Raw genomic sequence first — 115,343 nt, 5'->3', positions numbered from 1 at the left:
CCTGATGCTGACCTCGTACGCCGATGACGAGGCGCTCTTCGACGCGATCATGGCGGGCGCGTCGGGATACGTACTGAAGGCGATCCGCGGCAACGAACTGCTGAACGCGGTACGGGACGTGGCGGCCGGGAAGTCGCTGCTCGACCCGGTGGCGACCGCCCGGGTGCTGGAGCGGCTGCGCGACGGCAAGAAGGGCCGGGGCGATGACAAGCTCGCCGGTCTCACCGATCAGGAGCGCAAGATCCTCGATCTGATCGGGGAGGGGCTGACGAACCGGGTGATCGGCGAGCGGCTGCACCTCGCCGAGAAGACGATCAAGAATTATGTCTCCAGCCTGCTCTCCAAGCTGGGCATGGAACGGCGCTCGCAGGCCGCCGCGTACGTGGCCAGGCTGCAGGCGGAGAAGGGCTGAGCACTGCGTGGTGACAGGGCCGTGAAGGGCTGAGCGCCGCGTGGCGACAGGGCCGGGACGTGCACGGAGCGGCCGCGGCCCTCGGTGATCTTTCGGGACTTTGGTCCCGGACCACCTGGGGCCGCGGCCTCTTTTTCCGGCCTCCCCGGTGGCGGAGAGTGAAGAGCATGCCCTCTGAGGAACTCCACGCGATCGAACTGCTCGGCCGCGTCCGGTACGGCCGGCTGGCGACGAGCATGCGGGCCCTCCCGATACTGGCGGTGGCCCGCCACATCGTGGTCGACGGCCGCGTCGTCCTGCGGATGCACAGCGGCCTCGGCTACCACGAGGCCTGCGACGGCACGGTCGTGGCGTACGGAGCGGACAACTTCAACGCCGCGCCCCCGGGGGACGACGGCGAGCTGTGGTCCGTGCAGTTCACCGGCCCCGCCGAGATCGTGCACCCGACCGCCGAACAGCGGGAGCGCTTCGGCGCCGCCCCCGTCCAGGTGAACGGGGAGCCGTTCGTCCCGGCCTACCTGGGGGTCGCCCCGCACTTCGTCTCTGCGCACACTCTGGGCTTCCACGCAAGTCAACTGATCCGCAACGCAGCGTGATCTAACATCTGGCGAGTGCCGCGCTCATCTGTAACCCTTCCGTCTGCTCCGCCGGCCGACGAGGTGCTGTGCTCGTCCGTGCCCCGTTCGGCCGTGCCCCGTCCGCCCGTTCCTCCGGTGGACGAGGTGCTGCGCCACTACCCGGATGCCGGCGAGCCGCTCACCTGCAAGCCCGTCACCCAGGGCCTGCTCAACCACGGCTACCGCGTCTCCACCACCCGCGGCTCCTACTTCCTCAAGCATCACCTCGACGACTCCACCGGCGACCGCGCCACGATCGTCCGCCAGCACCGCGCCACCCAGCGGCTGCAGTCACTCGGCGTGCCCGTCGCGCCGCCCGTGGAGGACACCGAGGGCGACACGGTCACGGAGATCGGCGGCCGGTGCTACGCCCTGCACCCCTGGGTCGACGGACGGCACCGGGCCGGCGCCCAGCTCACCGCCGCCCAGTCGCAGCGGCTCGGAGCGCTGCTCGGGGCCGTGCACACCGGGCTCGAACAGGTCATGGAGGCGGGCACGGGGCTCGCGGGGCGGTCCGGCGGCTACCGGAGCCCCGACCCCGCCGACACCTTCGCGCTGATCGACGACCTGCTGGCGGCCGTGCGCGGGCGCCGCCCCCGGGACTCCTTCGACGAGCTGGCCGAGCACCGCCTCCTGGAGCGGCGCACCCTGCTGGAACAGCACGCCGACCGCAGGCCGCCCACCCCCGACATCCCGGCCACCGGCTGGGTGCACGGCGACTTCCACCCGCTGAACGTCCTCTACCGGGGCACGGACCCGGTCGCGATCCTCGACTGGGACCGGCTGGGGGTCCAGCCGCGCGCGGAGGAGGCGGTACGGGCCGCGGTGATCTTCTTCGTACAGCCGGCCGGGAAGCTTGAGCTGGAGAAGGTACGGGCGTACGCGGGGGCCTACCGGCGGGCGGCCGGGGCGGGGGCGGCGGAACTGGCCGCGGCGGTGCACCGGGTGTGGTGGGAGCGGCTCAACGACTTCTGGATACTGCGCTGGCGGTACTGCCTGCACGACCGAAGGGCCGACCCGCAGTTCCCTGCGGTGTCGGCCCTGGCGGTCTGGTGGACGCGTGAGTACGAGGCGGTGTGCGAGGCGTTCACGGGGTGAGGACGCCCCGTGAACGCCGTCCGGGCTAAGGGGTGCCGCCCGCCCCCGCCGTGGTGCCCGCCGCCGCGGACGTTCCGGTGGTGGCCCCGGCGGCATCGCCGCCCGTGCCGCCCTCGGTCGTCCCCGTACTGCCTGTGCTCGTGCCGGTACCGCCGTCGCTCGTGCCGGTGCTGCCGTCGCTCGTGCCGGTGCTGCCGCCCTCGCTCGTACCGGTCCCGCCGTCGCTCGTACCCGTACCGCCGTCGGTGCTGCCGCCCGTGGCCGGTGTGGACGGATCGGTCGACGGAGGCTCGGACGACTCGCTCGGGGTGACCGGCGGGGAGTAGGAGTTCTTCGGCGGCGTGTCCTGCTGGTTGCCGGTGGAGTTCTCCGGCTGCCGGCTCTCCTCGCTCTGCTCGTCGCTCGGCGAGGACGGACTCTTCGAGGGCTCCGGCGAGCTGGAGGTCGAGACCGGCGGCTTCTTGCGCTGGTTGCCGGTGTCGTTCGCCGCGTTGACGGCGAAGGCGACACCGGCCCCGATCGCGATCAGGGCGAGCACGACGAACAGCCACAGCTTGCCGCGGCCGCCTCCGCCCTGGTGTCCGCCCTCGTAGCCACCGTCGTCGGGGTTCATCGGAGGCAGGATCGGGCCCTGCGAGGTGTCCCCGTGCTGCGGGTGGTTCATCGCCATCGTGCCCCCGGCGATGCCCATGGCCGGGGTGTGTCCGCCTTCGTGCATCGCAACCGGGCCGGTGTTCCACGTACCCGTGTGGCCGCCCTGCACCTGAAGCATCTGCAGGCCGTACTGGACGAGGCCGCGCATCTCCTCGGCGCTCTGGAACCGGTCGTCCGGGTCCTTCGCGAGCGAGCGCATGACCAGCCCGTCCAGCTCCGCCGGCACCGCGTCCAGGACCTCGGACGGCGGGACCGGAATGTCCTGTACATGCTGATACACCACGGAGAGCGGTGTCTCACCCGTGAACGGGGGCCGCAGCGCCAGGAGTTCGTACAGCAGGCAGCCGGTGGCGTAGAGGTCGGAGCGGTGGTCGACGGCCTTGCCCAGCGCCTGCTCGGGGGAGAGGTACTGCGGCGTGCCCATGACCATGCCGGTCTGCGTCATCGTCGACTGCGCGCCGTGCAGCGCACGGGCGATGCCGAAGTCCATCACCTTGACCGCACCCGAGTTCGTGATGATCACGTTGGCGGGCTTGATGTCACGGTGCACGATGCCGTGCTGGTGCGAGTACGCGAGGGCTTCCAGCACCCCCGAGACGATGATCAGCGCCTGCTCGGGCGGCGGGGCCTCGGCATTGAGCAGCAGATCGCGGATGGTGTGGCCCTCGACGAGCTCCATCACGATGTAGGGGACGGTCTGGCCGCCCACGACGTCCTCGCCGGAGTCGTACACGGCGACGATCGCATGGTGGTTGAGGCCGGCGACCGACTGTGCCTCGCGCGTGAACCGGGCCTTGGAGACCGGGTCCTCGGCGAGATCGGAACGCAGGAGTTTGACCGCGACCGTACGTCCCAGCCTGACGTCCTCGGCCGCGAAGACCTCCGCCATGCCGCCCCGGCCGAGCCGGTGGGTCATCCGGTAACGTCCGTCACCGACGACGCCGCCGATGCCCCAGGAGTCGGTGCCATCCGAAACTCCGCCGCCGTTTGCTTCGGAATCGGGTGCCATCAGTCCTCGCCGTCGTATCTGTCCGCGCGTCCGCGGGTTCTCACGGTGTCTAGCTGCATTGCCACGTCACGCTACAGCCTCCGACGGACACACCGTTTCCGAGAGGGCCGGGTCATCCAACCGGCCGGCGTGCCGCGCGCGAAAATTCCATGCGGTTCCTGTAACGCTTCCGAGACTCTTCTTGTGCGTAGGGTCACGGAACGGGCACCTGGCTTGACGTGTCGTACCCCTCGGGCAGACTTGGCGCGTAATAAGGGATCATCGCGTCAGTCGCGCGCCGAGGGGGAAGCAAGTCATGAGCCAGGACGGCGCACACGGCGCTCAGGGGCGCTATGCGGGCGGTTCGGTCGCCGGCGGCCGGTACCAGCTTCGCGACCTGCTCGGCGAGGGCGGGATGGCGTCCGTATATCTGGCGTACGACTCCGCACTGGACCGCCAGGTCGCGATCAAGACGCTGCACACGGAGCTGGGCCGCGAGCAGTCCTTCCGTGAGCGGTTCCGGCGCGAGGCGCAGGCCGTTGCCAAACTGCAGCACACCAACATCGTCTCGGTCTTCGACACCGGCGAGGACGAGCTCGGCGGCGCGCTGATGCCGTACATCGTCATGGAGTACGTGGAGGGGCAGCCGCTCGGCTCCGTGCTCCAGGCGGACATCCGGAATTACGGTGCGATGCCGGCCGACAGGGCGCTCAAGGTGACGGCCGACGTACTGGCCGCACTGGACACCAGCCACGAGATGGGCCTGGTCCACCGCGACATCAAGCCCGGCAACGTGATGGTGACCAAGCGCGGTGTCGTGAAGGTCATGGACTTCGGCATCGCCCGCGCCATGCAGTCGGGCGTCACATCGATGACGCAGACCGGCATGGTCGTCGGCACCCCGCAGTACCTCTCCCCCGAGCAGGCCCTGGGCCGCGGGGTGGACGCGCGCTCCGACCTGTACTCGGTCGGCATCATGCTGTTCCAGCTGCTGACCGGACGCATCCCGTTCGACGCGGACTCGCCGCTCGCCATCGCGTACGCGCACGTCCAGGAGGAGCCTGTCGCGCCCTCCACCATCAACCGGTCGATCACCCCGGCGATGGACGCACTCGTCGCCCGCGCACTGAAGAAGAACCCGAACGAGCGCTTCCCGAGCGCCGCGGCGATGCAGGACGAGATCGCGCGCGTGCTGAACGCGAGCGGGCAGACGGGCGCCCCGGTGATCGTCGCGGGCGGCGGCGCGCCGTCGAACAGCGGATCGGGCGTCGGCTCGGCGGTCTTCCCGCCGGTCGACCAGTCCACCCCGGCGCCGCAGAACGTCCAGACGCCGTACCAGCCGGGCCCGTACCAGTCCGGTGCCCAGTCGGGGCCGTACGGTCCGCCGACCCCGGCGCCCGCTCCGGCTCCGTCGTACGGCTATCCGCAGTCGGCTCCGGCGTACCGGAGTCAGGCGCCGATGTCCCCGATGCAGCAGCAGACCCCGCCGCCCTACACGATCGCGCCGCAGACGCACTCCGGCTCCGGCACGGGCGGCTCCAAGCGGAACATGCCGGTGATCGTGGGCTCGATCGTGGTCGCGCTGATCGCGATCGGCGGGCTGATCACGGTGTTCTCGCTGAAGGGCGACCCGGGTCCGGGCGACAACGACTCCGCGAGTGAATCGTCGGCCGCGAGCGAGCACAAGGATCCGGAGCGGAACCGGACGATGAAGACCGAGGACTGCACGGACGCGATGGAGGACAGCGACGACCCGAACAAGGTCGACGCACCGAACTTCATGTACAAGGACATCCTCTCCGCGAAAGCGTGCGCGGACGCGGCGGGCTGGACCATCAAGCAGATCAAGGTGCCGGGGAACGCCTACGCCGAGGACCAGGTCGTCGACCAGTTCCCCACCTCCGGGACCGCTGTGCCCAAGACGGGCGCCCACTTCGAGCTGCGCATCGCGACGGGCGACCCGGCCTGAGCGGGCGCGTACGCGGGTACACGGAGGTGACGGCCCGGTACATGTGAGGGGGGCTTTCCGAGCCGCACACATGTGACGGCACCTCCAGGGACCATCACATGTCCGAGATGCCGGACATACCGTCACATGTGACGCTGCCCTCATGGCTCCAGGACTTCTCCCTTCACGGTCCACGAGGTGTGTGGTCTGTCTCATATTCTCGGCGGGCGCGGCGCTGGGGGGCGCAACTGGCGTGGCACACGCGGACCGGCGCACCCCCGATGGGACGCCGGGGGCGGACAGCACCGCGGTGACGCCACCCACGACCGCGCCGGCCGGACCTTCCGCCCCGCCTCCCGCCACCCCCGGTGTCGAACCGTCAGGCAAGGGTTCGGTCACTCCTTCGGCCGTACCCTCGGCCATGCCGACAACCACTCCCTCGGGGAGCGTCTCGGCCGCCCCCGCACCTCCGGCACCCCCTCCGCCCTCCTCCCCGGCCTCCGGCTCCCCCTCGGCCTCGCTCCCTCCGCCGCGCGCGAACGCGGGGTCGCTGCTTCCCGAAGCGCAGCCCCCGCTCGCCGGGCGTGAGGCCGGGGAGGGGCGGCCGCGGCCCGGGCGGCAGCTCCCGCCGTGGGAGCTCACCCCCGCGGACAGTTCGTTCGACGAGCCCGACGCGCGGCCCGCGGCGACCGACCCGGCGCCGGTGAACGCCGTGACACCGGCGGCGAGCACGCCCCCCGAGGCCGGCCGGCTCGCTCCGCAGGCCGGCGACGGGCCGTCCGTGGAGCGGGTGCAGCGGGTGTCGCTGGGCGCGGGAATCGCACTGATAGGACTGGGGCTGGGCTTCCTGGCATTCCGTTTGCGCCGCCCGAACTGAGACGATCCACAGGCCTCCCACCAGCTCCCACACACTCCGGCTGAGGGCTTGCATCGAGCAGCATACTCGGTATACATACTCAGTATGTCGATCCGCCACGGGCTGCTGGCCCTGCTGGAGCGGGGGCCCCGATACGGCTCCCAGCTCCGTACCGAATTCGAGTCGCGCACCGGCTCCACCTGGCCGCTCAACGTCGGCCAGGTGTACACGACGCTGAGCCGGCTGGAGCGCGACGGCCTGGTCGCCCAGGACGGCGAGGACGACCAGGGGCACGCCCTCTACGCGATCACCGACGACGGCCGCACCGAGCTGCGGAGCTGGTTCGAGACGCCCGTCGACCGCAGCAACCCGCCCCGCGACGAGCTGGCCATCAAGCTCGCCATGGCGGTCGGCGCGCCCGGTGTCGACATCCGGGCCGTCATCCAGTCCCAGCGCCACCACACCGTGAAGGCAATGCAGGACTACACCCGCCTCAAGGCACAGGCCCTCGCCGATGTCCCGGCCAACCGCGACGAGGTCGCCTGGCTGCTCGTACTCGAGCAGCTGATCTTCCAGGCGGAGGCCGAGGCCCGCTGGCTGGATCACTGCGAGTCCCGGCTGGTCCGCCTCGCCGAGGCCGCCGCCACGGAGCCGGAGCCCGAGGTACGTACGGCCAACCGTGCCCCGGCGCGTACCGCCCGCCCACGCAGCCGGCGCTGACCACCGGCCACCCGGAAACCGGCGCTGCCCTCAGGCCATTCACGTGCGCACCGGGCGCCGACGACGGACTGCCACGTACGCACCCGGCACCGGCCACGAACCGCTTCCGTGGCCGGCGCCGGCCACACAGACCCGTTCCAAGGGGGAACCACCCACCATGTCCTCGCGCGCCCCGTCCCGATCCGCGTCCTCGTCCGGCTCGCCGCTGCCGGTCGATACGCCGGTGCTCGAACTCCGAGCACTCACCCGCACCCACGGCACCGGCATCGCCGAGGTGCAGGCCCTGCGCGGCATCGACCTCTCCGTGCACGCCGGTGAACTCGTCGCCGTGATGGGTCCTTCCGGCTCCGGCAAGTCGACCCTGCTGACCATCGCGGGCGGTCTCGACACCGCGTCCAGCGGCCAGGTCATCATCGAGGGCCAGGACATCTCCGGCCTCGGCCGCAAGGGCGTCGCCGCCCTGCGCCGCCGCAGCGTCGGCTATGTCTTCCAGGACTACAACCTGATCCCGGCGCTCACCGCCGCCGAGAACATCGCCCTGCCGCGGGAGCTCGACGGGGTCTCCGTGCGCAAGGCCCGCAAGGAGGCGCGGGCGGCGCTGGAGGAGATGAAGCTCCTGGAGATCGCCGACCGGTTCCCGGACGAGATGTCCGGCGGTCAGCAGCAGCGCGTCGCGATCGCCCGCGCGCTGGTGGGGGACCGGCGCCTCGTGCTCGCCGACGAACCGACCGGGGCACTCGACTCCGAGACCGGCGAGGCCGTGCTCGCGCTGCTGCGCAATCGCTGTGACCAAGGTGCGGCCGGCGTCATGGTGACGCACGAGCCGCGGTACGCCGCCTGGGCGGACCGGGTCGTGTTCCTCCGGGACGGTTCGATCGTCGACCAGACGCTCACCGCCGACGCCGACTCGCTGCTGGCCGCCGAGGGCGCCAAGTGAGCGTCTTCACGGGCTGGCGCGCCTCCCTCCGTATAGCCAGGCGCGACGCGATGCGCGCCAAGGGCCGCAGCGCACTGGTGGTCGCGATGATCGCGATACCGGTGCTCGGCGTCACGGCCCTCGATGTGACGTACCGCAGCATCACACCGACCACCGCCGAGCAGCTGACGGGCGAGATGGGCTCCGCCGACGCCCTCTTCAGCGACCAGCAGATCGGCCCCATCGAGCAGATGCCCGACGGGGACATGTACAACCAGGCCGACGAGAGCGCGCCGTGGGACGACACCGGCCCCTCGATCGACGTCAGGACCACATTCCCCAAGGGCTCACGGGCGATCAGCATCCAGTCCGTCCCGGCGAGCATCACCACCGGGTACGGCATCGCCGACACCGACATCTACGAGTTCCGCACGTCGGACAAGCTGGCCCGCGGCAAGATCGACCTGGTGCGCGGTGCCTACCCGCACGGTAAGGGCGAGGTGGCCGCCACCGAGCCGTTCCTGAAGTCGACCGGGCTGCAGGTCGGTTCGACCACCACCGTGCGCAACTCCGGTCAGAAGTACAGGATCACCGGTGTGGTCGAGCTGCCGGACGACCTGAAGGCCAAGGCGCTGTACGCCGACCCGGGAGCGGTCATCGCCCCGTGGAAGGCCAGGGCCGCCCACGACAAGAAGGTGCTGCCGCCGAACACCGGCTCCAAGGACTGGCTGGTCAAGGGCCCCGAAGGGGCGGGCGTGACCTGGCCGCACGTCATGGAGGCAAATAAGTCGGGCGTTCTCGTCAAGTCCCGTCAGGTCGTCCTCGACCCGCCGCCGGACTCCGAGGTCCCGCTGGCCAAGAAGTACCCCGACACGTACTCGTACAGTTCCGGGGAGCTGAGTGCGGCCCTCGTCACCGTGATCGCCATGGCGGTCCTGGAGATCGTGCTGCTCGCCGGACCGGCCTTCGCGGTCGGTGCGCGCCGCTCCCGCCGCCAGCTCGGCCTTCTCGGCACCTGCGGCGGGGATCGGCGCCATGTCCGGGCCGTGGTGCTCGGCGGCGGTCTCGTGCTCGGCGGCGTCGGAGCCGTGGCCGGTGTGGCGGCCGGACTCGGGCTCACCGCGGCGTTCCGCCCCGTGATCGAGGAGTGGTCCGGACAGCGTTTCGGTTCCCTCTCCCTGAAGCCGACGGAGCTGCTGGTCATCGCCGTGATCGGCCTGGTCACCGGTCTCCTGGCGGCGTTCGCCCCCGCGATCGTGGCGAGCCGGCAGTCCGTACTGGAGTCGCTCACCGGCCGCCGCGGCGTCCGCCGCTCCTCCCGGGTGCTGCCCGTCGTGGGCGCCTGCGTACTGGCCATCGGTTGCGCCGCCGCCGTCTATGGCGGCACCAGCGGGGACAAGACGCTGGTCGCCGGCGGATCGGTCGTCGCCGAGCTCGGGCTGCTCGCCTGCATCCCGGTGATCGTCGGCTTCCTCGGACGGCTCGGCCGCAGGCTGCCGCTCTCGCCGCGGATGGCACTGCGCGACGCGGCCCGCAACCGCGGCCGTACCGCTCCCGCGGTCGCCGCGGTGATGGCGGCCGTCGCGGGTTCGGTGGCCATCGCCACGTACATGGCCAGCGACCTGGCCGGGGCCGAGGCCGACTACACCCCCATACTCACGAAGGGGACCGTCGTCATCACGTCCTCCGACGCCAAGGCGGTCGAGCGGCTCCCGCTGGCCCGGGCCGCCGTCGAGCAGAACATGGCCGTCACCGGCGGGCACGCCGACTACGGACGGGCCTGGGCAGGCAGCGACTGCATCGTCTACTCCTCGGAGGAGAACGGCTGCGGCACCCTGGAGATGATCAAGCCCACCGGCAAGGGCCGCAGCTGCCCGCTCAAGGGCAAGGGCGCCAAGGAACTCGCCGCGCGGCTCTCCTCCGACGAGCACAAGAAGCTGATGCACTCCCCCGCCTGCCTGGACGAGTACATGAACTTCACCTCCTTCGGTACCGATGAGAACAAAATCATCGTGGCGGACGCGGCCATGCTCACCACATACGTGAAGCTCGACGACCCGGCAGCCGCCAAGGCCCTGGCCGCGGGCACACCTGTACTGCTCAACCCGGCGTACGCGAAGAACGGTGAGGTCACCCTCAAGGCCTTCCACAAGTACAACGACCGCGACAAGAAGAACCGGAAGCTCCACCCGGGCAAGGCACGGACCACCACGGACCGGCTGAAGGTGTACGTGGCCCCCACGAAGTACGCGACCACCCCAGGGATCCGCATGATCCTTCCGCAGCGGACCGCGGAGCGGCTCGGCCTGCACACCGAGCCGTCCGGCAGCGTGTACGCCGTCTCCCACCCGCCGACGGAAGCCGAGGACCAGCGGGTCTCCGGCGCGATCGAGCAGGCCGGCGGCGGCCTCTGGGTCAAGTCCGATCACGGCCCCAGCTCGCGCGACGACACCATCCTGCTGATCCTGACCCTGTTCGCCGGAGTGGTGACCCTGGGCGCGGCGGCGATCACGACCGGTCTCGCCAAGGCCGACGCGGAGGCCGACCTCAACACGCTCAGCGCGGTGGGCGCGCCCCCGCGGGTGCGGCGTTCACTGTCCGGCTTCCAGTGCGTGGTGGTGGCCCTCACGGGTGTGGTGCTGGGCACACTGGCGGGTCTGGTGCCTGCGGTGGCGCTGCGGCTCGTCGACCTCCGCGACGCGTTGCAGCAGATGCGACATGAGCCCATGCAGTCGGCGTACACGCCGATCGTGCTGCCCTGGACGACCATCGGTCTGCTCGTCGTGTGCATTCCGCTGCTGGCCGGGGTGCTCGCGGCGGCGTTCACGCGGTCGCGCCTGGCGCTGGCACGGCGGGCCGGATGATGACACGGGCGGTGCTGTCAGTGGCCTGACCGGCTGATTCGGTGCCCTCGAAAACGGTGGATCTACCGTTTGCGGGGGCACCACCGTGTTGGACGGCAGGTGTGCGAGACAATGGCGCCATGGAGATGCCGAGGAATGAACGGTCGCAGGAGCACCCCCAAGTCCTCGTGGTGGGGCAGGACGGCATGGCGATCGGCGGCGGTGGCACTGACGACGAATCGCGTGAGGTCCCAGTGACGGAGATGGTCGAACAGCCCGCGAAGGTCATGCGCATCGGCAGCATGATCAAGCAGCTCCTGGAGGAGGTCAGGGCGGCTCCTCTCGACGAGGCGAGCCGGGTCAGGCTCAAGGAGATCCACGCAAGCTCCGTGAAGGAGCTGGAGGACGGCCTCGCGCCGGAGTTGGTGGAGGAGCTGGAGCGGCTCTCCCTGCCCTTCACCGATGAGTCGGTGCCCTCCGAGGCGGAACTCCGGATTGCACAGGCCCAGTTGGTGGGCTGGCTGGAGGGCCTCTTCCACGGCATCCAGACGGCGCTGTTCGCCCAGCAGATGGCGGCGCGGGCCCAGCTGGAGCAGATGCGCCGCGCCCTTCCGCCGGGGAGCGGGCACGAGGACGAGGACGGCAGCGGGGACCACCACGGGGCCATCCGGTCGGGCCCGTATCTCTAGTCCGTACATCGCAATTGGTTCGTACACCTCGATCACGCAGCAACACCGAGGCCCGGCGCACATGGTCGACGACCTGCGTGCCGGGCCCGTTGCGTGTGCTCGGTGCGGGGCGCGCGTCAGCCCGCGGGGGTCTGCAGAAGCACCTTTCCGATGTGTGCGCTGGACTCCAGCACCCGGTGAGCCTCGGCGGCATCGGGCATCGGCAGCGTGCGGTCCACGATCGGTCGGGCGACACCGCCGGCGATCAGCGGCCAGACGTGCTCGCGTACGGCAGCGACGATGGCGGCCTTCTCGTCGAGCGGACGGCCACGCAGCGAGGTAGCGGTGATGGCGGCCCGCTTGTTCAGGAGAGCGCCCAGATTCAGCTCGCCCTTGACGCCGCCCTGGAGGCCGATGATGGCAAGCCGGCCGTTGACGGCGAGTGCCTTCACGTTCCGGTCCAGATACTTCGCACCGACGATGTCGAGGATGACGTCCGCACCGGCCCCGTCCGTCGCCTTGAGCAGCTCCTCGACGAAGTCCTGCTTCCGGTAGTCGATCAGGATGTCGGCCCCGAGCTCCGCACAGCGCGCGAGCTTCTCCGGTCCGCCCGCGGTCACCGCGACGGTTGCGCCCACGGCCTTGGCGAGCTGGATCGCCATCGTGCCGATGCCGCTGGACCCGCCGTGCACCAACAGCGTCTCGCCGGGGCGCAGATGGGCCACCATGAACACGTTCGACCAGACCGTGGCCGTCACCTCGGGCAGCGCCGCGGCCAGAATCAGGTCGACTCCGTCCGGTACGGGCAGCAGTTGCCCGGCGGGTACGGCGACCTTCTCCGCGTAACCGCCGCCTGCGAGCAGCGCACAGACCTCGTCGCCGACCGACCAGCCGGTGACACCGGGCCCGATGGCCGAGATACGGCCCGCGCACTCCAGGCCCGGGTACGGGGAGGCGCCGGGCGGCGGGCTGTAGAACCCCTGCCGCTGCAGCACATCGGCGCGATTGACCGCGCTGGACACGACATCGACGAGAACCTCGCCCTCGCCGGCTACCGGATCTGGTACCTCGGCCCATACGAGCGCTTCGGGGCCACCGGGTTCGGGGATCGTGATCGCATACATGGCGGCGAGGCTACTCCGTGGCGCGGGCCTCCCGGCGCCACGGCGCCGGGAGGCCGGGCGACACCATGTGGGCTGGCTGGCGACACCTTGGGAAGGGGGCCGGACGACACCGTGGCCGGCGGGCCGGGGCGGCGGAAGCGAACCGTGCCGACGCGATGCCTGGGCTACGGGCGCGGCGCGATGTCCGGCTACGTGCGCGGTGTGCCCGTAGCCGGGTTGCTCAACGGTGGTTCGCTCGAGGCGCGCACAATGGTGATCAAACGGTCCGTCAACTGCAGCGGACTGGCAGCCGGATCGTCGTATCCGATCAACCGATGCCCCCGCAACACGCTGACCACGAGATCGTCGGTCTCCCGGACGCTCCTGCCCACCTCGGCCTTTATCACCGGCCGTTCGACGAGATCGAGACCGCTGCCCTGCTGGATCAGGTCCTCCATCACCGTGCCCGCGCTGGGGCTGAGGACGGAGAGGCCGAGCAGCCGGCCCGCCGCGCTGGCGCTGGTGATCACAGCATCGGCGCCGGACTGCCGGAGCAGCGGGGCGTTCTCCTCCTCGCGCACCGCGGCCACGATCTTCGCGCCGCGGTTGAGCTGCCGCGCCGTCAACGCCACCAGCACCGCCGTGTCGTCGCGCTGGGTGGCGATGATGATCTGACGCGCCTTCTGGAGCTCGGCCCGCAGCAGCACCTCGCTGCGCGTCGCGTCGCCGACCACGCCCACGAACCCTTCGGCGTTGGCGATCTCGATCACCTTGGTCACCGGGTCGACGATGACGATCTGTTCCTTCTTCAGGCCGGTGGCCCGCAGGGTCTGGATGGCCGAACGGCCCTTCGTACCGAAGCCGACGACAACGGTGTGGTCACGCAAGTTGGTTCTCCAACGCTTCAGCCGAAAGTCCTCCCGGGTCCGTTCCGTAAGGACCTCGAGAGTGGTGCCGACCAGGATGATCAGGAAGAGCACCCGCAGGGGTGTCACGAGCAGCACATTGGTGAGCCGGGCACTGTCCCCGTACGGGGTGATGTCGCCATAACCGGTGGTGGAGAGGGTGACCGTCGCGTAGTACACCGCGTCCAGCAGGTCGACGTTGCCATCGGCGGCGTCGTGATATCCACCGCGATCGAGCCAGACGATCAGCACGGTGACGGCAAGCACTATCAACGCCATCATCAGCCGTTTGACGACCTGCCGCGCCGGTCCTTGGACAACCCTTCGCGGAAGCTGCACCCGCGTGGATGCGACCTGCTCGTCGGCACGCCTGGCCATCGCATCGTGGCCGGGAAGTTTCACGTGAAACACCCTTCCGTCCACGGCGTCGCCGAGGCCCACGGCAAGTCGAGGATCTCCACCTCGGTGCCGGACCGTACCCCGCCCGGTGGTACGACGGCCAGCCCGTCCGCCGCGGCAATTCCTCGAAGCATCGCCGGACCGTTGTAGTGCAGCGGTACGACGTGCTCGGCGCCGCTGCCGGTTCCCGCGTCGCCGAGATAGCCGGCGCTGTCGCCGGTACTGCCTGCGCGGTGGACGACGGGCACCAGACGGGTGTCGTGCGGGTGCCCGTGCACCTCGTCGCATACGACGACCCGGTACGGCGTCTCCGGCGCAAGGCCGGCCAGCCCGCGGAGCAGCGGTTCGGCGAGCGTGAGGAGCCCGGAGACGGCGGCCAGGGGATTGCCGGGCAGTCCGACGAGATACGGGCTCACGTCTGAACCCTCCGCCTTGAGCCTGGCCAGCAGCATCGGGTGACCGGGGCGGACCGCAACGCCGTCGACCAGCAACTCGGCCCCGATCTCGGCAAGGACCGGGTGGACGTGGTCGACAGGGCCCGAGGCGGTACCGCCGGTGGTGATGACCAGATCGGCGTCCGAGGTGGTGAGGGCGCGCCGGAGGGCCGCCGCGTCGTCACCGAGGCGCTGCGGGGCGGAGACCTCGGCGCCCAGCGCTCGCACCCAGGGGCCGATCATCGGGCCGAGCGCGTCGCGGATCAGCCCGTCGTGCGGCAGACCGCTGGTCAGCAGTTCGTCACCGAGGACGAGGACATCGACGCGAGGGCGGGGGACAGTGACGAGCTCGTCGTACCCGGCAGCGGCGGCCAGACCGAGGACAGCGGGCGTCACCAGGGCCCCGGCGGGCAGAAGCTGATCGCCGGAACGGCATTCCTGACCACGGGGCCTGATGTCCTGTCCGGGGAGCACCCGCTGCTTCGCGTGGAGCAGCCCTTTGGCCTCGTCCACGTGAGCGTGTTCGCTGCGGATCACAGCGTTGGCATCCGCCGGGATGCGGGCGCCGGTGGCGATCCGTACGGCATCGCCGTCGGGGAGCGTGGCGGGGGCGCTGTGCCCGGCAAGGATGCCCAGATCCTGGCCTGCGCGCGGACCCACACCCGTGTCCCCGGAACCCTTCTCCTTTCCTGCTCCTTCGACCTCACGGATGGTCCACGGACCCGGTCCCGTGACGACCCAGCCGTCCATGGCGGAGGTGTCGAAGGACGGCAGGTCGGTGAGCGCGACGAGCGGCTCGGCGAGTACGTGTCCGAGCGCCTGGTCGAGGGGGAGTCGCCGGACGCGGGCGGGAGCGTTCCGGCCCGACCGTGCGGCGAGGGCCCGCACCTCACGCCAGGGTGCAGCCCGCCTGTGCCGGTCACGCCCGTGAGGCCGGTCGGTACTCCGGTTCGGCGGCGGCGGGGGCGGGGACTGGGATGCGGACGCAGACCTTTCCGCGGAGTGGGGCTGGTCCGCGGACCGAGGTCGACGTGCGGGGTGGGGCTCACCTGACGACTGGCGCCCGACCAGAGCGAGGGCCTGTTCAACGGCCCGGTCCTCCTCCGCAGCCAGCAGCTCCTGCGGAGTCAGGCCTCGACCCGCCGTCGCAGGACGGTCGCTTGCCGAGGACAAGTTGCCCCCTGACGACGGGGTGGCCACCGAAGACGAACTGACCGTCGAGGGTGAGTTGGTGGCCGACGACCGATCACCCGGATCCAGCCCTCGGTCGGCCGACGCCGGACGGTCACGGGCCGAAGGCCCAACACCTGCCGAGGGCCCCACGTCCGCCGAGGGCCCGACGTCCACCGACGCGACATCGGCCGCCGGAGGCGGGTCGGACCTGCCGTTATGGGCTGTCATTGCGTCTCGTTCTCGTCCGCCCACCGAAGTGCGAGCGCGGCAGCCTTGCGGGCGGCCTCGGCCACCGCCGCCGGTCCGTCTCCGTCGCTGCTCGCCTTCGCCGCCGCGTACCCGACCAGGAAGGTCGTCAGGGGCGCGGCGGGCCGGGCGACGCCGTGGGCGGCGTCACGGGCGAGATCGAGCAGGACGTCGGTGTCGACGTCGATTTCGATGCCCAGTTCGTCCTTGACTGCGTTGATCCATTCGTCCAGCACGGTCCCATGCTCTCTGATACGTGACCGGGCCGACGCGATGTCCTCCCAGGTGTCGCAGTCGAAGGAGGCGAGGGGGCCGGCCTCCACCCGGGCAAGGTCGAGTTCATTCGTCAGCAACCGCAAGGGGAGTCCGGACAGACTGCCGTGCTCGGTGGCGAGCAGGGCGAGCTCGCGGCGCAGCGGTTCAGCACGGTACACGGCGACAAGGGGCTGGTCACGACCGCCCTGATCGGTGCACAGGGCCCCCTCCTGCTGCCCCTCACCGGCGGCGGCCAGCAGCACCCCGACCGTGCTCTCCCCGAGAAACGGCAGATCGGCGGAGAGTACGAGAACCCAGTCCGCGGTGGTGCGCCGGACCCCGGCGTCGAGCGCGGCCAACGGGCCGCCGCCCTGTGGTTCTTCGCGCGTCCAGGTCACTGCGCGCACGGTGGGCCGCCGCCCTCCCACCACCACGGTGGTCGAGGCATCGGCGCAGGCCGCCAGTACCCGGTCGAGCAGCGCGCGGCCACCGACCCGGATTCCGGGCTTGTCGGCGCCGCCGAGCCGCTTGGCGGCCCCTCCGGCAAGGACGATGGCGTCATACGCGGTCATGCATCCGAGTATGCGGGCCGCAGCCTCCCGTTGATCCTCCCCGTCCGCAATCCAGTGGATCAGTGAGGGGAGGAAACGGGAGCCCGCACCCCTTTACGCCTACAACACGCGCAGCAGCACCGCCGGTTGTTCCACGCAATCGGCCACGTAGCGCAGGAAGCCACCCGCCGTACCGCCGTCGCAGACCCGGTGGTCGAAGGTCAGCGAGAGCTGGACGACCTGGCGTACGGCCAGCTCGCCCTCGTGCACCCACGGCTTGGGCACGATCCGGCCGACGCCCAGCATCGCCGCCTCCGGGTGGTTGATGATCGGGGTCGAACCGTCGACTCCGAACACCCCGTAGTTGTTCAGCGTGAACGTGCCGCCGGTCAGCTCCGCCGGGGTCAGCCTCCCGGTCCGGGCCGCCTCGGTCAGCCGGGCGATCTCGGCCCCGATGGAGTCCGCGTTCCGAGCCTGCGCGTCCCGTACGACGGGGACAACCAGGCCCCGCTCGGTCTGGGCCGCGAACCCGAGATGGACCTCCGGCAGCCGCACGATCTCCCGCGCCTCCAGGTCCACCGTGGAGTTGAGCTCGGGGAACCGGGCCAGCGCAGCGGTGCAGATACGCGCCAGTAGGGCGAGCACCGACACCTTGGGCCCGGCGGCCGGACCACCGGCACTGTTCATCGCGGATCTGGCCGCCATCAGCTCGGTGGCGTCGACGTCGACCCAGCACGTGGCATCGGGGATCTCCCGTCGGCTGCGCGCCAACTTGTCGGCGACCGCGCCCCGCACACCGCGCAACGGAATCCGCTCCACGGCCGGACTCGCAGCCGGCTGCGCCACCGACGGCACCGACGGCTGTACCGCCGAGACCGACTCCGACTCCGGCACCGAGACCGCGGCCGAGGTCGGCGCGGGAGCGGGCGCCCCCTCTGTGAGTGCCCTGATGGCGGATTCGACATCGGCGCGCAGGATCAGCCCGTCGGGCCCGGAACCTGCCAGCTGCCGCAGATCGAGATCATGCTGCCGCGCCAGCTTCCGCACCAGCGGGGAGACGACGGCCACCGGCCCCTGCACCGCGTCCGGAACAGCCGCAGAAACCGCAGCCGCAGCCGTCACATGTGCGGCAACAGACGCCGCCATCGCCTCGGGACGGACCCGTCGGCGGCGCGCCACCGGTGCGCCCGTCCCGTACCCGACCAGCACATTGCCGGACGCCTCCGCCTCACCGGACCCGGAACCGGACCCGCCTGAACCGGCTCCCGGCCCCACAGTCGATACCACCGCCCCAGCCTCAGCCCCCGAGCCCGACCCGGAGTCCGCCAGTCCCACTGGCCCCAAGGCTCCCTCGGATCCCACCGCCACCGTCAACAGCGGCGCCCCGACCGGAAGTTCCGTTCCCTCCTCGCCGAACCGAGCGGTCACCACGCCCCCGTAAGGGCACGGCACCTCCACCATCGCCTTGGCCGTCTCGACCTCGACGACCGGCTGGTCGATGGCGACGACATCGCCGACCTCCACCAGCCAGCGCACGATCTCCGCCTCGGTGAGCCCCTCGCCGAGGTCCGGCAGCTTGAACTCGAATACCTGGGGCATCAGCTCTCCGCCTCCCACTGCAGGCGGGCGACCGCGTCGAGCACCCGGTCCACGCCCGGCAGATGGTGCCGCTCCTGCATCGGCGGCGGATACGGAATGTCGAACCCGGAGACCCGCAGCACCGGCGCCTCCAGATGGTGGAAACAGCGCTCGGTGACCCGGGCCGCGATCTCGCCGCCCGGACCGCCGAAACCGGATGACTCATGGACGACGACGGCGCGCCCCGTACGCCGCACGGAAGCGGCGACGGTCTCGTCGTCGAACGGCACCAGTGAGCGCAGGTCGACGACTTCGAGATCCCAGCCCTCTTCGACAGCCGCTTCCGCAGCCTCCATACAGACCGGCAGCGACGGCCCGTACGTGATCAGCGTCGCGCTGCGCCCGGGCCGGCGGACGACTGCCCGTCCGATCGGTTCCACGGCCACCGGCGCCTCGGGCGACCAGTCCGCCTTCGACCAGTAGAGCCGCTTCGGCTCCAGGAAGACCACAGGATCGTCGGAGGCGATCGAGGCCCTCAGCAGCCCGTACGCGTCCTCGACCGTGGCGGGCGTGACGACATGGAGGCCGGGCGTCGCCATGTAGTACGCCTCCGAGGAGTCGCTGTGATGCTCGACCCCGCCGATCCCGCCGCCGTACGGCACCCGGACCGTGATCGGCAACGGCATGGCACCGGCCGTCCGGTTCCGCATCTTTGCGACATGGCTGATGAGCTGCTCGAACGCCGGATAGGCAAAGGCATCGAACTGCATCTCCACCACGGGCCGCAGCCCGTACATAGCCATGCCGACGGCCGTACCGAGGATGCCCGCTTCGGCCAGCGGGGTGTCCGTGCAACGGTCCTCGCCGAACTCCTTCGCCAGACCGTCGGTGATCCGGAAGACCCCACCGAGCGTGCCGACGTCCTCGCCGAGGACATGCACCGTCGGGTCCTCGGCCATCGAGTCGCGCAGCGCTCGCCCGAGCGCCTGCGCCATGGTGGCGGGTTTGGCCTTCGCCGTCCGCTCTCCGGCCGGAGCCGCTGCGGTGGTCATCGCCCTTCCTCCAGGTCGTTGTGGCCGTGCCGGCCCTGCTCGGCCTCCAGCTCGACACGCAGTCGGGCGGCCTGCTCCCGCAGCTGCGTGGTCTGCTCCGCGTAGACATGGGCGAAGAGATCCATCGGGTCGAGCACCGGATCGGCGTTCATCCGCTCGCGCAGAGCGGCAGCCATCCGCTCCGCGGCCGCGCGCGCCTCCTCGATCCCGTCGTCGCCGAGCAACCCCCGTCCGGTCAGCTCCCGCTCCAGGAGCTGGATGGGATCGTGTGCACGCCACGCCTCCACTTCACTGTCGACGCGGTAGCGCGTGGCGTCGTCGGCGTTCGTATGGGCGTCCATGCGGTACGTCACCGCCTCGACGAGCGTAGGACCGCCACCGCTCCGGGCCCGCGCGACCGCCTCACCGAGGACTTGATGCACGGCGGCCGCGTCATTGCCGTCCACCAGCCGGCCCGGCATCCCGTATCCCACGGCCTTGTGCGCCAGGGACGGAGCAGCGGTCTGCTTGGCCAGCGGTACGGAGATCGCGAAGCCGTTGTTCTGTACGAGGAAGACCACCGGGGCCCGCCAGACGGCCGCGAAATTCAGCGCCTCGTGGAAATCACCCTCGCTGGTCCCGCCGTCACCGACCATGGCCAGCGCCACCACGTCGTCGCCCTTGAGGCGCGCCGCGTGTGCCAGGCCCACCGCGTGCGGCAGCTGGGTGGCGAGGGGGGTGCAGAGCGGGGCGATGCGGTGCTCGCGCGGGTCGTAACCGGTGTGCCGGTCGCCGCGCAGCAGCGTCAGTGCCTCGACCGGGTCCAGACCGCGCGCCACGGCCGCCAGCGTGTCGCGATAGCTGGGAAAGAGCCAGTCCCGCTCCTCCAGCACCAGCGCGGCCGCTATCTCGCAGGCCTCCTGCCCCGTGCTCGACGGGTAGACGGCGAGCCGGCCCTGCTTGGTGAGAGCGGTGGCCTGCGCGTTGTATCGCCGTCCGCGCACCAGCTCCGTGTAGAGCCGCAGCAGCAGTTCGGGGTCGGCATCGGCCACGGCATCCGTACCGAGCACGCGGTACGGCTCGGGGTCCGGGAGCAGCGGCGCGGGATCGGTGAGCGGCTTCCAGGCCGGGGGCGGCGTGGGCCGGTAAGCGGCCGCGCCGGGCAGCTCTTGGACCGTCATGACAAGCACCTCCTGGCATCGAGGGGTTTTCGAGCGGCGTCTGGCGACATCGAGGGATCGTCCGATGTCGAGGGGTGTCGAAATGCATCGAAATGTCGAGCGCTGTCCGAGGCACTGATGTGGCGTGCCTCACCTACCGATTGTTCGGTCGTGAGCGCATTTTGGCTACAGGCACCTTCAGCCTGTGGACAAACGGTTCTCCACAGCCTGGGATAGAGGCAGGTCGTCCAGGACAGGGAGGCGGGGGCACATGTCAGCTGAACAAATGGCCGACGGGGGCGAGGACCCCGGCCAGGTTCCGCCCGCGCGCCCGCTCGACGCCATCGACCGCGACATCCTGCGACTGCTCCAGACGGACGGCCGTGCCTCGATACGGTCGGTGGCCGATCGCGTCCATGTGTCCCGGGCCAACGCGTATGCCCGGATCAATCGGCTCATCGACGACGGCGTGATCCGCGGTTTCAGCGCACGTGTGAACCATGAGCGGGCGGGGCAGGGCGCCTCCGCGTACATCACTCTCAAGATCGTCCAGAATTCCTGGCGCACCGTGCGCGAGCAGCTCCAGGCGCTGCCGGGGGCCACGCACATCGCACTGGTCAGCGGGGACTTCGATGTCCTGCTGCTGGTGCACACCCCGGACAACCGGTCGCTGCGCGAGCTGGTCCTGACCAGGATCCAGGCCATCCCGGAGGTGCTCTCCACCCGCACACTTCTGGTGTTCGAGGAGACGGACCTGGCCCCGGGCCAGGCCAGACCCACCGAGCTGACCTGACGGGAACCCGTGAACGGGAACCAGCAATCCGAATCGGAACCGGAACTTTTTCAGGAACCGTACTTCTTGAGGAATGCCTGGACCGTGGCCCAGTTCTCCACGCTGTCGAGCAGCGCCACCCCGTGCTCGCCCGCACCCCTGATGTAGATCAGCTTGTGCTCCGACGCCTTGGTGCTGGCCTCGTTCAGCGCCTTCGCATCCTCCCCGAAGGACTCGTCGTACTCGGCGGCCATGTAGAGCACCGGCGCGGCCAGCTTCGGGACGGCGTCCAAAGCGTTCATTGAGGAGTACACCGTCGGCGCGGAGAGCGCGATCACCGCGTCCGGCTGCGGCCGTATGACAGGTGCAGCGGTGAGCACGGCGGTACCCCCCTTGGACGCCCCCATCAGCAGCAGCTTCTTCGCGCCCTTGCCGCGCAGGTACCCGGCCGCCCCGACGATCTCGGAGACCTCCTGGCCCGCCGAATTGACCGCGAGCACCCGATAGCCGGCCTGGTGCAGTTCGTCGGCCCTGTCCTTCCACTGGCAGGCGGTGCCGTCGGACTGGTGCGCGAGCACGATCCCCGCGTCGGTCCCGCCGCCGCTCGCACCGCCCGGTACATAGGCGCCGGTCTCGGTCCCGTCCGCGGACTTGAAGGTGAGGGAAGCAGCCCTCGCCTCCTCCGACGTCAGACAGCCGAAATCGTCCTGCGCCGCAGCCTCGGTCGCACTCCGGCCGCCGCGTCCGTCCACGCCGGCCCCTCCGTCACCGTCGCCCCCACCGCATCCGGTCAGCGACACGGCCGCAAGCAGCACGGCAGCGGACAGGATCCCGGAAACCCGCAGAACAGGAGCACGCAAGGCAGCGGTCATGCCGAAGGATGGTGGTCTGGGCCTGTCCGGCCGTCAACGGCTCAGCGGCTGGACCGCATCCCCTCGAAGGCCACCCGGACGAGCGTGTCCGCCAGCCGCTCCCCGTCGACGCCGCCGTCCGGTTGCGGCCGATACCACTCCACCAGGGAGTTGACCATCCCGAAGAGCAGCCGTGTCACCAGCCGTATGTCCACGTCGGAGCGGAGATCGCCGTCCGCGACCGCCGCCCTGAGCAGATCGGTCACCCGATGGTCGAACTCGCGCCGCCGCTCCATGGCCCAGCGCTCGGTCTTCGTATTGCCCCGTACGCGCAGCAGCAGCGTGACGTAGGGCAGTTCGGCTATCAGCACATCGACGGTACGACGGGTGACGTACTCGACCCGCTCGATCGCACGCCCCTGCGTCGCTCCCGGCTCGTCGAGGATTCCGAAGAGCCCGTCCAGAGCCCGGCTGACCGCACGGCGGAGCAGTTCCTCCTTGCCCGCGACATGGTGATAGATGGACGACTTGGAGATGCCCGCCGCCCTGGAGAGATGCTCCATGGACGTGCCGTCGTAGCCGCGCTCGTTGAAGACACGGACGGCGACGGTGAGCAGAGTCTCCGGGGTGTACGTGTCCCGCTTGGCCGTGGTCATGTCCGCGATCCTCCCCTACGAGTTGTCCACAGGTTTGGCGGGCCCCCTTGTCCCGACCGATCGTTCGGTTACTCTAACTCTGTCCGCCCGTCCCTGCCCAGCTCGATGAGGAGTTGGTCCGTCATGGCCGCCGAGCTCTCCCCGCACCTGCTGTCCGAGAAGCACCGCCCCACGCTCGACCAGGCCCTCGACGCGATCCGTACGCGCGCCTACTGGTCCCCGCATCCCGAGCATCCGAAGGCATACGGCGAGGGCGGCGCCCCCGGCAGCCTGAGCGCCGCCGAGGGCAAGGCAGCTTTCGACGCCGTGCTGCACACCCGGCTCGACCTCGACCAGCCGGGCACCGACGGCTGGACGGGCAAAGAGACCTCTCCGTACGGACCGGAGCTCGGCGTCGAATATCCGCATGCCGACCTGGACGTCCTGCTGCCGGCGATGCGTACGGGCATGGCCGCCTGGCGTGCGGCAGGCCCCGACACCAGGGCCCTGGTCTGTCTGGAAATCCTCGCGCGGATCAGTGCCAGGACCCATGAGTTCGGCCACGCCGTGATGCACACCAGCGGCCAGGCCTTCATGATGGCGTTCCAGGCGGGCGGCCCGCACGCCCAGGACCGCGGTCTGGAGGCGGTGGCGTACGCGTACGCGGAGCAGATCCGCACCCCGCAGAGCGCCGACTGGTCCAAGCCGCAGGGCAAGCGCGACCCGCTCCAACTGCACAAGTCGTTCACCGCGGCACCCCGCGGCATCTCGCTCCTGATCGGCTGCAACACGTTCCCCACGTGGAACGGCTATCCGGGCCTCTTCGCCTCCCTGGCCACCGGCAACCCCGTCCTGGTCAAGCCTCACCCGCGCGCCGTGCTTCCGCTCGCGCTCACGGTGCAACTGGCCCGCGAGGTGCTCGTCGAGGCGGGCTTCGATCCCAACCTGGTAGCTCTGGCGGCCGAGCGGCCGGGCGAAGGCATCGCGAAGACCCTCGCGGTCCGCCCCGAGATCAAGATCATCGACTACACCGGATCCACCGCCTTCGGCGACTGGCTGGAGACCAATGCCCGCCAGGCCCAGGTCTACACGGAGAAGGCCGGAGTCAACACGATCGTCCTCGACTCCACCGACAACTACCAGGGCATGCTCGCCAACCTGGCGTTCTCCCTCTCGCTGTACAGCGGCCAGATGTGCACCACCCCGCAGAACCTGCTGATCCCCCGGGACGGCATCACGACCGATGCCGGCGACAAGACGTACGACGAAGTCGTCGACGACATCGCCGCCGCGGTCAACGGACTGCTGGGCGACGACGCCCGGGCGAACGCACTGCTCGGCGCCCTGGTCAACCCCGGTGTGAAGGCCCGCCTGGAAGCAGCCGCGGACCTGGGCGAAGTCGCCCTGCCCTCCCGCGAGGTGGCCAACCCGGAATTCCCCGGCGCCGTGGTCCGCACCCCCGTCGTCGTCAAACTGGACGGCACCAAGCCCGACGACGAGGAGCACTACCTGTCCGAGTGCTTCGGACCGGTCTCCTTCGCAGTAGCGGTCGACTCGACAGCCGACGCCGTGGAGGTGCTCCGCCGCACGATCCGCGACAAGGGCGCGATGACGGTAGGCGCGTACACCACCTCACCGGAGGTGGAGCGAGCGGTGGAGGACGTCTGCCTGGAAGAGTCGGCCCAGCTCTCGCTGAACCTGACCGGCGGGGTGTACGTCAACCAGACCGCGGCGTTCTCCGACTTCCACGGTTCGGGCGGCAACCCGGCAGCGAACGCGGCCCTGTGTGACGGAGCCTTCGTAGCAAGCCGCTTCCGCATGGTGGAAGTCCGCCGCCAGGCGTAATCCTCCGCTCCTCCGCCCAATCATCTTCCGGGCTCCCCAATCAGCCTCTCCGACGTTTGAGGAGTGGGGGGTCCGGGAGGGGGCGGAGCCCCCGGTTACGGGAGGGGGCAGGTAGGGAACCAGACCCGCCGCAGGCGTCCACCCGCGCCCGCGCCCACACCCGCCGCCCCACCCACCTCAGAACCCCAGCCCTCGCCCAGGGGCCCGGACCCCTACTCCCGTCCCGCCCCCCGGAATCTCCGCATACCGCTGCACCCACGCATGCATGGCAATCGCAGCCGCAGCCCCCGCATTGATCGACCGCGTCGACCCGAACTGCGCAATGGAGCACACCATCGCCGCGTGCTTTCGGGCCTCCTCGGTCAGCCCGGGCCCTTCCTGTCCAAAGAGCAGCACACACCGCCGCGGCAGCTCGGTCCGCTCCAGCGGCACCGCCCCCGGCAGATTGTCGATCCCGATGATCGGCACCCCCTCCGCCGCCGCCCACGCGGTCAGCGATTCCGTGTCGGGGTGGTGCCGCACATGCTGGTACCGGTCGGTGACCATCGCACCGCGCCGGTTCCAGCGCCGCCGCCCCACGATGTGGATCTCCTTGGCGAGGAAGGCGTTCGCGGTGCGCACCACGGAGCCGATATTGAAGTCGTGGCCCCAGTTCTCGACCGCCACATGGAAGTCATGCCGCCGCAGATCCAGATCGGCGACGATCGCCTCCCGTGTCCAGTACCGGTAGGCATCGCCCACGTTGCGCCGGTCACCGTGGGCAAGCAGCTCGGGGTCGTACCGCTCGCCCACGGGCCAAGGCAGCGGATGCGGCCCGACGCCGATCTCCGTCCCGAATCCGTCGTCGTACTGCATGGGTTCCGTCGCCGGCACGGATCCCACGGACGGTTCGCGTCCGAGCCCTCCGGACTCTTCGGTCAATGAATCCCCGCCGGTACTGCCGGTGCTACCGGTGCTGCTACTGCTGCCGCTCTCACTACTCACCCGACGAGCGTATGGCCCCCGTCGCCGCTGTGCTGCGGAGCCTCCTCGTCATCGACGGCACGCCGCTGCCCCGGCACCTTGCCCCTGCGCGAGAACAGCAGCTCCCGCCCGAGAGTCACCCGGCCGCCGAGCCACACCAGGAAGACGGTCGGCAGGAAGACGGAGTCGGCGGCGATCATCGCCATCGAGAAGAACGGCAGCCCGAGCAGCAGGGCGATGCCGACATGCTCACACATCATGACGACGAGCAGGACGTTCTTGACCCGGCGGTTGAACAGGGTGAAGGGGAAGGCAACCTGGACGACGACCGTGCCGTACGTCAGCAGCATCACCATGACACCGTTGGACGCGAGGATGTCCGACAGCCCGGGCCAAGGCGTGAAGTAGTCGAGCTTGAGCGGGTAGTACAGCGCTGTGCCGTCCTGCCACCGCGAACCCTGGATCTTGTACCACCCTGCTGTCGCGTAGATCAGACAGACCTCGGCCATGATCACGACGAGAGTCGCGTTGTGGGCGAGATTGGCGACGACATCCAGCAGGGTGCGCGCTTCGCTGTGCGGCGCGTAGCGATTCACGGCCCACCAGGCACCCTGGCCGCCCCAGAGGATCCAGAAGAGAACCGGCAGCCACCAGGTACCGCCGAGGCCATCTGTCACAGTGGCCACGGTCAGAACCAGGCCGAGCACCACCCAGAGAACCGGACCGGCCGCGTCCCCCCGCACCGAACGCCGCGGACCATCGTCTTCCGCATCCACAACCGCCACACGGACCGCACGCGCCGCACGCCGTGCATCCAACGACCAAACCTGCCCGCAGCGCGTCAGCACGAGGTAGATCGCCATCAGATGGATGACGTTGTCGCCGCCGTCGCCCATGAAAATGCTGCGGTTCTGCAGGGAGAGCACACCGGCCATGAAGAGGACCGACATGGCGCGGGTGTGCCAGCCGACCATCAGCAGCGCGGCGGAGAGCAGAGCAACCACGTACACGATCTCGAACCAGACCGTACTGTCCGACCACATGAGCGTGGTGAAAGCCTGATTGCCCGATATGAGCTGCTGCGCCATGTCCCAGCTCCACGGCGCGTCGGGTCCGTACATCTCGTGGCGGTGCGGCAGTTCGCGCAGCAGGAACAGCAGATAGGTGGCGGAGAAACCGATCCGGATGACGGCGGTCTGGTACGGGCCCAGGGCCGAGGAAGTGATGCGCTGGATGGTGCGGACGAGCTTGCGATCGAAGGTGAACGTACTCACTTGTCCGCCCCCTTGGCGTTCTCGGGAAGGTCGGCGGGGGTGACGGTCCACCACGGCAGCACCCGGTAGGACGGCTCCGTGCTGATCTTCTCCTCGCTCCATCCGGGCGCCGCGATGGACCGCACCTCGGAACGGATCTGGATGCGCTCGACGGTGCCGCCGTAGTCGTGTTCGCCGAGGCGCAGCATCGCGATGCGTCGGATGTAACGCTCGGAGAGCTCACCGCGCGGGCCGTTCGCCCGGTTCTCGTTGTCATGGGAACCGAGATAGAAGTCCCAGGCACGACGGAGCTCGTTCTGATGGACGTGGCTGGGGAGCAGATTGCCGCGTATCGCCTTGCCGTCCTCACCGGAGAGACTCATCCAGGGGGTGGTGCGGCGGCCGTCGGCGCCGGCTATCTCGGCTCGTACATGAATGGCCACGTTCTGCTGAAGCGGGTTCGGGGCGAAGAGCTTCCAGTTCTGCTCGAACTCGGGATAGATCCAGTCGTCGACCGCTTCGCCGTGCTGCTTGGTCAGGGTATTGGAGGGTGCGACGTGCAGAAACACCATGGCCAGCTGAGCGCAGGCGACCAGCCCGATGACCGACAGTGCGATCGCGGCAACGATCTGGTACGGAAGTGAGAGGGCAGCCATGCCGACACGGGGGCCTTGACCCGCCCCCCGACCGGCGCCGGACGACGCGTCCTCGCGCTGCCCCGGCCCTGGCCCGGCGCTCCCGTTCCCGCTCCCGACACCCCTGTCGTCGTACGAATCCATCCCGCCCCGATCCCCGTCGATCCCCGGTGAGTTATCCACAGGGTTGACACCCTACGGGCCGCCGACTCACCATTGAAGACATTGAACCGAACGATCGGTCGGTCGGTAGGGAGTCCGGGATGACGGCAGTGACTGCGGACCAGACAGCGCAGGCAGGAGCAGGCAGGCCCGAAGGGGCGGACGAGGCCCTGGAGGCGGCCTTCGATGCTGCGGTGGCGGCGGACGAGCGCATCGAGCCGCGCGACTGGATGCCGGATGCGTACCGTGCCTCACTGGTCAGGCAAATGGCCCAGCATGCCCACTCCGAAATAATCGGAATGCAGCCGGAGGCCAACTGGATCTCGCGAGCGCCCTCGCTGCGCCGCAAAGCGATCCTTATGGCCAAGGTGCAGGACGAGGCCGGACACGGGCTCTATCTGTACAGCGCCGCGGAGACCCTCGGCACCGGCCGCGAGGAACTGCTCGACAAGCTCCACGCAGGCCGCCAAAGGTATTCATCGATCTTCAATTACCCGACGCTGACCTGGGCAGACGTCGGCGCGATCGGCTGGCTCGTGGACGGCGCCGCAATCACCAACCAGGTTCCGCTCTGTCGCTGCTCCTACGGCCCGTACGCCAGGGCGATGGTCCGCATCTGCAAGGAGGAGTCCTTCCACCAGCGTCAGGGTTACGAGCTGCTGCTCACCCTCAGCCGCGGCACCCTGGCACAGCACGAGATGGCGCAGGACGCGGTGAACCGCTGGTGGTGGCCGTCCCTGATGATGTTCGGTCCGCCGGATGACGCATCGGCCCACTCGGCGCAGTCGATGACCTGGAAGATCAAGCGGCACTCCAACGACGAGCTGCGGCAGCGCTTCGTGGACATCTGTGTCCCACAGGCCGAGGCGCTGGGGCTCACCCTCCCGGACCCGGACCTCCGGTGGAACGAGGAGCGTGGACAGCACGACTTCGGGGCGATCGACTGGCAGGAGTTCCAGGAGGTCCTCAAGGGCAACGGCCCGTGCAACGAGCAGCGCCTCACCCAGCGCCGCCGGGCGCACGAGGAGGGCTCCTGGGTCCGGGACGCGGCGGTTGCGTACGCCGAGAAGCACACAGCAGTACGGAACGGGGAGGCAACAGCATGAGCAGCTCGACCGAATGGCCGCTGTGGGAGGTGTTCGTGCGTTCGCGCCGCGGACTGTCCCACACCCACGCGGGCAGCCTGCACGCCCCGGACGCGGAAATGGCCCTGCGCAACGCGCGCGATCTGTACACGCGCCGTTCCGAGGGCGTCTCCATCTGGGTGGTCCCGTCCGCACAGGTCACGGCCTCCTCGCCCGACGAGAAGGACTCCTTCTTCGAGCCGGCCGGTGACAAGCCGTACCGGCATCCGACGTTCTACGAGATCCCGGAAGGGGTGAAGCACCTGTGACCGCGGCCCTCGCCCTGGGCGACGACGCGCTGGTGCTCTCTCACCGGCTGGGGGAGTGGGCGGGCCATGCCCCCGTACTGGAAGAGGAAGTGGCCCTGGCCAACATCGCCTTGGACCTGTTGGGACAGGCCCGGGTGCTGCTCTCCCTTGTCGGGGACGAGGACGAGCTGGCGTATCTGCGCGAGGAGCGCGCCTTCCGCAACGTCCAACTGGTCGAGCAGCCGAACGGCGATTTCGCCCACACCATCGCCCGCCAGCTCTACTTCTCCACGTACCAGCGACTGCTCTACGAGCAGCTGGCAGCCGGTGAGAGTCCGTTCGCCGGGCTGGCGGCGAAGGCGGTCAAGGAGGTCGCCTACCACCAGGACCACGCGGAGCACTGGACGCTGCGGCTCGGCGACGGCACGGCCGAGAGCCATGAGCGGATGCAGCGCGGGGCCAACGCCCTGTGGCGGTTCACCGGCGAGCTGTTCCAGCCCGTCGAGGGCCTCGAGATCGGCTGGCAGACGCTGAACAGCGGCTGGCTGGAGTCCGTCACCGCAGTGCTGCAGCAGGCCACACTGACCGTACCGGCCGGCCCGCAGTCCGGAGCATGGACGGCGGGCGCGGGACGCCAGGGCATCCACACCGAACCATTCGGCCGGATGATCGCCGAGATGCAGCACCTGCACCGCAGCCACCCGGGGGCGTCATGGTGACCGAAACGCTCCTGGAGGAGGAGCTGCACCGGCTGGCAGGCTCCGTACCCGATCCCGAACTGCCCGTGCTGACCCTGGACGAGCTGGGGGTGCTCCGGGGCGTGGACGTGGTGGCGCACGGCAAGGTCACGGTGCGCCTCACCCCGACCTACACCGGCTGCCCGGCGATCGAGGCCATGTCCGCCGACATCGAGCGGGTGCTGCACGACCACGGCATACCGGAAGTCTCCGTGGTCACCGTGCTCTCGCCTGCCTGGTCCACGGACGACATCAGCGCGGAAGGGCGGCGCAAGCTGGCCGAGTTCGGCATCGCGCCCCCGCGCCCGCACCATACGACGGCCCCCGCGGGCGGCCCGGTGCCGCTCACGCTCTCGGTCCGCTGCCCGCACTGCGGCTCGACCGACACGGAGCTGCTGAGCCGGTTCTCCTCCACCGCATGCAAGGCACTGCGCCGCTGTGTGACGTGCCGCGAACCGTTCGACCACTTCAAGGAGTTGTAGATGTTCCATCCGCTCCGGGTCCGCGCGATCGAACGGCTCACGGACGATTCGGTGGCCGTCACCTTCGCCGTGCCGCCCGAGCTGCGCGAGACCTTCCGCCACAAGCCCGGCCAGCACCTCAATGTGCGCTACAGCGTCGACGGCGGGGAGATCCGCCGCTCATACTCGATCTGTTCCCCGGCCACAGAGGAACCGTCGGATCCGGCGCTACGGGTGGGCATTCGGCTCGTCGACGGAGGCGTGTTCTCCATGTACGCGCTCAAGGAACTCGCCGTCGGTGACCTGATCGAGTCGATGCCCCCGATGGGCCGCTTCGTGCTCACGCCCCGCGCCGGACATTTCGCGGCGATCGTCGGGGGCAGCGGGATCACCCCGGTGCTGTCGATCGCGGCGACACTGCTGGCGCGGGAGCCCGACGCCAGATTCTGTCTGATCCGCAGCGACCGGACGGCGGTCTCGACGATGTTCCTGGACGAGGTCGCCGACCTCAAGGACCGCTATCCGGACCGGTTCCAGCTGGTCACGGTGCTCTCCCGGGAGGAGCAGCAGGCAGGTCTCCCTTCCGGCCGACTGGACGAGGACCGGCTCACCGAGCTGCTGCCCGCGCTGCTGCCCGTGCCGGAGGTGGACGGCTGGTATCTGTGTGGGCCGTTCGGACTGGTACAGGCCGCCGAACGCGCGCTGCACGGCCTGGGCGTCGACCGAGCCCGTATCCACCAGGAGATCTTCCATGTGGACAACGGCCTGAACGCATCTGCCCGCACCCGGGCCGAAACGCCTGCTCACAGCAGCCTCACCGCGACTCTGGACGGCCGCTCCGGCACATGGCCGGTACAGGAGGGCGAATCGCTGCTGGAGACCGTGCTGCGCAGCCGCTCCGACGCGCCGTACGCCTGCAAGGGCGGTGTGTGCGGGACCTGCCGGGCGTTCCTGGTCTCGGGCGAGGTACGGATGGACCGCAATTTCGCGCTGGAGCCCGAAGAGACGGGCGCCGGCTATGTGCTGGCGTGCCAGTCGCATCCCGTCACTCCGGAGGTGGAGCTCGACTTCGACCGCTGACCGCGCCCGCTCTCCGTCTCCTTCCTCCTGTTCCCTTCTCATAGAACCTGTTCTATCTTGACGACCCGTCAGGTATTGGTACGGGAGCAGCGGTTCGCGGGAGGCCAGGGCAGTGGACTTCACCTTCACCGAGGAACAGCAGGCAGCCGCTGAGGCAGCGAGAGCGGTCTTCTCGGGCGCTGCGCCCGACGGGGTGCCCAGCCCCGCTCTCGTACCGGGAGCGGTGGCCGAGGACATCGACCGGCCTCTGTGGGCCGGGCTCGCCGCAGGCGACCTGCTGAGTCTGACGCTGCCGCCGGAACACGGCGGGGCCGGGCTCGATCTCGTCGCGCTCTGTCTGGTGCTGCGCGAGTCCGCCAGGGTACTTGCGCGGGTGCCGCTGCTGGAGACGTGCGCGGTCGCAATGGTGCTCCAGCGCTACGGCGACGCGGGGCTGGCCGCCGAGCTGCTGCCCCGGGTCGGCCGGGGCGAGCTGGTACTCACTGTCGGGGCCAACGGCCGCACCGGCCACGATCCGGCCGAGCTCGCCGTCACCGCCCGCCAAGACGCCCCCGCGAGCAACCGGCCTGGCGAGGGGCCTGGCAACACCCCCGGCGACGCCGACGGTGATGCTGCGGGCTGGGTGCTCGACGGGGTGCAGTCAGGGGTGCCGTGGGCGCAGGCCGCGGACTGGATCGCGGTTCCTGCCCACACGAGCGAGGGCCGGGCCGTTGTGGCCCTGATCCGGTCCGCCCACGACGGCGTCACTCTCGCCGAGCAGGTCTCCACCAGCGGTGAGCTGTTCGCCGAGGTCCGGCTGGATTCGGTACGGATCGACAGCCGTGCGCTGATCGACACCGTCGGGGCCTGGGAGTGGTTGCGCGCCCTGCTCATCACCGGGACGTGCGCGCTCGCGCTGGGCCTGGGCGAGGCTGTACTGACCATGACGAGCGAATACACCGGCAAGCGCGAGCAGTTCGGCTTTCCGGTCGCGACCTTCCAGTCGGTCGCCGTACAGGCCGCGGACCGTTACATCGACCTGCGGGCCATGGAAGTGACGCTCTGGCAGGCGGCCTGGCGAATCTCCACCCGGGCCGGCGGTGCGCTGCCCGCTGAGGGCGACATTGCCGTGGCGAAGATCTGGGCGTCGGACGGTGTCCGCCGGGTCGTGCAGACGGCACAGCATCTGCACGGCGGCTTCGGCGCGGACACCGACTACCCGCTGCACCGCTTCCATGCCTGGGCCAAGCAGATCGAGCTCTCCCTCGGCCCGGCGGCGGCACACGAGGAGGCACTGGGCGACCTACTGGCCACGCACTTCCTCAGCTGACACCGGCCAGTGCCTCGAACAACACGGGTCGAGCGTCCGCTCGACACTCCAACAGCCCAGCACTCCGGCAGCAGAGCGGCCCTGGTCTCAGAGCACGAAAGCCGGGTTGCCGTTGTCGGTGACCATCGGGCGTCCGGCACCGTCCCAGGCGAGCATCCCGCCATCGATGTTCACGGCGTCGATGCCCTGCTGCACCAGATACTGGGTGACCTGGGCGGACCGGCCACCGACCCGGCACATCACATGCACGCGCCGACCGTCCTCGGCAGCTTCGGTCAGCTCACCGAAACGGCCCACGAAGTCACTCATCGGAATGTGCAGGGCGCCTGCGACATGCCCGGCCGCCCATTCGTCGTTCTCCCGGACGTCCAGCACAAAGCCGTCCGACGGAACCGCCGCGACATCAACCGAGGGCAGCGGGGCGAAATTCATGGGTCAGGCCTTCTCTCGTACGTACGCTCCAGAGTCACCGGGAACGCTACTGCACCAGACCCGCCAGCTCCGCCTCACGCTGAGCGACCTCGCCCAGCAGCTGATCGGCGATCTCGTCGAGCAGCCGGTCCGGATCGTCGGGCGCCATCCGCAGCATGGCCCCGATCGCGCTCTCCTCGAGCTCCTGGGCGAGCACCGTCAGGAGTTCCTTGCGCTGGGTCAGCCAGTTCAGCCGGGCATAGAGCTCCTCGCTCTCGCTGAGCTCCGCCTCCGGCACCACCGGCCCCGCCGCCCACTCCTGCGCCAGCTCCATCAGCAGCGCCTCGTCCCCGCGCCCATAAGCAGCGTTGACGCGGGTGATGAATTCCTCCCGGCGTGCCCGCTCCGCCTCGTCCTGCGCCAGGTCCGGGTGGGCCTTGCGCGCCAGCTCGCGGTACAGCTTGCGCGCCTCCTCGGTCGGCCGGACCCGCTTGGGCGGCCGGACCGGCTGATCGGTCAGCATCGCCGCCGCCTCGGGGGACAGCCCGTCGGAGTCGATCCAGTCGTGGAACAGCTCGTCGACCCCCGGCATCGGCATCACGATCGCCCGGGCCTCCTGCGCCTTGCGGAGGTCTTCGGGGTCACCGGTCCTGGCGGCCCGGGCCTCCGCGATCTGCGCATCGAGCTCATCGAGGCGTGCGTACATCGGCCCGAGCCTCTGGTGGTGCAACCGGGAGAAGTTCTCGACCTCGACCCGGAAGGTCTCCACTGCGATCTCGAACTCGATCAGCGCCTGCTCCGCCACCCGCACAGCCTTGGCGAGCCGAGCCTCGGGCCGAGCTCCCTCAGCAGTTCCATCGGCAGCCCCGCCAGTCCCGCCGTCAGTCCCAGCGGCAGCGTCGGCTTCCGAACCGGCACCAGTATCGGCACCGGCCGGCCTTCCGTGCTGCGCATCCTGCTCGTGCTGCCGGTCGTTTTCCTGCCGGTCATCGTCGTTCCGGGTGGTCGGCACCCCGGCGGCTTCGTGGGTCACCCGTCCAGCGTATGGCCACCGTCCACGCCCCAAGGACGCGCGGTCGACTCAATGCCCCCTCACACGCCCGGTTCGGCGGCTATCCGCCCCGAACCGATGGCCCGCACCAGCTCCGCGTGGTCCGCCTGAGTACGGTCCGCGTACGTCACCGCGAACGCCGCCACCGCCTCGTCCAGCTCCTCGTTCTTGCCGCAGTAGCCCGCGATCAGCCGCGGGTCGGCGCTGTGCGCATGGGCCCGAGCCAACAGCGCCCCGGTCATCCGGCCGTAGTCGTCGACCTGGTCGGCTGCCAGTGCTGCCGGGTCCACACTGCCCTTGCGGTTCCTGAACTGCCGCACCTGGAACGGGCGCCCGTCGACGGTGGCCCAACCCAAAAGAATGTCGCTGACGACCTGCATCCGCTTCTGCCCGAGCACCACCCGGCGCCCCTCGTGTGCCACCACCGGCACATCGAACCCGACAGCCGGGAGGTAGGGCGCCAGCACGGACGGCCGCGCCTCCTTCACTTGCAGCACCAAGGGCTCGCCACGGTGATCGAGCAGGAGCACCACGTACGACCGGGTGCCGACGCTCCCCGTGCCGACCACCCGGAACGCCACGTCGTGGATCGCGTATCTGGCGAGGAGTGGTACCCGGTCCTCCGAGATCGTGCCCAGATAGTCGCCGAGTCCCGCCGCCACTGCCGCGGCCTCCTCGTCCGGCACCCGCCGCAGCACCGGCGGCGCGTCTATGAAGCGGCGTCCACCGTCCCCGGAATCCTCGGTGGACTTGGCAGCGAAGCGGGCGCTGGTGTTGTTACGGGCCTTCTCCGAGACCCGCTCCAGGGTGCCGAGCAGATCCCGCGCATCCGTGTGCGAGACCAACTCCTCGTCCGCGATGGCGTTCCAGGAATCGAGCGCGGGCAGTTTGGCCAGCAGCCGCATCGTCCGCCGGTATGCGCCCACCGTGTCGTATGCGCCCTGGCGGCAGGTGTCCTCGTCCGCTCCGGCCTCGCGCCCAGCGAGCACGAGCGAGGTGGCGAGGCGCTTGAGGTCCCATTCCCAGGGGCCGAACACGGTCTCGTCGAAATCGTTCAGATCGATGACCAGGCTGCCCCGCGCATCGCCGTACAGCCCGAAATTGGCCGCGTGCGCATCGCCGCAGAGCTGGGCGCCCACCCCGCTGACCGGCGTGCCCACCAGGTCATGGGCCATCAGCCCGGCCGAGCCACGCAGAAACGCGAACGGTGTGGCCGCCATCCGCCCCACCCGGATCGGGGCGAGACTGGGCACCCTGCCCCGGCTCGACTCCTCGACCGCCTGCACGGCATCGGGCCGCCCGGCCCGAAGATCAAGGGCGGAGTGAGAGGCCCTGGGCACCCTCTCCCGCAGCGCCTTGCCCGCCCCCCGGGGCGACTGCGGCGCACCCTTGCCCACCGCAGTCGCCCGACGCGCGAATCCGGGCACGACCGGAATGCGCGGATCATCTGTCACAGCCCGCTGGACCGGCACTGTCGCTTCGATTTCACCCATGGCGCGCAGCCTCCCCCGCCTTCGCCCTGCGCTCCTGGCCCCATGCCCTGTCGCAGATCAATTGCGACGAAGGTACCGCCGTCCGCCGAAAGCCGTCTGCCCCTGTGGAAAACTCACCTCACGGCCTGTGGACAACTCTCTGTCCTGGTCAGACGCCGACGGCCGCCTCTTCCAGTTCTCCCTCCAGCTCTTCCTCGTCGTCCGCCTCGGTCCGGGCTTCGGCTTTGACGTGCCGCCCCCGTCCCTGTGCTACTCCGGCCTCGGCGGACCCGACGGCGGCGCCGACCTGAGCCGTCTCCACGGCGGCCCTCCGCCGCTTCGCCTCGGCCAGCCCCGCCGCACCCATCACTGCCAGGCCCACCACGAACCAGAGCGCGAGCACCAGCACATGCCGGCCGAGCGCGTGTCCGCCGAAGTACACGTGGCTGCGTACGCCCTCGACGAAGCCCGCACCGTTCCAGAAGGAGTGCAGCGCACCGAAGAAGCCGGGCTGCAGCTCGGGCCGGAAGATGCCACCGGAGCTCGTGAAGTTGAGCATCACGAAGAGCACCATCACGCCGAGCGTCGTCCACCGCTTGAGGAAGGTGTGCAGTCCGACGCCAATCAGCAGAATGCCCAGCGAGTAGAGCCAGGCCATCGCCCACAGACCGCCGAGTCCATGGTCCACGAGACCGAACAGCGGACCTGCGAAGATCACTCCGATCACGCTCACTGCCAGGGACGCGGCAACCGTCAGAGCGGCCCTGATCCGCAGCGCCAGCACCGCGCCCGCACCACCGATCACCGCGACCGATGCGTACGAGCCGATACTCACCGCGACCAGCAGGAAGAAGATGCCCTGACCGGTCGGATCGCCCTCAGCGGTCGGCGCCGTGTCCGTCACCTTCAGCGGGTCCCCCTCCGCGGCCGCAACCTTGGTGAAGACCTTCTCGACCACCGTGGCGCTGGTGTCGGATGACGCGCTGGCCACAAGCAGCTCGGGGTGCTTCCCCGGCAGGTAGGCACCGTAACTCGCCTGCGTCCTGAGGTGGTTCACAGCCGTCGCACGATCGGGGACCGTGCGCACACTCAGTGCCCCGTCACCCTTGTCCTGCAGCGTCTGCGCGAGCACCTGCGCGCTCGGCCCCGACCCGACCACGTCCACCCGCAGATCGTGCGGCTCAGGGGCGTGGAACGCCCCGAGGTAGGCGAGCCCCATGCCGATGCACATCAGCAGCGGCGTGACCAGATGGCTCAGCACATGACGCAGAGCGGCGGCGGTGGAGCCGGCAGCGGCGCTCGGGCCTGACGACATTCGGAACACCTCAATAGTTGGCTTTTACAACTCCTAATCCGTTGTACTATACAACTGAAATTCCGAGGAAGGCGAAGAGGAAGGCGAAGCAGTGCCAGGCACCCCCGGAGAACGCCAAGAATCACTGGATGTCATCCAGCGCGAACTGACCGCCTTCGCGCGCCGCGCGCGCTCCACGGCGGCCCGCCTCCATCCAGAGCTACCCCTGGTCTCTTACACGCTGCTGGCGCACATCGACGACCGGCACGGCTGCCGCGCAACGGATCTGGCCGCGCACTACATGCTGGACAAATCGACGGTCAGCCGACAGATCGGCGCCTTGGAGAAACTGGGACTGGTCGAGCGACACCCGGACCCGGACGACCACCGCATCCAGGTGCTGCACCCCACCGAGGCCGGCACCCAGGCGCTCGCATCGACGCAGGCCAGCCGCCGCTCCGCCCACCAGGAGCGCCTCGCGGACTGGACGGCGGACGACCTCGCCGGCTTCGCGGAGTACCTACTGCGCTACAACGCGGCGGGCGACACAAGCACGACCTCCCCTCAGACGCCGAAGGCCTGACCCGGCAGAACGCCCTCCGGCCCACTACAACCGGCGCGACGACCAGGACGCATCCTCAGCCCCCCGCCCGCCCGCGGTATCCGGCACGCGTCAGCAGGGGCCGTCGGAGGTCAGGTATGTCTTCGACCAGTGAGCCAGCTCCTTGAGCGCGGGCTCCATCGCGGCGCCGGCCCGGGTCAAGCGGTACGAGACCCGCAGGGGTGGCCCCTCATCGACCTCGCGGACAACCAGCCCGGCCGCACCCAGCTCGGAAAGCCGGTCCGAGAGCATGCGCTCACTGATGCCCGGAATCGCCCGCCGCAGATCCGCGAAGTGCACCGGCTGCCGCATCAGCACCGAGACGATCGGCCCCGTCCAACGCTTGCCGAACAGCTCGAAGACGCGGGTGATGCCCACATCGACCCGCTGACACGCCTGCTCGCTGTGCTCCGCCATAAGCCCAGGGTACTGCGCCACTGTGCGGGACTTATGAAAAGTAAGTACCTATGTTATTACTAGGTACGAACGAAAATAAGGCCTGCCGCATCGGCCCGCCGTCACCCCTGGATATCCGTGGAGAACCCCATGGCCACACTTCTGCACCTCGATTCCGCCGTCTTCCCCGAGGGCTCCGCGTCGCGCGATGTCAGTGCCGCCTTTGTTCAGGCCTGGCGTGAGCAGCACGCCGACGGGCAGGTTGTCTACCGCGATCTCGCCGCCGCCCCGCTGCCCCACCTGGACGCCGCTGCCGTCGCCGCCGGCGCCGAGGACCCGCTGCGCCGCGAGCTCGCAGACGAGCTGACAGCGGCGGACGCCGTTCTGATCGGCGCTCCGATGTACAACTTCAGCATTCCGTCCACGCTGAAGGCCTGGCTCGACCAGGTGATCATCGTCGGCCACAACGCGGGCCCGGACAGCCCCGTGACGGGCACCCCGATCACCGTCGTCGCCAGCCGCGGTGGCTCGTACGCCGCCGGCACCCCGCGCGAGGACGCCGAGTTTGTCCAGAACTACCTGGAGAAGCTGCTGACGAACATGTTCGGCGCCGAGGTCGACTTCATCGTCCCGGAACTGACGCTGGCCCGGTCCCAGCCCTCGATGGCCGAGCTCATTCCGCTCGCCGACGCCTCCCGTGCCCAGGCGTTCACTGCGGCTGCAGAGAAGGCCAAGGCCCTCGCTGCCCGCCTCGCAGCCTGAGTCGTACGACGCAGAGCCGATCAGGGCCCGCGGGAGCCGGGACCTGAACAGCAGCCCGCGGAGATCAAGACTCCGCGGGCTGCGGCGGCTCCCCTCGACTCCCCCACAAGCCCCACTAAGCCCACAAACCCCGAAAGCCTCATGCCACCACAGGGCGCCCCGAATCCGGCGTTTCACGTGAAACTAAACGCGGGAACGAAGAAGCCCCACAGACCGTTGGCCTGTGGGGCTTCTCTCTTGTGCGCGAGGGGGGATTTGAACCCCCACGTCCCTAAGGACACTGGCACCTGAAGCCAGCGCGTCTGCCGTTCCGCCACTCGCGCAAGAGTGGTGTTTCCAGACTCTCTCACCGTTTGGTGCGAGCGCCTGGCGACATCCGGAAGATTAGCACGCTGGACAGGGTGGATTCACATCCGTTGTTTCACCGAACGCCTGGCGGGAACCGGGAACGCCGTACGGCCGCCCCCACTCCTCCTCAGTGCACCCCGGGTGCGGGACACTGTCAGGAGGCCGCCTCTACGATCCGTGTGAGAGGTGACACTCATCCACAGGGCAGACAAGGGGAACCAGCCGATTTCCCCACGCGTGGATACGATCAGTAAGCAGTACAGGGACGACTACAACGGAGGAGGTGCCCCATGGGAGTCATGAAGCGTTTCGAGCAGCGTCTCGAAGGTCTGGTCAATGGCACCTTCGCCAAGGTCTTCAAGTCCGAGGTCCAGCCGGTCGAGATCGCGGGAGCCCTCCAGCGCGAGTGCGACAACAACGCAACAATCTGGAACCGTGAGCGGACCGTCGTCCCCAACGACTTCATCGTCGAGCTCAGCACCCCGGACTACGAGCGACTCAGCCCGTACTCCGGCCAGTTGGGCGACGAGCTGTCCGGCCTGGTCCGCGACTACGCCAAGCAGCAGCGGTACACCTTCATGGGCCCCATCAAGGTCCACCTGGAGAAGGCCGACGACCTCGACACCGGGCTCTACCGGGTGCGCAGCCGCACCCTGGCGTCGAGTTCGTCACAGCAGCAGGACCCCCAGGGCCGGCAAGGACTGCAGAGCCACCCGGGACAGCACGGCCAGCCCCCCTACCCGGGCCCGGGGCGGCCTGCACAGCCCACCGGAGGCTACGGCTACCCGCCCAGCTCCGCCCCGCCCATGCCCGCGGCGCCGCCGCCGGGCGCGGGCAGGCCCGGGGCGCCCAGTACCGACCGGCACCCGCCGGCCAGTCCCAGCCCCCTGCCGAACGCGCAGGTGCGGCGCTGGATCGAGATCAACGGCACCCGCCATCAGATCTCCCGCCCGACGCTGGTGCTGGGACGCAGCACCGACGCCGACGTGCGGATCGACGACCCCGGTGTATCGCGCCGGCACTGTGAGATCCGGACCGGAACGCCCTCGACGATCCAGGATCTCGGGTCTACCAACGGCATCGTGGTAGACGGGCAGCACACAACCCGCGCTACGCTCCGCGACGGCTCGCGGATCGTCGTGGGCAGCACCACCATCGTTTACCGGCAAGCCGAAGGGTGAAGCGGGGGCAATGTCAGAGCTGACCCTGACGGTCATGCGGCTAGGTTTCCTGGCTGTTCTGTGGCTGTTCGTGATCGTGGCCGTCCAGGTCATCCGCAGCGACCTGTTCGGAACGCGCGTCACGCAGCGCGGCTCACGCCGCACTGCGACCGACGCACGGCCGCCACAGGCACGCCAGAATGCCGCGGCACCGCCGCAGCAACGTCAACAGCCCGGCCGCCAGCGCCGGGGGGCACCCACAAAGCTGGTCGTCTCCGAGGGCACACTCACCGGCACCACGGTGGCGCTCCAGGGACAGACCATCACGCTGGGCCGTGCCCACGACTCAACGATCGTCCTGGACGACGACTACGCGTCCAGCAGGCATGCCAGGATCTACCCCGACCGTGACGGCCAGTGGATCGTCGAGGATCTCGGGTCCACCAACGGCACGTATCTCGACCGGACCCGACTCACCACCCCGACACCTGTTCCGCTGGGCGCGCCGATCCGGATCGGCAAGACCGTCATCGAGCTGCGGAAGTAGTACGACAATGAGCGAGCGGAGCGAGCGAACCGCGGCGGTCCGGGCAACGGACCCGGCCCGGCTCCCGACCGGAGGGTGGGCAGTGTGGCTCGAGACCGGCTGTACCCCGAGCCGACGGGAGAGGTGCGCATGAGTCTTTCCCTGCGCTTCGCCGCCGGATCGCACAAGGGCATGATCCGGGAAGGCAACGAGGACTCCGGCTACGCCGGTCCGCGCCTTCTCGCCATCGCCGACGGCATGGGCGGCCAGGCAGCCGGCGAGGTCGCCAGCTCCGAGGTGATCTCCACGCTCGTCCAGCTCGACGACGACGTCCCGGGCTCGGACATCCTCACCTCGCTGGGTACGGCGGTCCAGCGGGCCAACGACCAACTGCGCATGATGGTCGAGGAGGACCCCCAGTTGGAGGGCATGGGCACCACGCTCACCGCCCTGCTCTGGACCGGCCAGCGCCTCGGCCTCGTCCACGTCGGCGACTCCCGCGCATACCTGCTGCGCGACGGCGTACTCACCCAGATCACCCAGGATCACACCTGGGTGCAGCGGCTGGTCGACGAGGGCCGGATCACCGAGGAAGAGGCCACCACCCACCCGCAGCGCGCCCTTCTGATGCGCGCCCTGGGCAGTGGCGACCACGTCGAACCCGATCTCTCCATTCGTGAGGTCCGGGTCGGCGACCGCTACCTGATCTGCTCCGACGGGCTCTCCGGCGTCGTCTCCCACCAGACGATGGAAGAGACCCTCGCCGGCTACCAGGGCCCCCAGGAGACCATCCAGGAGCTGATCCAGCTCGCCCTGCGCGGCGGCGGCCCGGACAACATCACCTGCATCGTCGCCGACGTCCTCGACGTCGACAGCAACGACACCCTGGCCGGACAGCTCAACGACACCCCGGTCATCGTCGGCGCGGTCGCCGAGAACCAGGCTGCACAGATGACCGCCGCCGAAAGCACAGCCGCCATGCAGACCCCTGCCGGACGAGCGGCCGGCCTCGGCCGCCCCGTCCCACCGCCCGCAGGCGGCTTCGGTCCGCCCGGAAGCGGTGACGGCGTCGGCTACGACGAAATGCCTGACAGCTCCTTCGACGCGTACACCGACGACGACTTCATCAAGCCCGGCGGCGGCCGTAAGTGGCTCAAGAGATCCTTTTACGTCGTGCTCGCGCTCGCTGTCATCGGCGGCGGTCTCTACGGCGGCTACCGCTGGACCCAGAACCAGTTCTATGTCGGCGCGAAGAACGAACATGTCGCGCTGTTCCGTGGCCTCAACCAGGACCTGGCCTGGGTCTCACTCTCGAAGGTCGAGAAGGACCACCCCGAGATCGAACTCAAGTACCTCCCGCCCTATCAGCGCAAGCAGGTCGAGGCGACCATCGCCGAAGGCAACCTCACCGCCGCACGCGAGAAGATCGGCGAACTCGCTGTCCAGGCATCTGCCTGCAAGAAGGACGCCCAGCGACGCGCGGCCGAGAAAACCCGCTCCGACGAGGGCCAAGCCGGTGGTACGGGCTCGGACGTCAACAAGACATCCGCCGCTTCCGGTGCCACCAAGACCAAGCCGACCGCAACTCCCACTCCTGGTCCCAGCCTCTCGGAGGAAGAGAAAAAGCTGGTCCCGCAGTGCGGTAAGCAGTAAAGCCGTAGGGGGCCTTCAGCACCATGAGCGTTGTCACCAACACGACCACGATCGGCGCGATCGACGCACCGAGCCGCCGCAACACCGAGCTCGTCATGCTTCTCTTCGCCGTCTTCATCTCGGCGTTCGCGTACGCCAACGTGGGCCTCGCCCTCAACGGCGAACTGCCCTCCGGCATGCTCGGATACGGACTCGGGCTCGCGCTGCTCGCAGGCGTCGCACATCTCGCGGTCCGCAGATTTGCCCCCTACGCGGACCCGCTTCTGCTGCCGCTGGCCACCTTGCTCAACGGCTTGGGGCTGGCGATCATCTGGCGCCTGGACCAGTCGGAAAGGTTCCAGGCACTGAAGACCTTCGCACCCGCTGCGTCCAAGCAGCTGATGTTCTCCGCTGTCGGCGTCGGGCTGCTCGTCGTCGTACTGGTGGCCCTCAAGGACCACCGCATCCTGCAGCGCTACACCTACATCTCCATGGTCGTCGCGCTGTTCCTGCTGATCCTTCCGATGTTCTTCCCTGCGGTGAACGGCGCCAAGATCTGGATCAAGATCCCCGGCGTCGGCACAATCCAGCCAGGGGAGTTCGCCAAGATCATCATTGCGGTGTTCTTCGCCGGCTATCTCATGGTCAAGCGCGACGCGCTGGCCCTGGCCAGCCGCCGCTTCATGGGCCTCTATCTGCCCCGAGGCCGTGACCTCGGACCCATCCTCATGGTCTGGGCCTTCTCGATCCTGATCCTGGTCTTCGAGACGGACCTGGGCTCATCCCTGCTGTTCTTCGGCATGTTCGTCGTCATGCTGTACGTCGCCACCGAGCGCACCAGTTGGATCGTCTTCGGTCTGCTGATGTCCGCAGTCGGCGCCGTCGGTGTCGCCTCGTTCGAACCGCACGTCCAGCAGCGCGTCACTGCCTGGCTCGACCCCTTCGCGGGCTGGGGCAAGGAAGCCGCCAGCGAGCAGATGGCCAAGTCCCTGATGGCCTTCGGCTCCGGCGGCACCCTCGGCACCGGGCTCGGCCAGGGCAATTCCGACCTGATCGGCTTCGCAGCCAACTCCGACTTCATCCTCGCCACCGTCGGCGAGGAGCTCGGCCTCGCCGGGATGATGGCCATCCTTCTCGTCTACGGTCTGATCGTCGAGCGCGGTGTCCGTACCGCGCTCGCTGCCCGCGACCCCTTCGGCAAGCTTCTCGCGATCGGGCTCTCCAGCTCCTTCGCCATTCAGGTCTTCGTCGTTGCCGGCGGTGTCATGGGACTCATTCCGCTGACCGGTATGACCATGCCGTTCGTCGCGGCAGGCGGATCGTCAGTGATCGCCAACTGGGCCCTGATCGGCATCCTGCTTCGTATCAGCGACACCGCGCGCCGCCCCGCGCCGGCCCCAGCCCCATCGCCCGATGCCGAGATGACCCAGGTGGTCCGACCGTGAACAAGCCCCTTCGCAGGATCGCGATCTTCTGCGGGCTGCTCGTCCTCGCTCTCCTGGTCCGTGTCAACTGGCTCCAATACGTGCGTGCCGACGAACTGAACGCGAATGAGCACAACCGCCGCGTCCAGATCGAGCGGTACGCACACGAGCGCGGCAACATCATCGTCGACGGAAACCCCGTCACCGGCTCCGTCGAGACCAAGGGCAGCGACTTCAAGTACAAGCGGGTCTGGAAGAACGGCCCCATGTGGGCCCCCGTGACCGGCTACTCCTCGCAGGCGTTCGACGCATCGCAGTTGGAGAGCATCGAGGACGGAATCCTCACCGGCAACAGCGACCAGCTGTTCTTCAACCGCACGCTGTCTCTCTTCACCGGCGAGAAGAAGACCGGCGGCAACATCGTCACCACCCTCAACGGCGCCGCCCAGAAGGCCGCCTTCAAAGGGCTCGGCGACAAGAAGGGTGCAGTAGCCGCGATCGACCCGCAGACCGGCGCCATCCTGGCCCTCGTCAGCACACCCTCGTACGACCCCTCGGTCTTCGCGGGCAATTCCCTCAAGGACGCGGATGCTCGGCAGCAGCTCCTGAAGGACAAGGACAAGCCGATGCTCAACCGGGCATTGCGCGAGACCTACCCTCCGGGCTCGACCTTCAAGGTCGTCACCGCCGCGGCTGCGCTGGAGAACGGGCTGTACACCAGCATCGACGAGCCCACCAAGTCGCCGCTGCCCTACCGGCTCCCGCTGACCACCGGCAACCTGGAGAACGAGGGCAACATCCCGTGCGAGAACGCCTCGCTGCGGGAGGCACTGCGGTGGTCCTGCAACACCGTCTTCGGCAAGATCAGCGATGACCTCGGCAACCAGAAGATGATCGACCAGTCCAACAAGTTCGGCTTCAACAAGGAGATCTTCACTCCGGTACGGGCCGACGCCAGTGTCTACCCCAAGGACAACCGCCCGCAGAACGCCATGGCCGGCATCGGCCAGGCGTCCAACCGCGCCACCCCGCTACAGATGGCGATGGTCGCCGCCGCGGTCGCCAACGACGGCAAGCTGATGCAGCCGTACATGGTCGCCGAGCGCAAGGCCCCCAATCTGGACGTGATCTACACCCACGAGAAGGAGCAGCTCAGCCAGCCCCTTTCGGGTGAGAACGCCCAGAAGCTTCAGCAGATGATGGAGACCGTGGTCAAGAACGGCACGGGAACCAAGGCCCTCATCGACGGCGTCACTGTCGGCGGCAAAACCGGTACCGCCCAGCACGGTCTGAACAACAGCGAGAAGCCGTACGCCTGGTTCATCTCCTACGCCAAGACCGACAAGGGCTCCCCGGTCGCCGTCGCCGTCGTTGTCGAGGACGGCCAGGCCAACCGCGACGACATCTCCGGCGGCGGTCTGGCCGCCCCGATCGCACAGTCTGTAATGAAGGCGGTCATCGACAGCAAGAAGTGATGCCCATCACATCGGGTGCCATACCTGCACATTGGGATACCGGTCAGATATCAGGTCCGGACTCCGGGCCGATCAGGTAGTGCGCGGCCGGTAGCGTATGCGCGAGCAGCACACCGCCGGACCGCACACCGGTGCGGTCGGGACTGACGGAGAGGGCTGGAACAGTTATGGAAGAGCCGCGTCGCCTCGGCGGCCGGTACGAGCTGGGCTCGGTGCTCGGCCGTGGTGGCATGGCCGAGGTCTACCTCGCACACGACACCCGGCTCGGCCGCACCGTAGCTGTGAAGACACTGCGAGCCGATCTGGCCCGCGACCCGTCCTTCCAGGCCCGGTTCCGCCGTGAGGCCCAGTCCGCCGCCTCGCTCAATCACCCGGCGATCGTCGCTGTCTACGACACCGGTGAGGATTACGTCGACGGGGTCTCCATCCCGTACATCGTGATGGAGTACGTCGACGGGTCGACGCTCAGGGAACTTCTGCACTCCGGCCGCAAGCTGCTGCCCGAGCGCACCCTCGAGATGACCGTCGGCATCCTCCAGGCGCTGGAGTACTCCCACCGCGCAGGCATCGTCCACCGCGACATCAAGCCGGCGAACGTCATGCTGACGCGCACCGGCCAGGTCAAGGTCATGGACTTCGGCATCGCCCGCGCCATGGGCGACTCCGGCATGACGATGACCCAGACGTCTGCCGTCATCGGCACCGCCCAGTACCTCTCCCCGGAACAGGCCAAGGGCGAGCAGGTCGACGCACGCTCCGACCTGTACTCGACCGGCTGCCTGCTCTACGAGCTGCTGACGGTCCGGCCGCCGTTCATCGGGGACTCACCCGTCGCGGTCGCCTACCAGCACGTACGGGAAGAGCCGCAGAAACCCAGCAACTTCGACCCCGAGATCACGCCCGAGATGGACGCGATCGTGTTGAAGGCCCTGGTCAAGGACCCCGACTACCGCTACCAGTCGGCCGACGAGATGCGCGCCGACATCGAGGCCTGCCTCGACGGCCGGCCGGTCGCCGCCACCGCGGCAATGGGTGTGCCCGGTTACGGCGGTTACGACGGATACGGCAACGACCAGCCCACCACCGCACTGCGCGCCGCGGACCAGAACGGCGCGCCCACGTCCATGCTGCCCCCGGTCAACCCGGACGACGGCGGCTACGGCTACGACGACCGCCCGGACCGCCGCCGCCAGAAGAAGAGCAACACCTCGACGATCCTGCTGATCGTCGCGGGCGTCCTGGTGCTCATCGGCGCGATCCTGATCGGCCGGTCGGTGTTCAGCAACACCAACAGCAACAGCGGCAAGGTCGATGTGCCGAACGTGGTCGGCTTGACTGTGAAGGAAGCACAGAAACGCGCGGAAACCGCCGACGTCGTCCTCAAGGTCGGCTCGCACGAACCCTGCGAGGAACAGCCCAAGGGCAAGATCTGCAGCCAGGACCCGGCGGACGGCCAGATGGCAGAGAAGGAGGTCGTCACGGTCGTCGTCTCCACCGGTGCGCCGAAGGTCGAGGTCCCGGACGTTGTGGAGAAGACCGAGGCGACTGCCCGTAAGGACCTTGAGGACAAGGGCTTCACGGTGAACGTCACCGCGGTCGAGTCCGGCAAGACCGCGGGTACGGTCATCAAGCAGGACCCCGATGGCGGCGCGAAGGCCGAGAAGAACTCCGAGGTCACGATCACGGTCGCCAAGCAGGCCCTGCTGGACCTCCCCGACGTTCGCACCCGCACGTACCAGGATGCAGAGGCCCAGCTCAGGGGCATCGGGTTCACAACCATCTCGCGTGTCGACATCGACTCGACCCAGCCGGTGGACACCGTGGTCGAGCAGTCTCCCGGAGTCGGCAAGCAGGCCAAGGACGCCCCGATCGTCCTGAAGGTCTCGAAGGGTCCGCCGCAGCCGGAGAAGGCCACGGTTCCCGACCTGCAGGGCAAGACCCTCGCGGAGGCGAAGGCTCTTCTGGCCCAGGCGGGCCTGCAGATCCAGGTGCAGGGATCGAATGACGACAACGCGAGGGTCGTCCACTTCCAGCCCCAAGCGGGCCAGGAGGTCGACAAGAACAGCGTGGTCAACGTCCAGACCGTGCAGGGTGGTGGAGACGGCAACATCTTCGGCGGCCCGTCCGGCTCACGTCGGCACTGACCCCGAATCGCGACTGCCATCGGGCCCCGGTCACCGCAACGGTGACCGGGGCCCTTTGCTATGCCCGCCGCGATGCCTTCTGCGAGGCATACCGCACATGTAGCCGTATACCGATCGTGTCTTCATATGTGCCGATTCGTTGATCGGATAGGGCGGGGCATCGGACTCCGTCCACATCGCTGGATACGCGAAGGGTCAAGAGCGTGATCAACGAGGTCGCTCTGGTGGAATCACAGGCGCTGCGTCAAAACTTCGCCGAGCGGACGGAGGCACTCGACAGAGTCAAAATGCTGTCCTTACTGCCGGACGGCATGCACGTGACCACCGCCATGGTTGCCGCCTACTTCGAGGTGGCGGAAACCGTCATCAACAACCTCCTCAGCCGTCATCGAGAGGAGCTCGAATCGAATGGTCTGAGGGTGATCCGTGGCGCTGAGCTGCAGAAATTTAAGGAACTCACCCTGAGTTCCTATCGGGAGAGTTATCCACAGCCCCGTTCGAGCATGGCGCTCTGGTCGCGGCGGACCGTCCTGAACGTCGCCATGCTGCTCCGGGACAGCGAGATTGCGCGCCGTGTCCGTACATATCTGCTCGACGTCGAACACACCTCCCGGGTGCACCCGGTGATCACGGATACCCCTCGGCGCGACAGCGACGTCGAATCCCTCGACGCCCACATCACGCGACTCAGCGAGGAGAGCTTCACCCGCCTCCTCGGCGCCACCGTCGTCCCCATACTCAACGCCCTCATCGAGACCTCCGGCGAGCAGCAGCGAGAGCTCATCAGTCTCCGCGAGAACGTCCAGCAGATCGAGCGGAGGCTCGTCCGCCACGACATCCAGCTGCGCCGCCTTCAGCACGCCCAGGAACAGCGCCCCCTCACCGGGGTCATGGCCTCCATCGACGCCATGAACTGGCGGGAGTTCGAGCAGCACATCGCAGGACTGCTGCATCGGGACGGCTGCACCGACGTCGAGATCCACGGTGGTAGCGGCGACCGCGGGGCCGACATCACCGCGTACACCGCCGACGGGCGACGGGTGGTCGTCCAGTGCAAGAACTTCGCCCCGTACCGCTCGGTGTGGAGCGGCGAGATGCAGAAGTTCGTCGGCACAAAGACGCTGCACCGGGCGGACGTTGCCGTGTACGTGGCGACCTGCCCGTTCTCCCGCGAGTCGCTCGATATCGCGATGCAGGTCGGCGTCACCGCCGTGCACCGCGGCCTGCTGGAGGCCTGGAGCGCGGGCGCGAAGCTGCAGGTGCTCAAGTAAGCAAGTAGGCCACGACGGCAGAAGGCCCGAAGTCGCAAGGATTGGTTGCGACTTCGGGCCCGGCTCATCGTACCGGCTAACGCAGCTCCGCCGGCTTCGTACGGTCCTTGTCCACCTTCTCCGTACGCACCAGTTCGCCCCACACGATGTAGCGGTACTTCGACGTGTAGACCGGCGTGCAGGTCGTCAACGTGATGTAGCGGCCGGGCTTCTTCGCTCCCGATCCCTTCGGCACCGCCTGCAGCACATCGACGTTGTACTTCGACGTCTCGGGAAGCTCCTTGAAGACCTTGTAGACGTACCAGGTGTCCTTGGTCTCGAAGACGACCGCGTCACCCTTCTTCACCTTGTCGATGTTGTGGAACTTGGCACCGTGCCCGTCGCGGTGTGCCGCCAGGGTGAAGTTGCCCTTCTTGTCCCAGGGGAGAGCCGACTTCACCGGGTCCGTGTAGTAGCCCGCGATGCCGTCGTTGAGGTTCTCGGTGTCGGTACCCTTCTTGACCAGCACCTCGCCGTTCTTCATCGACGGGACGTGCAGGAAGCCGATGCCGTCCTTGGTGTCCAGCGCGCCCGGGCCGCCCGCCCAGCGGTCGCGGACGGTGTGGCCCTGTTTGGTGGCCTCGCGATCGGCGAGCACATTTGTCCACCAGAGGGAGTAGACGACGAAAAGCCCCAGCACCAAGCCTGCGGTGATCAGCAGTTCGCCGAAAACACTGACCGCGGTCGCGACGGGATGGCGGCCGCTGCGCCGCGGCGGGGGCGCGGACTCACCGGTTCGCTCTTCGTGCTCGGTCCTCGCTGTCACCGCACCCGTCCCTGTCGTGATGATGTCTCAGCCGACGAGCGCGTCGGGCTTTCCTTTGCTGCGCGGTCGTTCGTCGACCATCTTGCCCCAGACGATCAAACGGTACGTACTCGTGAATTCCGGCGTACAGGTCGTCAGAGTGATGTACCGGCCCGGCCCGGTGAACCCCGAACCGGGCGGCACCGGGCCGATCACCGAGACATTGGACGGCGATGTCTGCGGAAGGGTCTTCGTCGCCTCGTACGTGTAGTACGCATCCTGCGTCTCGACCACGATCAGGTCACCGGGGCGCAGCCGGTTGATGTAGCGGAACGGTTCGCCGTGCGTGTTGCGATGTCCCGCCAGCGCGAAGTTGCCCTGCTTGGCCGACGGCATCGCGGTGCGGAGCGCGCCCTCGTCGTAGTGGCCGACCATGCCCCGGTCGAGGACCTTCTCCTTACTGATGCCCTCGGCGATCGGAGCGACGACATCCAGTTTGGGGATGTGGATGATGGCGAATCCCTGCCCCGCTTCGAACACACCGGGATTGCGGTCGCCCTTCGCCCAGTCGTCCTGGATCTTGTGCGTCTCCTTGCCGGCGTACTGGTCGGCACGCACATTCGTCCACCACAGCTGGTACGTGACGAACAGCAGCATCAGCACGCCGAGGGTGATGAACAACTCCCCGACCACCCGGCTGGCGACAACGGCCGGGCTGTCCTTGGCCGCGCGCGCCGCACGCCGTGCCTCGACACGTGACATCGGCTTCGCGGCCGGCGCCGTTGTCTCCGGCGGCGGTTCGGTACGCCGGCGGCCGTGCCCCTTGGCAGCGCGTCGGCGCTCGGCGCGGCCTCCGGTACGTGGTTCCGGATCGGCCGTCTCGGGCCCCGTGCCCGGTTCCGCGAAGCTCTCCGCATCGCTCGCCGACCCCAGTACCGGCTCCGGCCCGGAATTCGGCTGCCGGGTCGTCATCGCCCGGTCGACTTGGCGCCGGGTGTCCGCCGTCCGCAGACCGACCGTCTCATCGTCGAGCGGGAAGGGACGGGCGACGGGTTGCGCCCGGTGCGTCGGCGCGGACGTCGGTGCGGGGGTCGGTGCGGGCGCCTGCTGCCCGTACCAGTCCCGTTCGAACCCCTCGGGGTCGTACCACTCCCGCGGAGTCTCCTCGGGCTTCTGCGCCCCTTGTGGCGGCTGTGCCTGCACCTGTGGCGGCTGATCCGGCGCCCGGTGCAGCCCCCGCCCCGGCTTCTGATCCTGCCTCGCCCCCGGCTCCTCGGACGGGTTGTTGTTCGCCCGGAACCACGGCGAGGCATGCTGTCCCGGCAGCGGATCGTTCAGCGGATCCGACAGCTGGTCTACCGCCGCCTCGAACGCGCCCGCGGCCTCGTACGCTCCTTGCTCGTACGGGCCGTCCTGTCCGGCGTCGTGTTCGGGGCGGAGTGCGGTCACGCGACGGCCTTGCCCACCACCGGCGCGAGCCCCGCCGACCTCGCGACGGCTCCTGTGTCGCCGCACTGTGCCAGCCAGTTGGCCAGCATCAGATGGCCGTGCTCGGTCAGCACCGACTCCGGGTGGAACTGCACTCCCTCCACCGCCAGTTCGCGGTGGCGCAGCCCCATGATGATGCCGTCGGCGGTGCGCGCGGTCACCTCCAGCTCCGGCGGAACCGTGTCGGGTTCGGCGGCGAGCGAGTGGTAGCGGGTCGCGGTGAAGGGGGACGGCAGACCGGTGAAGACCCCGGTGCCCTCATGGGTCACCAGCGAGGTCTTGCCGTGCAGCAGCTCCGGGGCCCGGTCCACCACACCGCCGTACGCCACCGCCATCGACTGCATCCCGAGGCAGACCCCGAAGACCGGAACGCCCGTGGCCGCGCAGTGGCGCACCATCTCGACGCAGACCCCTGCCTGCTCCGGGGTGCCGGGGCCGGGTGACAGCAGCACGCCGTCGAAGCCGTCCTGGGCGTGTGCCGTGGTCACCTCGTCGTTGCGCAGCACTTCGCACTCGGCGCCGAGCTGGTAGAGGTACTGGACGAGGTTGAAGACAAAGCTGTCGTAGTTGTCCACGACAAGGATGCGGGCACTCACTGGCCGGCCCCCGATCCGGTCGAGCCGTCGACCGTCACGTCGCCGAACGGAAGCAGCGGCTCCGCCCACGGGAAGACGTACTGGAAAAGCGCGTAGACGACAGCCAGCGCCAGCACGAGCGAGATGAACGCACGCACCCATGCGTTGCCCGGCAGATGCCGCCAGATCCAGCCGTACATGCTGTCCCCTCCATTCGGTACGGGACCAGACTAAAGGGCCGGGGCAGGAGCGTGGGTCAGCTGTGGAAAGCTGCCGGCTTGCCGTCGGTCACGGGCTGGGTCGCATCGAGGTGCGCCCAGGCGATCAGCCGGTGACTGCTGCCCCATTCGGGATCGCAGGTGGTCAGCGTCAGATAGCGGCCCGGCCCGTCGAAGCCGGACCTGCGGGGGACGGGGTCGATGACCCCGATGTCGCTCGGTACCGTCCGGTAGGGCTTCTTGTCGATGCGGTAGGTGAACCACGTCGTCCCGTCCGTCAGCACCACCGCGTCTCCCGGGCGCAGCTTCGGGAAGTCCTTGAACGGGTCCCCGTATGTGCGACGGTGTCCGGCCACCGCGAAATTGCCCCTCGCGCCGAGGCGGGCGGTCCCGGCGTAGTGACCGATCCCCTTCTGTAAGGTCCTGACCTCGGTGTTCTCCAGGACGGGCCACTCCCAGCCCTTCCCGAAGCGCGGTATGTACAGCATCGCGAACGGCTTGCCGTCCCGGTACGCCGCGGGGGCGGGGGGCGCCGCTGTCGGGGATGTGTGCGGCGCGGGTGCGGACACCGTTCCCTGCGCCCACCGGTCGCGCAGGGTGTCGATCTGTCCCTCGGTCGCGTCGGCGGCCTTCACTCCGGTCCAGAACAGCACGTACACCACAAAGAGCACGATCAGGGCGCCGACGGTGATGCAGAGTTCGCTGAACGTCCTCACGATCAGTCGCACCGACACCTCGTCGGCCTCCCCACAGCTGCTCGCTACTTCACCGGCTCCGCATAGTGGAGATCCACTGTGCCCGAGTAGCCGGGAAGAGTCACCGCCTTGTGCTCGTCGACTTTCCAGCCGAGTCCGTACGCCTTCACATACAGCAGGTAGTTGCTGATTGCCGGGGAGTTGTCGAGAGCCTGCTTGAGCTCGGCCGGGTCACCGACTGCGGTGATCTTGTACGGCGGGGAGTAGACCCGGCCCTGGAGGATCAGGGTGTTGCCGACGCAGCGCACGGCGCTGGTGGAGATCAGCCGCTGGTCCATGACCTGGATGCCCCGTGCGCCGCCCTGCCAGAGGGCGTTGACGACCGCCTGTAGGTCCTGCTGGTGAATGACCAGGTCATTGGGTTGCGGGTCGGGGTAGCCGGGGTTGGCGGTGGCGTTGGGCGGGGCGTCGTCGAGCGTGACAGCCACGGACCGGCCGGTGAGCTTTGTGGTGCCCGCGGCCCGCTCCAACTCCTTGAGCCGGGCGTCCTCCGCCTTGGTGCTGCCGTCGTCGCGCCGGACGAGGGTGTCGATGTCCTCGCGCACGGATGCGTTGGTCTCGTCCAACTGGGCGTTCTTGCCGCTGCGCTGCTGGATGAGGTCGGATAGCTTCAGCAGCGAGGAGTCGGTGCGGATGTTGGTGCCCTTGGCCGTGTTGGCGCTGGTGACGAAGATCAGTCCGGCGAGGGCGAAGACTGCAGCGGTGAGCACCCTGACCGGGTGCCGGAAGGTGCGCCGGACCGGTCCTTGGGGGGAGTCGGCAGAATTGCTCAACGTACCCTTATCTCCTTCGGCGCCGCGGAAGCACTACGCTAACGGACGCCCGGGGGAGGCAGCATTCCCCCTCGCGCCCCGCCCCGGCGCCAGCCACAGTTCCCTGCGCGGTCACGCAGCGCATCGACAGGAGAGTTCCTCGTGCCGAAGTCACGTATCCGCAAGAAGGCCGACTTCACGCCCCCTCCGGCGAAGCAGGCAACCAACATAAAGCTGACCAGCCGGAGCTGGGTGGCGCCGGTGATGCTGGCGCTCTTCCTGATCGGTCTGGCCTGGATCGTCGTTTTCTATGTGACCGACGGCGATCTGCCGATCCAGTCGCTGGGGAACTGGAACATCGTCGTCGGCTTCGGCTTCATCGCCGGCGGCTTCGGTGTCTCCACGCAGTGGAAGTAGCACCGCAGGGCACGTGACCCCACAGCAGGGCCCGGTCCTGCAACCCTTGCCCCGAGTTACCCACAGCGTTATCCACAGGCAGGGGAAAAGGTCAGACGATCTGTGGATAACTCCCTGGCTGTTGACGCCGATGTGACTGCAGCCTCCCTCGTCGGGGGACGACACGCCCCTTGTCTCTGCTGGAAAAACCCAGCTCAGCGACAAGGGGCACAGTTGTTCCCACAGAATGCACAAGATCCGGCACGCGTTGTGGACAACTGACCGGGGAAACGCCCAGGGGAACGCCAGGGAACGGCGTCCGCTCAGGTCAGCGCGGCTGTTCTGGCGACGACGATGGCGACCACAGCCACCAGGACCAGAGCGCAGGTGCCGTACTGCACCAGCGCGCGCCGCTCGCGGGGTGCGTGCACCATGCCGATCGCGATCAGCGTGCCCGCGATCAGACCGCCGACATGTGCCTGCCAGGCGATTCCGCCCCAGGGGTTGAAGGTGATGACCAGGTTCACCGCGAGAAGCACGAAGACCGGGCGCATGTCGTAGTTGAGCCGGCGCATGAGCACGGCAGTGGCACCCAGCAGGCCGAAGATCGCGCCGGAGGCTCCGAGCGAGCCCTGTACGGGTGCGGAGAGCCAGTAGGTGAGGGCGCCGCCCGCCAGGCCGGAGAGCATGTAGAGCGTGAGGTAGCGGGCACGGCCGAGCGCCGCCTCCAGCGGCCCGCCGAGCCACCACAGCCCCAGCATGTTGAACAGGATGTGCCACATCTCCTGATGCAGGAACATCGACGTCACCAGTCGGTACCACTGGCCCTCGGCGACGCCTTCCAGCGGACCGCCGAAGTGGGTCGTGGCACGGCCGATCAGCACCAACTCGTTGACCAGAGCGCCATTCGCCAGCACGGCGATGTACACGGCGACATTGATGCCGAGAAGGATCTTGGTGATGAGCCGGGGGTCGGCCGTGACCGGGGCGCCGGCGACCGTGCGCGGCCGGGCGGCGCCCGGGCCGTGTCCCGTACCGGCTCCCTGGCGGGCGCAGTCCGGGCACTGGAAGCCGACCGAGGCGTTGACCATGCACTCGGGGCAGATCGGCCGGTCGCAGCGGGTGCAGCGGATGTGCGTCCCACGACCGGGGTGGCGGTAGCAGCTGAGCGAGCCGTCCGTGGCGCCGGACCGGTCCTGGTCTCCCGGCGGCTGCTGGTCCATCGGTCCCATCACTTCCCGGTCCCCTCGGTGCTCGTCGTGGCGGCAGCACGCACAACGCAGCCCTGCTCGTCCGCTATGTAACAAGTACGGACGAGCAGGGCGGTTGGTTCCCCGAAAGGGCAATCAGAGCGTGATCATTTGATGACTGCTGGCGATCATCGGTTCTCGATGACGACCGACTCGATCACGACGTCCTGCAGCGGACGGTCGGTGCGGGAGTTGGTCTTGGTGGCCGCGATGGCGTCCACGACCTTCTGACTGGCGGGGTCGACGACCTCACCGAAGATGGTGTGCTTACCGGTCAGCCAGGCTGTCGGCGAAACGGTCACGAAGAACTGCGAGCCGTTGGTGCCCGGGCCGGCGTTGGCCATGGCCAGCAGGTACGGCTTGTTGAAGCTGAGGTCGGGGTGGAACTCGTCACCGAACTCGTACCCCGGGCCACCGGTGCCGTTGCCCAGCGGGTCACCGCCCTGGATCATGAAACCGCTGATGACGCGGTGGAAGACGGTGCCGTCGTACAGCCTGTCCGTGGACTTCTTGCCGGTCTCGGGATGCGTCCACTCACGCTCACCCTTGGCGAGCTCGACGAAGTTCTTGACCGTCTTGGGCGCGTGGTTCGGCAGAAGCCGGATCTCGATGTCGCCCTGATTGGTCTTCAAGGTGGCGTAAAGCTGCTCAGCCACGATCTGCCTTCCGTAAGTCTTCAGTGACGTTCACCGATCCTCGCACGGACCGTCCGCTCCGGCGCCCGGCCGCCACCACCAACGCACTTCACTCACCTTCTTGCCCGATTCCGCCACCTTCTTGCCCGATTCCGCGCCCCGCGCGCCGAGGCCGCTCTCACCTCGCTCGCCTGCGGCTTCCCCGAAACCCTCACGTGCCGCTCCCCGCAGGAACAAATGCGGCCAAGTGCGTGACGAACCGGCGCGGGCTGAACCGAACCGTGGCATTGTCAGCGGCAAGCTCCCCTTGCACCGCATTGCCCGAAGGCGGCACCGATGACCTGAATAACCCGGATGCCTGCCCCACATGCCACACAGGCCTCCGGCAGGCATGATCTCGAAATGGGTGGAAAGGCGGAGTATCTACCCGCCACCAAGGAGGAGGATCCCGTGACCCGCATCGACAGCGTGCGCGCCGCAACCGACTCGGCGAAGGACAGCGTGCAGCACGCCGCGGAAGTGGTGGCGCCCTACGCCGACACGGCCAAGGACCAGGCCGCACATCTTGCGTACGAGGCCCGCACGCGGCTCGCGCCGAAGGTGTCGAAGGCAGCCCAGCAGGCCCGCGTCCAATACGACGCGCATCTCGCACCACGTATCGAACTGGCCCGTGCTCACGTACCCCCCAAGGTCGACGAGGCCGCCCAGCGCGCCGCGCACCGCACCCGCCGGGCCGCCCGTACCGCCGCGGACTACACCGTGCCGCGCGTCGAGCACGCGATGGCCGTCGCCCAGCCAATGGCCGAGGAGGCCTCGGCCCGCAGCGCCGCCGCGCTGGCCGCGCTGCGCAGTCAGGTGACCGCGAAGGAGATCAAGCAGCTGGCCAGAAAGCACGAGCGGCGGGCGAAGGCCGGGCGGCTGTTCAAGGGGGTCGTCGTGGTCGGCATCGTGGCGGGCGGCGCCTACGCCGCCTGGAGGTGGTGGGACAAGCAGGCCAACCCGGACTGGCTGGTCGAACCACCCGCTCCCACGGAGGTCTCCGACCGCGCACCCCTGTCCTCGGTCGACGGCAGTGGTCCGAGCTCGCTCGACCCGGAGGTCCAGGCCAAGCAGGCCGACGACGCGGAGACCAAGGGGACGGACGGCCCGGAAGGTGTGGACGGCACCGATCTCGACGACCGCCACTGAACAGCCCCCTGGCACGACGAACGGGCGCCGGAAGACCTGAGGTCTTCCGGCGCCCGTTCTGTCACCCGTGGAGCCTAGGAGATTCGAACTCCTGACATCTGCCTTGCAAAGGCAGCGCTCTACCAACTGAGCTAAGGCCCCGAAAAAGCGGACAGCACCGGATGCTTCAGCGTCTCGGTGACCGCCGCAGACCAGAGTACCGGGTACCCCCCGGAATCTTGCAAAAAGATGGGGGCTCCCGGTCGGCGACCACTCTCCGTAAGATGCTCGACGAGGTTCGCAGCAGCGAAGCCGCAGCGAAGGGGAGACGCCATGGATGCAGCTCAGCAAGAGGCAACAGCAAGAGCCAGGGAGCTTCAGCGCAGCTGGTACGGAGAACCTCTCGGGGCGCTCTTCCGCCGGCTGATCGATGATCTCGGCCTGAATCAGGCCCGGCTCGCCGCGGTCCTCGGGCTGTCCGCCCCCATGCTCTCCCAGCTGATGAGCGGTCAGCGGGCGAAGATCGGCAACCCCGCGGTCGTCCAGCGTGTCCAGGCGCTCCAGGAACTGGCCGGCCAGGTCGCCGACGGCAGTGCCAGCGCAGGAGAGGCCACCGACCGCATGGAAGAGATCAAGAAGTCCCAGGGCGGCTCCGTCCTCACCGGCACCAGCCAGACCTCCAACACCGGCGGCGCCCCGACCGTCCGGCGCGTGGTGCGTGAGATCCAGTCGCTGCTGCGGTCGGTGGCGGCCGCCGGTGACATCATCGATGCCGCCGACTCCCTCGCCCCGACCCACCCGGAACTGGCAGAGTTCCTCAAGGTGTACGGCGCAGGGCGCACCGCGGACGCGGTGGCGCACTACGAGGGACACCAGAGCTAGGGCCTGTCCTTTCATGCCCTAGGGCACTACCCCCGAGAGCCGGGCACGAGCCGAAACAGGACTGGGAGCGGGCGCAGCGCAATGGGTGAGGTCTTCGCCGGTCGGTACGAACTGATCGATCCGATCGGACGTGGTGGGGTCGGCGCCGTCTGGCGCGCCTGGGACCACCGGCGCCGCCGTTATGTGGCGGCCAAGGTCCTCCAGCAGAGCGACGCACACACGCTGCTGCGCTTCGTCCGCGAGCAGGCGCTGCGGATCGAGCATCCGCATGTGCTCGCCCCGGCCAGCTGGGCCGCGGACGACGACAAGGTCCTGTTCACCATGGATCTGGTGAGCGGTGGTTCGCTGGCGCATGTCATCGGCGACTACGGACCGCTGCCTCCTCGTTTCGTCTGCACGCTGCTCGACCAACTGCTGTCCGGACTGTCGACGGTGCATGCGGAGGGTGTCGTGCACCGGGACATCAAACCCGCGAACATCCTGATGGAGGCCACCGGCACCGGACGGCCGCATCTGCGGCTGTCCGACTTCGGTATCTCCATGCGCAAGGGTGAGCCGCGGCTCACCGAGACCAACTACGTGGTGGGCACGCCCGGTTACTTCGCACCCGAACAGATGATGGGCGCGGAACCCGATTTCCCCGCGGACCTCTTCGCGGTCGGACTGGTCGCGCTGTATCTGCTGCAGGGGAAGAAACCGGACGCGCGGGCCCTCGTCGAGCACTTCGCCTCGTACGGCACTCCCAGCGCCCCGGAGGGGATTCCCGAGCCGTTGTGGCAGGTGCTCGCGGGGCTGCTGCAGCCGGATCCCCAGGCCAGGTTCCGTACGGCCACGGGCGCGCGCAAGGCGCTGACGGCCGCGGTCGACATGTTGCCGGAGCCCGGCGCCGACGACGAGCCGGTGGAGGTCTTCGACCAACTCGGGCCGCTGCCCGCAGGCTTCGGCCCCGCCGGACCGATCGCGGCCCCCCGGACAGCCTCACAGGACGCGCAGCCCGTACAGACGGACCAGTCCGCCCAGCAGCCCTACACCCAGCCGCCGGTCCCGATGTCGGAAACGGGCAGCTTCCACCTCCCACCGCCTCCGCAGCAGCCCACACCGCTGCCCCGTCCGGCGCAGCCGGCCACGCCCATCCCGGCGCACGCGGCTTCCCCCTTCCCCGCGTCGGATCCTTCGCAGGCCCCCACGGCCGCGGTGCAGCACGAAGCGGCTCTCACCCGTCCGTACACCGCAGGGCAGCCGCAGGTTCCCACTCCCGGAACAGGGGTTCCCCCGCACCTCTCGGCCGCTGTTCCCGCGCACGCACCGCGGACGCGTCCGGGGCCGCCTCCGAAGGTGGCGGTCCCGGTCCTGCTGGTGGCGCTGGTCTGTTTCGCCGTGGGCATCTGGGCGCTGACCCAGAGCTGAGCACGGCCGGCCGGAGCCCCTGCCGTACGCGGCGGCTCCGCCCCCCGGCTACCAGGCCTGCGGCGGCCCTCCGTGCGGCGATTGCCCGCCCCCGGCCGGGCCTCCCGCAACCGGACTGTTCGAACCGATCGCGGCCGCCTGAGCGGCGACCGCACGGCGCCGTGCCAGCAGCGTCCACACACCCAGCCCGAGCACCAGCACCGCACCCACGCCGATCCCGGCCACGCCGACCATCCTCATGGTGTCGCTCTCGGCCGCCTCGGGACCGCTCTGGCCGCTCCTCGCCATGTCCTTGTCGTCCTGTGTGACCGAGAAGATCCCGGCATCCCCCGTGTACGGCGACTTCTTCGCCGTCCCCTCGACCTTGATCCTGAGGGTCAGCGGAATCGCCTTGTCGCCGTACGACTTCGCGACCTCCGGGCTGAGGGACACCGACAGGTAGTACCAGCCGGCGAACCGCATGGCACTGTCGCTGCTGGTGGAGTCGTAGCGGTTCTCGTACGCCACCGGAGGCAGCGGATCCATCGACACGGAAGCGGGCTTGCCGGAGTACGACAGCGGCGACGCGTCATCGACATGGCCGTGCGCCGGGTTGTCCAGTGACATCGCGAGCGCGTTGCCGATGTATTCGTCCGAGGCGTTGTTGTTGCTCAGGTCGGCGGTGGCGAAGATCTGCTGGCCCCAGTCCACCGGCACCCGGTAGAAGCGGGTCTGCCCAGGTGCGATGCTGTCGTGCCACTCGCCGGTTTCCAGGCTGGTCGCGTCGTAGTAGCCGGTGCCGCCCGACCGTCTCTGCGGGGCTGTGGTGGGCGGCGCGGGCGACGCCGACGGCCAGTTCTCCGGCGCCTGGGTCGGCATCGAACCGCCCGCTTCCAGCTGCGGCTCCGACTTGTACCGCAGTTCCAGGTCCCACTCGTCGGATGCCGAGGTGGCCTTGCTCTCCCGCTCGATCAGGACGTTGTACGTTCCTGCTTTCTGACAGGTGCTGCTGTCCTTCTGCGTGATCCGGTAGGCGTACGCCGCGATCGGACGCGGAAATTCCGCCGACTCGAACCGTGCGTCCTCCGAACTGCACTGCAGGTCGGCGTTGTCCCTGATGCTGACCGTGATGCCGTCCCCGTAGGCAACCTGGCCGCCGCCCTTGGGCACGGCCACCGCCGAGACGTACGCGTTCGTCTTGTCGTCGAGGTCCAGACGGTAGTAGAGCTTCTCGCCGCGCTTGATCGAGCTCTTGTAGACCGATCCGGGCGTGAGCGCCGACGCCTCGGTGCTGACCTCCGCACCGCTGACCTTCTTCGCCCCGGGATCGAAGGTGTACGCAGCACTCTCCCCGTCCGCGTACGCCTGCCCCGGCAGCGCCGCCGCCACGCACATCGCCGCGACCATGGCCAGCGCCACCCGGCCCCTGTTGCGCTGCCTCATCACGCGCTTCCCCTCGTCGTCTGTGTGGCCCGCCCGCGACGCCCTCGTACGGACACGAGCCCCGCGATCACCACCACCACGGCGCCCGCACCGGCAGCGGCCGCAATGCCGGTCCATCCTGCCCCGCCCGTACCACCGCTGTCTTCGGCACCGCTCGAATTGCCGTTCTTGTCCGCCTTCTTGGCTACGGCAGGAGCATGGTGCTCGGGGCCGGCCAGCTCGTCGCCGAGCACCGACACCCGCAGTACCACACCGATCTGCGGGTTCTCCGCGATATCGGCGGCCCTCGCCCCCAGCGTCACCGAGATGTAGAAGTCACCCCCGGCGTGTACGGGCTGGACGTTGGAGCGGTACTCGTAGCGGTTGGTCCAGGCGACCGGCACCCCGCCCATCCTGATCGCCGACGGCCGACCGTTGTACGTGGCCGTCGAGGTGAACTCGCCGCCTCCGGTGAGCGGGAAACGAGCGGGGGTGAACAGCTGGGTCGCCCCGTACGAGTACGGGGAGGTACCGCGCTCCACCGTGGGCTCGTTCGCGAACTCCACGTCGTAGCGCACCTGCTGGCCCCAGCCGGCCGGGACCTTGTACCAGAGGGTCTGCGACGGAAGGATCCGGTCGCGCCACACGCCCCGGCCGAGCTCCTTGGCGTCGTTGAAGCCGGTACCGCCCCGCACATCGCGGGGGTCGCCGGTGGGCAGCACGGCGTCCTTGCCGCCCTTGCCGTACCCCGGCTGAGACTGGGCGGGCGTGACGCCCTTCTCCAGCGGCGCCTCCACCCCGTAAAGGAGCTCGAGCGGCCAACGTGCGGCGTCGGAGCCCTGCTTGCTCTCCCGCTCCACCACCAGCCAGTACCGGCCCGCCCGGTCGCAGGCGTGGTTGCCCTCCTCCGCGGGGATACGGGCGACCGCCGAGGTCAGCGGGGTCGCGCCCTCCTTCTGGTAGAAGTGCGCGGTGTCCGTCACGCAGGAACTGCCGGTGCCGTACACGATGCCGGTGCGCAGTGCGTCGAAGGTGTCGACGGCCGCCCCGGGCTGCGGCACCGCCGTCGCCGAGAAGTCCACCGTCGAAACGGCATCCAGGTCGACGGCGTAGTACCGCTTCTCACCGGGTCCGATGGTGTCCAGATACTGCCCTGGTACGAGCACGGGTGCCGCCGCACCCGTCGCCGTACCCTCGACCCGCTCTCCCCGGAACCGGTAGCCGTCCGCGGAGAGTTGCGACGCCCGTTGCAGCTGCCGGGCCAGCGCCTCGGCATCCGGTGCTTCGTAGTAGCGGCCGTTGCCGGCCGCCGCGATGCATTCGAGCTGTTCGCGCGCCGCGCCCTTCACCTGGAAGCCGACCGTGTCGATCCGCAGCCCGACACCCTCCTTGCCGAGCTGCTCGGCGACCTCGCAGGGCTGCGGCGTACCGCAGTTGTCCTCGCCGTCGGAGATCAGCAGGATCGTGCGCGTGCCGATGGCACCGCCCGCGGGCCGCGGAAGGTCCTCAGCGGCCTTCTGCAACGACAGCGCGATGGGAGTGTCACCCTTGGGCTGTACGGCCGCCACAGCCCGCTTCACGGCTTCCCGGTCGAGCCTCTGCACCGGCTGCACGAGCCTGGTGTCCGTGCAGCCCCGGGGACGGTCCGCGCCGTACACCCGCACTCCGGTCGGATATCCGTCGGGAAGGCCGTCGACGACGGTGCCGACGGCGGTACGGGCGCTCTCCATCCGGGTACGCCCCGTGCCGTCGTCGTCCCCCATGGATCCGGACGAGTCGAGCACCATGACCAGGCTGCTGCCCGAGCCGGGCAGAGGTGTCTCCGAAGTGGCGGGTGCACCGCCCGGTGCCGCCGCCGCGGCCGGCATCGCGCCCGCCACCAGGGCGAGCAGCGCCCCGCCGGTCCATGCCCCTGCAGCTGCGGTACGGCGGTGGTCGTCCCGTGCCTTCACCCGTGCCCTCTCGACCGAAAAACCCGGCTGTTTTGCTACCGCAACCTATTGATTTGCTTAGGTGAACTCAAGGGCGCAGGTGTCACGGTCCCGCAACAGCACGAAGCCCCGGCCGCTCAGCGACCGGGGCCCGCAATCAGGCTGTTCTGTCTCACACACCCGAACCTGCGGGCACGGAGTCAGTCGCCTCCGTCCACAGATCCTGCTCGGCGCGATCCGCCTGGATCTGGCGGTACACGAGGAGCCCGCCGATGGCGGCCAGTGCGACCAGGAGAAGCTTCTTCACCGCGCGACCTCGTCTTTCCTTGACGTAGGGGACTTCTGCCGCCCGACTATACACACCGGCCGATATCGATCGGTGACCTGCCTGCGGCCCAACTGGCGTCCAGGGAAAAGCGATCATCCAAGGATCGCTCCGCGGTTCGTCCCGGCAGGAGGACCCGGCCACGTCGATCACCCCGCACAAGGCGGTCAAGGCCAGTTGAACCATACGAGTGGTGTTCATCTGAAGATCTGCGGATCGGTTGCGTCGGTCCACGAAATCGCGGGCCACATCCACATCATCGGAAAGGTAAGCAAACCGGACCACCCGAAAGCGAGGGGCCATGAGCACCGTCAAGGCCAAGAACATCTGGACCGCCTTCGTCACCGCCTTCTTCGCACTCCTCGCCGCACTGGGGCTCATGAGCACCCCGGCGGCGGCCACGGAGTCGAGCACCACGGAGCCGACCACCACGAACCAGGAGCACACGGGTGCGACCGCGGCAACCGCGACCACCCCGTCGGTGCGATGGACCCTTCCGCGTGACAGGGCGCTGCCACCCACGATGAAGCAGCGCATCCGCGCCGAGGCACACGGCTCCTCACCCGCCACCCGGCATCTGTCCGCAGACACGACGGACGCCATGGAGACCAGGAACACCGCCCGCGCCGCCCACGGAGCCCCGGCGGGGGACGCATCCCTCCTCCCACCGTGAGAGCCGAGCAACTGACACACAGAGCCCCCTGGGCCGGTTCACACCGGACGGGGGCTTCTTCATGCGCTCAAGCCCCGCTCTGCCCCCGTCGGCGCGGGAACACGGCCGGGAAGGTTTCCCTGCACGCGCCAAGGCCCGAGGCCTGGGCGCGTACAGGCACCGAGACCGCCCCGAGACCGCGTCCCCCAACCCCGTAACCCCTACCCCTGCGCATGCACGCACCCTCGGGGACACATCACCACCGACCACACGCAGAAGGCCCGGTATCTCCGAAGAGGTACCGGGCCTTCAACTGTCACTGTGGGGCTAACAGGATTTGAACCTGTGGCCTCATCCTTATCAGGGATGCGCTCTAACCAACTGAGCTATAGCCCCGCCGCGCTGTGCGCTGACTTCTGAAGATTAGCGCACGTCGGGGCCAGTCCCAAAATCGATACCCGGCGCTCTACTCGTCCTCGGCCAGCGTGAGCTCGATACCGCCCACGAAGCCCGCCGACAAGTTGTAGATGAAGGAGCCCAGCGTCGCCAGCGCGGTCGCCAGAACCACATCGATCACAGCGATGACCGAGGTGAAGATGAGGACCCGCGGCAGCGACAGGAACGACTGAAGATCGAAGCCGTTGTTCTCGTTCGAGCCGGTGGCCTCGCTGATCGTGCCGCCCACGGTGGAGAAGACGCCCATCGCGTCCATGACCATCCACAGCACCGCGGCCGCCACCACCGTGCAGATACCGAGCGCGATGGAGAGCAGGAAGCTGACCTTCATCACCGACCACGGGTCGGCCTTGGCCACCCGCAGGCGCGCCTTGCGGGTACGCGGAGTGGTCCGCGCCCCTGTCCGCGGCCGCCGGGCCGCCTGCGCGGCGGCGGCGCCCTGCGCACCGCCCTGTGTCCCGCCCGCGGGCGAGGGGTACGCCTGCGGCGGGTGATACGGCCCGCTCGCCTGCCCCGGTGCGGGCTCCCGCTCACCGGGCAACGGCCCGGTCGCGTAACCCTCGTACTGGGGCTGAGGCCCCCGAGTATCCGTCACAGTGCCCCCTTGGGAGTCCGTGGCAGGGCCACGGGCACCGTTCGCTCCAGCTCCGGAAGCGGCCGAACCGGCGCCCGTGGCTCCACTCACGCTCTACTCCTCGTGCTCCCCGGCCGAAGGCGACGCGCCTTCGACATTGCCCTCGACCGTGCTCTCGGCAGCCTCTGCCGTCGCGGTCTCGGCGTCCTCGGACCCCTCGACCTCTTCGGCCTCGCGGCCGGCTTCGGCGTTACGAGCGATACCGACGACGGCATCGCGCTTGCCCAGATTGATCAGTTGGACGCCCATGGTGTCACGGCCCGTCTCCCTGACTTCATTGACTCGCGTACGAATCACACCGCCGCCGAGCGTGATGGCGAGGATCTCATCCGTCTCCTCGACCACCAGCGCACCGACCAGCGAGCCCCTGTCCTCCACGATCTTGGCAGCCTTGATGCCCAGGCCACCACGACCCTGAACGCGGTACTCGTCGACGGGAGTCCGCTTCGCGTACCCACCATCGGTGGCAGTGAACACGAACGTACCCGGCCGGACAACATTCATCGAGAGCAGTTCGTCGCCTTCGCGGAAACTCATGCCCTTGACGCCCGAAGTGGCACGGCCCATCGGGCGCAGCGCATCGTCCGTCGCAGTGAACCTGATCGACTGGGCCTTCTTGCTGATGAGCAGCAGATCGTCCTCGGCCGACACCAGCTCCGCACCGATCAGCTCGTCGGCAGTGCCTTCGGCGCCATCTGCCGTCTCCCGGAGGTTGATGGCGATGACACCACCGGAACGCGGCGAGTCATAGTCCTTCAGCGCGGTCTTCTTCACGAGACCGCCCTTCGTGGCCAGGATCAGATAGGGCGCGGCCTCGTAGTCACGGATCGCCAGGATCTGGGCGATCTGCTCGTCCGGCTGGAAAGCCAACAGGTTGGCGACATGCTGACCACGGGCATCGCGGCCGGCGTCCGGAAGCTCGTACGCCTTCGCCCGGTACACCCGGCCCTTGTTCGTGAAGAACAGCAGCCAGTGGTGCGTCGTCGACACGAAGAAGTGGTCGACGATGTCGTCTTCCTTCAGCTTCGTACCGCGCACGCCCTTGCCGCCGCGCTTCTGCGAGCGGTAGTCGTCCGTCTTCGTACGCTTCACATAGCCGCCGCGCGAGATCGTGACGACGATGTCCTCCTCGGCGATCAGGTCCTCGATGGACATGTCACCGTCGAAGGGCACCAGCTTGGAACGCCGGTCGTCGCCGAACTTCTCGACGATCGCCGCCAACTCCTCGCTGACGATCTGACGCTGCCGCTCCGTCGACACCAGGATCGCGTTGTACTCGTTGATCTTCGCCTGGAGCTCGTCGTGCTCGGCCGTGATCTTCTGGTGCTCCAGCGCGGCCAACCGGCGCAGCTGCATCTCCAGGATCGCGTTCGCCTGGATCTCGTCGATCTCCAGCAGGCCCATCAGGCCCTCGCGCGCCACCTCGACCGTCTGGCTGCGCCGGATGAGGGCGATGACCTCGTCGATCGCGTCCAGCGCCTTGAGCAGACCACGCAGAATGTGCGCCCGCTCCTCCGCCTTGCGCAGACGGAACTTCGTACGCCGGACAATGACCTCGATCTGGTGCGTCACCCAGTGGCGGATGAACGCGTCGATCGACAGGGTGCGCGGCACACCGTCGACCAGCGCCAGCATGTTGGCGCCGAAATTGGTCTGCAGATCGGTGTGCTTGTACAGGTTGTTCAGAACAACCTTGGCGACCGCGTCCCGCTTCAGCACGACGACCAGACGCTGACCCGTACGCGACGAGGTCTCGTCACGGACGTCCGCGATCCCGCCGACCCTGCCGTCCTTCACCAGGTCGGCGATCTTCTGCGCCAGGTTGTCGGGGTTGGTCTGGTACGGAAGCTCCGTGACGACCAGGCACTGCCGGTTCTGGATCTCCTCGACCGCGACGACCGCACGCATCGTGATCGAACCACGGCCGGTGCGGTACGCCTCCTCGATGCCCTTGCGGCCCACGACGAGTGCACCCGTCGGGAAGTCCGGGCCCTTGATCCGCTCGATCAGCGCGTCCAGGAGCTCCTCCTGCGAGGCCTCCGGGTGCTCCAGGTACCACTGCGCACCCTCCGCGACCTCACGCAGGTTGTGCGGCGGGATGTTGGTCGCCATACCGACCGCGATGCCCGCGGAACCGTTGACCAGCAGATTCGGGAAGCGCGCCGGCAGAACCGTCGGCTCCTGGTTGCGGCCGTCGTAGTTGTCCTGGAAGTCGACGGTCTCCTCGTCGATGTCCCGGACCATCTCCATGGACAGCGGCATCATCTTGCACTCGGTGTACCGCATGGCGGCGGCCGGGTCGTTGCCCGGAGAACCGAAGTTGCCGTTGGAGTCCACCAGCGGCATGCGCATCGACCACGGCTGCGCCAGTCGCACCAGTGCGTCATAGATCGACGAGTCACCGTGCGGGTGGTACGTACCCATGACGTCACCGACGACACGGGCACACTTGTAGAAGCCCTTCTCAGGCCGGTAACCGCCGTCGTACATCGCGTACAGCACCCGGCGGTGGACGGGCTTGAGACCGTCCCGTACGTCGGGCAGCGCACGCGAGACGATCACGGACATCGCGTAGTCGAGGTAGGAGCGCTGCATCTCCGTCTCGAGCCCCACGGGCTCGACACGCATGCCCACACCGGCGGCGGGCTCCTCTTCAGGTGTCACAGGGGTGTTCTCGTCGGCCATTGCTGGTCAAAGTCCTTTCGAGCGGCGGCTTGCTGGTACGGCCGACTCAGATGTCGAGGAAGCGGACGTCCTTGGCGTTGCGCTGGATGAACGAGCGCCGCGCCTCGACGTCCTCGCCCATCAGCACCGAGAAGAGGTCGTCGGCCTGCGCCGCGTCGTCCAGCGTGACCTGGCCGAGGACCCGGTGGTCGATGTCCATCGTGGTGACGCGCAGCTCCTCGGCGTTCATCTCGCCGAGACCCTTGAAGCGCTGGATCGAGTCTTCCTTGATCCGCTTGCCGTTCTGCTTGCCCAGCTCGACCAGGGCGTCGCGCTCCCGGTCCGAGTACGCGTACTCGAAGTCGTCCCGGCCCCACTTGATCTTGTAGAGCGGCGGGCGGGAGAGGTACACGTGCCCGGCCTCGACCAGCGGCCGCATGAAGCGGAAGAGGAACGTCAGCAGCAGGGTATTGATGTGCTGACCGTCGACATCGGCGTCCGCCATCAAGATGATCTTGTGATAGCGGAGCTTCTCGATGTCGAAGTCCTCGTGGACCCCGGTACCGAAAGCCGAAATCAGCGCCTGCACCTCGGTGTTCTGCAGGATCTTGTCGACCCGGGCCTTCTCGACGTTCAGGATCTTGCCGCGGATCGGCAGGATCGCCTGGTACATCGGGTTACGGCCGGACTTCGCCGAACCACCGGCGGAGTCACCCTCGACGATGAAGATCTCGCACTTCGTCGGGTCGTTGGACTGGCAGTCGCTCAGCTTGCCCGGCAGCGAGGCGCTCTCCAGAAGCCCCTTGCGACGGGTCAGATCACGCGCCTTGCGGGCCGCGACACGAGCCGTGGCCGCCGCGATGCCCTTGCGGATGATGTCGGCCGCCTCGTTCGGATTGCGGTCGAACCAGTCCGTGAGGTGCTCGTGGACGACCTTCTGGACAAAGGTCTTCGCCTCCGTATTGCCCAGCTTGGTCTTCGTCTGACCCTCGAACTGCGGCTCACCCAGCTTCACCGAGATGATCGCCGTCAGACCCTCACGGATGTCGTCACCGGTGAGGTTGTCGTCCTTCTCGCGCAGCAGCTTCTTGTCCCGCGCGTACTTGTTGACCAGCGTGGTCAGAGCCGCACGGAAACCCTCCTCGTGCGTACCGCCCTCGTGCGTGTGGATCGTATTGGCGAAGGAGTACACACCCTCGCTGTACTGCGTGTTCCACTGCATCGCGATCTCGGCCGAGAGGAGACGCTCCTTGTCCTCGGCCTCGATGTCGATCACCGACTGGTGGATGACATCGCCCTTGCGGGAGTTGAGGTACTTCACGAAGTCGACGATGCCGCCCTCGTAGTGGTACGTGACCGTACGGGCCTGCTCCTCCTCGGCGACCTCGGCCACCTCGGCGACATCCGCACCGGCCGTCGCCTTCGCCGACTCACGCTCGTCGGTGAGCTTGATCGTCAGGCCCTTGTTGAGGAACGCCATCTCCTGGAAGCGGCGCGCCAGGGTCTCGAAGGAGTACTCGGTGGTCTCGAAGATGTCCCCGTCGGCCCAGAAGGTGACCGACGTACCCGACTGCTCGGTGGCCTCGTTACGGGCCAGCGGAGCGGTGGGCACGCCGAGCTTGTAGTCCTGGGTCCAGCGGAAACCGTCCCGCTTGACCTCGACGGAGACGCGCGACGACAGCGCGTTCACCACGGAGACACCGACACCGTGCAGACCGCCGGAGACGGCATAACCGCCGCCACCGAACTTACCGCCGGCGTGCAGCACGGTCAGCACGACCTCGACCGCCGGCTTCTTCTCCGACGGCACGATGTCGACCGGGATGCCACGGCCGTTGTCGATCACACGGACCCCGCCGTCGGCGAGGATCGTGACGTCGATCGTGTCCGCGTGCCCGGCCAGAGCTTCGTCGACCGAGTTGTCGACCACTTCCTGCACCAGGTGGTGCAGGCCACGCTCACCGGTCGAGCCGATGTACATGCCAGGTCGCTTGCGGACCGCGTCCAGGCCCTCGAGGACGGTGATCGCACTCGCGTCGTACAAGGATGCGACCTCGCCCGGGGCAGTTGCCCCGCCGCTCTCACCGGGCGTGGACGGAATGTTCTCGTTGGGGTTGCCGGAATCGGCCACGAAGCGCCCTTTCTGGCACAGCACAGGCCGTTCTCCGGACACTCGGGAGCGGCTGCGTCGTTCGGCTTGTAATCGACGACTCCCGCGAAGATGCGGGATTCTCCACCAGTCTACCGGTAGCACCGACATGAATGGGGGTTTGCCGGTACCTGAGTACGCATGTGCCGCCCTGAATGAGCGCCTGACGACTCCCCATATTCAGGACGGCCCCCCAAGAGGCTCACGCGGGCATTGAGCGCTTCGGCCTGTCAACCTCTCACTACCGTGAGGGACGCCCCACTCCCCCCGTGTGGTTTCAACCACCGCACACCGGCACAACACGGACGCGACGGACAGCATCACCGAGAAGACAGCACAAGGCCATGACTCGAATCGGAACAGAGCCCCAAAGAGCTCAGAAACAAGGAAAAGCCCAGTTCAGAGGCCTCATCCGTACGTATCGCCAGGACCGGTGCTCCCCGGCGCCCGCAGTGGACCGAACCTGCGCTGCGGACCCCCCGGCCCCAACACCTTGATCAACCTCACCGTGCCATGCCCCAGATCCGCATTCAGCCGGGCCACCAGCTGAGGCGCCAGCAACCGCAGCTGCGTCGCCCACGCCGTCGAATCGCACTGCACCGTCAGCACCCGCTCGTCCGGATCCTCGTCGTACCGCAGCGGCACACAGTGATTGGCCAGATCCTCACCGACGATCTGCGGCCAGCGCCCCATCACCCCACCCACCGCCGCAGGCGTCTCCCAGCCACGCTCAGTGATCAGACGATTGATCGCAGCACCCAACGGCAACGGGTCACGCCCATCCGCCCGCGCCCCCGAACGCAGCCCACCACCCCGCCTGGCCTGCTTCTTCTGCTGTGCCGCAGCACCACGCGCCCGCGCCTGCTCCTTCGCCGCACGCAACGCCACCCGCGCCAGATCGACACCCGACGGCTCCGGCTGCTTCCCTTCCACCGGCCGCTCCTGCGACTGCTCCCCGGAAGCCCCGGACACCTCACCCCGGCCGCTCACAGGCGCTCCACCCCACCCGCGGACACCGCATACCGCGCCCCCGCCAGCACACCCGGAACGTCATCGTCCACCGCAGCCGTCACCAGCACCTGCTCGCCCGGAGCCACCAGCTCCGCCAACCGCTCACGACGACGCGCATCCAGCTCGGCAAAGACATCGTCCAGCACCAGCACCGGCTCGTTGCCCTCGCCGCGCAGCAGATCGTACGAAGCCAGCCGCAGCGCCAACGCATACGACCAGGACTCACCGTGGCTGGCGTACCCCTTGGCCGGCATCCCCCGCAGACCCAGCAACAGATCATCACGGTGCGGACCGACCAACGTCACACCCCGCTCGATCTCCTGCTTACGCACATCCACCAGGGCCGCGATCAGCAGCTCGTACAGCTCCTCACGCGTACGCACCGAATCCACACCCGCACCGACCGAACTGCGGTACTCCAGCGCCACCGGACCACCACCCGGCGCCACATCCCCATACGCCTTGTCAGCCAGCGGCTGCAACGCAGCGATCAGATCCAGCCGCTGCGCCAGCAGCTCCGCACCCACCCGGCCCAGATGCTGGTCCCACACATCGAGCGTGGACAGATCCATCGACCGGCCACCGTGCCTGCGCGCCATCGCCGCCGACTTCAGCAAGGTGTTGCGCTGCTTCAGCACCCGCTCGTAGTCCGAACGCACCCCCGCCATCCGCGGCGAACGCGCCGTGATCAGCTCGTCGAGAAAGCGCCGACGCTCCCCTGGGTCCCCCTTGACCAGCGCCAGATCTTCCGGCGCGAACAGCACCGTACGTACGATCCCCAGCACATCACGCGGCCTGACCTGCGACGATCTATTGATCCGGGCCCGATTGGCCTTGCCCGGATTGAGCTCCAGCTCGACCAGCTGCGAGCGCTCGCCCTGCGTCACGGCAGCCCGGATGACAGCCCGGTCCGCGCCCATCCGCACCAGCGGCGCATCGGAGGAGACCCGATGGCTGCCGAGCGTCGCAAGGTAGCCGACAGCCTCCACCAGATTCGTCTTGCCCTGGCCGTTGGCTCCCACGAAAACGGTGACGCCCGGATCGAGAGGTACCTCGACCCGGGCGTACGAGCGGAAGTCGGCCAGCGAGAGATGCGTGACATGCATGGGTGTACGCCGACCTTCCCGGCTTCCTGCTCCGTGCTCCGTAGTCACGGGTCGGACACCTCGGCCCGGCCCGCTCCTCGTTGCGGTTACTTCTTGTTCTCGACCGCGTGGCCGCCGAACTGGTTGCGCAGCGCGGCGATCATCTTCATCTGCGGGGAGTCGTCCTGCCGCGAGGCGAAACGTGCGAAGAGCGACGCGGTGATCGCGGGCAGTGGCACCGCGTTGTCGATCGCGGCCTCCACCGTCCAGCGGCCCTCGCCGGAGTCGGCGGCGAAGCCACGGAGCTTGTCGAGGTGCTCGTCGTCGTCCAGCGCGTTGACCGCCAGGTCGAGCAGCCAGGAACGGATGACCGTGCCCTCCTGCCAGGAGCGGAAGACCTCGCGCACATCGGTGACGGAATCGACCTTCTCCAGCAGCTCCCAGCCCTCGGCGTAGGCCTGCATCATGGCGTACTCGATGCCGTTGTGGACCATCTTCGCGAAGTGGCCGGCGCCGACCTTGCCCGCGTGGACGGAGCCGAAGTCGCCCTCGGGCTTCAGCGCGTCGAAGACCGGCTGGACCTTCGCCACGTTCTCGGCATCGCCGCCGTACATCAGCGCGTAGCCGTTCTCCAGGCCCCAGACGCCGCCGGAGACGCCGCAGTCCACGAAGCCGATGCCCTTGATGCCCAGCTCGACCGCGTGCTTCTCATCGTCCGTCCAGCGGGAGTTCCCGCCGTCCACGACGATGTCACCGGGCGAGAGGAGCCCGGCCAGCTCGTCGATGGTGGCCTGGGTCGGCGCACCGGCCGGCACCATCACCCAGACGACCCGGGGGCCCTTCAGCTTGCCCACAAGCTCTTCGAGGCTGTGGACATCGGAGACGTCCGGGTTGCGGTCGTAACCGATGACGGTGTGGCCTGCGCGGCGGATGCGCTCGCGCATGTTGCCGCCCATCTTGCCGAGGCCGACGAGACCGAGCTCCATCAGAGATTCCTTAAGCGTTGTGCCGATTCGTACCCAAGGCCGAGCCTACGCCCGGCCTGGGACAGACCGACGGGCATGCTCGGCACTGAGCGTGCCCGTCGGGAGCTGCCGTTACAGGACCGATGGCCGGATCAGCCGGAAAGGCGGACCGGCATGATCAGGTACTTGTACGCGTCATCCGCCTCGGCATCCACGGCCGGACGGCCGCTGAGCAGCGCAGGCTTGGTGGACGTCGTGAACGAGAGCTGGGCGACCGGCGAGTCGATGGCGCTCAGCCCGTCCAGCAGGAAGGTCGGGTTGAAGGCGATCGAGATGTCGTCACCCTCCAGCACCGCGTCGACCCGCTCCACAGCCTGTGCATCATCACTGGAACCCGCCTCCAGGATCAGCACACCCTGCTCGAAGCTGAGCCGCACCGGAGTGTTCCGCTCGGCGACGAGAGCCACACGCTTGACGGCCTCGACGAACGGAGCGGTCTCGATGACCGCGACCGAGTTGAACTCGGTGGGGAACAGCGTCCGGTACTTCGGCAGATCGCCTTCGAGCAGTCGCGTGGTCGTACGCCGGCCCGCGCCCTCGAAACCGATCAGGCCCTCACCGGCACCCGAGCCGGACAGCGCCAGAGTCACCGTGTCGCCGCTGGTCAGTGCCTTGGCGGTGTCCAGCAGCGTCTTGGCGGGCACCAGGGCGACAGCCGAGGCATCCGGGTTCTCCGGCTTCCAGAGGAACTCGCGGACCGCGAAGCGGTAACGGTCGGTGGAGGCCAGGGTGACGGTCTCGCCCTCGATCTCGATCCGCACACCGGTCAGGACCGGCAGCGTGTCGTCACGACCCGCGGCGATGGCGACCTGAGCGGCGGCCGAGGCGAAGACCTCACCCGGGACCGTGCCGGTCGCGGTCGGCATCTCAGGCAGCGCCGGGTACTCCTCCACAGGAAGGGTGTGGAGTGTGAATCGCGAGGAGCCGCAGACCACGGTGGCCCGTACACCGTCTGTGGAAATCTCCACCGGGCGGTTGGGGAGGGCGCGGCAGATGTCGGCGAGCAGCCGGCCGGAGACCAGCACCGTGCCGTCCTCCTCGACCTCGGCATCCACCGAGACCCGGGCCGAGACCTCGTAGTCGAAGCTGGAGAAGCTGAGGACGCCGTCCTCAGCCTTCAGCAGAAGGCCCGCAAGAACGGGCGCCGGCGGACGGGCCGGGAGGCTACGGGCCACCCAGGCCACAGCCTCCGCGAGTACATCGCGCTCCACCCGGATCTTCACCGGAACCGCCTCCTGCTGTTGCTCGCTCGCCCTGCTGGCCTTCGTCGTCTGATCGGGTCTCCCGCCGATGACAGCGGGAGGACGCCGGGGACCAGTCTGACGTACGGCACCGACACTCGGTGCTGCTCGGGGTCAAGTCGCGACAAGAGGTCCGGAGAGGTCCGGCGCCGAGTTGTGCACAGGCCCCACTTCGAAGCGGATTCCGGGCTAACTCTAGGTGGCAGTAGTAGTAGGGCCTGTGGAAACCGTGGATAACGTCGTTTTCGCAGGTCAGGCCCAGCTTTTTGTCCACCGACCCTGTGGGTGGCACCAGTGGACAACCCGGCGCTTCTGTGGACACGCGAAAGTTCTGCACACCCGATGCACAGGACAGGGGGGGTTCTCCCCAGGGCTGTCCCCAGCTTTACCCACGTTCCCCACAGCCCAACCTGCCCTCTTGGTGTGACGCCTTTCACTCGGCGCAGTGAAAGGCGGTGTTGCGTTGCCGAACAGTGGACAGGGGTGTGGAGAAGCTCAAGGAAGCTGGGGACAACGTGGCCCGGACTGTGGGCCGCCGGTGGACAACATCATCGGCTCTCTGTGGACGAATATTTTGTCCACAGGCTGTGGATCACTGTTGACCACAAATCCCCAGGCCCTTGACCTGGCCTGATGGAGTATCGACAGTCGCCCCTGTGGAAGCAATATGGACAACTTCCTGATCCCCAGGCTGTGGAGGGAAAAATCGCCCCGGATCTGTGGAGAACGGCCGGTCGGCGCCGGGTATTCGAACACCGCGACTGCATCGGAGCCCCAGAGGCCGGGGGCGGAAGGGCCCTCCGGGGCTCCGGAAGGACTCGGTGAGGGGCTCAGGGAAGCCTTCAGGAGGGGGCGGGACGGCTTCAAAAGGACTTCGAGCGGCACCTGGAAGCCCGCCGGGACGCCCTCTGGAAGGGCTTCGGGCACGCCTTGGGCAACGGAGAAGGGCGCCTGGGGAACCCTGTGAGGGTTCCCCAGGCGCCCTTTCAGCGCGTACGGAGAGCGAGTGCCGGTGGTCCGTCAGCCGTTCTTGATGCGGTTGGTGAGCTCGGTGACCTGGTTGTAGATGGAGCGTCGCTCCGCCATCAGCGCACGGATCTTCCGGTCCGCGTGCATCACCGTCGTATGGTCGCGGCCGCCGAACTGCGCACCGATCTTGGGCAGCGAGAGATCGGTCAGCTCCCGGCAGAGGTACATGGCGATCTGGCGGGCCGTCACCAGCACGCGACTGCGCGAGGTTCCGCAGAGATCGTCGACCGTCAGACCGAAGTAGTCCGCGGTCGCCGCCATGATGGCCGTCGCCGTGATCTCCGGAGCCGAGTCCTCGCCACCCGGGATCAGATCCTTCAGCACATGCTCGGTCAGCCCGAGGTCCACCGGCTGGCGGTTGAGACTGGCGAAGGCCGTGACCCGGATCAGCGCCCCCTCCAGCTCCCTGATGTTCCGGGAGATGCGGGAGGCGATGAACTCCAGAACCTCCGGCGGGGCGTTGAGCTGCTCCTGCACCGCCTTCTTGCGGAGGATCGCGATCCGCGTCTCCAGCTCCGGCGGCTGCACATCGGTGGTCAGACCCCACTCGAAACGGTTCCGCAACCGGTCTTCCAGGGTCACCAGCTGTTTGGGCGGCCGGTCCGAGGAAAGCACGATCTGCTTGTTGGCGTTGTGGAGCGTATTGAAGGTGTGGAAGAACTCCTCCTGCGTCGACTCCTTGCTCGCCAGGAACTGGATGTCGTCGACCAGCAGGATGTCCACATCGCGGTAGCGCTTGCGGAAGGTGTCGCCCTTGCCGTCGCGGATCGAGTTGATGAACTCGTTGGTGAACTCCTCGGAGCTCACGTACCGCACCCTGGTGCCCGGGTAGAGACTGCGGGCGTAGTGCCCGATGGCGTGCAGCAGGTGGGTCTTGCCGAGTCCGGACTCCCCATAGATGAAGAGCGGGTTGTACGCCTTGGCAGGTGCTTCGGCGACAGCGACCGCTGCGGCGTGCGCGAATCGGTTGGACGCACCGATGACGAAGGTGTCGAAGAGGTATTTCGGATTCAGCCGGGCCGCCGGCTCGCCGGGGCCGGGCGTGGGAGCGGGCTGTGCGCCCATCGGCCCGGTGGCGCCGCCGGGCCGTCCGGTGCCGGCGCCGCCCTGGCGGTGCTGGGGGTCCTGCATGTCGTGGCGCTCGGAGCGCTGTTGCTCGTAACTCTGACGCTCGGGCGGCTGCGACCGGTAGTCGTGCTGCGGCTGCTGGGGGCGGCCGCCGCCGTACGGCTCGCGCCACTGTTCCGCCGAGGTGTCGCGGTCCTGGAATCCGCCGAGCCGGGGCTGCTGCCAGGAGAGGTCCTCCTGGGTGCGCGGCCACGCGCCGGGGTCGGGCCGCTGCTGCTGGTAGTCGGGGTAGGCGGGCCGGGCTGTCGGCATGCCGTCGTCGGAGGGCCGGTGTCCGTATCCGTCGTATGCGTCGTTGTGCTGACGCTCATCGTGCTGCGGTCCCTGGTAGCGGTGCTGCTGAGGCTGCTGGGACTGGTGCATTGGAGGCGCGGGCGGGCTCGGAGGTTCGCCCGCGGAGTCGTCGACAGTGATCGCGATGCGGATCGGGCGGCCGCACTCGCGGCTCAGCGTCTCGCTGATGAGCGGCGCGAGCCGGCCTTCCAGAACTCGCTTGCCCCATTCATTGGGGACGGCGAGCAGCGCCGTGTCGGCGACCAGTGCGAGCGGCTGGCAGCGCTCGATCCACTGCTTGTCCTTCGGCTCGATGCCCTGCTGGCCCTCCCCGAGGAGTTGCTCCAGCACTCGTGGCCACACTGCGGCAAGATCGGCAGGTACATCAGCCACAAGGCACGCTCTCTCGCTGGTCCCACGAATGTGTGGTTCTCGGGACGGGATGGGTCGGGATGGGTGAGGACCGGCAGGCAGGAAGAAAAAGAACCGGAGTTCAGCCACGGTAGTCAGGCCGACCCGCGTGGTTCAAGTTGTTGTCCACAGGCTGTGCACAGTGGGGGGTGCTGTGGAGCCGGTTTGACCGGATGGCGTAGCCGCGCGTACCGTGACCAGGTCGAGTTGTCGATGGCTGCTGCCGCCTGCCTCCGATGGGCAAAGATCACGATCTGTGATTGTGAAGCGGTGCACTATGGCGTTTACGCGAGTCTCTCGTGGGCGCACGGTGACAGCCAGGCGATGTCCCGCCAACACACGAGTCATTTCTGGAGCCCCCGAGTGAGCAAGCGCACCTTCCAGCCGAACAACCGTCGTCGCGCGAAGACCCACGGCTTCCGGCTGCGTATGCGCACCCGTGCCGGCCGCGCGATCCTCGCGTCCCGCCGTGGCAAGGGTCGCGCCAACCTGTCCGCCTGATCGCTTACAGGTCATGACGTGCTGCCTACCGAGAATCGGCTGAGGCGGCGCGAGGACTTCGCGACCGCAGTACGTCGAGGACGCCGGGCCGGCCGCCCGCTTCTCGTCGTTCATCTACGCAGCGGTGCAACGGACCCGCACGTGACTGGGGAGAACGCTCCCCCGCCGCGTGCGGGTTTCGTTGTCAGCAAAGCTGTGGGTGGAGCGGTTGTGCGCACAGCGGTGAAGCGCAGGCTTCGCCATCTGGTCCGCGAGCGACTGGCCCTGCTGCCCCCCGGTAGCCTGGTTGTCGTACGAGCGTTGCCCGGAGCGGGCAACGCCGACCATGAACAGCTGGCCCGAGACCTGGACGCCGCTCTGCAGCGGCTGCTGGGAGGGGGCGCGCGATGAAGTACCCGCTGCTGGCTCTTATCAAGCTGTATCAGTGGACGATCAGCCCACTTCTCGGGCCTGTCTGCCGTTACTACCCGTCGTGTTCCCACTATGGATATACGGCGATCGACCGGCACGGAGCGATCAAGGGAACTGCGCTGACGGCCTGGCGCATCCTGCGATGCAATCCGTGGTCACCCGGCGGCGTGGATCACGTCCCGCCACGCAAACGCCCGCGTTGGCACGAACTGGTGCGTAATGCAATACGTGGCAGCAAGGGCGGGGACTCCGCCGCTGATGTGCCTCCTGGGGGGACGGTCTCCGAACCCCCTAGCCCGGCCTCAGAGACCTCGCCCAAAGCTCAAGGAGCCTGATTAGTGGACACGATTGCCAGTCTGTTCAGCTTTATCACCTGGCCTGTTTCATGGGTCATCGTCCAGTTCCACACGTTGTACGGAGCGATCTTCGGCGATGACACGGGCTGGGCCTGGGGCCTGTCCATCGTGTCCCTGGTGGTGCTGATCCGGATCTGCCTGATCCCGCTTTTCGTGAAGCAGATCAAGTCGACCCGGAACATGCAGGTGCTCCAGCCGAAGATGAAGGCGATCCAGGAGCGCTACAAGAGCGACAAGCAGCGTCAGTCCGAAGAGATGATGAAGCTGTACAAGGAGACGGGTACCAACCCGCTCTCCTCGTGCCTTCCCATCCTGGCGCAGTCGCCGTTCTTCTTCGCCCTGTATCACGTGCTCTCGGCCATCGCCTCGGGCAAGACGATCGGTGTCATCGACCAGCCGCTGCTCGACAGCGCCCGTCAGGCACACATCTTCGGTGCTCCGCTCGCTGCCAAGTTCATGGACAGCGAAGCGAAGGTCCAGGCGCTCGGCGCCTCTCTGCTGGACGTCCGTGTCGTCACCGCGGTCATGATCGTGATGATGTCGGCGTCGCAGTTCTTCACCCAGCGCCAGCTGATGACGAAGAACGTCGACCTGACGGTCAAGACGCCGTACATGCAGCAGCAGAAGATGCTCATGTACATCTTCCCGCTGATCTTCGCCGTCATGGGCATCAACTTCCCCGTCGGCGTCCTCGTCTACTGGCTGACCACCAACGTCTGGACCATGGGTCAGCAGATGTACGTGATCAACCAGAATCCGACCCCGGGAAGCAAGGCGCAGGACCAGTACCTGGGACGTCTGTTGAAGAGCGTTACCGCTCACGGTGAGGTTCGCGGCAGGACCAAGCGCAATACGGTCAAGCGGATCGTGTCCAAGGGCTCGGATCGCAATGACATCGAGCGGAAGTTCATCACTGGACTGGCGAAGCTGGGCTTCGCCGCCCAGGAGGACGGCACGGTGATCAAGAGCGATACGGCTCTTGCCGAGTCCGAGAGTGGAGCCGCGCAGCGGCGCCAGCAGCCCAAGCGCCAGACCAAGGCCCAGCGTCAGACCGGTGCTGCCCAGCAGGCGGGGGCCAAGGACACCGACTCCACCGAGTCGGGATCCAAGACCTCTCTGCAGAAGCCGGACGCATCGCAGGACGACAAGCCCAAGCCGGCGGGCAAGCCCGCGTCCGGCTCCTCACGCCAAGCCAAGTCCGGACAGCGCAAGGGCCCGCAGCGGCCCAAGCACCCGTCCAAGAAGTAAGAAGGAGTCCATCCGTGACGGAAGGCACCACCTCCACGGCCGCTGAGGGCAGCGACACCTTGACCCGCCTTGAGCAGGAGGGCGAGATCGCAGCGGACTACCTCGAGGGCCTGCTCGACATCGCCGATCTCGACGGCGACATCGACATGGACGTCGAGGCGGACCGGGCCGCGGTCTCGATCATCAGCGACTCGGCACGTGATCTGCAGAAGCTCGTGGGCCGCGACGGTGAGGTGCTGGAGGCGCTCCAGGAGCTGACGCGGCTTGCTGTGCACCGGGAGACCGGTGACCGGAGTCGGCTGATGCTGGACATCGCGGGCTTCCGGGCCAAGAAGCGGGCTGAGCTCGCCGAGCTGGGTGCCAAGGCCGCGGACGAGGTCAAGAGCACCGGTGAGCCGGTGAAGCTGGACCCGATGACGCCGTTCGAGCGCAAGGTTGTGCACGATGCGGTCGCGGCCGCTGGTCTGCGTAGCGAGTCCGAGGGCGAGGAGCCGCAGCGCTTCGTCGTCGTTCTCCCGGCCTGACCGGACCCCTGTTCTGTCGGCCCCGTCTGTTCGCAGGCGGGGCCGATCTTTGTCAGCCTGATAGTCAGCCACCCACAGTGCGGTATGGAAGGACGGTTCCCGTGACGGCGGAAGTAGAGCTTCCCCAGGCGCCCGAAGGGGCGCGGGCGGTTTTCGGTGAGTTCTTTCCGGAGGCTGTCCGGTACGCGGAACTGCTGGCGGATGCCGGGGTGAAGCGGGGGCTGATCGGTCCGCGTGAGGTACCGCGGCTGTGGGAGCGGCATCTGCTGAACTGTGCGGTGCTCTCCGAGGTCGTGCCTGAGGGCGTCACGGTCTGCGATGTGGGCTCCGGTGCCGGGCTTCCGGGTATCCCGCTGGCGCTGGTGCGTCCGGATCTCAAGATCACCTTGCTGGAGCCCTTGCTCCGGCGGACGAATTTCCTCCAGGAAGTCGTCGAGTTGCTGGGCCTGGACCATGTGACGGTTGTGCGTGGTCGGGCGGAGGAGGTTCTTGGGACGCTTCAGCCGGTTCACGTTGTGACGGCTCGGGCTGTGGCTCCGCTCGATCGGCTGGCCGGCTGGGGAGTTCCGCTGCTGCGTCCGTACGGAGAGATGCTGGCGCTCAAGGGGGATACGGCCGAGGAGGAGATCGTCGGCGCCCGTGCGGCCTTGAGCAAGCTCGGTGTGGTGGAGACCGAGGTTTTGCACGTCGGAGAGGGCGTTGTCGATCCGATGACCACGGTGGTGCGTGTGGTGGTCGGGGAGAGTCCGGGCGGTGTGAGGTTCGCCGCAAAGAGGGCCAAGGCTGCGAGGACGAGCCGTACGAGGCGTCGTCGCTGACGCGCCTGGTCACGCTGCGGAATTGTCCGTTACGTACAGTTTGTGTTGCCTGTCAGTGATGCTCCCGACAAGCGGCCATGCATACCCCACGCGGAGTGTCGTGCCCCTGTAGCTAGGCTGCGGGGGCATCGTGTTTCACGTGAAACGTCGCTCTCTGCTGCATGGGATCATTAGCCGCGGCCGTGCGGCTGCCGCGCCGCGGCACCGCAGGCCCGTTAGGGCTACGGAGTTGTCCACAGAAGTGGATTCATCCACAGAAGAGCGGGCCTCGCTGGTTCACGACGCCGAAAGCATGGCAGGCTCTGTTCATTGCGAGCCTGAAGTCGAGGAGAGTGAATCCTTGCGGTCCGACGCCAACATCGCGGGACCGATGACCGATCCGGTCCCCGGTCCCCGAACCGAATCGGCGGGGGAGGGTGTTTCACGTGAAACACCGCCGCCGATGGATGACACACCCATCGGTCGCGCGGCCCAGCTGGCGGTCGAGGCCCTTGGCCGCGCCGGCGAGGGCCTGCCCCGTCCTGACCGGACGCGCGTCATGGTGGTGGCCAACCAGAAGGGTGGGGTGGGCAAGACGACCACGACGGTCAATCTTGCCGCCTCGCTCGCGCTTCACGGCGCACGTGTTCTGGTGGTCGACCTTGACCCGCAGGGGAACGCCTCTACGGCTCTGGGTATCGATCACCATGCCGAAGTCCCCTCCATCTATGACGTCCTGGTGGAGAGCAGGCCGCTCTCCGAGGTGGTTCAGCCTGTTCCGGACGTCGAAGGCCTCTTCTGCGCCCCCGCCACTATCGATCTCGCCGGTGCGGAGATTGAGTTGGTGTCGCTGGTGGCGCGGGAGAGTCGACTACAGCGGGCGATCCAGGCATATGAGCAGCCGTTGGACTACATCCTCATCGACTGCCCGCCTTCGCTCGGTCTGCTGACGGTCAATGCCCTGGTCGCCGGTGCCGAGGTGCTGATTCCTATCCAGTGTGAGTACTACGCACTGGAAGGGCTGGGGCAGCTGCTGCGCAATGTGGATCTGGTGCGGGGGCATCTCAACCCCGATCTTCATGTGTCGACGATTCTGCTCACCATGTACGACGGCAGGACCAGGCTCGCTTCGCAGGTCGCGGAGGAGGTGCGCAGCCACTTCGGCAAGGAGGTGCTGCGGACGAGCATTCCGCGGTCGGTGCGGATTTCGGAGGCACCGAGCTATGGGCAGACCGTACTGACCTACGACCCGGGTTCGAGTGGGTCGCTGTCGTACCTCGAAGCGGCACGTGAGATCGCCCTGCGGGGTGTCGGGGTGCAGTACGAGGCCCAGCATGCCCGCACGGGCAGTGGGAACAGTCAGCAGAACATTTCGGAGGGGATCCAGTGAGCGAGCGTCGAAGAGGGTTGGGGCGTGGGCTAGGTGCCTTGATCCCCGCCGCTCCGCAGGAGAAGCAGATGCCGTCCACGGGGGCGGGCTCGGCCTCTCCTGGGGCGGGTCCTGTCATGAGGGCAGAGCGGGGAGTGGCCGCTGCGAAGGTGGCCACGCTTGCACCCGCCCCGGTTGTGCCGGAGCCGAGTGCGCCGGTTTCGGAGCCCGAGGCAGCCGCAGAATCTGCGGGAGCCGCAGGAGCGTACTTTGCCGAGGTTCTTCTCGGCTCCATCACCCCGAATCCTCGTCAGCCCCGTGAGGTATTCGACGAGGACGCGCTTGCCGAGTTGGTGACCTCCATCAAGGAGGTGGGCCTTCTCCAACCCGTTGTGGTGCGGAAGATGGGGCCGGAGCGCTACGAGCTCATCATGGGCGAGCGGCGCTGGAGGGCCTGCCGTGAGGCCGGTCTGGAGCGGATCCCCGCCATTGTCCGGGCCACGGACGACGAAAAGCTTCTCCTGGACGCGCTCCTGGAGAACCTGCACCGGGCCCAGCTGAACCCGTTGGAGGAGGCAGCCGCGTACGACCAGCTGCTCAAGGACTTCAAGTGCACGCATGACCAGCTGGCCGACCGGATCGGGCGTTCCCGCCCGCAGGTGTCCAACACGCTGCGACTGCTGAGGCTATCGCCTCCGGTCCAACGGAGGGTCGCGGCCGGGGTGCTGTCGGCCGGTCATGCACGGGCACTGCTGTCCGTGGACGACTCGGAGGAGCAGGACAGGCTGGCACATCGCATTGTGGCCGAGGGGCTGTCGGTGCGTGCGGTCGAAGAGATTGTGACCCTCATGGGCTCCAGCCCCACGAGCACCGCCAAGGCCAAGGGGCCGCGGGCCGGTGGCCGGGTGTCGCCTGCGCTGTCCGATCTTGCTTCCCGGCTCTCGGACCGCTTCGAGACCAGGGTGAAGGTCGACCTCGGCCAGAAGAAGGGAAAGATCGTCGTCGAATTCGCATCGATGGAGGATCTGGACCGCATTCTCGGCAGCCTGGCACCGGGTGAGGGGCGTGTGCTGGATCGGTCCTCCTCTGAGGATCCTGCCGAGGGCGACGGGAGCTGACCTCTGCCCGATGGACTGGGGGCGGGCTGTGTTCCGGGGGATAGCGGAATACAGCCCGCCCTTTGCTTTCTCTCGGTGTCGGCTTCATCTCTGGGTGGATACGATGCGTTCTGGTATGGCACATCCGGCTTGAGTCACCTCGGCGGAGGGAGGGCCATGCGATCAGTGAGCCGCAGCCGACTGGTGACAGTGGGGCTGGGCCTGGGGGCTGTCGGAGGGTTCGTCGGCAGCCTGCTCCTTGAACGGAGTGCACTGACTGCCGCACGCGATGCGGCGAGCGAAGGAAGCGAGGATCAGCCTTCATGGGGCGTCGGCTCGTACCGCTCACACTGGACAACCTTTCCGATCTCCCCAGGCGTTGCCGCTCGTGTGTCTTCTGGGAGCTTGATCCGGTCAGTGGGGAAGCTGCAGTAAAGGCGGGAACGCCCGAGCTGGAGAAAGAGGCATGGATCTCGGCCGTTCTGCTGGAGTGGGGATCGTGCGGCCGCGTTGTCTATGTCGACGATGCGCCGGCGGGCTTCGTTCTCTATGCACCGCCTGCCTACGTGCCGCGCTCGACGGCTTTTCCGACGAGCCCCGTCTCCCCCGATGCAGTGCAGTTGATGACTGGCTGGATCGTGCCGGGATACCAGGGACAGGGGCTGGGCCGAGTCATGGTGCAGACCGTCGCCAAGGACTTGCTGCGTCGGGGATTCAGGGCGATCGAGGCTTTCGGCGACGCCCGATGGAAGGAGCCTGCCTGCATGATTCCCGCAGATCACCTCCTCGCGGTCGGCTTCAAGACTGTACGGCCGCATCCCGTTCATCCGCGGCTGAGACTGGAACTGCGTACGACGCTCTCCTGGAAGGAGGACGTCGAGCTGGCGCTGGACCGGTTGCTGGGTGCCGTCCAGAAGGAGCCGGCGCTGCGGCCTCTTTGATCCGAGAGTCCATGACAACGTGAAACGGGTCCATCCCCCCCGAGGGGATGGACCCGTTTCACGTGAAACAGCGGACCACGGTCCTACTCGCCGATGAAGCCTTCGAGGTCGCGGAGGATCGCGGCCTTCGGCTTGGCGCCGACGATGGTCTTGGCGACCTCGCCGCCCTGGTAGACGTTCAGGGTCGGGATCGACATGACGCCGTACTTGGCGGCCGTGTCCGGGTTCTCGTCGATATTGAGCTTGACGATCTCGATCTGGTCGCCGTGCTCCGCAGCGATGGCCTCCAAAGACGGCGCGATCTGGCGGCAAGGACCGCACCACGCGGCCCAGAAGTCCACCAGCACAGGCTTGTCGCTCTTCAGGACGACCTCGTCGAAGGAGTCGTCGGTCACGTTCTTCAGGGCGCCGGCCACGGCGACCTCCTTAACTACTTGGGGTGTGGGGTGAGGCGTGGATCAGACAGTGGCCGCAGCGGCCTTCTCGTCGTCGGCGAGCGCAGCGAGGAAGCGCTCTGCGTCGAGAGCGGCCGAGCAACCCGTGCCGGCAGCGGTGATGGCCTGCCGGTAGGTGTGGTCGACGACGTCACCGGCGCCGAAGACACCGGTGAGGTTGGTACGCGTCGAGGGAGCTTCGACCTTGAGGTAGCCCTCCTCGTCGAGGTCGAGCTGGCCCTTGAAGAGCTCTGTGCGCGGGTCGTGGCCCACCGCGATGAACAGGCCGGTAACGGCGAGCTCGGACGTCTCGCCGGTCTTGGTGTTCCGAAGGGTCAGGCCGGACAGCTTCTGCTCCCCGTGCACTCCGGCAACCTCGCTGTCCCAGGCGAACTTGATCTTCGGGTCGGCGAAGGCGCGGTCCTGCATGGCCTTGGAGGCACGCAGCGAGTCGCGGCGGTGGACGATGGTGACCGACTTCGCGAAGCGGGAGAGGAAGGTCGCCTCCTCCATCGCGGTGTCGCCGCCGCCGATCACGGCGATGTCCTGGTCCTTGAAGAAGAAGCCGTCACAGGTGGCACACCAGGAGACGCCACGCCCGGAGAGGGCGTCCTCGTTGGGCAGGCCGAGCTTGCGGTGCTGGGAGCCGGTCGTCACGATGACGGCCTTGGCACGGTGCACTGTGCCGGCCGTGTCGGTGACCGTCTTGATGTCTCCGGTGAGGTCAACGGAGATGACATCGTCGGGGACGAGCTCGGCGCCGAAGCGTTCGGCCTGGGCGCGCATGTTGTCCATGAGCTCGGGGCCCATGATCCCGTCCTGGAAGCCCGGGAAGTTCTCCACGTCGGTGGTGTTCATCAGCGCGCCGCCCGCGGTGACGGCGCCTTCGAACACCAGCGGCTTCAGTGAGGCGCGTGCGGTGTAAAGGGCGGCCGTGTAGCCCGCAGGGCCGGAGCCGATGATGATCACATTACGGACGTCGCTCACGGGTTTCTTCCTCGTCTCTGCAGACTGCCTACTGTCCACGCCTACTGGGGTCGGTTCAACGACTCTCACCCCACCCAACGGATCCTACGGGGGATGCATTCCCGACGTGCCGGGGCGGCGGCGGGTGCGATTCTCAGGGGCGCGCGTAGGCGTGAGTCAGCAGTAGCTTCCCCTGGGCAGCGGACTTTTCCCGGACGCAGGCCGCGTCGACGACATACGCCTGGACGCGGGTCGCGTCGGAGGGGTGGGGCAGGATGACGAGGAAGGCAGCCGAGCCTTCGTAGGTGCCTTCCTCCACGGCGAGGGCCGGAGTCTTCCGCCCGATGCCCTGCTCCACGCAACTCGGGACTGACACGACGGGCGCGCGCAAGGGTGCTCGAGATGACTCGGACGCGGGAGATTCGCTCTTGGGCGTCGATTGTTCCTTGACGGATGGCGCCTGCTTCTCGGCGTCGACACCGTCTGAACTCGATGGTTTCGTACCGGCACTCAGAAGGAGCGTTTGTACCTGGCCTTCGAGTGTGGACTCCGAGAAGGCTGCTGCGCCGCTTGCCGCTGACCTGGAGCCGTGGTCCGCCGCCTTGAGGGTGGAGTCCTCCTGGGACGGCTGAACGTTCTGCATGATGAAGACGCTCACACCGACCACGGCTGCGCCGAGAGCGGCGCCCAGTACAGCTGTGCGGCGTCGGCGCCGGACCGGTCGACGGCCCGGGCCCGTGGTTGCCCTGGGGTGCCCTGCGGGGCGGTCTGGGAGACCGGGTTCTGCGTCCGGCTTCTGTGCCACGGAGAGCTTTGTTTCACGTGAAACATGCGCCGCTCCATCGGGTGCCATGGTGCTGAGAGCTTCGGCGGCGAGCGCGGCGTCGATGCGGTCTGCGACATCGTCGGGCATGTGCTGTGGCGTGGGCACGGTGCCGAGCAGCTCGCGGATCTCCATGAGTGAGGAATGGACATCGCCGCAGAGCTCACAGCCGTCCACATGACTGCATACCTCTGCCGCACGTGACGGCGGGAGCAGCCCCTCCGTGAGATCGGAGATCTCCGAGACGTCCGGGTGCCGGGTCGTGTCGGTCGTTGATGTCATGCGCGCCCACCTCCGCCCTTCACTGCAGCAGGATCGCTTGTACCGGCGTCCCTCGGCCCCGATGCGGGTGGGACGGATGCGCGAGGCGTCCGGTTCCTTCCTGCGTCGGGTTCCTCGGCTCCTGTGCCCTCACTGCGGAGGTGAGTGAGCAGAGGGGCCAGCCGGGCTCTGCCCCGCGCGCAGCGACTCTTCACGGTGCCTGTCGGTACGTCGAGGATGCGAGCCGCTTCGGCCACGGGGTAGCCCTGCATATCCACGAGGACAAGTGCGGCACGCTGCTCGGCGGGGAGAGTGGCGAGTGCGGCCAAGAGCTCGCGGTGCAGATCCTGGCGCTCTGTCGGTGCCTCTGCCGACTCGTGCGGCTCGAGGAGCTGCTCGAACCGTTCGGTGTCATCGACCGGTGAGGTCTTGCGGGTGGCCGCCTTGCGGACCCGGTCGAGGCAGGCATTGACGGTGATGCGGTGCAGCCAGGTGGTGACGGCGGACTGGCCCCGGAAGGTATGGGCGGCCCGGAAAGCGGATACCAGGGCGTCCTGGACGGCGTCGGCAGCTTCCTCGCGGTCGCCCAGGGTCCGGAGTGCCACAGCCCACAGCCGGTCGCGGTGGCGCCGTACGAGCTCGCCGAAGGCGTCGGGTTCACCGGCCACATGGCGAGCGAGGAGGTCTGAGTCGCTGAGTGGTTCTGACGGCTCGGCGGCCACCTCCCCCTCCCTCCCTTTCTCTGCGTCAAGGTGCGTCTGTCTATCACGATTCGAGTGAGCAGGGGCAGAGGGCAGACGATGCACAGTGATGCGGGTGTCTCGGTCCGGTCAGGCCGGCGGGAGGGTGGCTCCCACCGGCCTGACCTGTCAGCCAAGTACAGAGATCTCCGAGATCCCGCCCCGGTAGCCGTCAGCCGTTCCGTCCGACGGTAGTTCGGTGACATGGACCAGGATGTAGCGAGTTCGTACGGGCTCGGTGAACTCCTCGTTCAGGTTGCTTCCTGCCGTAGCGAGCTTCGTGAGCCGCTTGGGGAAGTCTGAGAGCGAGGACAGTGCGGAGGCGTTCTCATCAGCTGCGAGCACCTCGGCCTTCTGCCCGCTGCGGTACATCGCGATCTTGATGCCGGTGACGCTCTGAACGCTGCCCAGGTCGACGACTATGCCGCTGCCGTCCCTGCGGTTCGGGATGTTGCCGAAGTTGGCGTAGCCCAGGTACCGCTTGGTGACCCAGGCTGAGTCGGGGCTTCCGTCGATCGCTTTGGGTACGTCCTTCTCGCTTATTCCGGTGCCGCTGGGCATGAACTCTGTCGCCTCGGCGATCCGCAGCGGTTTGGCCGCGGGGCGCGGTTTGTTGTCGCCGTTCTCCGGGGTGGTCTGTGTGGTGTCCTCAGTCCCGGAGTCTTTTCTGCGGTCGAGGAGTGTCTCCGCGAGCTGCCAGCTGCCGAGGCCCAGGGCGGCAATGAGCAGTGCGGACACCGCCCACTTGAGGACCTTGCCGGTGCGGCTCTGGAGCGGGGCCGGAGGCACGGCGATCACGGGCTGCGTAGCGACGCCGGGGCCTGCGGGCGGGCGTCCGTAGGTGCCTTGCTGGTAGGTCGTGCGCTGGTAATCCGGGGGCGCCGTGAATGTGGGCTCCGGAGGGCGGATGCGGGGCATCGCGGCAACGGCCTTGGCCAGCTCGTCCGGGGTGGTGCACGGCTGCTCCTGCCGGGAGGCGGTGGCGCCGTCATTGGCGAGTGCGCGCATGGCGAGCTCGGAAAGACCGCGGTGAACACCGGCCCGCACCTGATCGGGGGCGATCAGCCCCACTCCCTTGGGGAGCCCGGACAGGCCGTAGGCATCGGTCTCGTACGGCCAGCGCTGGGTCAGAGCGGCGTAGAGGAGGGCGCCGATAGCCTCGGTGTCCGCGCGTTGCGGGCCGTCGCTGGTGATGCCCCGCAGGGCAGCATTCACCGCGAGGCCGCGGATCCGGTACTGCCCGGTCGAGCTCCGCAGCACGGCACCCGGGGTCAGCCTCAGATGTGCGAGACCTTCTCGATGTGCGGCTGCCATGGCCTGGGAGACCTGGCTGACGAGCTGGTACGCGTCGTGCGCGTCCATCGGCCCCGCGGCCAGCAGAGAAGTGAGCTCGGTGGCGTCGGGGAGCCATTCATGGACGACGTAGACGAGGTCGTCCTCCTCCACCGCGTCGAGTACCTGCACAAAGCGCGGGTCGCCGAGCAGAGCGGAGGAGCGGGCTGCGGCCAGCACGGAGCGGGCTCGGGGGTGGTCGGCGGGGAGCAGATGCACGCCCACCGCGCGGCGCAGTTTCTCGTCGACAGCGCGCCAGCTGCTGAATCCGTCCAGACGGGTGACGCACTCTTCGAGCCGGTAGCGTCTGGCGAGTTTGTGCCCGCTGTGCAGATCTGGGGTCGGCAGGGTGGCCTCGGTGCTGATGCGCTCACCGTCCGTGTTCTGCGGCTTTGTGCCCGTTGTGTCCTGAGCTTCTGCCGTCCCGTCGGTCGTGGCCTCGTCCGCCTTGGCGGCCAGCGGTTCATCACCGCTGTTGTCGGCCACGTCGACGGCAGCCGTGCTACGTTCCGCCACCGTCGTTCCTGCCTCCCCATCCGTTGCGCGATGCCAGCCAGCTCTGCACAGTCACGCCAATTGTGCCCACACTCCGGCGCTATGCACGACACGCAAGGGGCGGTGATGGTTGTGCGGCCGGTGATCCTCAGCGTCCGAGCCGCCCGCGGACCATGCCGACCATGCCGTTGATCTCTTCGATCCGCATCCGCTTGGCGGCGATGAAGAAGACGCCCAGCAGAACGGCCCCACCACAGATCAGCGCGACGAGCGACCCGAAGGCGCCTTCGCCGAGGCCCAGGAGAACAGCGAAGCCGACGCCGCCGCCGAGCACCGCTGCCGGGATGGCAGCGAGGCACAGACGGGCGTAGGTGCGTACGACGTGGGCGCCGTCCAGATCGCCGCCCAGCCGGTTGCGCAGCCGTCGCCAGGCGATGCCCACGCCGACAGCGTAGGCGAGTCCGTACGAGGCAGCCATGCCGACTACGGCCCACTGGGCCGGCAGAACCACGTAGCAGAGGGCCGAGGCGGCCGCGTTGACCGCGGCGACGATGACCGTGTTGTAGAAGGGCGTCCGGGTGTCCTCGTAGGCGTAGAAGCCGCGCAGCACCACGTACTGCACGGAGTACGGGATCAGGCCGAGACCGAACGCCATGAGGATGAAGCCCATGGACCGGGCCGCTTCGGTGCCCGCGGAGGCGTACAGCAGGGTGCACATCGGCAGGCCGAGGGCGAGGAACATGAAGGCCACCGGCACGATCGCCACGGCCGAGTTCCGCAGCCCCTGAGAGATGTCGTCGCGTACGGCGCCCGGGTCGTCGTCGTGGGCGGCACGAGAGATGCGGGGCAGTAGGGCCGCCATGACCGACACGGTGATGATTGCCTGCGGCATGCCCCAGATGAGCTGGGCGTTGGAGTACGCGAGGATGCCGGTGCCGTCCTTGCCGGACAGTTTGCCCGCCGAGGTTGCGAGTTGGGTGACGACGAGCACGCCCGCCTGGTTGGCCAGGACGAACAGGACGGTCCACTTGGCCAGCTTGATCGTCTTGCCGAGCCCGTGGCCCTTCCAGTCGAAGCGCGGGCGGAAACGGAAGCCGGCCTCACGCAGATACGGGACCATGGCCAGGGCCTGGACGACCAGACCGAGCAGCGTGCCGATGCCCAGGAGCCGGACGCCCTCCGGCGGGATCGTCTGGACCCCCATCTGGGATTCGGCAGAGGTGCCGTAGACCCAGATGAACATGCCGAACGTGAAGATCATGACGATGTTGTTGAGGACCGGGGTCCACATCATCGCGCCGAACCTGCCGCGGGCGTTGAGGATCTGGCCCATCACGACATGCACGCCCATGAAGAAGATGGTCGGCAGGCAGTACCGGGCGAACGTCACGGCGACGCTGTTGGCGGCCGCGTCCCCGGCGATCGTCGGCGACATCATGTGGATCAGCCATGGAGCGGCGAATACCGCGATCGCGACGATGACACCGAGCGCGACCATCACGAGAGTCAGCAGCCGGTTGGCGTAGGCCTCGCCGCCGTCCTCGTCGTCCTTCATGGATCGCACGAGCTGGGGAACGAAGACCGAGTTCAGCCCGCCACCGACGGTGAGGATATAGATCATCGTCGGCAGTGTGTACGCGATGGTGAAGCTGTCGCCGAGCAGTGCCGCACCGAGCGCGGCGGTGATCACGAGGCTGCGGACGAATCCGGTGAGCCGGGACACGAGCGTGCCGGCCGCCATCACCGCACTGGACTTCAGCAGGCCGGAGGCCCGGCCGCCGGACTTGGGGGGTGCGGGCGCCGGGGCCGGTTCGGGCTCCGCCGGAACGGGGGAGGGTCCTGCCGGGCCCTCCTGGTCCCGGAACAGGTGCGCGAAGGCATCCGGCTGCTCGTGGTCCTGGGACGCCTGGCTGACGAGATCGTCCACCCCGACGTACTGGGTAGTCACCGGGTCATCGCCGTACGGCAGGTATCGCGACGGGCCGTCGGGCTCGGGCGGCGGGGTCTGCGCCCAGATACGCGGATCAGGTGCGTACTGCGCCGCGGGCGGCTGCTGGTAGAGCGGCTGGGGCTGCTGGTAGGTGCCGGGAGGTGGCGGCGGGTGCGCGGCGCGGTCGTACAGCGCCTCGGTCACCGGGTCCTGGACGGACAGATCCTGGGACCGGTAGGGATCGTGGTCGTACGCGGTCTGCAGGTACGGATCGGGCGTCGGCGGAACCTGGCCCGGTCCGGGCGGCATCGGGGGCCCGCCGGAAGACCCGGCTCCGTCCGCACCCTGACCGCGGTCACCGTCGTACGGCGCGTTCATCGAAACCCCACCTCATCGTCCCCGGCCGACAGGCCGCGACAGACATCGCTCAACGTTCCACTTTCTCACCCGAGCCCGACGGCTCTCCGTTTTCCGGACCGGTGTCCGGGGTCGGGTCACTCGGCTGCTCGGGTTCGCCGCCGTTGTCCCCGCCCGCGTTGGCGCGCTTGCGATGGGTGTACATCCTGATGCCTGCGAGGACCAGAAGGAGCAGCCCACCGGCGATCACCAGCAGCACGGTCGGGGTGAGCTCGGAGACCTTCACGGTGAAGGTCATCTCTCCGCCGTACGGTGTGCCGTCCTCGGTGTAGAGCTGTGCGGTCATCTGCACCTGGCCATTGACGTTGGCCGCGGCGTCGAATTTCACGGACTGGCTGTGGCCGCCGGCGATCCGGATCGGCTGCTCCGCCACGGCCCCGCCGTCGTTCAGCTTGAGCCGGGTCGCGTTCTCCGACTTGAGCCGGAGGACCAGATGGTCCACGCCCTGCAACAGTCTGTTCTGCACAGTCACCGGGATCGTGGCGCTGCGGCCGGACAGGGTGACGTCCGACTTCGAGATGAGCTGGACCTCGTTGATGAGGCCCTGCAGATAGGTGCGTACCGAGTCCCGGTACTGCTGGGCCTCCAGCGGCTTGCCACGCCATGACGTCGACATGGACCGGTTGACCGCATTGCCGAAGGGGGTCACCACCCGCTCGGGCTGGGTGAGGATCACCTGGAAGTTGTTGAGCGACACCTGGGTGGACTTGATGTCCTGGAACGCCTGGGTGGGCAGTTCCTGGCTGCGGAGCTTCTTCGGGTACTGGGACGATCCGGGGACGCTGGTCGTCGCGTCCGTGTCGGGCTTCGCCTCGGCCGCGTCCACGAGCCCGAGGGGCTCTGTCCAGCGTTCGTCGTCGAGGGCGTGCAGCGCGACGGCCATCGACTGGGCCTGGGCGACAGTCGGCATCCGCTGCGGTGCGACGACGATGCTCCGTTCCGCGTCGGTGTCCTGCTGGGTCAGAGCGAGGGTCAGAGCGAGGAATTTCTGCACGGCGAGGGTGGAGTTCCCCGCCTTCGACATGTCGCCCTGGAAGGCCGTGGAGAGCCGGGCGTCGGAGACCACCGCGGTCGTGCCGCCGCCGATCGGCCGGGCCGCGGTGGGCGTGTACGACAGGCCGCCGGTCTCCTGGAGGCTGTCACTGCGGGCGATCACGTTGTGGGCGCCGGCCGAGGTCGCGACGTCGACGATCGATGGGTCGATCGCTCCGTCGACGGGCCAGGCGAAGTCGGTCGACGGCTTCACATGAAGGATGGTCTGCACCGTTGTCCCGGCCACCTCCGTGGCGGTCTGCAGGTGGCTGAGAGTGCCCGACACGTTTTTGCCGCGGTGCGCGATGGACGCCAGATCGGGGTCGGCGAACGGAAGCGCGACGACCTTGCTGTCCGAGACCGCGGCCTCCAGCGAGGTGAGCCACTTCTTGGCGACGGCCTGGTTCTTCCCGGCGACGGTGGTGTCGCCGGACTTGACGCGGTAGTTCATCGTCATCGCATCGACGCTGGCCAGCAGATCCGGGTCGATGACCCACGTCACGGGCAGCTGACTGCCCAGCGAGACCAACTGTTCGAGGCGTCCGCCCGGAGCGAGTTCGGCGGCCAGGTCGTCGTCCGCGAACACGGGCGTCTGCTGATCGTCGGAGCCGGTCTCGGCAGTGACATGGGGCGATGCGATGAGCGGCCAGAGATAGGTGACCTTCGTCTTGGAGTCACGCTCCTCTTCCTGCCACGGCAGGAAAGTGCGCTGGATTCCCAGAACCTGGTCGTACCGGGCTCGGGAGGTCTGCCCCGACAGCGAGACGCCGAGCTGGTAGACGCCGTCGTCGCCGAGCCCCAGTTTGCCGACCGGGACGGAAAGTGTGAAGTCCTGGCTTATTCCGGAAGGGAGCTTCGCGAACTTCACCGTGTACTTGCCGCCGAGTGGGGCCGGGTCGCTGCCGGGGACGTACCCGGTGCGCTTGGCAGCGGTGTCGATCGATGTCCTGTCGAAGAGCCTCGGGCCGACTCGCAGGTCGACCTTCGCCTGCGTGATCGTGTCCTTGCCCCTGTTGGTCACGGTGCCGGAGACGGTCAGGGTGTCCCCCTTCACCGGCGCGCTCGGAGCGAGGGTGTCCAGGGACACACTGACTGTTTCGGAGCGGGTCGGCGCCTTGGCGGTCCCGCCGGCCTGTGCGGTGGGTGCGGCCGGTCCGGCCAGCAGAGCTGCGACGAGCGGCGCCCCGATGATCAAGGAGGCTGTGCGCCGCAGCCACCGGCGGGCAGGAGAGGGACCGATCCCCTGAATGTCTGCCGCCTCGGCCACGCGCCTACCCGTCCCTCGTCGTTGTCAGCTGGTGTCGATGGTTGTCGGTTGCTGCGTCCCCGCATGGTAACGATGTGCGTGGGTGCCAAGTGCTGGGGAGTCCGCTACATGATCGGAAGAGTCTCGCAGGGCGGGACGAAACCAGGACGACCGGGCCGGTCCGGGCACGTACCCTTTTCTGTTGTGTCGAACGCCAATGAAGACAGCTCCCGTGCCCTGACCCAGGTGCAGCACCGCGCAGTCAGTGAACTGCTGCGGGTGTCCCCGGTCGCCGACGACCTCGGTCGCCGTTTCCAGGATGCCGGATTCAGCCTCGCCCTGGTCGGTGGCTCGGTCCGGGATGCGCTTCTCGGCAGGCTCGGGAACGACCTGGACTTCACGACCGACGCCCGCCCCGAGGCCGTGCTGAAGATCGTCCGGCCGTGGGCCGATTCGGTATGGGAGGTCGGGATCGCCTTCGGCACCGTGGGTGCCCAGAAGGACGGCTACCAGATCGAGGTCACCACATACAGGTCGGAGGCGTACGACAGGACCTCGCGCAAGCCCGAGGTGTCCTACGGCGATTCCATCGAGGAAGACCTCGTCCGTCGTGACTTCACGGTCAACGCGATGGCGGTAGCGCTTCCGCAGAAGGACTTCATCGATCCCCACGGCGGTCTTGAGGACCTGGCCGAGCGTGTACTGCGCACTCCGGGCACCCCCGAGGAGTCGTTCTCCGATGATCCGCTGCGCATGCTGCGTGCTGCTCGCTTCGCCGCGCAGCTGGACTTCGATGTCGCCCCCGATGTGGTCACGGCGATGACGGAAATGGCCGGGCGTATCGAGATCGTCTCCGCCGAGCGGGTCAGGGAGGAGCTCAACAAGCTGCTGCTCTCCGCCAACCCCCGCAAGGGTCTGGCGCTGCTCGTCGATACGGGGCTGGCGCAGCAGGTGCTGCCGGAGCTCCCCGCTCTGCGTCTGGAAAGTGACGAGCATCACCGTCACAAAGATGTCTATGAGCACTCGCTGACCGTCCTGGAACAGGCGATCGACCTGGAGGAGGACGGCCCTGATCTGGTTCTGCGCCTTGCCGCTCTCCTCCATGACATCGGTAAGCCGAGGACGCGGCGCTTTGAGAAGGATGGGCGCGTCTCGTTCCATCACCACGAGGTGGTGGGCGCCAAGATGGTCAAGAAGCGGATGGCCGCGCTCAAGTACTCCAACGAGATGGTCAAGGACGTCTCGAAGCTTGTGGAGCTGCATCTGCGCTTCCATGGCTACGGTGACGGCGAGTGGACCGACTCCGCGGTGCGCCGGTATGTGCGTGATGCAGGGCCTCTGCTGGAGCGGCTGCACAAGCTGACCCGATCGGACTGCACCACGCGGAACAAGCGCAAGGCTGCTGCCCTCTCGCGGACCTATGACGGGCTTGAGGAGCGCATTGGGCAGCTGCAGGAGCAGGAGGAGCTGGATGCCATCAGGCCCGACCTCGACGGCAACGAGATTATGAAGACCCTGGGTGTCGGTCCTGGGCCGGTTATCGGCAAGGCCTACGCGTTTCTGTTGGAGCTGCGGCTGGAGCACGGGCCGATGGAGCATGACGTGGCGGTCGAGAAGCTCAAGAAGTGGTGGGCGGCGCAGGCATGAGATCGCTGGAGGCTCGACCGGCAGGGTGAGGACCAGGTCGTGGTCATGTTTCACGTGAAACATGACCACGACCCGATACGGCGAGGGGCGCTGTTTCACGTGAAACAGCGCCCCTCGCCGAATCGCGCACGCTAGAGCGGCCTGTCGGCACGGCTCCACCGGAACAGCAGTATGGCGATGGCCGCATAGAGCACGGCTACCCCGATCACCACCACGAAGGACCGGCCGTCAGGGGGCAGCATCAGAGCGGAGGCTGCGGCAGCGCCCACGAATGCCACGTTGAACAGCACGTCGTAGAGGGAGAAGACCCGGCCGCGGAAGGCATCGTCCACCGAGATCTGCACCACCGTGTCCGTCGCGATCTTCGACCCCTGGGTGGCGAGTCCGAGGATGAATGCCGCGACGAGTATCGGTACGGGGATGAACCACAGCCCCAGTGCGGGTTCGAGGACGGCGGCCGCCGCCGCGCACACCGCCATCCAGCGGAATCGGCCGAGCCGCCCCACCGCCCAAGGTGTCACCACGGCTGCCGCGAAGAACCCCGCACCAGAGATCGCCACAGCCAGTCCGAGGAGGGCCAGGCCTTCGGATTCGCTGTCGGACCAGGCGTACCGGCACAACATCAGCACCATCACGGTCAGTGCCCCGTAGCAGAAGCGGATCACGGTCATGGTGGCCAGCGCCCGGGTCGCTTGCTTCCGTCCCGCGAGATGGCGCAGTCCGTCGGCGAGCCCCCGTGCGGTGATGACCAGAGCCTCACTCAGCCGGATGCGGGCCGCGTCCTGATCCGGTCCTAGGAGCCCGGTGGCAAGGCTCAGGGATGCCAGCGCCGAAGCGAGGTAGAGAGCCGCGCCCAGCAGCACCACCGCCGCATCGGAGTCGGCGAGTAGCAGCCGCACGATGAAGGCGAGGCCACCGCCGGCCGTGGCGGCGAGGGTGCCCGCGGTCGGTGAGAGCGAGTTCGCCACCACCAGTCGTTCCCTGTCGACGACGCGCGGCAGCGCGGCCGAGAGCCCGGCCAGCACGAAGCGGTTGATCGCGGTGACGCACAGCGCCGAGGTGTAGAAGAGCCAGTCGGGTGCGGAGCCGAGGATCAGGAGTGCGGTGCAGCAGGCGAGTGCGGCGCGCAGCAGATTGCCGTACAGAAAGACCTGACGGCGCGGCCAGCGGTCCAGCAGGACGCCGGCAAAGGGGCCGATGAGTGAGTACGGCAGCAGCAGCACGGCCATTGCGGAGGCGATGGCCCCCGCCGACGCCTGTTTCTCCGGGGAGAAGACGACATGAGCTGCCAGCGCCACCTGGTAGACGCCGTCGGCCGACTGGGAGAGAAGTCGTACGGCGAGCAGACGACGGAAGTTCCGCAGGCGCAGAAGTACGCGCAGATCACCTACGACAGGCATGTGATCAAGGGTCACATACGTTGAGGGTCCCCGGGCGGATTACCCGGGGACCCTCAAAGGTGCGGAAGGGAAGGAGCGTTGCCGCTCATCACCGAGCCGCGCCGACGCACCGTGTCCGGTCGCGTCAGTTGGCGACCTCGCCCCTGATGAACTTCTCGACGTTCTCGCGGGCCTCGTCGTCGAAGTACTGGACCGGCGGGGACTTCATGAAGTACGAGGACGCGGAGAGGATCGGGCCACCGATGCCGCGGTCCTTGGCGATCTTCGCGGCGCGGACGGCGTCGATGATGACACCGGCGGAGTTCGGGGAGTCCCAGACCTCGAGCTTGTACTCCAGGTTCAGCGGAACGTCACCGAAGGCGCGGCCCTCGAGGCGCACGTACGCCCACTTGCGGTCGTCCAGCCAGGCCACGTAGTCCGACGGACCGATGTGGACGTTGTCCGCGCCGAGCTCGCGGTCACGGATCTGGGAGGTGACGGCCTGCGTCTTGGAGATCTTCTTGGACTCCAGGCGCTCACGCTCGAGCATGTTCTTGAAGTCCATGTTGCCGCCGACGTTCAGCTGCATCGTGCGGTCCAGGATGACGCCCCGGTCCTCGAAGAGCTTCGCCATCACGCGGTGCGTGATGGTGGCGCCGACCTGCGACTTGATGTCGTCGCCGACGATCGGGACACCGGCCTCGGTGAACTTGTCCGCCCACTCCTTGGTGCCGGCGATGAAGACCGGGAGAGCGTTGACGAACGCGACCTTGGCGTCGATGGCGCACTGCGCGTAGAACTTCGCAGCGACCTCGGATCCGACCGGCAGGTAGCAGACGAGGACGTCGACCTTACGGTCCTTGAGGACCTGGACGATGTCGACCGGGGCCTCGGTCGACTCCTCGATGGTCTGACGGTAGTACTTGCCCAGGCCGTCGTGGGTGTGGCCGCGCTGGACGGTGACGCCGGCGTTCGGCACGTCGCAGAGCTTGATGGTGTTGTTCTCGCTGGCACCGATGGCGTCCGCGAGGTCGAGGCCGACCTTCTTCGCGTCGACGTCGAAGGCAGCGACGAACTCGACGTCCCGCACGTGGTAGTCGCCGAACTGGACGTGCATCAGACCGGGCACCTTGCCGGCCGGATCGGCGTCCTTGTAGTACTCGACGCCCTGGACCAGCGAGGCGGCGCAGTTGCCCACGCCGACGATGGCTACGCGAACCGAACCCATTCCGGTTGCTCCCTGTGTGTAATGGATGTTCCCGATGAAGCCCCGCGGATCTGCGGGGACCTCACTTTGAGGTGTCGTCGGACGGATCCGGCGGGGTGTCACCCCGGTGCCGGGGCAGGCCGTCCGTCTCTCCTGCTGTGTTCTGCGGAGCTTCGCTCCCGGGCGAGGACCGTCGCTGATCCCGTCCCGACCGCTCGCTCTCGATGAGCTCGTTCAGCCAGCGCACTTCGCGCTCCACGGACTCCATGCCGTGTCGCTGCAGCTCAAGTGTGTAGTCGTCGAGGCGCTCGCGGGTGCGGGCCAGAGAGGCCCGCATCTTCTCCAGGCGCTCCTCCAGCCGGCTGCGCCGGCCTTCCAGGACCCGCATCCGCACCTCGTGCTCCGTCTGCCCGAAGAAGGCGAAACGGGCTGCGAAGTGCTCGTCCTCCCAGGAGTCGGGTCCGGTGTGGGAGAGCAGCTCCTCGAAGTGCTCCTTACCTTCTGCCGTCAGCCGGTAGACGATCTTGGCGCGGCGCCCGGCCAGCGAGGAGGCGGGGGCGACCGCACGGCCGGTGGCAGGCGGAAGGTCGGCCGGGGAGCTTCCCGGCTCCTCGATCAACCAGCCGTTGGCGACCAGCGTCTTGAGGCAGGGGTAGAGGGTGCCGTAGCTGAAGGCGCGGAAGATCCCCAACGAGGTGTTGAGACGTTTACGCAGCTCGTACCCGTGCATCGGGGATTCGCGGAGCAGACCGAGAACGGCGAATTCGAGGATGCCTGCGCGTCTGCTCAATTTCGCCTCCTCCCTCTCCGAGTGCTCCTGCGGAGCCCTGTGCCGAGCTGATGTACCGAGCTGATGTACCGAGCTGATGTATCGACTCGATACATCATGACGATAGATCGGTCGTCGCGCTGCGACAAGAGGGGCCATCGTGAACGGCGTCACATCGTGAATTCGTAGGCACCGACTTGCGTCGTTTGGGGTGAAGTTCGGCCCTAGGAGGGTTTTGACCGTGCGTAGTCTGTGCGGCATGCAGACCACCGGGAACCGTGAGACGCCTGTGCGCGTCAGTCTTCGCGGACCAGTCGGATGCCCTGCGGATGAGCCTGCCGCAGGGCTGGTCCGTAATTCGGGGGGACCGGATCTCAACTGCCGCTTCCAGGCGTTCTCGCCTGCCCGAGGAGTAGTCGTTCCATGAGCGAGCACCGTCGCAAAACGCCACAACCGCAAGGTGGTGGGCGTGCAGCGGCCAGACGAGCCGCCCAGCAGTCCTCAGGACGCCGCGCCGCTCCGTCACGCGGAGTAACTTCCGAGTCACCTTCCGGTTCGCATGGCGGGGACAGCCCGTACGGCGGACGCGCCGAGGCGAGACGAGCCGCCCAGCGCGGCGGCGGGAGCCGTGGCGGCGGCGGTGGGCGTCGTCGCGGTGGTGGTGGCGACAGCGGACACGAGGGCCCGGGCAGGGGGCGTGGCCGCGGTGGTCAGCGCCCTGCCAAGAAGCGCTTCATCGACTACCCGCGTGCCGGGAAGTACGGCGTGCGGCGCTGGGTGCCGTCGTGGAAGCTGGTCTCCAGCCTCTGTGTCGGCTTCCTCGGACTGCTCATGGGTGTTGCCGGCATCGCGTACGCGATGGTGTCCACGCCCAAGGTGAAGGACACCGCGACAGCGCAGAACAACGTGTACTTCTGGGACGACGGCTCGCAGATGGTCGCCACGGGCGGTGAGGTCAACCGTCAGATCATCGGTTATGACCAGATCCCCGCCGCCATGCGGAACGCCGTCATCTCGGCCGAGAACAAGTCCTTCGAGCACGACAGGGGCATCGACCCCATGGGTATCGCCCGTGCCTTCTACAACATGGCCACCGGTGGCGAGACCCAGGGTGGCTCGACGATCACCCAGCAGTACGTGAAGAACTCGTTCCTTTCTCAGGATCAGACCCTGAGCCGGAAGTTCCAGGAACTCTTCATCACACTCAAGGTCACCAACGAGAAGGACAAGAAGGAGATCATCCGTGACTACCTGAACATCTCCTACTACGGGCGAGGTGCCTCGGGGATCCAGGCGGCGGCCCGTACGTACTACGGCAAGGACGCCGAGGACCTGAACGCGAGCGAGTGTGCGTTCCTGGCCACGCTGCTCAAGGGTCCTACCTACTTCGACCCGGCGGGCGTCCCCGAGGAGGATGCGAAGGAGGCCACCGAGGCGAAGAACACCGCACGGGCCAAGGAGCGGTGGGAGTGGATCCTCAACGAAGAGGTGAAGGACAAGCGTCTCTCGCAGGCGGAGCGCGACAAGTACACCGAGTTCCCGATGCCCAAGCCGCCGAAGAAGAGCGCCCAGCTGGGCGGTCAGACCGGCTACCTGGTCGACCTCGCCAAGTCGTACGCCCTGAACAACGTCGAGGGTATGACGGCGAACAAGCTGGCCCAGGGCGGCTACGAGATCCACACCACCTTCAACAAGGACAAGGTCGAGGAGCTCGAAGCCGCGGTCCAGAAGGTCTACGACAACAAGATCAAGCCGAAGAAGCGTCCTGAGACGGACACTCACGTCCAGTTCGGCGGCGGGTCGGTGGATCCCAAGACCGGTGCCATCGTGGCGATCTACGGCGGTCAGGACGCGACCAAGCACTACACCAACAACGCCAACCCCACGGGTGCGCAGGTCGGTTCGACCTTCAAGCCGTTCGTGCTGGCGGCAGCGATGGAGTACGGCAAACGCGACCCCTCGCTCAGCGCGGACCAGGACTTGTCGCGGCGTGAGAAGGTCTCGCCGCTGAGCATCTACAACGCCGACGACAAGCTGAAGATCAAGGAATACAACGGCCAGATCTGGACCGACGAGAACGGCAAGGAGTGGCTGCAGGCCAACGACGGCCATGAGTCGAGGGGCAACATCACCCTTCGTGAGGCGATGCAGTGGTCCGCCAACTCCCCGTACGTCCAGCTCGGGATGGACGTCGGCACCGACAAGGTGAAGGACGTCGCCATTGCCGCCGGTCTCAAGGACGACGACAGCATGGCGGATTCACATGTGCCGTCGTTCTCCATCGGTACGTCCTCGCCCAGTGCGATCCGTATGGCCGGTGCGTACGCGACCTTCGCCGCCAGCGGACAGCAGCGCGAGCCCTACTCGGTCACCGAGGTGAAGCACGAGGGCGAAACCATCTACCGGCACAAGGATGTCCGCGAGCGCGCCTTCCGTCCCGAGATCGCCGACAACGTCACCGACGTCCTGAAGAACGTCGTCGAGAAGGGAACCGGTACCCCCGCGCAGCTCCCCGGCCGCGACGTGGCGGGCAAGACGGGTACGACGGACGACAACAAGTCGGCCTGGTTCGTCGGCTACACCCCGCAGCTGTCCACGGCCATCAGCATGTACCGGCTGGACGACGACGAGAAGAACACGGACCGCAAGTTCGAGAAGATGTACGGCACGGGTGGTGAGGAGACGATCCACGGTGCCTCGTTCCCGGCCCAGATCTGGCACGACTACATGGCGGAGGCGATGCAGGGCCAGAAGGTCGAGACATTCCCGAAGCCGATGCCGATCGGTGAGAAGGTCTACGGTGGCGGCGCGCAGAGCCCCAAGCCGTTGCCCACAGCGGTGGAGTCGCCCTCGCCGTCCGCGTCGGCGCCCGAGTCGCCCTCGATGAGCCCGTCCCCGCCGGCGCCCGACCCCAGCGACACCTGTAGCGCATGGGACTGGAACTGCCAGAACAACAACGGCGGGACCAACAACGGCGCTTCGAATGGCGGAGCCGGCGGTCCCAGCACCAGCCCGTCGCCGACCTCCTCGCCACCGGGCGGTGGCAATGGCAATGGCAACGGCAATGGGGGCGGGAACGGCGGAATCTTCGGGGGCCCGGCCGGTTAACGTCCCTCCGGCCGGGTAGACCGGCGATCCGGCCGACCGGACCTGGTCGAGGGCCGCCGCACCACAGGGTGCGGCGGCCCTCGTCGTTTCCACAGTCCCGTACGGCAGGATGAGCGGCATGCCAAGCGCAGAAGACACGAGTGTGCACCAGGAACGGCCCGTCGTACGGCCCACGCACCAGGACGAGATCGCCGAGGCAGGCAGTGAGCTGATCGGCGGCCGGTCGGGGCGCTGGACACGGCTCGGCAGCACGGCACTCACGCCCGTGGGCGTCATCGCGCTGGTGGCCCTCGGGGTGTTCGCGCTGGGCATGGTGCAGAAGCTGCCCTGCTACAACTGGGCGTGGTTCAGGGGTGCCGGTTCGCAGTACACGCACGCCTGCTACTCGGACATTCCGCATCTCTATGTCGGACGTGGCTTCTCCGACGGTCTCGTGCCGTACTTCGACCGGCTGCCCGGCGACATGCAGTACCTGGAGTACCCCGTCCTGACGGGCGTGTTCATGCAGATCGCGTCCTGGCTGACACCGGGTGGATCCATTCAGCATCGCGAGCAGATGTACTGGATGGTCAACGCCGGGATGCTGATGATCTGCGCCGTGATCATCGCCGTCTGCGTCGCCCGTACACACCGGCGCCGCCCCTGGGACGGACTGCTGGTCGCTCTCGCGCCCGCCTTCGCGCTCACCGCGACGATCAACTGGGACCTGCTGGCGGTCGCGCTGACGGCTGCGGCGATGCTCATGTGGTCCCGGGGGCGGGCGCTGGCGTTCGGCGTCCTCATCGGGCTTGCCACGGCCGCCAAGCTCTATCCCGTGCTCCTGCTGGGGCCTGTCTTCGTGCTGTGCTGGCGGGCGGGCAAATGGCGGGAGTTCGGCCTGGCGATGTTCGGGGCGGCGGTTTCCTGGCTGGTCGTGAATCTGCCGGTGATGGTCTTCGCCCCCGAGGGGTGGAAGAAGTTCTACACATTCAGCGAGGAACGGGGCATCGACTTCGGCTCATTCTGGCTGATCATCACACAGCGCACCGGAGAGACCTTCGAGGTCGCGACCGTCAACACAGTCTCGACCCTGGTGACGATCCTGCTGTGCGCAGCCATCGGTGCCCTGACGCTGACGGCACCGCGCAGGCCGCGCTTCGCGCAGCTCGCCTTTCTCGTTGTCGCAGTGTTCATCCTCGTCAACAAGGTCTATTCGCCGCAGTACGTGCTGTGGCTGATCCCCCTGGCCGCCCTGGCCAGGCCGCGCTGGCGCGACTTCCTGATCTGGCAGACGTGCGAGGTCATGTACTTCCTGGGCATCTGGATGTACCTCGCGTACACGACGAGCGGGGACAAGCACCAGGGGTTGCCCACGGAGGGGTATCAGCTGGCGATCTCCCTGCATCTGCTGGGCACGTTGTACCTCTGCGCCGTTGTCGTACGGGACATTCTCATGCCGGAGCGGGACGCCGTACGACGCGACGGGTCGGACGATCCGTCCGGCGGGGTGCTCGACGGGGCCGAGGACGCATTCGTGCTGGGGCGGGCGGCGCATCCGCCGCGGCATGCCGTTCCCGCCGTCGAAGGGCCGCGGGTGGAATGGGGAGCGGCGCACGGACCGGCCGCCGACTGAGACGAGTCTCTTCAGGGGCGCCGAGGCCCCCCTGAAGAGCGTCTCGGCGCCCCTACCGGTCGACGAGGCGGTCGAACTGGGTGGTCGTGTGGCGCAGATGGGCCACCAGCTCGTCGCCGACCTTCGGCTCCTGCGCGTCCGAGGGGACGAACAGGATCGACACCTGCATGTGCGGCGGTTCGGCGAACCAGCGCTGCTTGCCGGCCCAGACGAACGGCGACAGGTTGCGGTTGACGGTGGCCAGGCCCGCGCGGGCGACACCCTTGGCACGCGGCATCACACCGTGCAGGGCCTTCGGGGCCTCCAGGCCCACACCGTGCGACGTACCGCCGGCGACGACCACCAGCCAGCCGTCCGAGGTGGCCTTCTGCTGGCGGTAGCCGAAACGGTCACCCTTGACGACGCGCGTGACGTCCAGAACGGCGCCCCGGTACTCCGTCGCCTCATGGTCGCCGAGCCACAGCCGGGTGCCGATGCGGGCGCGGAAACGGGTCTGCGGGAACTGCTGCTGGAGCCGGCCCAGCTCCTCGGCGCGCAGATGGCTGACGAACATGGTGTGCAGCGGCAGCCGGGCCGCGCGCAGCCGGTCCATCCAGCCGATGACTTCCTCGACCGCGTCCGAGCCGTCCGTGCGGTCCAGCGGCAGGTGCAGGGCGAAGCCTTCGAGGCGTACGTCCTCGATGGCGGCGTGCAGTTGCCCGAGCTCCTCCTCCTTGACACCGTGGCGCTTCATCGAGCTCATGCACTCGATGACGACCCGTGCGCCCACCAGGGCGTGCACGCCGTCCACGGAGGAGACGGACCGGATGACACGGTCGGGCAGCGGCACCGGCTCCTCGCCCCGGCGGAACGGGGTGAGGACCAGCAGATCGCCGCTGAACCAGTCCTTTATGCGGGCCGCCTCATAGGTGGTGCCGACGGCGAGCATGTCGGAACCGAAGCGGATGGCCTCGTCGGCGAGCCGCTCGTGACCGAAGCCGTATCCGTTGCCCTTGCAGACCGGGACGAGGCCGGGGAACTGGTCGAGGACGGATTTTTGGTGCGCCCGCCAGCGCGCGGTGTCGACGTAGAGGGAGAGCGCCATGGCCGGTCCGGAACCCTTCTGGTGGCTGCGGTGTGTGGGAGGTGTGCGGAGTCGAAGTCCCCATTGAAACGAATGAAGCCGGTTTCGTCAGCGGGACGACGCGTATCAGCGGCGCGACATGTAGATGTCGAGCGCCTTGTGTAGCAGCTTGTTGAGCGGGAAGTCCCACTCGCCGATGTACTCGACGGCTTCGCCGCCGGTACCGACCTTGAACTGGATCAGGCCGAAGAGGTGGTCCGTCTCGTCGAGTGAGTCGCTGATACCGCGCAGGTCGTAGACGGTCGCGCCCATCGCGTACGAGTCGCGCAGCATGCGCCACTGCATCGCGTTCGAGGGCCGGACCTCGCGCCCGATGTTGTCGGACGCGCCGTACGAGTACCAGACGTGGCCACCGACGACGAGCATCGTCGCTGCGGACAGGTTCACGCCGTTGTGCCGTGCGAAATAGAGCCGCATGCGGTTGGGGTCCTCGGAATTGAGCACCGTCCACATGCGCTGGAAATAAGAGAGCGGGCGCGGCCGGAAGTGGTCGCGGACCGCGGTGATCTCGTACAGCCGCTGCCATTCGGCGAGGTCCTCGTAACTGCCCTGGACGACCTCGACGCCGGCCTTCTCGGCCTTCTTGATGTTGCGTCGCCACAGCTGGTTGAAGCCCTTGAGGACGTCTTCGAGCGACCGGTTGGCCAGCGGGACCTGGAAGACATAGCGCGGCTGTACGTCACCGAATCCGGCGCCGCCGTCCTCGCCCTGCTGCCAGCCCATCTTCCGCAGCCGGTCCGAGACTTCGAAGGCGCGCGGCTCGATGTGGGTGGCCTCGACATCGCGCAGGCGCTTCACATCGGGGTCCTGGATACCGGACTTGATGGCGGCCGCGTCCCAGCGGCGGATGACGACCGGCGGGCCCATCTTCACGGAGAAGGCACCCTGCTGCTTGAGATGAGCCAGCATCGGCTGCAGCCAGTCGTCCAGGTTTGGGGCGTGCCAGTTGATGACCGGGCCCTCGGGAAGGTACGCGAGGTACCGCTTGATCTTGGGCAGCTGGCGGTACAGCACCAGACCGGCACCGACCAACTCGCCGCTCTTGTCGAACCATCCCAGATTCTCAGAGCGCCATTCGGTCTTCACATCAGCCCACGCCGGGACCTGGCAGTGACTCGCCGCAGGCAGATTCTGGATGTACGCCAGATGCTGCTCTCGGCTGATGGTCCTCAGGGTCAGGCTCATGCGGGGCGCTCCTCGGCAGGTGTGTCCCCATCGGTCAGGGGCTCCGGCTCTCGCGCCGAAGCCTACTGCGACCGGGGAGCGCGCCGTCTGGCCCTATGGGACCTTGACGGTCCGTCCCGCCGGGACCCGAATGGCCCCGTCCTTGTACGGGGAGCGGCGCCAAGTCCCTGAACGGGTTCCTCGCGCCGGGCCCGTGCGTCCGGCTATGTCTGGTTGTGCCTGGTTGTGTCTGTCTCGAATCAGCCCACCACGCCGCCGAAGAGGCCGCCGTGGGCCATGCCGAGGAAGAACCCGATGGCGGATGCGCCCAGGCCGATGATCAGCGGGAACCTCTCGCGCGTGGTCACCGAGACGTACTGCCCGTACGCAGCCGTGAGGATCCCGATGAGTCCGGCCCACGAACTGATCAGATGCAGGCTGTGGAACATCGCCGTCACGAAGGCGAGCGCACCGAGGACCAGAGTCACCGCCACCAGGGCTTCCTGGAGTGGATGGGTCTTGCCGTCCGTGGCGAGAAGGGAGACGGGAGGACGGGGTCGAATTGCCTGTGCCATGGAGTACCTCCTGGCCGAAAGGCGGCGCATCGTGGCGCCGCTCACACCCGATGTGTACAGATTGCGTCTCCTGAGCACCGGATTTCAACCGGAAGCCGGTGTGCGGGTAGTCTGTAACGTCTGCACCGGTGTCTGCCCAGGCCAGCACGTCGGCCCCTCTCGACAGAGGGTGCTGTCAGTGGCGGCTGTTTTACTCGGAGACACTGTTGCTTACGCATCACGACCCTCCTGCCACGGAACGACCGTGGCCGCTGAGTCCAAAGGAGGTGGGTTCCACATGCGTCACTACGAGGTGATGGTCATCCTCGACCCCGATCTCGAGGAGCGCGCTGTCTCCCCGCTGATCGAGAACTTCCTCTCCGTCGTCCGTGAGGGCAACGGAAAGGTTGAGAAGGTCGACACCTGGGGCCGTCGTCGTCTCGCTTACGAGATCAAGAAGAAGCCCGAGGGCATCTACTCGGTCATCGACCTGCAGGCCGAGCCTGCGGTCGTCAAGGAGCTCGACCGCCAGATGAACCTGAACGAGTCGGTCCTCCGGACCAAGGTCCTCCGTCCCGAGATCCACTGAGCATCTAGCTCAGCGGTCATCGGGTTCGAGTAGCAGCAAGCAGCCAGAAGCAATCCCCGCCGAGAGGTTCACCCATGGCAGGCGAGACCGTCATCACGGTCGTCGGCAATCTCGTCGACGACCCCGAGCTGCGCTTCACCCCGTCCGGTGCGGCGGTCGCGAAGTTCCGTGTCGCGTCCACTCCCCGCATCTTCGACCGGCAGACCAATGAGTGGAAGGACGGCGAAGGCCTGTTCCTCACCTGCTCGGTCTGGCGGCAGGCGGCGGAGAACGTCGCCGAGTCGCTTCAGCGAGGCATGCGCGTAGTCGTGCAGGGCCGGCTGAAGCAGCGGTCGTACGAAGACCGCGAGGGCGTCAAGCGCACGGTCTACGAGCTGGACGTCGAGGAAGTCGGCCCCAGCCTCAAGAACGCCACGGCCAAGGTCACCAAGACCACCGGTCGCGGTGGTCAGGGCGGCCAGGGTGGATATGGCGGCGGCCAGCAGGGCGGCGGCAACTGGGGCGGCGGTCCCGGTGGCGGTGGCCAGCAGGGTGGCGGCGGCGCTCCCGCCGACGACCCGTGGGCCACGAGCGCGCCTGCCGGCGGCCAGCAGGGCGGGGGTCAGCAGGGTGGCGGAGGCGGTTGGGGCGGAAGCTCCGGCGGCTCCGGCGGCTCCGGCGGCTCCGGCGGCGGCTACTCGGACGAGCCTCCCTTCTAGGGCAGCTCGTACTCCCACTTCTTGATCACACAGGAGAAACACCATGGCGAAGCCGCCTGTGCGCAAGCCTAAGAAGAAGGTCTGCGCGTTCTGCAAGGACAAGACCCAGTACGTGGACTACAAGGACACGAACATGCTGCGGAAGTTCATTTCCGACCGCGGCAAGATCCGTGCCCGCCGCGTGACCGGCAACTGCACGCAGCACCAGCGTGACGTCGCCACGGCAGTCAAGAACAGCCGTGAGATGGCGCTGCTGCCCTACACGTCCACCGCGCGATAAGGGAAGGGTGACCGAATCATGAAGATCATCCTCACCCACGAGGTCTCCGGCCTCGGTGCTGCGGGCGACGTCGTCGACGTCAAGGACGGGTACGCCCGTAACTACCTGGTTCCGCGTGGCTTTGCCATCCGCTGGACCAAGGGTGGCGAGAAGGACGTGGCGCAGATCCGCCGCGCCCGCAAGATCCACGAGATCGCCACGATCGAGCAGGCCAACGAGATCAAGACCAAGCTCGAGGCCGTGAAGGTCCGTCTGGCCGTTCGCTCCGGCGACGCCGGCCGTCTCTTCGGCTCCGTGACCCCGGCCGACATCGCCTCGGCGATCAAGGCTGCCGGTGGCCCCGACGTCGACAAGCGTCGCGTCGAGCTCGGCTCGCCGATCAAGACGCTCGGCGGACACCAGGTGTCCGTGCGTCTGCACCCCGAGGTCGCTGCGAAGCTCGGCATCGAGGTCGTTGCTGCCTAAGGGCACAGCTCACCAGAGCAGGTGAAGGGCCGTACCCCGTGGGGTACGGCCCTTTGCTGTTTCACGTGAAACGGGGCTCCGGCCGGTGGATCAGTGGGTGGCTCCGGTGACGATCCACTTGCCCGATCGGGTGCGCAGCCAGAGCGTCACCATGCGGACGGTCATCATCAGGGCCATCGCCCACCACAGCGCGGTCAGGCCGCCGCCGAACGCCGGCACCAGCAGGGCGACCGGGGCGAAGAGGGCCAGAGTGACGAGCATGGCCCAGGCCAAATACCGCCCGTCTCCGGCACCCATCAGCACTCCGTCCAGGACGAAGACCACGCCAGCGATCGGCTGGGACAGCGCCACCACAAGCAGTGCCGGGAACAGCGTGTCCTGAACGGACTGGTCGCCGGTGAACAGGGGTACGAACAACGGCCGGGCAAGGATGATCAGTGCCCCGAACGCCACCCCGGAAGCGCTGCCCCACTGCACCATGCGGCGGCATGCCTCGCGTGCGCCCTTGGCGTCATCGGCTCCCAGGTAGCGGCCGATGATGGCCTGCCCTGCAATGGCGATGGCGTCGAGGGCGAAGGCCATCAGGTTCCAGAGGGAGAGGATGATCTGGTGCGCGGCGATCTCGGTGTCGCCGAGGCGGGCGGCGACGGCTGTGGCGGTCATCAGCACGGCACGGAGCGACAGCGTACGGACCAGCAGCGGAACGCCTGCCTGGGCGCTGGCCTTGATGCCTTCGGCGTCGGGCCGCAGCGAGGCGCCGTGCCGACGTGCTCCCCGTACCACCACGATGAGATAAGCGGCGGCCATGGCGATCTGTGCGATCACCGTGCCCCAGGCCGATCCGGCGATGCCGAGCCCGGCGCCGTAGACGAGTCCTGCATTGAGGGCTCCGTTGGCCGCGAAGCCTCCGAGGGCGACATAGAGCGGGGTTCGGGTGTCCTGCAGGCCACGGAGTACACCGGTCGCGGCCATCACCACGAGCATGGCCGGGATGCCGAGGCTGGAGATCCTCAGATATGTGGTGGCGTAGGGGGCAGCGGTCTCGGAGGCACCGAAGACGTCCACGAGCCAGGGCGCTGTGGGGAGCGTGATGGCGACGACGAAGATGCCGAGCAGTAGGGCCAGCCAGATGCCGTCCATGCCCTGCCGGATCGCGGAGGCCAGATCGCCCGCTCCGACCCGCCTCGCCACTGCCGCGGTGGTGGCGTACGCGAGAAAGACGAAGACGCTGACGGCGGTGGTCAACAGGGCTGCGGCGACGGCCAGGCCGGCCAGCTGCGATGTGCCGAGATGGCCGACGATGGCACTGTCGACCATCACGAAGAGCGGCTCGGCGACGAGCGCGCCGAAGGCAGGGACGGCCAGCGAGATGATCTCGCGGTCGTGCCGTCGACGACTGGGCGGCAGAGGTGCCGGGGCCTGGATCACGAGGGCCAATCTAATCTTCCACAGGTAATGGATGCAATGCCTGTGTAGTCCTTACATTTGTTGCCACTCGGCATTCTCCCGTGCGCCGTTTGTCGTGATCTTGTGCTGACTGGGAAAGTTTTTCTCCCCCACAGCCCGTGGACGGAGAAACTCCAGGTCAGGGCCTTGATCGTGTGGGCGCTATGAGTTTGTCCACAGTGCTGTCCCCCGCTCCGTGCACAGGTTCTGCAGAGTTCTCCACAGCATCTGGTCCGTCGTCCACATGCCCTGTGGATAACCAGATTGGCTGACGGTGCTGAGCGGCCTACCGTGGTCCGGCGCCCGCACCCCGTTCCGGCCCTGGAACCCCGCAGAACTCGACGTGCCGGAACCGGAGTCGGGCGTCTTGTTTGTCGGTGCTGTGCCGTAAGAAAGAGTGGCATGGCGAGGTCCGCGGAGCGGACGGGAGGAGGTGGCCCGGTGAGCATTTCCGAGCCTTTGGACGACCCCTGGGCCGACACCGGTCCCAGCGACCGTCTGCCCGTTTCCCGCCAGCGCCGCGGCGAGGGCCGGGACCGCGGCGAGCAGCATGAACGCGGCAGGGAGAGCGGCGGGTGGGAGGGCGGTTCCCCCGGTTTCGAGCGGGTGCCGCCCCAGGACCTCGATGCCGAGCAGTCGGTCCTCGGCGGCATGCTCCTGTCCAAGGACGCCATCGCCGACGTCGTGGAAATCATCAAGGGACACGACTTCTACCGCCCCGCCCACGAGACCGTCTACCAAGCGATCCTCGACCTCTATGCCAAGGGGGAGCCGGCCGACCCGATCACGGTGGCGGCCGAACTGGTCAAACGCGGCGAGATCACCAAGGTGGGCGGAGCTCCGTATCTGCACACCCTCGTCCAGTCCGTGCCGACCGCGGCCAATGCTTCGTACTACGCGGAGATCGTCCACGAACGGGCGGTCCTCAGGCGGCTCGTCGAAGCCGGGACGAAGATCACGCAAATGGGATACGCGGCCGACGGCGACGTAGACGACATCGTGAACTCCGCGCAGGCCGAGATCTATGCCGTCACCGAGCAGCGCACCAGCGAGGACTACCTGCCGCTCGGCGACATCATGGAAGGCGCTCTCGACGAGATCGAGGCGATCGGTTCGCGCAGCGGTGAGATGACCGGGGTGCCGACCGGCTTCACCGACCTCGACGCCCTGACGAACGGCCTGCACCCGGGCCAGATGGTCGTCATCGCGGCCCGTCCGGCCATGGGTAAGTCCACTCTGGCGCTGGATTTCGCGCGGGCCTGTTCGATCAAGAGCAACCTGCCCAGCGTGATCTTCTCCCTCGAAATGGGGCGCAACGAGATCGCGATGCGACTGCTCTCGGCCGAGGCACGAGTGGCGCTGCACCACATGCGTTCCGGCACCATGACCGACGAGGACTGGACGCGCCTGGCCCGCCGGATGCCGGATGTCTCGGCCGCCCCCCTCTACATCGACGACTCCCCGAACCTCTCCATGATGGAGATCCGGGCGAAGTGCCGTCGGCTCAAGCAGCGCAACGACCTCAAGCTCGTGGTCATCGACTATCTGCAGCTGATGCAGTCCGGCGGCTCGAAGCGTGCCGAGAGCCGCCAGCAGGAGGTCTCGGACATGTCCCGAAACCTCAAGCTGCTCGCGAAGGAGCTGCAGCTCCCGGTCATCGCGCTCTCCCAGCTGAACCGTGGCCCCGAGCAGCGCACGGACAAGAAACCGATGGTCTCCGACCTGCGTGAATCCGGATCCATCGAGCAGGACGCCGACATGGTGATCCTGCTGCACCGCGAGGATGCCTACGAGAAGGAGTCCCCCCGCGCCGGCGAGGCCGACCTGATCGTCGCCAAGCACCGTAACGGCCCGACGGCGACGATCACCGTGGCCTTCCAGGGCCACTACTCGCGTTTCGTGGACATGGCACAGACCTGAGTGGGCGGCGTAGGGTCTCAAATTTCGCGGCACAATCTCAGCTCCGATGGCACATCGGTGGCACTTATGCCGTCTTTGTGAGACTCGCTGGTCGAAGCGTCCACCCTTTTGGGTGACAGGGATTCCGGCCCGCTCCGCCCACCGATGTTCCGCTGACACCCTTGGCTGCGCGGGTCATCGCCCGTGGGCCGGGGGTGTGCGATGGGCAGTGTCGCTGCGACGGTGAGCGTCCGTCAGCAGCGTGGTGTTCTCGTGGAGGACCGAGACTGGAGTACGGCACCTGTCGACCTTCTGCAGTCGGCTTGTCCGTGGCGGACGTTCCGCTGGTACAAGGGCCAGAAGCACTACTCTGGTACCTGCTGGTCGGCGACGATGCGCGACCACGTGATCTACGAGTCGCGCCTGGAACTGTCGCGCTTGCTCTTTGCCGACTTCGATCCGTCCGTACGCGGCATCGTGGCCCAGCCCTTCCTGCTCAAGACGGTGCTGGAGGGGAAGGTGCGTCGGCACATTCCGGACCATCTCCTGCTCACCGGGCGGGTGCCGGTGGTTTTCGACGTCAAGCCGTTGCATCGGTTGGCCAAGCCGGAGGTGGCGTTCACCTTCGACTGGACCCGGCGGGCGGTGGAATCGCGCGGATGGAAGTACGAGGTCTGGAGCGAGCCTCCGGCCGTGGAGCCGGGGAACATTCGGTTCCTGGCGGGTTACCGCAGGGACTGGCTGTTCAGCGATGATGCTCCGGAAGAGCTCCGGATGCGGATCTCGATGGGCTTCTTCTGGGACAAGTCACGGGGTGTCTGCCGAGCCATCCGGAGTCTCAAGTCCGCGCCGCCGTACACCACTTGCTCTGGACATAGGCTCTCGTCACCGATCTCGACCGGCCGCTCGGCCTTCAGCACATTCTGAGGAGGGCAGCGTGAGCAGGGCGGCGGCTCGAGTCGGAGTCGGTACGTGCTTCCGCTACGACGGGGAGACCGTCGAGGTGATGGAGATGGCTGCGACCGCGGCGGGCAACGAAGTGGTCTTGAAGGATGGTCACGGGCGGCTTCTGCGGCTGTCGCTCAAGGAACTGCTGTTCTCCGACCGCGCTGTGATCAGTCCTGACGGTCCGGGGCCGTCGGCGGACGACGAGGGCGAGATCGCCTCCGTAGTTCTCGGGCAGCTTGCCGAGCCGGAGAAGCGGAAGGTCCTGGAACGAGCTGAGCACGTTCGCGAGGTGCTGACGGGGTATCGGTCCGGCAGCCCCGAACTCGCACGCGACGGGGAACCTCGTTCCGAGTACTCGCCGGAGAGGCCGTTGGAGGTCAGATACGCGGCGAAGATCTCCGAACTCGGCGTGGGCTTGCGGACCTTGAAACGGTGGATCGCAGAGTTCCGGGGCCACGGGGAAGCCGGGCTCGCTCCCCGGAAGGGACCGACGCGGAAGTCGAAGATCGCGGTCGCTGACCCGTGGGTGGAGACCGCGGTGGAGGCCGTGATCGCGCTGGCTGGACGACCGGTTTCCTGGTCGTATTTGGTTACCTTCAGCCAGGTTGGAAGAATGCGAGCATTTTCTGGGCGGCGTCCGGCGACGTCAGCAATTCCTGCATGTCCGCGGACATCCGGGCGGCAGCGCTGGTGCGTTCGAACATCTCGCGTTCGTATTCTTTGACGGCGGCGGGAAAGTCGTCCGGGTGCGCGGCCAGCGCGAGACCGAGCAGGGCGCCGTCGAGCAGCGCCATGTTGGCGCCTTCTCCCACCGGCGGCATCAGGTGCGCGGCATCGCCGAGCAGCGTGACGCCTGGCGTCGACGGCCAGGTCAGGCCGACCGGGAGAGTGGTGATCGACCGCGGCACGATCGTGTCGTCGCAGGCCGCGATCAGCGCGGTGAACCGTGAGTCCCAGCCGGGGAGCAGGTCGATCAGCCGCGCCCGGGCGGCGGCCGGGTCGTCGAATGGGATCCCGCTGGTAGCGAACCAGTCCTCGGCGGTGTTATAGAAGCTGAGGCCGATGCGAACGCGGCCGTCGCCGTTGCGCTGCGCCGCCAGGGATAGTCCGTTGCCGAGCACCCAGTAGTTGCCGCGCCCGACCATCGCCGCGAGGTCGGGGTGCGTGCGGTCGATGTCGGGAATGTCGACCTCGACGACGTTCTGGCCTATATGCGCCGGGCGGGCGTCAGTAAGCAGCGCGCGGACCCGGGATTGCGCGCCGTCCGCGCCGACCAGCAGGTCATACGTCGCACTGCTGCCGTCGGCGAAGTGCAGCAGGCCGTTGTCGGCGGATTTGAACGCGTGCCCCCAGTGCACCACGTCTTCGGGGAGGGAATCCAGCAGCAGGCTGCGCAGATCGGCGCGGTCGACCTCGGGTCGCTCAAGCGGGGCGTCGTCGGGCGTGTCCTCCTGGAGCAGCAGGGTGCCATCCGGCTCGAGAAGGCGCATGTCCTGGCCTTCACCACGGGCAATCGCGTAGAACTGGTCGATCAGACCGGCCTCGCGCAGCGCCCGCTGGCCGGAGTGGATGTCGAGCATGCCGCCCTGACCGCGCGCATCGCGTGACGATTCACGTTCATACACGACGGAATCTATGCCGTTCACGTGCAGCACACGGGCGAGAGCCAGGCCGCCGAGGCCCGCTCCGACGATGGCAATGGTCACGGTTGCTTCCCCTTCGATACGCCGTACTGACCGATACACCGTATCGTCCGATGCGATGTATTGTTAGCGGCATGTTGGTGTGGGAGAGGCCGGAGCCACCGAATCGACCCGTGCCGGCCCCGTTGAGCCGGGAGCGGATCGTGCGAGCGGCGATCCAGCTGGCCGACGCGGACGGCCTGGACGCGGTGTCGCTGCGCAAGGTCGCCACTGCGCTGGACGTCCGTCCGATGCGGCTGTACGGCTACATCGCCAGCAAGGAGGAGTTGCTCGACCTCATGGTCGACGCCGTCCACGCCGAGATCCGGCCGGTCGGAGACGGCTGGCGGGAGGTGCTCCGGTCTCTTGCCGAAGCCACTCGGCACGCCGCTCACGAGCACGAATGGCTCGCCGATCTACTGGGTGGCCGACCCCAGCTCGGGCCGCACGCGCTGGCCAGTGGGGAGACTGTGGTGGCCGCACTGGGCGGCGTCGACGTGGACGCCATCATGCCGGTGGTCGCCGCAGTCAACGCGTACGCGATCGGCGCGGTGCGTCGGGAGGTCGCCGAGCGGCGTGCCGAGCGGGCCACCGGGATGGACGAGAAGCGTTGGCAGGCCTCACTTGGGCCCTATCTGGAGCGGACCTTCGCCACCGGCCGATTCCCCGCGCTGGCCACGGTGGTGCGCGATGCCGCCCACCTGGACGCCGACCACACCTTCCGGATCGGCCTCGACTTCCTGCTCGACGGCATTGAAGCCCGCATCTCAAATTGAAGCCCGCATCTCAAGGTGACGCGCGGCCGAAGGACCGGACCGGTACCGCCCATAGCGCCAGGTCGGCGCTGACGCGTTGAGACGACGCAACATCACCAAAGCGCGCGGAAACTGAAGAAATGCCACGGAACTGAGATTCCAGCCGCATCACATCCCTTGAGGCAACCCAGGAATCCGCTGGTCAGCTGAGATCAACATGTCACGCGATTTGAGACCCTACAGGCGGTCCTGCGGGGTCTCACGCACCATGTCGTGATCTCACGGCCGATGCCGTAAGGATGTCGAACCCACCATGGCATCACGTGAGACAGACTGAAGAACCGCAGGCCAGCCGTACTGCGGAGTTTCCCGGTCCCGGACGACCGGTGCGGGACGGGTTCAGGACGGCGGAATCACGCGCGTGACCACCGTCCCCACCAGCCGGTTCAAGGTGGCTTCGGCCTGGAGACCGTTCTCGGGGCCGATGAGAACGCCAGGCAGCGTGAAGTGCTCCAGCAGCAGGCCCGTCATGGCCAGGTAGAGCACCAGGAAAGCGTCCGCATCGCCCGGCAGGCCCGCCTCCTGGTGGAACCGGGCGCTCTCGTCGAAGTTGGCACGGAGAGGCCGCGTCAGCCGGTTGCGGAGCGCCGGTCGGCGAGTGGCCTCCAGGCGGAGTTCCAGCATGGCGAGGTAGCCGGTGCGGTCGTCCTCCATGCGCTGCACCAGCCATCGCATCAGGTCGGCGACCAGCTCACGCGAGGGCGTCGGGCGCATGGC

General features: G+C 67.9%; 103 protein-coding genes and 3 tRNA genes (2 of these 106 cut by a window edge). 50 read left to right on the top strand and 56 right to left on the bottom strand.

The annotated features are described in order from the left end of the window. From NRF20_RS23445 to NRF20_RS23435, 3 genes are all read left to right on the top strand, one after another. A protein-coding gene (locus NRF20_RS23445; RefSeq protein ID WP_401996894.1) for a response regulator crosses the window boundary here: on the top strand, positions 1–412 show its 3' portion. The gene continues 248 nt to the left of window position 1, outside the view; only the last 412 of its 660 coding nucleotides appear in the window; its start codon lies off the left edge, out of view; it ends in the stop codon at positions 410–412. Positions 413–579: 167 nt separating this feature from the next. After that, entirely contained in the window at positions 580–1,008 is a 429-nt protein-coding gene (locus NRF20_RS23440; protein ID WP_398628343.1) for a pyridoxamine 5'-phosphate oxidase family protein, read from the top strand. Between the two features lie 126 nt (positions 1,009–1,134). Then, positions 1,135–2,127: a phosphotransferase gene (locus NRF20_RS23435; protein ID WP_413754595.1), complete on the top strand. Its 993-nt coding sequence runs from the start codon at positions 1,135–1,137 to the stop codon at positions 2,125–2,127. A gap of 25 nt (positions 2,128–2,152) precedes the next feature. On the opposite strand, the gene NRF20_RS23430 is transcribed toward NRF20_RS23435, so the two are convergent. Continuing rightward, positions 2,153–3,790 carry a protein kinase domain-containing protein gene (locus NRF20_RS23430; RefSeq protein ID WP_413753222.1) on the bottom strand — a complete coding sequence of 546 codons (1,638 nt, stop codon included), beginning with the start codon at positions 3,788–3,790 and terminating at the stop codon, positions 2,153–2,155. 295 nt (positions 3,791–4,085) lie between these two features. Here NRF20_RS23430 and NRF20_RS23425 point away from each other — a divergent pair, with 295 nt between their 5' ends. The 6 genes from NRF20_RS23425 (at position 4,086) to NRF20_RS23400 (ending at position 11,741) form a co-directional block, all read left to right on the top strand. Then, positions 4,086–5,738, top strand: coding sequence for a protein kinase domain-containing protein (locus tag NRF20_RS23425; protein WP_398628345.1), 1,653 nt, complete (start codon positions 4,086–4,088; stop codon positions 5,736–5,738). A gap of 400 nt (positions 5,739–6,138) precedes the next feature. Then, positions 6,139–6,594, top strand: a complete 456-nt coding sequence (locus tag NRF20_RS23420) for a hypothetical protein (protein WP_413753221.1) — start codon at positions 6,139–6,141, stop codon at positions 6,592–6,594. A gap of 84 nt (positions 6,595–6,678) precedes the next feature. Further along, positions 6,679–7,293 (top strand): PadR family transcriptional regulator, encoded by a 615-nt coding sequence (locus NRF20_RS23415; protein WP_398628347.1) that lies wholly within the window; start codon positions 6,679–6,681, stop codon positions 7,291–7,293. Between the two features lie 157 nt (positions 7,294–7,450). Further along, the gene (locus NRF20_RS23410; RefSeq protein ID WP_266359899.1) at positions 7,451–8,230 is read left to right on the top strand and encodes an ABC transporter ATP-binding protein; all 780 of its coding nucleotides are present in this window, start codon (positions 7,451–7,453) and stop codon (positions 8,228–8,230) included. Further along, positions 8,227–11,073, top strand: coding sequence for an FtsX-like permease family protein (locus NRF20_RS23405; protein WP_398628349.1), 2,847 nt, complete (start codon positions 8,227–8,229; stop codon positions 11,071–11,073). Before NRF20_RS23410 ends, NRF20_RS23405 begins: the two co-directional genes overlap by 4 nt. 119 nt (positions 11,074–11,192) lie before the next feature. Beyond that, the gene (locus NRF20_RS23400) at positions 11,193–11,741 is read left to right on the top strand and encodes a bacterial proteasome activator family protein (RefSeq protein ID WP_093894996.1); all 549 of its coding nucleotides are present in this window, start codon (positions 11,193–11,195) and stop codon (positions 11,739–11,741) included. Between the two features lie 116 nt (positions 11,742–11,857). Here the strand turns inward: NRF20_RS23400 and NRF20_RS23395 are convergent, their stop codons facing one another. From NRF20_RS23395 to pdhA, 7 genes are all read right to left on the bottom strand, one after another. Next, the gene (locus NRF20_RS23395) at positions 11,858–12,844 is read right to left on the bottom strand and encodes an NAD(P)H-quinone oxidoreductase (RefSeq protein WP_413753220.1); all 987 of its coding nucleotides are present in this window, start codon (positions 12,842–12,844) and stop codon (positions 11,858–11,860) included. 188 nt (positions 12,845–13,032) lie between these two features. Next, positions 13,033–14,169: a potassium channel family protein gene (locus tag NRF20_RS23390; RefSeq protein ID WP_413753219.1), complete on the bottom strand. Its 1,137-nt coding sequence runs from the start codon at positions 14,167–14,169 to the stop codon at positions 13,033–13,035. After that, positions 14,127–15,692, bottom strand: coding sequence for a molybdopterin molybdotransferase MoeA (locus NRF20_RS23385; protein WP_413754594.1), 1,566 nt, complete (start codon positions 15,690–15,692; stop codon positions 14,127–14,129). Before NRF20_RS23385 ends, NRF20_RS23390 begins: the two co-directional genes overlap by 43 nt. 266 nt (positions 15,693–15,958) lie before the next feature. After that, entirely contained in the window at positions 15,959–16,807 is an 849-nt protein-coding gene (locus NRF20_RS23380; protein ID WP_398628352.1) for an NTP transferase domain-containing protein, read from the bottom strand. A gap of 99 nt (positions 16,808–16,906) precedes the next feature. Next, positions 16,907–18,385, bottom strand: a complete 1,479-nt coding sequence (locus NRF20_RS23375) for a dihydrolipoamide acetyltransferase family protein (protein ID WP_413753218.1) — start codon at positions 18,383–18,385, stop codon at positions 16,907–16,909. Continuing rightward, complete coding sequence (locus tag NRF20_RS23370) at positions 18,385–19,416, bottom strand: alpha-ketoacid dehydrogenase subunit beta (protein ID WP_093895001.1); 1,032 nt, start codon at positions 19,414–19,416, stop codon at positions 18,385–18,387. Before NRF20_RS23370 ends, NRF20_RS23375 begins: the two co-directional genes overlap by 1 nt. After that, complete coding sequence (gene pdhA / locus NRF20_RS23365) at positions 19,413–20,576, bottom strand: pyruvate dehydrogenase (acetyl-transferring) E1 component subunit alpha (protein ID WP_398628354.1); 1,164 nt, start codon at positions 20,574–20,576, stop codon at positions 19,413–19,415. Before pdhA ends, NRF20_RS23370 begins: the two co-directional genes overlap by 4 nt. 265 nt (positions 20,577–20,841) lie before the next feature. Here pdhA and NRF20_RS23360 point away from each other — a divergent pair, with 265 nt between their 5' ends. Beyond that, positions 20,842–21,348 carry an Lrp/AsnC family transcriptional regulator gene (locus NRF20_RS23360; RefSeq protein ID WP_398628606.1) on the top strand — a complete coding sequence of 169 codons (507 nt, stop codon included), beginning with the start codon at positions 20,842–20,844 and terminating at the stop codon, positions 21,346–21,348. 50 nt (positions 21,349–21,398) lie between these two features. Here NRF20_RS23360 and NRF20_RS23355 read toward each other — a convergent pair whose 3' ends face one another. Both NRF20_RS23355 and NRF20_RS23350 read right to left on the bottom strand, forming a co-directional pair. Then, a complete protein-coding gene (locus tag NRF20_RS23355; RefSeq protein ID WP_413753217.1) occupies positions 21,399–22,199 on the bottom strand; it encodes an alpha/beta hydrolase family protein in 801 nt (266 codons plus the stop codon). Between the two features lie 41 nt (positions 22,200–22,240). Beyond that, positions 22,241–22,834, bottom strand: a complete 594-nt coding sequence (locus NRF20_RS23350; RefSeq protein WP_266359883.1) for a TetR/AcrR family transcriptional regulator — start codon at positions 22,832–22,834, stop codon at positions 22,241–22,243. Between the two features lie 123 nt (positions 22,835–22,957). On the opposite strand from NRF20_RS23350, the gene paaN reads away from it, so the two are divergent. Next, positions 22,958–24,658 carry a phenylacetic acid degradation protein PaaN gene (paaN, locus tag NRF20_RS23345; RefSeq protein ID WP_413753216.1) on the top strand — a complete coding sequence of 567 codons (1,701 nt, stop codon included), beginning with the start codon at positions 22,958–22,960 and terminating at the stop codon, positions 24,656–24,658. 177 nt (positions 24,659–24,835) lie between these two features. On the opposite strand, the gene NRF20_RS23340 is transcribed toward paaN, so the two are convergent. The 3 genes from NRF20_RS23340 to NRF20_RS23330 form a co-directional block, all read right to left on the bottom strand. Then, entirely contained in the window at positions 24,836–25,513 is a 678-nt protein-coding gene (locus NRF20_RS23340) for a TrmH family RNA methyltransferase (protein ID WP_413753215.1), read from the bottom strand. Between the two features lie 125 nt (positions 25,514–25,638). After that, positions 25,639–26,895: an HTTM domain-containing protein gene (locus tag NRF20_RS23335; RefSeq protein ID WP_413753214.1), complete on the bottom strand. Its 1,257-nt coding sequence runs from the start codon at positions 26,893–26,895 to the stop codon at positions 25,639–25,641. After that, positions 26,892–27,653, bottom strand: coding sequence for a DUF5819 family protein (locus tag NRF20_RS23330; protein ID WP_398628359.1), 762 nt, complete (start codon positions 27,651–27,653; stop codon positions 26,892–26,894). Before NRF20_RS23330 ends, NRF20_RS23335 begins: the two co-directional genes overlap by 4 nt. A 119-nt stretch (positions 27,654–27,772) precedes the next feature. Here NRF20_RS23330 and paaA point away from each other — a divergent pair, with 119 nt between their 5' ends. The 6 genes from paaA to NRF20_RS23300 all read left to right on the top strand — a co-directional run bounded on the left by paaA (position 27,773) and on the right by NRF20_RS23300 (position 32,630). After that, positions 27,773–28,777, top strand: coding sequence for a 1,2-phenylacetyl-CoA epoxidase subunit PaaA (gene paaA / locus NRF20_RS23325; protein ID WP_413753213.1), 1,005 nt, complete (start codon positions 27,773–27,775; stop codon positions 28,775–28,777). After that, the gene (gene paaB / locus NRF20_RS23320) at positions 28,774–29,064 is read left to right on the top strand and encodes a 1,2-phenylacetyl-CoA epoxidase subunit PaaB (RefSeq protein ID WP_093548044.1); all 291 of its coding nucleotides are present in this window, start codon (positions 28,774–28,776) and stop codon (positions 29,062–29,064) included. The genes paaA and paaB overlap by 4 nt, the downstream gene beginning before the upstream one ends. Next, positions 29,061–29,762, top strand: coding sequence for a 1,2-phenylacetyl-CoA epoxidase subunit PaaC (gene paaC, locus NRF20_RS23315; RefSeq protein WP_413753212.1), 702 nt, complete (start codon positions 29,061–29,063; stop codon positions 29,760–29,762). The genes paaB and paaC overlap by 4 nt, the downstream gene beginning before the upstream one ends. Continuing rightward, a complete protein-coding gene (paaD, locus tag NRF20_RS23310) occupies positions 29,756–30,262 on the top strand; it encodes a 1,2-phenylacetyl-CoA epoxidase subunit PaaD (protein ID WP_413753211.1) in 507 nt (168 codons plus the stop codon). Before paaC ends, paaD begins: the two co-directional genes overlap by 7 nt. Beyond that, complete coding sequence (locus NRF20_RS23305; protein WP_413753210.1) at positions 30,263–31,321, top strand: 2Fe-2S iron-sulfur cluster-binding protein; 1,059 nt, start codon at positions 30,263–30,265, stop codon at positions 31,319–31,321. It abuts the gene before it with no gap. A 112-nt stretch (positions 31,322–31,433) separates the two neighbouring features. After that, complete coding sequence (locus NRF20_RS23300; RefSeq protein WP_398628364.1) at positions 31,434–32,630, top strand: acyl-CoA dehydrogenase family protein; 1,197 nt, start codon at positions 31,434–31,436, stop codon at positions 32,628–32,630. A gap of 87 nt (positions 32,631–32,717) precedes the next feature. Here the strand turns inward: NRF20_RS23300 and NRF20_RS23295 are convergent, their stop codons facing one another. The 4 genes from NRF20_RS23295 to NRF20_RS23280 all read right to left on the bottom strand — a co-directional run bounded on the left by NRF20_RS23295 (position 32,718) and on the right by NRF20_RS23280 (position 36,879). Further along, the gene (locus NRF20_RS23295; RefSeq protein ID WP_266359861.1) at positions 32,718–33,062 is read right to left on the bottom strand and encodes a rhodanese-like domain-containing protein; all 345 of its coding nucleotides are present in this window, start codon (positions 33,060–33,062) and stop codon (positions 32,718–32,720) included. 46 nt (positions 33,063–33,108) lie between these two features. Then, on the bottom strand, positions 33,109–34,074 hold the full coding sequence (locus tag NRF20_RS23290; protein ID WP_398628365.1) for a J domain-containing protein: 966 nt from the start codon (positions 34,072–34,074) through the stop codon (positions 33,109–33,111). 59 nt (positions 34,075–34,133) lie between these two features. Next, positions 34,134–35,585, bottom strand: a complete 1,452-nt coding sequence (locus tag NRF20_RS23285) for a DUF2252 domain-containing protein (protein WP_398628366.1) — start codon at positions 35,583–35,585, stop codon at positions 34,134–34,136. A 148-nt stretch (positions 35,586–35,733) separates the two neighbouring features. After that, a complete protein-coding gene (locus NRF20_RS23280; RefSeq protein WP_398628367.1) occupies positions 35,734–36,879 on the bottom strand; it encodes a hypothetical protein in 1,146 nt (381 codons plus the stop codon). Positions 36,880–36,970: 91 nt separating this feature from the next. Between NRF20_RS23280 and NRF20_RS23275 the strand changes: the two genes are divergently transcribed. Next, positions 36,971–37,441 carry a MarR family winged helix-turn-helix transcriptional regulator gene (locus NRF20_RS23275; protein ID WP_413753209.1) on the top strand — a complete coding sequence of 157 codons (471 nt, stop codon included), beginning with the start codon at positions 36,971–36,973 and terminating at the stop codon, positions 37,439–37,441. A 90-nt stretch (positions 37,442–37,531) separates the two neighbouring features. Here the strand turns inward: NRF20_RS23275 and NRF20_RS23270 are convergent, their stop codons facing one another. Next, the gene (locus NRF20_RS23270; RefSeq protein ID WP_114245490.1) at positions 37,532–37,876 is read right to left on the bottom strand and encodes a winged helix-turn-helix transcriptional regulator; all 345 of its coding nucleotides are present in this window, start codon (positions 37,874–37,876) and stop codon (positions 37,532–37,534) included. Between the two features lie 129 nt (positions 37,877–38,005). On the opposite strand from NRF20_RS23270, the gene NRF20_RS23265 reads away from it, so the two are divergent. After that, positions 38,006–38,617 carry an FMN-dependent NADH-azoreductase gene (locus NRF20_RS23265; RefSeq protein WP_413753208.1) on the top strand — a complete coding sequence of 204 codons (612 nt, stop codon included), beginning with the start codon at positions 38,006–38,008 and terminating at the stop codon, positions 38,615–38,617. A gap of 240 nt (positions 38,618–38,857) precedes the next feature. Here the strand turns inward: NRF20_RS23265 and NRF20_RS23260 are convergent. Beyond that, positions 38,858–38,940: transfer RNA gene (locus tag NRF20_RS23260), tRNA-Leu, on the bottom strand. A 315-nt stretch (positions 38,941–39,255) separates the two neighbouring features. Here NRF20_RS23260 and NRF20_RS23255 point away from each other — a divergent pair. From NRF20_RS23255 to NRF20_RS23225, 7 genes are all read left to right on the top strand, one after another. Beyond that, positions 39,256–40,146: an FhaA domain-containing protein gene (locus NRF20_RS23255; protein ID WP_398628370.1), complete on the top strand. Its 891-nt coding sequence runs from the start codon at positions 39,256–39,258 to the stop codon at positions 40,144–40,146. Positions 40,147–40,156: 10 nt separating this feature from the next. After that, positions 40,157–40,672 carry an FHA domain-containing protein gene (locus NRF20_RS23250; RefSeq protein WP_093895021.1) on the top strand — a complete coding sequence of 172 codons (516 nt, stop codon included), beginning with the start codon at positions 40,157–40,159 and terminating at the stop codon, positions 40,670–40,672. A 129-nt stretch (positions 40,673–40,801) separates the two neighbouring features. Beyond that, positions 40,802–42,304 (top strand): PP2C family protein-serine/threonine phosphatase, encoded by a 1,503-nt coding sequence (locus tag NRF20_RS23245; protein WP_413753207.1) that lies wholly within the window; start codon positions 40,802–40,804, stop codon positions 42,302–42,304. Between the two features lie 23 nt (positions 42,305–42,327). Continuing rightward, positions 42,328–43,728, top strand: a complete 1,401-nt coding sequence (locus tag NRF20_RS23240; RefSeq protein WP_266359848.1) for an FtsW/RodA/SpoVE family cell cycle protein — start codon at positions 42,328–42,330, stop codon at positions 43,726–43,728. Next, a complete protein-coding gene (locus NRF20_RS23235) occupies positions 43,725–45,182 on the top strand; it encodes a penicillin-binding transpeptidase domain-containing protein (RefSeq protein WP_398628371.1) in 1,458 nt (485 codons plus the stop codon). Before NRF20_RS23240 ends, NRF20_RS23235 begins: the two co-directional genes overlap by 4 nt. Before the next feature lie 167 nt (positions 45,183–45,349). Beyond that, positions 45,350–47,326 (top strand): Stk1 family PASTA domain-containing Ser/Thr kinase, encoded by a 1,977-nt coding sequence (pknB, locus tag NRF20_RS23230; protein WP_398628372.1) that lies wholly within the window; start codon positions 45,350–45,352, stop codon positions 47,324–47,326. A 203-nt stretch (positions 47,327–47,529) separates the two neighbouring features. Continuing rightward, a complete protein-coding gene (locus NRF20_RS23225; protein ID WP_398628373.1) occupies positions 47,530–48,597 on the top strand; it encodes a restriction endonuclease in 1,068 nt (355 codons plus the stop codon). Between the two features lie 76 nt (positions 48,598–48,673). Here NRF20_RS23225 and NRF20_RS23220 read toward each other — a convergent pair whose 3' ends face one another. The 6 genes from NRF20_RS23220 to NRF20_RS23195 are packed head-to-tail and all read right to left on the bottom strand — an operon-like array spanning position 48,674 to position 53,190. Further along, complete coding sequence (locus NRF20_RS23220) at positions 48,674–49,402, bottom strand: class E sortase (protein ID WP_266359842.1); 729 nt, start codon at positions 49,400–49,402, stop codon at positions 48,674–48,676. 27 nt (positions 49,403–49,429) lie between these two features. Next, entirely contained in the window at positions 49,430–50,830 is a 1,401-nt protein-coding gene (locus NRF20_RS23215) for a class E sortase (protein ID WP_398628374.1), read from the bottom strand. Then, positions 50,827–51,465 (bottom strand): aminodeoxychorismate/anthranilate synthase component II, encoded by a 639-nt coding sequence (locus NRF20_RS23210; RefSeq protein ID WP_093895028.1) that lies wholly within the window; start codon positions 51,463–51,465, stop codon positions 50,827–50,829. Before NRF20_RS23210 ends, NRF20_RS23215 begins: the two co-directional genes overlap by 4 nt. Next, on the bottom strand, positions 51,462–51,644 hold the full coding sequence (locus NRF20_RS23205) for a hypothetical protein (protein ID WP_398628375.1): 183 nt from the start codon (positions 51,642–51,644) through the stop codon (positions 51,462–51,464). Before NRF20_RS23205 ends, NRF20_RS23210 begins: the two co-directional genes overlap by 4 nt. A 56-nt stretch (positions 51,645–51,700) precedes the next feature. Beyond that, the gene (locus NRF20_RS23200) at positions 51,701–52,396 is read right to left on the bottom strand and encodes a class E sortase (RefSeq protein WP_398628376.1); all 696 of its coding nucleotides are present in this window, start codon (positions 52,394–52,396) and stop codon (positions 51,701–51,703) included. 26 nt (positions 52,397–52,422) lie between these two features. After that, positions 52,423–53,190, bottom strand: coding sequence for a DUF881 domain-containing protein (locus NRF20_RS23195; protein WP_398628377.1), 768 nt, complete (start codon positions 53,188–53,190; stop codon positions 52,423–52,425). Between the two features lie 141 nt (positions 53,191–53,331). Here NRF20_RS23195 and crgA point away from each other — a divergent pair, with 141 nt between their 5' ends. Next, the gene (crgA, locus tag NRF20_RS23190; RefSeq protein WP_114245501.1) at positions 53,332–53,586 is read left to right on the top strand and encodes a cell division protein CrgA; all 255 of its coding nucleotides are present in this window, start codon (positions 53,332–53,334) and stop codon (positions 53,584–53,586) included. 302 nt (positions 53,587–53,888) lie between these two features. On the opposite strand, the gene NRF20_RS23185 is transcribed toward crgA, so the two are convergent. Both NRF20_RS23185 and NRF20_RS23180 read right to left on the bottom strand, forming a co-directional pair. Beyond that, entirely contained in the window at positions 53,889–54,788 is a 900-nt protein-coding gene (locus tag NRF20_RS23185; protein ID WP_413753206.1) for a rhomboid family intramembrane serine protease, read from the bottom strand. A 155-nt stretch (positions 54,789–54,943) separates the two neighbouring features. Further along, positions 54,944–55,471, bottom strand: coding sequence for a peptidylprolyl isomerase (locus NRF20_RS23180; RefSeq protein ID WP_114245503.1), 528 nt, complete (start codon positions 55,469–55,471; stop codon positions 54,944–54,946). 429 nt (positions 55,472–55,900) lie between these two features. Between NRF20_RS23180 and NRF20_RS23175 the strand changes: the two genes are divergently transcribed. Beyond that, positions 55,901–56,638, top strand: a complete 738-nt coding sequence (locus tag NRF20_RS23175; protein WP_398628379.1) for a DUF5324 family protein — start codon at positions 55,901–55,903, stop codon at positions 56,636–56,638. Positions 56,639–56,706: 68 nt separating this feature from the next. Here the strand turns inward: NRF20_RS23175 and NRF20_RS23170 are convergent. Next, positions 56,707–56,779 (bottom strand) — tRNA-Ala (locus NRF20_RS23170). A 171-nt stretch (positions 56,780–56,950) separates the two neighbouring features. On the opposite strand from NRF20_RS23170, the gene NRF20_RS23165 reads away from it, so the two are divergent. Together NRF20_RS23165 and NRF20_RS23160 are read left to right on the top strand one after the other, a co-directional pair. Next, positions 56,951–57,499: a helix-turn-helix domain-containing protein gene (locus NRF20_RS23165; protein ID WP_266359832.1), complete on the top strand. Its 549-nt coding sequence runs from the start codon at positions 56,951–56,953 to the stop codon at positions 57,497–57,499. Positions 57,500–57,580: 81 nt separating this feature from the next. Beyond that, positions 57,581–58,906 carry a serine/threonine protein kinase gene (locus tag NRF20_RS23160; protein ID WP_398628380.1) on the top strand — a complete coding sequence of 442 codons (1,326 nt, stop codon included), beginning with the start codon at positions 57,581–57,583 and terminating at the stop codon, positions 58,904–58,906. 48 nt (positions 58,907–58,954) lie between these two features. Here NRF20_RS23160 and NRF20_RS23155 read toward each other — a convergent pair whose 3' ends face one another. The 3 genes from NRF20_RS23155 to NRF20_RS23145 form a co-directional block, all read right to left on the bottom strand. After that, the gene (locus NRF20_RS23155) at positions 58,955–60,328 is read right to left on the bottom strand and encodes a hypothetical protein (RefSeq protein WP_413753205.1); all 1,374 of its coding nucleotides are present in this window, start codon (positions 60,326–60,328) and stop codon (positions 58,955–58,957) included. Further along, a complete protein-coding gene (locus tag NRF20_RS23150) occupies positions 60,328–62,175 on the bottom strand; it encodes a VWA domain-containing protein (RefSeq protein WP_398628607.1) in 1,848 nt (615 codons plus the stop codon). Before NRF20_RS23150 ends, NRF20_RS23155 begins: the two co-directional genes overlap by 1 nt. Before the next feature lie 235 nt (positions 62,176–62,410). Then, a complete protein-coding gene (locus tag NRF20_RS23145; RefSeq protein WP_003958712.1) occupies positions 62,411–62,545 on the bottom strand; it encodes a DLW-39 family protein in 135 nt (44 codons plus the stop codon). A gap of 319 nt (positions 62,546–62,864) precedes the next feature. On the opposite strand from NRF20_RS23145, the gene NRF20_RS23140 reads away from it, so the two are divergent. Further along, the gene (locus NRF20_RS23140; RefSeq protein WP_398628382.1) at positions 62,865–63,236 is read left to right on the top strand and encodes a DUF6344 domain-containing protein; all 372 of its coding nucleotides are present in this window, start codon (positions 62,865–62,867) and stop codon (positions 63,234–63,236) included. Positions 63,237–63,537: 301 nt separating this feature from the next. Here NRF20_RS23140 and NRF20_RS23135 read toward each other — a convergent pair. From NRF20_RS23135 to dnaA, 9 genes are all read right to left on the bottom strand, one after another. Beyond that, positions 63,538–63,611 (bottom strand) — tRNA-Ile (locus NRF20_RS23135). A 70-nt stretch (positions 63,612–63,681) separates the two neighbouring features. Beyond that, positions 63,682–64,266: a DUF3566 domain-containing protein gene (locus NRF20_RS23130; protein ID WP_114245508.1), complete on the bottom strand. Its 585-nt coding sequence runs from the start codon at positions 64,264–64,266 to the stop codon at positions 63,682–63,684. A gap of 93 nt (positions 64,267–64,359) precedes the next feature. Further along, entirely contained in the window at positions 64,360–66,990 is a 2,631-nt protein-coding gene (gyrA, locus tag NRF20_RS23125; protein ID WP_398628383.1) for a DNA gyrase subunit A, read from the bottom strand. A 46-nt stretch (positions 66,991–67,036) separates the two neighbouring features. After that, positions 67,037–69,124, bottom strand: coding sequence for a DNA topoisomerase (ATP-hydrolyzing) subunit B (gene gyrB, locus NRF20_RS23120; RefSeq protein WP_323180702.1), 2,088 nt, complete (start codon positions 69,122–69,124; stop codon positions 67,037–67,039). Positions 69,125–69,526: 402 nt separating this feature from the next. Next, positions 69,527–70,090: a DUF721 domain-containing protein gene (locus tag NRF20_RS23115; protein WP_114249157.1), complete on the bottom strand. Its 564-nt coding sequence runs from the start codon at positions 70,088–70,090 to the stop codon at positions 69,527–69,529. 14 nt (positions 70,091–70,104) lie between these two features. Then, positions 70,105–71,235, bottom strand: coding sequence for a DNA replication/repair protein RecF (recF, locus tag NRF20_RS23110; RefSeq protein ID WP_398628384.1), 1,131 nt, complete (start codon positions 71,233–71,235; stop codon positions 70,105–70,107). Positions 71,236–71,321: 86 nt separating this feature from the next. Continuing rightward, positions 71,322–72,200 (bottom strand): phosphogluconate dehydrogenase (NAD(+)-dependent, decarboxylating), encoded by an 879-nt coding sequence (gene gnd, locus NRF20_RS23105; protein ID WP_093895043.1) that lies wholly within the window; start codon positions 72,198–72,200, stop codon positions 71,322–71,324. Between the two features lie 131 nt (positions 72,201–72,331). Further along, complete coding sequence (gene dnaN / locus NRF20_RS23100; RefSeq protein WP_093895044.1) at positions 72,332–73,462, bottom strand: DNA polymerase III subunit beta; 1,131 nt, start codon at positions 73,460–73,462, stop codon at positions 72,332–72,334. A gap of 1,038 nt (positions 73,463–74,500) precedes the next feature. Beyond that, positions 74,501–76,303, bottom strand: a complete 1,803-nt coding sequence (dnaA, locus tag NRF20_RS23095) for a chromosomal replication initiator protein DnaA (protein ID WP_266359824.1) — start codon at positions 76,301–76,303, stop codon at positions 74,501–74,503. Positions 76,304–76,684: 381 nt separating this feature from the next. On the opposite strand from dnaA, the gene rpmH reads away from it, so the two are divergent. The 9 genes from rpmH (at position 76,685) to NRF20_RS23050 (ending at position 83,565) form a co-directional block, all read left to right on the top strand. After that, entirely contained in the window at positions 76,685–76,822 is a 138-nt protein-coding gene (gene rpmH, locus NRF20_RS23090; protein ID WP_030930485.1) for a 50S ribosomal protein L34, read from the top strand. Positions 76,823–76,840: 18 nt separating this feature from the next. Beyond that, positions 76,841–77,212, top strand: coding sequence for a ribonuclease P protein component (gene rnpA, locus NRF20_RS23085; protein WP_114245514.1), 372 nt, complete (start codon positions 76,841–76,843; stop codon positions 77,210–77,212). Continuing rightward, complete coding sequence (gene yidD, locus NRF20_RS23080; RefSeq protein ID WP_398628386.1) at positions 77,209–77,568, top strand: membrane protein insertion efficiency factor YidD; 360 nt, start codon at positions 77,209–77,211, stop codon at positions 77,566–77,568. The genes rnpA and yidD overlap by 4 nt, the downstream gene beginning before the upstream one ends. Before the next feature lie 3 nt (positions 77,569–77,571). Beyond that, positions 77,572–78,837, top strand: a complete 1,266-nt coding sequence (gene yidC / locus NRF20_RS23075; protein ID WP_398628387.1) for a membrane protein insertase YidC — start codon at positions 77,572–77,574, stop codon at positions 78,835–78,837. A 14-nt stretch (positions 78,838–78,851) separates the two neighbouring features. Next, entirely contained in the window at positions 78,852–79,361 is a 510-nt protein-coding gene (locus NRF20_RS23070) for a protein jag (RefSeq protein WP_114245516.1), read from the top strand. A 101-nt stretch (positions 79,362–79,462) separates the two neighbouring features. Continuing rightward, on the top strand, positions 79,463–80,179 hold the full coding sequence (gene rsmG, locus NRF20_RS23065; protein WP_398628388.1) for a 16S rRNA (guanine(527)-N(7))-methyltransferase RsmG: 717 nt from the start codon (positions 79,463–79,465) through the stop codon (positions 80,177–80,179). A 292-nt stretch (positions 80,180–80,471) separates the two neighbouring features. Further along, entirely contained in the window at positions 80,472–81,548 is a 1,077-nt protein-coding gene (locus NRF20_RS23060) for a ParA family protein (protein WP_398628608.1), read from the top strand. Then, the gene (locus NRF20_RS23055) at positions 81,545–82,645 is read left to right on the top strand and encodes a ParB/RepB/Spo0J family partition protein (protein WP_413753204.1); all 1,101 of its coding nucleotides are present in this window, start codon (positions 81,545–81,547) and stop codon (positions 82,643–82,645) included. Before NRF20_RS23060 ends, NRF20_RS23055 begins: the two co-directional genes overlap by 4 nt. A gap of 302 nt (positions 82,646–82,947) precedes the next feature. Beyond that, complete coding sequence (locus tag NRF20_RS23050) at positions 82,948–83,565, top strand: GNAT family N-acetyltransferase (RefSeq protein WP_398628390.1); 618 nt, start codon at positions 82,948–82,950, stop codon at positions 83,563–83,565. An 83-nt stretch (positions 83,566–83,648) separates the two neighbouring features. Here the strand turns inward: NRF20_RS23050 and trxA are convergent, their stop codons facing one another. The 7 genes from trxA to NRF20_RS23015 all read right to left on the bottom strand — a co-directional run bounded on the left by trxA (position 83,649) and on the right by NRF20_RS23015 (position 93,262). Beyond that, positions 83,649–83,981: a thioredoxin gene (gene trxA / locus NRF20_RS23045; RefSeq protein WP_093895053.1), complete on the bottom strand. Its 333-nt coding sequence runs from the start codon at positions 83,979–83,981 to the stop codon at positions 83,649–83,651. A gap of 42 nt (positions 83,982–84,023) precedes the next feature. Next, positions 84,024–84,986, bottom strand: a complete 963-nt coding sequence (gene trxB, locus NRF20_RS23040) for a thioredoxin-disulfide reductase (RefSeq protein ID WP_398628391.1) — start codon at positions 84,984–84,986, stop codon at positions 84,024–84,026. A 133-nt stretch (positions 84,987–85,119) separates the two neighbouring features. Continuing rightward, positions 85,120–86,070, bottom strand: coding sequence for an anti-sigma factor family protein (locus NRF20_RS23035; RefSeq protein ID WP_398628392.1), 951 nt, complete (start codon positions 86,068–86,070; stop codon positions 85,120–85,122). After that, positions 86,067–86,771 (bottom strand): RNA polymerase sigma factor SigM, encoded by a 705-nt coding sequence (sigM, locus tag NRF20_RS23030; RefSeq protein WP_398628393.1) that lies wholly within the window; start codon positions 86,769–86,771, stop codon positions 86,067–86,069. Before sigM ends, NRF20_RS23035 begins: the two co-directional genes overlap by 4 nt. Positions 86,772–86,918: 147 nt before the next feature. Next, complete coding sequence (locus tag NRF20_RS23025; protein WP_398628394.1) at positions 86,919–88,637, bottom strand: serine/threonine protein kinase; 1,719 nt, start codon at positions 88,635–88,637, stop codon at positions 86,919–86,921. Between the two features lie 127 nt (positions 88,638–88,764). Then, positions 88,765–90,924, bottom strand: a complete 2,160-nt coding sequence (gene murJ / locus NRF20_RS23020) for a murein biosynthesis integral membrane protein MurJ (RefSeq protein WP_398628395.1) — start codon at positions 90,922–90,924, stop codon at positions 88,765–88,767. 49 nt (positions 90,925–90,973) lie between these two features. Continuing rightward, positions 90,974–93,262, bottom strand: a complete 2,289-nt coding sequence (locus NRF20_RS23015) for a DUF6049 family protein (RefSeq protein WP_398628396.1) — start codon at positions 93,260–93,262, stop codon at positions 90,974–90,976. A gap of 183 nt (positions 93,263–93,445) precedes the next feature. Between NRF20_RS23015 and NRF20_RS23010 the strand changes: the two genes are divergently transcribed. Next, positions 93,446–94,888 carry a CCA tRNA nucleotidyltransferase gene (locus tag NRF20_RS23010; protein ID WP_398628397.1) on the top strand — a complete coding sequence of 481 codons (1,443 nt, stop codon included), beginning with the start codon at positions 93,446–93,448 and terminating at the stop codon, positions 94,886–94,888. A 131-nt stretch (positions 94,889–95,019) separates the two neighbouring features. On the opposite strand, the gene NRF20_RS23005 is transcribed toward NRF20_RS23010, so the two are convergent. The 3 genes from NRF20_RS23005 to NRF20_RS22995 all read right to left on the bottom strand — a co-directional run bounded on the left by NRF20_RS23005 (position 95,020) and on the right by NRF20_RS22995 (position 98,264). Continuing rightward, positions 95,020–96,288, bottom strand: a complete 1,269-nt coding sequence (locus tag NRF20_RS23005; RefSeq protein WP_413753203.1) for an MFS transporter — start codon at positions 96,286–96,288, stop codon at positions 95,020–95,022. Between the two features lie 124 nt (positions 96,289–96,412). After that, positions 96,413–97,495, bottom strand: coding sequence for an inositol-3-phosphate synthase (locus NRF20_RS23000; protein WP_093895062.1), 1,083 nt, complete (start codon positions 97,493–97,495; stop codon positions 96,413–96,415). A 61-nt stretch (positions 97,496–97,556) separates the two neighbouring features. Further along, entirely contained in the window at positions 97,557–98,264 is a 708-nt protein-coding gene (locus NRF20_RS22995) for a PadR family transcriptional regulator (protein WP_266359801.1), read from the bottom strand. A 402-nt stretch (positions 98,265–98,666) separates the two neighbouring features. Between NRF20_RS22995 and NRF20_RS22990 the strand changes: the two genes are divergently transcribed. Beyond that, entirely contained in the window at positions 98,667–101,351 is a 2,685-nt protein-coding gene (locus tag NRF20_RS22990; protein WP_398628400.1) for a transglycosylase domain-containing protein, read from the top strand. Between the two features lie 118 nt (positions 101,352–101,469). Further along, a complete protein-coding gene (locus tag NRF20_RS22985) occupies positions 101,470–102,963 on the top strand; it encodes a glycosyltransferase family 87 protein (RefSeq protein WP_413753202.1) in 1,494 nt (497 codons plus the stop codon). A gap of 52 nt (positions 102,964–103,015) precedes the next feature. On the opposite strand, the gene NRF20_RS22980 is transcribed toward NRF20_RS22985, so the two are convergent. The 3 genes from NRF20_RS22980 to NRF20_RS22970 all read right to left on the bottom strand — a co-directional run bounded on the left by NRF20_RS22980 (position 103,016) and on the right by NRF20_RS22970 (position 105,825). Then, entirely contained in the window at positions 103,016–104,047 is a 1,032-nt protein-coding gene (locus NRF20_RS22980) for an alanine racemase (RefSeq protein ID WP_398628402.1), read from the bottom strand. 105 nt (positions 104,048–104,152) lie between these two features. Continuing rightward, positions 104,153–105,271, bottom strand: coding sequence for a lipid II:glycine glycyltransferase FemX (locus tag NRF20_RS22975; RefSeq protein ID WP_114245533.1), 1,119 nt, complete (start codon positions 105,269–105,271; stop codon positions 104,153–104,155). 239 nt (positions 105,272–105,510) lie between these two features. Continuing rightward, on the bottom strand, positions 105,511–105,825 hold the full coding sequence (locus tag NRF20_RS22970; RefSeq protein WP_266359794.1) for a hypothetical protein: 315 nt from the start codon (positions 105,823–105,825) through the stop codon (positions 105,511–105,513). A 277-nt stretch (positions 105,826–106,102) separates the two neighbouring features. Between NRF20_RS22970 and rpsF the strand changes: the two genes are divergently transcribed. The 4 genes from rpsF to rplI all read left to right on the top strand — a co-directional run bounded on the left by rpsF (position 106,103) and on the right by rplI (position 107,836). Further along, positions 106,103–106,393 (top strand): 30S ribosomal protein S6, encoded by a 291-nt coding sequence (gene rpsF, locus NRF20_RS22965; protein WP_015609864.1) that lies wholly within the window; start codon positions 106,103–106,105, stop codon positions 106,391–106,393. Between the two features lie 74 nt (positions 106,394–106,467). After that, the gene (locus NRF20_RS22960; RefSeq protein WP_266359792.1) at positions 106,468–107,091 is read left to right on the top strand and encodes a single-stranded DNA-binding protein; all 624 of its coding nucleotides are present in this window, start codon (positions 106,468–106,470) and stop codon (positions 107,089–107,091) included. Between the two features lie 43 nt (positions 107,092–107,134). Then, positions 107,135–107,371, top strand: a complete 237-nt coding sequence (gene rpsR, locus NRF20_RS22955) for a 30S ribosomal protein S18 (RefSeq protein ID WP_003967857.1) — start codon at positions 107,135–107,137, stop codon at positions 107,369–107,371. Positions 107,372–107,389: 18 nt separating this feature from the next. Next, entirely contained in the window at positions 107,390–107,836 is a 447-nt protein-coding gene (gene rplI / locus NRF20_RS22950; RefSeq protein ID WP_093895069.1) for a 50S ribosomal protein L9, read from the top strand. A gap of 90 nt (positions 107,837–107,926) precedes the next feature. Here rplI and NRF20_RS22945 read toward each other — a convergent pair whose 3' ends face one another. Further along, complete coding sequence (locus NRF20_RS22945) at positions 107,927–109,264, bottom strand: MATE family efflux transporter (protein ID WP_413753201.1); 1,338 nt, start codon at positions 109,262–109,264, stop codon at positions 107,927–107,929. Positions 109,265–109,723: 459 nt separating this feature from the next. On the opposite strand from NRF20_RS22945, the gene dnaB reads away from it, so the two are divergent. Beyond that, positions 109,724–111,202: a replicative DNA helicase gene (gene dnaB / locus NRF20_RS22940; RefSeq protein ID WP_266359788.1), complete on the top strand. Its 1,479-nt coding sequence runs from the start codon at positions 109,724–109,726 to the stop codon at positions 111,200–111,202. 201 nt (positions 111,203–111,403) lie between these two features. After that, on the top strand, positions 111,404–112,108 hold the full coding sequence (locus NRF20_RS22935) for a TnsA-like heteromeric transposase endonuclease subunit (protein WP_398628404.1): 705 nt from the start codon (positions 111,404–111,406) through the stop codon (positions 112,106–112,108). A 617-nt stretch (positions 112,109–112,725) separates the two neighbouring features. Here the strand turns inward: NRF20_RS22935 and NRF20_RS22930 are convergent. Beyond that, positions 112,726–113,835 carry an FAD-dependent oxidoreductase gene (locus NRF20_RS22930; protein WP_413753200.1) on the bottom strand — a complete coding sequence of 370 codons (1,110 nt, stop codon included), beginning with the start codon at positions 113,833–113,835 and terminating at the stop codon, positions 112,726–112,728. Between the two features lie 71 nt (positions 113,836–113,906). Between NRF20_RS22930 and NRF20_RS22925 the strand changes: the two genes are divergently transcribed. Next, positions 113,907–114,587, top strand: coding sequence for a TetR/AcrR family transcriptional regulator (locus NRF20_RS22925; protein ID WP_398628406.1), 681 nt, complete (start codon positions 113,907–113,909; stop codon positions 114,585–114,587). Positions 114,588–114,965: 378 nt separating this feature from the next. On the opposite strand, the gene NRF20_RS22920 is transcribed toward NRF20_RS22925, so the two are convergent. After that, positions 114,966–115,343, bottom strand: the 3' portion of a protein-coding gene (locus NRF20_RS22920) for a TetR/AcrR family transcriptional regulator (RefSeq protein WP_398628407.1). The gene runs 222 nt beyond the window's last position; 378 of the gene's 600 nt are visible here — the last part of the coding sequence; the start codon falls outside the window, past its right edge; its stop codon occupies positions 114,966–114,968.

Origin of the sequence: Streptomyces sp. R-74717, assembly GCF_047305335.1 — a bacterium.
Taxonomy (GTDB): Bacteria; Actinomycetota; Actinomycetes; order Streptomycetales; family Streptomycetaceae; genus Streptomyces; species Streptomyces atratus.
The sequence above is the reverse complement of the archived record's forward strand: the minus strand, read 5'-3'. Positions and strand labels throughout refer to the sequence as shown.

Coding starts and splice junctions, on each gene's coding strand:
- NRF20_RS23185 (WP_413753206.1), bottom strand. CDS start 54,788: ATGGACCAGCAGCCGCCGGGAGACCAGGACCGGTCCGGCGCCACGGAC.
- paaB (WP_093548044.1), top strand. CDS start 28,774: ATGAGCAGCTCGACCGAATGGCCGCTGTGGGAGGTGTTCGTGCGTTCG.
- NRF20_RS23380 (WP_398628352.1), bottom strand. CDS start 16,807: ATGACCGCGTATGACGCCATCGTCCTTGCCGGAGGGGCCGCCAAGCGG.
- NRF20_RS23400 (WP_093894996.1), top strand. CDS start 11,193: ATGGAGATGCCGAGGAATGAACGGTCGCAGGAGCACCCCCAAGTCCTC.
- recF (WP_398628384.1), bottom strand. CDS start 71,235: ATGCATGTCACGCATCTCTCGCTGGCCGACTTCCGCTCGTACGCCCGG.
- NRF20_RS23350 (WP_266359883.1), bottom strand. CDS start 22,834: ATGACCACGGCCAAGCGGGACACGTACACCCCGGAGACTCTGCTCACC.
- NRF20_RS22925 (WP_398628406.1), top strand. CDS start 113,907: ATGTTGGTGTGGGAGAGGCCGGAGCCACCGAATCGACCCGTGCCGGCC.
- NRF20_RS23305 (WP_413753210.1), top strand. CDS start 30,263: ATGTTCCATCCGCTCCGGGTCCGCGCGATCGAACGGCTCACGGACGAT.
- murJ (WP_398628395.1), bottom strand. CDS start 90,924: ATGAACGCGCCGTACGACGGTGACCGCGGTCAGGGTGCGGACGGAGCC.
- NRF20_RS23270 (WP_114245490.1), bottom strand. CDS start 37,876: ATGGCGGAGCACAGCGAGCAGGCGTGTCAGCGGGTCGATGTGGGCATC.
- NRF20_RS23005 (WP_413753203.1), bottom strand. CDS start 96,288: ATGCCTGTCGTAGGTGATCTGCGCGTACTTCTGCGCCTGCGGAACTTC.
- NRF20_RS22975 (WP_114245533.1), bottom strand. CDS start 105,271: ATGAGCCTGACCCTGAGGACCATCAGCCGAGAGCAGCATCTGGCGTAC.
- NRF20_RS23430 (WP_413753222.1), bottom strand. CDS start 3,790: ATGGCACCCGATTCCGAAGCAAACGGCGGCGGAGTTTCGGATGGCACC.
- NRF20_RS23425 (WP_398628345.1), top strand. CDS start 4,086: ATGAGCCAGGACGGCGCACACGGCGCTCAGGGGCGCTATGCGGGCGGT.
- paaA (WP_413753213.1), top strand. CDS start 27,773: ATGACGGCAGTGACTGCGGACCAGACAGCGCAGGCAGGAGCAGGCAGG.
- pdhA (WP_398628354.1), bottom strand. CDS start 20,576: ATGACGGTCCAAGAGCTGCCCGGCGCGGCCGCTTACCGGCCCACGCCG.
- gyrA (WP_398628383.1), bottom strand. CDS start 66,990: ATGGCCGACGAGAACACCCCTGTGACACCTGAAGAGGAGCCCGCCGCC.
- paaD (WP_413753211.1), top strand. CDS start 29,756: ATGGTGACCGAAACGCTCCTGGAGGAGGAGCTGCACCGGCTGGCAGGC.
- NRF20_RS23140 (WP_398628382.1), top strand. CDS start 62,865: ATGAGCACCGTCAAGGCCAAGAACATCTGGACCGCCTTCGTCACCGCC.
- NRF20_RS23160 (WP_398628380.1), top strand. CDS start 57,581: ATGGGTGAGGTCTTCGCCGGTCGGTACGAACTGATCGATCCGATCGGA.
- NRF20_RS23370 (WP_093895001.1), bottom strand. CDS start 19,416: ATGACCACCGCAGCGGCTCCGGCCGGAGAGCGGACGGCGAAGGCCAAA.
- NRF20_RS23295 (WP_266359861.1), bottom strand. CDS start 33,062: ATGAATTTCGCCCCGCTGCCCTCGGTTGATGTCGCGGCGGTTCCGTCG.
- gnd (WP_093895043.1), bottom strand. CDS start 72,200: ATGGAGCTCGGTCTCGTCGGCCTCGGCAAGATGGGCGGCAACATGCGC.
- NRF20_RS23250 (WP_093895021.1), top strand. CDS start 40,157: ATGTCAGAGCTGACCCTGACGGTCATGCGGCTAGGTTTCCTGGCTGTT.
- rplI (WP_093895069.1), top strand. CDS start 107,390: ATGAAGATCATCCTCACCCACGAGGTCTCCGGCCTCGGTGCTGCGGGC.
- NRF20_RS23355 (WP_413753217.1), bottom strand. CDS start 22,199: ATGACCGCTGCCTTGCGTGCTCCTGTTCTGCGGGTTTCCGGGATCCTG.
- NRF20_RS23265 (WP_413753208.1), top strand. CDS start 38,006: ATGGCCACACTTCTGCACCTCGATTCCGCCGTCTTCCCCGAGGGCTCC.
- NRF20_RS23155 (WP_413753205.1), bottom strand. CDS start 60,328: ATGAGGCAGCGCAACAGGGGCCGGGTGGCGCTGGCCATGGTCGCGGCG.
- NRF20_RS23255 (WP_398628370.1), top strand. CDS start 39,256: ATGGGAGTCATGAAGCGTTTCGAGCAGCGTCTCGAAGGTCTGGTCAAT.
- NRF20_RS23285 (WP_398628366.1), bottom strand. CDS start 35,585: ATGGGTGAAATCGAAGCGACAGTGCCGGTCCAGCGGGCTGTGACAGAT.
- yidD (WP_398628386.1), top strand. CDS start 77,209: ATGAAGTACCCGCTGCTGGCTCTTATCAAGCTGTATCAGTGGACGATC.
- NRF20_RS23050 (WP_398628390.1), top strand. CDS start 82,948: ATGGGGCGTCGGCTCGTACCGCTCACACTGGACAACCTTTCCGATCTC.
- NRF20_RS23060 (WP_398628608.1), top strand. CDS start 80,472: ATGGCAGGCTCTGTTCATTGCGAGCCTGAAGTCGAGGAGAGTGAATCC.
- NRF20_RS23340 (WP_413753215.1), bottom strand. CDS start 25,513: ATGCAGTACGACGACGGATTCGGGACGGAGATCGGCGTCGGGCCGCAT.
- rpsF (WP_015609864.1), top strand. CDS start 106,103: ATGCGTCACTACGAGGTGATGGTCATCCTCGACCCCGATCTCGAGGAG.
- NRF20_RS23035 (WP_398628392.1), bottom strand. CDS start 86,070: ATGACATCAACGACCGACACGACCCGGCACCCGGACGTCTCGGAGATC.
- NRF20_RS23330 (WP_398628359.1), bottom strand. CDS start 27,653: ATGGATTCGTACGACGACAGGGGTGTCGGGAGCGGGAACGGGAGCGCC.
- pknB (WP_398628372.1), top strand. CDS start 45,350: ATGGAAGAGCCGCGTCGCCTCGGCGGCCGGTACGAGCTGGGCTCGGTG.
- NRF20_RS22980 (WP_398628402.1), bottom strand. CDS start 104,047: ATGGCGCTCTCCCTCTACGTCGACACCGCGCGCTGGCGGGCGCACCAA.
- NRF20_RS23360 (WP_398628606.1), top strand. CDS start 20,842: ATGGCCGACGGGGGCGAGGACCCCGGCCAGGTTCCGCCCGCGCGCCCG.
- NRF20_RS23000 (WP_093895062.1), bottom strand. CDS start 97,495: ATGGGTTCGGTTCGCGTAGCCATCGTCGGCGTGGGCAACTGCGCCGCC.
- NRF20_RS23420 (WP_413753221.1), top strand. CDS start 6,139: ATGCCGACAACCACTCCCTCGGGGAGCGTCTCGGCCGCCCCCGCACCT.
- NRF20_RS23150 (WP_398628607.1), bottom strand. CDS start 62,175: ATGCCGGCCGCGGCGGCGGCACCGGGCGGTGCACCCGCCACTTCGGAG.
- NRF20_RS23165 (WP_266359832.1), top strand. CDS start 56,951: ATGGATGCAGCTCAGCAAGAGGCAACAGCAAGAGCCAGGGAGCTTCAG.
- NRF20_RS23205 (WP_398628375.1), bottom strand. CDS start 51,644: ATGTACGGCTGGATCTGGCGGCATCTGCCGGGCAACGCATGGGTGCGT.
- NRF20_RS23240 (WP_266359848.1), top strand. CDS start 42,328: ATGAGCGTTGTCACCAACACGACCACGATCGGCGCGATCGACGCACCG.
- NRF20_RS22985 (WP_413753202.1), top strand. CDS start 101,470: ATGCCAAGCGCAGAAGACACGAGTGTGCACCAGGAACGGCCCGTCGTA.
- NRF20_RS22990 (WP_398628400.1), top strand. CDS start 98,667: ATGAGCGAGCACCGTCGCAAAACGCCACAACCGCAAGGTGGTGGGCGT.
- NRF20_RS23410 (WP_266359899.1), top strand. CDS start 7,451: ATGTCCTCGCGCGCCCCGTCCCGATCCGCGTCCTCGTCCGGCTCGCCG.
- paaN (WP_413753216.1), top strand. CDS start 22,958: ATGGCCGCCGAGCTCTCCCCGCACCTGCTGTCCGAGAAGCACCGCCCC.
- NRF20_RS23395 (WP_413753220.1), bottom strand. CDS start 12,844: ATGTATGCGATCACGATCCCCGAACCCGGTGGCCCCGAAGCGCTCGTA.
- rpsR (WP_003967857.1), top strand. CDS start 107,135: ATGGCGAAGCCGCCTGTGCGCAAGCCTAAGAAGAAGGTCTGCGCGTTC.
- NRF20_RS22935 (WP_398628404.1), top strand. CDS start 111,404: ATGGGCAGTGTCGCTGCGACGGTGAGCGTCCGTCAGCAGCGTGGTGTT.
- NRF20_RS23375 (WP_413753218.1), bottom strand. CDS start 18,385: ATGCCCCAGGTATTCGAGTTCAAGCTGCCGGACCTCGGCGAGGGGCTC.
- NRF20_RS23440 (WP_398628343.1), top strand. CDS start 580: ATGCCCTCTGAGGAACTCCACGCGATCGAACTGCTCGGCCGCGTCCGG.
- NRF20_RS23280 (WP_398628367.1), bottom strand. CDS start 36,879: ATGTCGTCAGGCCCGAGCGCCGCTGCCGGCTCCACCGCCGCCGCTCTG.
- NRF20_RS23245 (WP_413753207.1), top strand. CDS start 40,802: ATGAGTCTTTCCCTGCGCTTCGCCGCCGGATCGCACAAGGGCATGATC.
- NRF20_RS22960 (WP_266359792.1), top strand. CDS start 106,468: ATGGCAGGCGAGACCGTCATCACGGTCGTCGGCAATCTCGTCGACGAC.
- NRF20_RS23415 (WP_398628347.1), top strand. CDS start 6,679: ATGTCGATCCGCCACGGGCTGCTGGCCCTGCTGGAGCGGGGGCCCCGA.
- NRF20_RS22970 (WP_266359794.1), bottom strand. CDS start 105,825: ATGGCACAGGCAATTCGACCCCGTCCTCCCGTCTCCCTTCTCGCCACG.